93 protein-coding genes (2 of these 93 cut by a window edge) are annotated in these 115343 nt (G+C 43.9%); 52 read left to right on the top strand and 41 right to left on the bottom strand.

Going from position 1 to position 115343, the window contains the following annotated elements; genetic code table 11:
• Together ctlX and ACVW0P_RS13095 are read right to left on the bottom strand one after the other, a co-directional pair.
• On the bottom strand, positions 1-565 hold the 5' portion of the coding sequence (gene ctlX / locus ACVW0P_RS13090) for a citrulline utilization hydrolase CtlX (protein ID WP_457132504.1). Its footprint begins 359 nt before the window's first position; only the first 565 of its 924 coding nucleotides appear in the window; its start codon is at positions 563-565; its stop codon lies beyond the left edge, outside the window.
• Positions 566-649: 84 nt separating this feature from the next.
• A complete protein-coding gene (locus tag ACVW0P_RS13095) occupies positions 650-2092 on the bottom strand; it encodes an arginine deiminase family protein (RefSeq protein WP_457132505.1) in 1443 nt (480 codons plus the stop codon).
• A 363-nt stretch (positions 2093-2455) separates the two neighbouring features.
• On the opposite strand from ACVW0P_RS13095, the gene argS reads away from it, so the two are divergent.
• Positions 2456-4225 (top strand): arginine--tRNA ligase, encoded by a 1770-nt coding sequence (argS, locus tag ACVW0P_RS13100; protein WP_457132506.1) that lies wholly within the window; start codon positions 2456-2458, stop codon positions 4223-4225.
• A gap of 50 nt (positions 4226-4275) precedes the next feature.
• Here the strand turns inward: argS and ACVW0P_RS13105 are convergent, their stop codons facing one another.
• Positions 4276-4578 (bottom strand): hypothetical protein, encoded by a 303-nt coding sequence (locus ACVW0P_RS13105; protein WP_457132507.1) that lies wholly within the window; start codon positions 4576-4578, stop codon positions 4276-4278.
• Positions 4579-5258: 680 nt separating this feature from the next.
• On the opposite strand from ACVW0P_RS13105, the gene ACVW0P_RS13110 reads away from it, so the two are divergent.
• From ACVW0P_RS13110 to ACVW0P_RS13135, 6 genes are all read left to right on the top strand, one after another.
• A complete protein-coding gene (locus ACVW0P_RS13110) occupies positions 5259-7352 on the top strand; it encodes a HEPN domain-containing protein (protein WP_457132508.1) in 2094 nt (697 codons plus the stop codon).
• On the top strand, positions 7349-8137 hold the full coding sequence (gene cobA / locus ACVW0P_RS13115) for a uroporphyrinogen-III C-methyltransferase (protein WP_457132509.1): 789 nt from the start codon (positions 7349-7351) through the stop codon (positions 8135-8137). Before ACVW0P_RS13110 ends, cobA begins: the two co-directional genes overlap by 4 nt.
• Entirely contained in the window at positions 8115-9629 is a 1515-nt protein-coding gene (locus ACVW0P_RS13120; RefSeq protein ID WP_457132510.1) for a TSUP family transporter, read from the top strand. Before cobA ends, ACVW0P_RS13120 begins: the two co-directional genes overlap by 23 nt.
• Positions 9629-10348 (top strand): phosphoadenylyl-sulfate reductase, encoded by a 720-nt coding sequence (locus ACVW0P_RS13125; RefSeq protein WP_457132511.1) that lies wholly within the window; start codon positions 9629-9631, stop codon positions 10346-10348. The genes ACVW0P_RS13120 and ACVW0P_RS13125 overlap by 1 nt, the downstream gene beginning before the upstream one ends.
• The gene (cysD, locus tag ACVW0P_RS13130; RefSeq protein WP_457132512.1) at positions 10345-11250 is read left to right on the top strand and encodes a sulfate adenylyltransferase subunit CysD; all 906 of its coding nucleotides are present in this window, start codon (positions 10345-10347) and stop codon (positions 11248-11250) included. The genes ACVW0P_RS13125 and cysD overlap by 4 nt, the downstream gene beginning before the upstream one ends.
• 152 nt (positions 11251-11402) lie before the next feature.
• A complete protein-coding gene (locus ACVW0P_RS13135; protein WP_457132513.1) occupies positions 11403-12653 on the top strand; it encodes a sulfate adenylyltransferase subunit 1 in 1251 nt (416 codons plus the stop codon).
• A gap of 436 nt (positions 12654-13089) precedes the next feature.
• On the opposite strand, the gene ACVW0P_RS13140 is transcribed toward ACVW0P_RS13135, so the two are convergent.
• Complete coding sequence (locus ACVW0P_RS13140; RefSeq protein WP_457132514.1) at positions 13090-16038, bottom strand: TonB-dependent receptor; 2949 nt, start codon at positions 16036-16038, stop codon at positions 13090-13092.
• A 284-nt stretch (positions 16039-16322) separates the two neighbouring features.
• Between ACVW0P_RS13140 and proB the strand changes: the two genes are divergently transcribed.
• From proB to ACVW0P_RS13170, 6 genes are all read left to right on the top strand, one after another.
• A complete protein-coding gene (gene proB, locus ACVW0P_RS13145; RefSeq protein ID WP_457132515.1) occupies positions 16323-17402 on the top strand; it encodes a glutamate 5-kinase in 1080 nt (359 codons plus the stop codon).
• 1 nt (position 17403) lies between these two features.
• The gene (locus ACVW0P_RS13150) at positions 17404-18648 is read left to right on the top strand and encodes a glutamate-5-semialdehyde dehydrogenase (RefSeq protein WP_457132516.1); all 1245 of its coding nucleotides are present in this window, start codon (positions 17404-17406) and stop codon (positions 18646-18648) included.
• Between the two features lie 73 nt (positions 18649-18721).
• Entirely contained in the window at positions 18722-19393 is a 672-nt protein-coding gene (locus ACVW0P_RS13155) for a TIGR02117 family protein (RefSeq protein ID WP_457132517.1), read from the top strand.
• 184 nt (positions 19394-19577) lie between these two features.
• A complete protein-coding gene (gene mnmA / locus ACVW0P_RS13160) occupies positions 19578-20666 on the top strand; it encodes a tRNA 2-thiouridine(34) synthase MnmA (RefSeq protein WP_457132518.1) in 1089 nt (362 codons plus the stop codon).
• Positions 20667-20941: 275 nt separating this feature from the next.
• Positions 20942-23359 (top strand): type I DNA topoisomerase, encoded by a 2418-nt coding sequence (topA, locus tag ACVW0P_RS13165; RefSeq protein WP_457132519.1) that lies wholly within the window; start codon positions 20942-20944, stop codon positions 23357-23359.
• A 101-nt stretch (positions 23360-23460) separates the two neighbouring features.
• A complete protein-coding gene (locus tag ACVW0P_RS13170) occupies positions 23461-23865 on the top strand; it encodes a hypothetical protein (RefSeq protein ID WP_354430669.1) in 405 nt (134 codons plus the stop codon).
• Here the strand turns inward: ACVW0P_RS13170 and ACVW0P_RS13175 are convergent.
• Positions 23862-25361 (bottom strand): gluconokinase, encoded by a 1500-nt coding sequence (locus tag ACVW0P_RS13175; RefSeq protein WP_457132520.1) that lies wholly within the window; start codon positions 25359-25361, stop codon positions 23862-23864. The two genes, ACVW0P_RS13170 and ACVW0P_RS13175, sit on opposite strands and share 4 nt — an antisense overlap.
• Before the next feature lie 285 nt (positions 25362-25646).
• Between ACVW0P_RS13175 and ACVW0P_RS13180 the strand changes: the two genes are divergently transcribed.
• The 10 genes from ACVW0P_RS13180 (at position 25647) to ACVW0P_RS13225 (ending at position 37552) form a co-directional block, all read left to right on the top strand.
• On the top strand, positions 25647-26036 hold the full coding sequence (locus ACVW0P_RS13180; protein ID WP_354430671.1) for a response regulator: 390 nt from the start codon (positions 25647-25649) through the stop codon (positions 26034-26036).
• A complete protein-coding gene (locus tag ACVW0P_RS13185; protein ID WP_457132521.1) occupies positions 26014-27105 on the top strand; it encodes a sugar transferase in 1092 nt (363 codons plus the stop codon). Before ACVW0P_RS13180 ends, ACVW0P_RS13185 begins: the two co-directional genes overlap by 23 nt.
• A 17-nt stretch (positions 27106-27122) precedes the next feature.
• Positions 27123-27791, top strand: coding sequence for a TolC family protein (locus ACVW0P_RS13190; RefSeq protein WP_354430673.1), 669 nt, complete (start codon positions 27123-27125; stop codon positions 27789-27791).
• Positions 27792-27793: 2 nt separating this feature from the next.
• Positions 27794-29944 (top strand): exopolysaccharide transport family protein, encoded by a 2151-nt coding sequence (locus ACVW0P_RS13195; protein ID WP_457132522.1) that lies wholly within the window; start codon positions 27794-27796, stop codon positions 29942-29944.
• Positions 29945-29990: 46 nt separating this feature from the next.
• Positions 29991-30128 (top strand): hypothetical protein, encoded by a 138-nt coding sequence (locus ACVW0P_RS13200; protein ID WP_457132523.1) that lies wholly within the window; start codon positions 29991-29993, stop codon positions 30126-30128.
• Positions 30129-30141: 13 nt separating this feature from the next.
• On the top strand, positions 30142-31644 hold the full coding sequence (locus ACVW0P_RS13205) for an O-antigen ligase family protein (RefSeq protein WP_457132524.1): 1503 nt from the start codon (positions 30142-30144) through the stop codon (positions 31642-31644).
• Between the two features lie 11 nt (positions 31645-31655).
• Entirely contained in the window at positions 31656-32270 is a 615-nt protein-coding gene (locus tag ACVW0P_RS13210; protein WP_457132525.1) for an acyltransferase, read from the top strand.
• Between the two features lie 14 nt (positions 32271-32284).
• Positions 32285-33628, top strand: coding sequence for a lipopolysaccharide biosynthesis protein (locus ACVW0P_RS13215; protein WP_457132526.1), 1344 nt, complete (start codon positions 32285-32287; stop codon positions 33626-33628).
• 14 nt (positions 33629-33642) lie between these two features.
• A complete protein-coding gene (locus ACVW0P_RS13220) occupies positions 33643-34830 on the top strand; it encodes a glycosyltransferase (RefSeq protein WP_457132527.1) in 1188 nt (395 codons plus the stop codon).
• A gap of 91 nt (positions 34831-34921) precedes the next feature.
• On the top strand, positions 34922-37552 hold the full coding sequence (locus ACVW0P_RS13225; RefSeq protein ID WP_457132528.1) for a non-ribosomal peptide synthetase: 2631 nt from the start codon (positions 34922-34924) through the stop codon (positions 37550-37552).
• Positions 37553-37674: 122 nt separating this feature from the next.
• Here ACVW0P_RS13225 and ACVW0P_RS13230 read toward each other — a convergent pair whose 3' ends face one another.
• Positions 37675-38061 carry a VOC family protein gene (locus tag ACVW0P_RS13230; protein ID WP_457132529.1) on the bottom strand — a complete coding sequence of 129 codons (387 nt, stop codon included), beginning with the start codon at positions 38059-38061 and terminating at the stop codon, positions 37675-37677.
• 124 nt (positions 38062-38185) lie between these two features.
• Between ACVW0P_RS13230 and ACVW0P_RS13235 the strand changes: the two genes are divergently transcribed.
• Positions 38186-43807 (top strand): alpha-2-macroglobulin family protein, encoded by a 5622-nt coding sequence (locus tag ACVW0P_RS13235; RefSeq protein ID WP_457132530.1) that lies wholly within the window; start codon positions 38186-38188, stop codon positions 43805-43807.
• 111 nt (positions 43808-43918) lie between these two features.
• On the opposite strand, the gene gloA2 is transcribed toward ACVW0P_RS13235, so the two are convergent.
• The 5 genes from gloA2 to ACVW0P_RS13260 all read right to left on the bottom strand — a co-directional run bounded on the left by gloA2 (position 43919) and on the right by ACVW0P_RS13260 (position 49476).
• A complete protein-coding gene (gloA2, locus tag ACVW0P_RS13240) occupies positions 43919-44311 on the bottom strand; it encodes an SMU1112c/YaeR family gloxylase I-like metalloprotein (protein WP_457132531.1) in 393 nt (130 codons plus the stop codon).
• A gap of 1 nt (position 44312) precedes the next feature.
• The gene (purL, locus tag ACVW0P_RS13245; RefSeq protein ID WP_457132532.1) at positions 44313-46538 is read right to left on the bottom strand and encodes a phosphoribosylformylglycinamidine synthase subunit PurL; all 2226 of its coding nucleotides are present in this window, start codon (positions 46536-46538) and stop codon (positions 44313-44315) included.
• Positions 46539-46767: 229 nt separating this feature from the next.
• The gene (locus ACVW0P_RS13250; RefSeq protein WP_457132533.1) at positions 46768-47589 is read right to left on the bottom strand and encodes a TonB family protein; all 822 of its coding nucleotides are present in this window, start codon (positions 47587-47589) and stop codon (positions 46768-46770) included.
• A gap of 175 nt (positions 47590-47764) precedes the next feature.
• Entirely contained in the window at positions 47765-48346 is a 582-nt protein-coding gene (locus tag ACVW0P_RS13255) for a DUF4468 domain-containing protein (RefSeq protein ID WP_457132534.1), read from the bottom strand.
• Positions 48347-48417: 71 nt separating this feature from the next.
• The gene (locus tag ACVW0P_RS13260) at positions 48418-49476 is read right to left on the bottom strand and encodes a porin (RefSeq protein WP_457132535.1); all 1059 of its coding nucleotides are present in this window, start codon (positions 49474-49476) and stop codon (positions 48418-48420) included.
• Between the two features lie 541 nt (positions 49477-50017).
• Here ACVW0P_RS13260 and ACVW0P_RS13265 point away from each other — a divergent pair.
• Positions 50018-52192 carry a glutamine synthetase III family protein gene (locus ACVW0P_RS13265; RefSeq protein ID WP_354430688.1) on the top strand — a complete coding sequence of 725 codons (2175 nt, stop codon included), beginning with the start codon at positions 50018-50020 and terminating at the stop codon, positions 52190-52192.
• A gap of 119 nt (positions 52193-52311) precedes the next feature.
• Here the strand turns inward: ACVW0P_RS13265 and ACVW0P_RS13270 are convergent, their stop codons facing one another.
• On the bottom strand, positions 52312-53715 hold the full coding sequence (locus ACVW0P_RS13270) for a chloride channel protein (RefSeq protein WP_457132536.1): 1404 nt from the start codon (positions 53713-53715) through the stop codon (positions 52312-52314).
• A 116-nt stretch (positions 53716-53831) separates the two neighbouring features.
• Between ACVW0P_RS13270 and ACVW0P_RS13275 the strand changes: the two genes are divergently transcribed.
• Complete coding sequence (locus tag ACVW0P_RS13275) at positions 53832-55013, top strand: AIR synthase related protein (RefSeq protein ID WP_457132537.1); 1182 nt, start codon at positions 53832-53834, stop codon at positions 55011-55013.
• Positions 55014-55144: 131 nt separating this feature from the next.
• On the opposite strand, the gene ACVW0P_RS13280 is transcribed toward ACVW0P_RS13275, so the two are convergent.
• Positions 55145-58465 (bottom strand): outer membrane beta-barrel protein, encoded by a 3321-nt coding sequence (locus ACVW0P_RS13280; RefSeq protein ID WP_457132538.1) that lies wholly within the window; start codon positions 58463-58465, stop codon positions 55145-55147.
• Between the two features lie 317 nt (positions 58466-58782).
• On the opposite strand from ACVW0P_RS13280, the gene lpdA reads away from it, so the two are divergent.
• The gene (gene lpdA / locus ACVW0P_RS13285; RefSeq protein ID WP_457132539.1) at positions 58783-60171 is read left to right on the top strand and encodes a dihydrolipoyl dehydrogenase; all 1389 of its coding nucleotides are present in this window, start codon (positions 58783-58785) and stop codon (positions 60169-60171) included.
• 66 nt (positions 60172-60237) lie between these two features.
• Here lpdA and ACVW0P_RS13290 read toward each other — a convergent pair whose 3' ends face one another.
• Positions 60238-61863 (bottom strand): carboxylesterase/lipase family protein, encoded by a 1626-nt coding sequence (locus ACVW0P_RS13290; RefSeq protein WP_457132540.1) that lies wholly within the window; start codon positions 61861-61863, stop codon positions 60238-60240.
• A gap of 119 nt (positions 61864-61982) precedes the next feature.
• Here ACVW0P_RS13290 and ACVW0P_RS13295 point away from each other — a divergent pair, with 119 nt between their 5' ends.
• Together ACVW0P_RS13295 and ACVW0P_RS13300 are read left to right on the top strand one after the other, a co-directional pair.
• Entirely contained in the window at positions 61983-62267 is a 285-nt protein-coding gene (locus tag ACVW0P_RS13295) for a SelT/SelW/SelH family protein (protein WP_457132541.1), read from the top strand.
• A 65-nt stretch (positions 62268-62332) separates the two neighbouring features.
• A complete protein-coding gene (locus ACVW0P_RS13300; RefSeq protein ID WP_354430695.1) occupies positions 62333-62770 on the top strand; it encodes an RrF2 family transcriptional regulator in 438 nt (145 codons plus the stop codon).
• 100 nt (positions 62771-62870) lie between these two features.
• On the opposite strand, the gene ACVW0P_RS13305 is transcribed toward ACVW0P_RS13300, so the two are convergent.
• The gene (locus ACVW0P_RS13305; protein WP_457132542.1) at positions 62871-64343 is read right to left on the bottom strand and encodes a tetratricopeptide repeat protein; all 1473 of its coding nucleotides are present in this window, start codon (positions 64341-64343) and stop codon (positions 62871-62873) included.
• Between the two features lie 86 nt (positions 64344-64429).
• Entirely contained in the window at positions 64430-65149 is a 720-nt protein-coding gene (locus ACVW0P_RS13310; RefSeq protein WP_457132543.1) for an RluA family pseudouridine synthase, read from the bottom strand.
• A 128-nt stretch (positions 65150-65277) separates the two neighbouring features.
• Here ACVW0P_RS13310 and ACVW0P_RS13315 point away from each other — a divergent pair, with 128 nt between their 5' ends.
• Positions 65278-65847, top strand: a complete 570-nt coding sequence (locus ACVW0P_RS13315) for a hypothetical protein (RefSeq protein WP_457132544.1) — start codon at positions 65278-65280, stop codon at positions 65845-65847.
• 55 nt (positions 65848-65902) lie between these two features.
• Here ACVW0P_RS13315 and ACVW0P_RS13320 read toward each other — a convergent pair whose 3' ends face one another.
• The 3 genes from ACVW0P_RS13320 to gatB form a co-directional block, all read right to left on the bottom strand.
• Entirely contained in the window at positions 65903-66589 is a 687-nt protein-coding gene (locus ACVW0P_RS13320) for a response regulator transcription factor (protein WP_354430699.1), read from the bottom strand.
• A 103-nt stretch (positions 66590-66692) separates the two neighbouring features.
• Positions 66693-67808, bottom strand: a complete 1116-nt coding sequence (locus ACVW0P_RS13325; RefSeq protein ID WP_457132545.1) for a redoxin domain-containing protein — start codon at positions 67806-67808, stop codon at positions 66693-66695.
• 5 nt (positions 67809-67813) lie between these two features.
• Complete coding sequence (gene gatB / locus ACVW0P_RS13330; protein WP_457132546.1) at positions 67814-69283, bottom strand: Asp-tRNA(Asn)/Glu-tRNA(Gln) amidotransferase subunit GatB; 1470 nt, start codon at positions 69281-69283, stop codon at positions 67814-67816.
• A 179-nt stretch (positions 69284-69462) separates the two neighbouring features.
• Here gatB and ACVW0P_RS13335 point away from each other — a divergent pair, with 179 nt between their 5' ends.
• Both ACVW0P_RS13335 and ACVW0P_RS13340 read left to right on the top strand, forming a co-directional pair.
• Entirely contained in the window at positions 69463-70131 is a 669-nt protein-coding gene (locus ACVW0P_RS13335) for a hypothetical protein (RefSeq protein ID WP_457132547.1), read from the top strand.
• A gap of 172 nt (positions 70132-70303) precedes the next feature.
• Positions 70304-70783, top strand: a complete 480-nt coding sequence (locus ACVW0P_RS13340; protein ID WP_457132548.1) for a hypothetical protein — start codon at positions 70304-70306, stop codon at positions 70781-70783.
• 127 nt (positions 70784-70910) lie between these two features.
• Here the strand turns inward: ACVW0P_RS13340 and alaS are convergent, their stop codons facing one another.
• A complete protein-coding gene (gene alaS / locus ACVW0P_RS13345) occupies positions 70911-73661 on the bottom strand; it encodes an alanine--tRNA ligase (protein ID WP_457132549.1) in 2751 nt (916 codons plus the stop codon).
• 147 nt (positions 73662-73808) lie between these two features.
• Between alaS and ACVW0P_RS13350 the strand changes: the two genes are divergently transcribed.
• The 3 genes from ACVW0P_RS13350 (at position 73809) to ACVW0P_RS13360 (ending at position 77038) form a co-directional block, all read left to right on the top strand.
• Entirely contained in the window at positions 73809-74144 is a 336-nt protein-coding gene (locus tag ACVW0P_RS13350; RefSeq protein WP_457132550.1) for a MerR family transcriptional regulator, read from the top strand.
• A 79-nt stretch (positions 74145-74223) separates the two neighbouring features.
• Positions 74224-76323: a ComEC/Rec2 family competence protein gene (locus ACVW0P_RS13355; RefSeq protein WP_457132551.1), complete on the top strand. Its 2100-nt coding sequence runs from the start codon at positions 74224-74226 to the stop codon at positions 76321-76323.
• Positions 76324-76390: 67 nt separating this feature from the next.
• Positions 76391-77038, top strand: coding sequence for a DUF4412 domain-containing protein (locus tag ACVW0P_RS13360; RefSeq protein ID WP_457132552.1), 648 nt, complete (start codon positions 76391-76393; stop codon positions 77036-77038).
• A 73-nt stretch (positions 77039-77111) separates the two neighbouring features.
• Here ACVW0P_RS13360 and ACVW0P_RS13365 read toward each other — a convergent pair whose 3' ends face one another.
• Genes ACVW0P_RS13365 through ACVW0P_RS13380 form a run of 4 tightly spaced genes read right to left on the bottom strand, consistent with a single transcriptional unit; the run spans position 77112 to position 80396 of the window.
• Positions 77112-77717 (bottom strand): hypothetical protein, encoded by a 606-nt coding sequence (locus ACVW0P_RS13365; RefSeq protein ID WP_354430721.1) that lies wholly within the window; start codon positions 77715-77717, stop codon positions 77112-77114.
• Between the two features lie 3 nt (positions 77718-77720).
• A complete protein-coding gene (bioA, locus tag ACVW0P_RS13370) occupies positions 77721-78986 on the bottom strand; it encodes an adenosylmethionine--8-amino-7-oxononanoate transaminase (RefSeq protein ID WP_457132553.1) in 1266 nt (421 codons plus the stop codon).
• Complete coding sequence (locus ACVW0P_RS13375; protein WP_354430723.1) at positions 78983-79429, bottom strand: NUDIX domain-containing protein; 447 nt, start codon at positions 79427-79429, stop codon at positions 78983-78985. The genes bioA and ACVW0P_RS13375 overlap by 4 nt, the downstream gene beginning before the upstream one ends.
• A complete protein-coding gene (locus ACVW0P_RS13380) occupies positions 79422-80396 on the bottom strand; it encodes a cation diffusion facilitator family transporter (RefSeq protein ID WP_457132554.1) in 975 nt (324 codons plus the stop codon). Before ACVW0P_RS13380 ends, ACVW0P_RS13375 begins: the two co-directional genes overlap by 8 nt.
• Before the next feature lie 216 nt (positions 80397-80612).
• Here ACVW0P_RS13380 and ACVW0P_RS13385 point away from each other — a divergent pair, with 216 nt between their 5' ends.
• Positions 80613-81806 (top strand): pyridoxal phosphate-dependent aminotransferase, encoded by a 1194-nt coding sequence (locus ACVW0P_RS13385; protein WP_457132555.1) that lies wholly within the window; start codon positions 80613-80615, stop codon positions 81804-81806.
• 143 nt (positions 81807-81949) lie between these two features.
• Here ACVW0P_RS13385 and ACVW0P_RS13390 read toward each other — a convergent pair whose 3' ends face one another.
• The 4 genes from ACVW0P_RS13390 to ACVW0P_RS13405 all read right to left on the bottom strand — a co-directional run bounded on the left by ACVW0P_RS13390 (position 81950) and on the right by ACVW0P_RS13405 (position 88720).
• The gene (locus ACVW0P_RS13390; protein ID WP_457132556.1) at positions 81950-82531 is read right to left on the bottom strand and encodes a hypothetical protein; all 582 of its coding nucleotides are present in this window, start codon (positions 82529-82531) and stop codon (positions 81950-81952) included.
• A gap of 372 nt (positions 82532-82903) precedes the next feature.
• Positions 82904-86083, bottom strand: coding sequence for an efflux RND transporter permease subunit (locus tag ACVW0P_RS13395; RefSeq protein ID WP_457132557.1), 3180 nt, complete (start codon positions 86081-86083; stop codon positions 82904-82906).
• 60 nt (positions 86084-86143) lie between these two features.
• Entirely contained in the window at positions 86144-87274 is a 1131-nt protein-coding gene (locus tag ACVW0P_RS13400) for an efflux RND transporter periplasmic adaptor subunit (protein WP_457132558.1), read from the bottom strand.
• A gap of 60 nt (positions 87275-87334) precedes the next feature.
• Positions 87335-88720: a TolC family protein gene (locus tag ACVW0P_RS13405; protein WP_457132559.1), complete on the bottom strand. Its 1386-nt coding sequence runs from the start codon at positions 88718-88720 to the stop codon at positions 87335-87337.
• A 342-nt stretch (positions 88721-89062) separates the two neighbouring features.
• Here ACVW0P_RS13405 and spt point away from each other — a divergent pair, with 342 nt between their 5' ends.
• From spt to ACVW0P_RS13460, 11 genes are all read left to right on the top strand, one after another.
• Positions 89063-90274: a serine palmitoyltransferase gene (gene spt / locus ACVW0P_RS13410; RefSeq protein WP_457132560.1), complete on the top strand. Its 1212-nt coding sequence runs from the start codon at positions 89063-89065 to the stop codon at positions 90272-90274.
• A 65-nt stretch (positions 90275-90339) separates the two neighbouring features.
• Complete coding sequence (locus ACVW0P_RS13415) at positions 90340-91458, top strand: GNAT family N-acetyltransferase (RefSeq protein ID WP_354430731.1); 1119 nt, start codon at positions 90340-90342, stop codon at positions 91456-91458.
• Between the two features lie 233 nt (positions 91459-91691).
• A complete protein-coding gene (locus tag ACVW0P_RS13420; RefSeq protein WP_457132561.1) occupies positions 91692-93014 on the top strand; it encodes an inositol-3-phosphate synthase in 1323 nt (440 codons plus the stop codon).
• A 276-nt stretch (positions 93015-93290) separates the two neighbouring features.
• On the top strand, positions 93291-93668 hold the full coding sequence (locus tag ACVW0P_RS13425) for a GtrA family protein (protein WP_457132562.1): 378 nt from the start codon (positions 93291-93293) through the stop codon (positions 93666-93668).
• 14 nt (positions 93669-93682) lie between these two features.
• Entirely contained in the window at positions 93683-96232 is a 2550-nt protein-coding gene (locus ACVW0P_RS13430) for a DUF5686 family protein (RefSeq protein WP_457132563.1), read from the top strand.
• Between the two features lie 42 nt (positions 96233-96274).
• Entirely contained in the window at positions 96275-96991 is a 717-nt protein-coding gene (locus ACVW0P_RS13435) for a CDP-alcohol phosphatidyltransferase family protein (RefSeq protein ID WP_354430738.1), read from the top strand.
• A gap of 43 nt (positions 96992-97034) precedes the next feature.
• Positions 97035-97586, top strand: coding sequence for a DUF4833 domain-containing protein (locus ACVW0P_RS13440; protein WP_457132564.1), 552 nt, complete (start codon positions 97035-97037; stop codon positions 97584-97586).
• A 5-nt stretch (positions 97587-97591) separates the two neighbouring features.
• The gene (locus tag ACVW0P_RS13445; protein WP_457132565.1) at positions 97592-98218 is read left to right on the top strand and encodes a sterol desaturase family protein; all 627 of its coding nucleotides are present in this window, start codon (positions 97592-97594) and stop codon (positions 98216-98218) included.
• Positions 98211-99149, top strand: a complete 939-nt coding sequence (locus ACVW0P_RS13450; RefSeq protein ID WP_457132566.1) for a phosphatase PAP2 family protein — start codon at positions 98211-98213, stop codon at positions 99147-99149. Before ACVW0P_RS13445 ends, ACVW0P_RS13450 begins: the two co-directional genes overlap by 8 nt.
• A 227-nt stretch (positions 99150-99376) precedes the next feature.
• Positions 99377-100144, top strand: a complete 768-nt coding sequence (locus ACVW0P_RS13455) for a hypothetical protein (protein ID WP_457132567.1) — start codon at positions 99377-99379, stop codon at positions 100142-100144.
• Between the two features lie 84 nt (positions 100145-100228).
• Positions 100229-100801, top strand: coding sequence for a CAP domain-containing protein (locus tag ACVW0P_RS13460; protein WP_457132568.1), 573 nt, complete (start codon positions 100229-100231; stop codon positions 100799-100801).
• Here the strand turns inward: ACVW0P_RS13460 and ACVW0P_RS13465 are convergent, their stop codons facing one another.
• From ACVW0P_RS13465 to ACVW0P_RS13475, 3 genes are all read right to left on the bottom strand, one after another.
• Entirely contained in the window at positions 100802-101044 is a 243-nt protein-coding gene (locus ACVW0P_RS13465; RefSeq protein WP_457132569.1) for a DUF1456 family protein, read from the bottom strand.
• Between the two features lie 20 nt (positions 101045-101064).
• Entirely contained in the window at positions 101065-101751 is a 687-nt protein-coding gene (locus tag ACVW0P_RS13470; RefSeq protein WP_457132570.1) for a pseudouridine synthase, read from the bottom strand.
• A 223-nt stretch (positions 101752-101974) separates the two neighbouring features.
• A complete protein-coding gene (locus ACVW0P_RS13475; RefSeq protein WP_457132571.1) occupies positions 101975-102826 on the bottom strand; it encodes an MBL fold metallo-hydrolase in 852 nt (283 codons plus the stop codon).
• Positions 102827-102963: 137 nt separating this feature from the next.
• Here ACVW0P_RS13475 and ACVW0P_RS13480 point away from each other — a divergent pair, with 137 nt between their 5' ends.
• Entirely contained in the window at positions 102964-104106 is a 1143-nt protein-coding gene (locus tag ACVW0P_RS13480; RefSeq protein ID WP_457132572.1) for a putative sensor domain DACNV-containing protein, read from the top strand.
• On the opposite strand, the gene ACVW0P_RS13485 is transcribed toward ACVW0P_RS13480, so the two are convergent.
• The 7 genes from ACVW0P_RS13485 to fabF form a co-directional block, all read right to left on the bottom strand.
• Positions 104103-104456: a hypothetical protein gene (locus ACVW0P_RS13485; RefSeq protein ID WP_457132573.1), complete on the bottom strand. Its 354-nt coding sequence runs from the start codon at positions 104454-104456 to the stop codon at positions 104103-104105. The genes ACVW0P_RS13480 and ACVW0P_RS13485 overlap by 4 nt on opposite strands.
• On the bottom strand, positions 104443-104742 hold the full coding sequence (locus tag ACVW0P_RS13490) for a GNAT family N-acetyltransferase (protein WP_457132574.1): 300 nt from the start codon (positions 104740-104742) through the stop codon (positions 104443-104445). The genes ACVW0P_RS13485 and ACVW0P_RS13490 overlap by 14 nt, the downstream gene beginning before the upstream one ends.
• 61 nt (positions 104743-104803) lie before the next feature.
• Entirely contained in the window at positions 104804-105427 is a 624-nt protein-coding gene (locus ACVW0P_RS13495) for an alpha/beta hydrolase (RefSeq protein WP_457132575.1), read from the bottom strand.
• 3 nt (positions 105428-105430) lie between these two features.
• Entirely contained in the window at positions 105431-106366 is a 936-nt protein-coding gene (locus tag ACVW0P_RS13500; protein WP_457132576.1) for a ring-cleaving dioxygenase, read from the bottom strand.
• A 34-nt stretch (positions 106367-106400) separates the two neighbouring features.
• Positions 106401-107255: a pirin family protein gene (locus ACVW0P_RS13505; RefSeq protein WP_457132577.1), complete on the bottom strand. Its 855-nt coding sequence runs from the start codon at positions 107253-107255 to the stop codon at positions 106401-106403.
• Positions 107256-107475: 220 nt separating this feature from the next.
• A complete protein-coding gene (locus tag ACVW0P_RS13510) occupies positions 107476-108057 on the bottom strand; it encodes a Crp/Fnr family transcriptional regulator (RefSeq protein ID WP_457132578.1) in 582 nt (193 codons plus the stop codon).
• 24 nt (positions 108058-108081) lie between these two features.
• The gene (gene fabF, locus ACVW0P_RS13515) at positions 108082-109320 is read right to left on the bottom strand and encodes a beta-ketoacyl-ACP synthase II (RefSeq protein WP_457132579.1); all 1239 of its coding nucleotides are present in this window, start codon (positions 109318-109320) and stop codon (positions 108082-108084) included.
• A gap of 171 nt (positions 109321-109491) precedes the next feature.
• Between fabF and ACVW0P_RS13520 the strand changes: the two genes are divergently transcribed.
• On the top strand, positions 109492-109758 hold the full coding sequence (locus ACVW0P_RS13520; protein ID WP_354430755.1) for a hypothetical protein: 267 nt from the start codon (positions 109492-109494) through the stop codon (positions 109756-109758).
• A 36-nt stretch (positions 109759-109794) separates the two neighbouring features.
• Positions 109795-110598, top strand: a complete 804-nt coding sequence (locus ACVW0P_RS13525) for an NIPSNAP family protein (RefSeq protein WP_457132580.1) — start codon at positions 109795-109797, stop codon at positions 110596-110598.
• On the opposite strand, the gene ACVW0P_RS13530 is transcribed toward ACVW0P_RS13525, so the two are convergent.
• Complete coding sequence (locus tag ACVW0P_RS13530) at positions 110599-111273, bottom strand: GNAT family N-acetyltransferase (RefSeq protein WP_457132581.1); 675 nt, start codon at positions 111271-111273, stop codon at positions 110599-110601.
• Positions 111274-111490: 217 nt separating this feature from the next.
• Between ACVW0P_RS13530 and ACVW0P_RS13535 the strand changes: the two genes are divergently transcribed.
• Together ACVW0P_RS13535 and ACVW0P_RS13540 are read left to right on the top strand one after the other, a co-directional pair.
• A complete protein-coding gene (locus ACVW0P_RS13535) occupies positions 111491-112489 on the top strand; it encodes a hypothetical protein (protein WP_457132582.1) in 999 nt (332 codons plus the stop codon).
• Between the two features lie 173 nt (positions 112490-112662).
• Entirely contained in the window at positions 112663-113628 is a 966-nt protein-coding gene (locus tag ACVW0P_RS13540) for an ATP-binding protein (protein WP_457132583.1), read from the top strand.
• A 60-nt stretch (positions 113629-113688) separates the two neighbouring features.
• On the opposite strand, the gene ACVW0P_RS13545 is transcribed toward ACVW0P_RS13540, so the two are convergent.
• Both ACVW0P_RS13545 and ACVW0P_RS13550 read right to left on the bottom strand, forming a co-directional pair.
• Positions 113689-115071, bottom strand: coding sequence for an alpha-amylase family glycosyl hydrolase (locus ACVW0P_RS13545; protein ID WP_457132584.1), 1383 nt, complete (start codon positions 115069-115071; stop codon positions 113689-113691).
• A gap of 43 nt (positions 115072-115114) precedes the next feature.
• Positions 115115-115343: the 3' portion of a SusE domain-containing protein gene (locus ACVW0P_RS13550; protein WP_457132585.1), read on the bottom strand. Its footprint extends 845 nt past the window's final position; only the last 229 of its 1074 coding nucleotides appear in the window; the start codon falls outside the window, past its right edge — the gene reads right to left on this strand; the stop codon is at positions 115115-115117.

Below are 115343 nucleotides of genomic sequence, written 5' to 3' on the forward strand. Positions count from 1 at the left end.
TGTGATAAATGGCCTGCCCACCCTGGTCGAAGGCATCGAAAGTTACGGCTTTATAGCCGGAATGATCGCAAAAGGCTTTCAGCGCTTCTACATTGGTACGTGGCGAAAGGCAGGCATAGGCGATCTTGTTTTCCCTATCTAAAACCATGCTGCCGGTTCCTTCCAAAAACTGCTCTTTAGCTTCAAAACGGCTCAGATCCACAACATGGTTGGATTTAAAATGCGCCTCCAACTGGCGGATAATATCTTCCCGCCGCTCCAGCCTGCGGTTTTCGGCCTGCATGGGGTACAAAAATATATCGCCATTATCATGAAACGACACCCAGTTGTTCGGGAAGATCGAATCGGGTGTATGCGGTTCAAAGGTATCATTTATCACTGTAATGTTCACGCCGTTGCTTCTCAACACGGTTACAAAACCATCAAACTCCTGCAGGGCTTTTTGCTGCACGGCCTGTTGGTCGGCATCCTGTTTTTGGAAGGCATTACTTTCGGCAGTTTGCGCGTTAAAGCCAAACGCCACCGGGCGAATCATTAATAGGTTATTGGTGCTTTGTTGGCTCATGTCTGAACTCGAATTGAACGAATTGCTTAATTGAAAGATTTTAAATTAATGTATTGCCGGCCTCAAAATTCTAAAAAATCGGGTTCAGACTTTATCCCTTTTCAACGGCATGCTCATGCAGTGGAACCCACCGCGGGCACGGGATAGTTCGGCGCTTGGCATCAGTATCAGGGTATCTTTCATTTTTTCCGGGTCAATTTCGCCGCTTTCCATTTTGGGCAGCAGGTCGGTAACGTGGATCACCGCAAAACCACTTTGTTTAAAGGCTTCCACCGTTTTATCGTTCCGGTCGTACCCAACCACTACCCCATCTTTAAGGGCCAGCAGGTTGCAGCTATCCGTCCATTGTTCGCGGGCATCAAACGGGAATTCATCGTTACCCGAGTAAATGAATTTTGTAGGCTCGGTGCTTTGCAGATCCTTTTGGCTGATGTTATCCAGCAGATCTTCCAACGTATTAAACGTTTTTGGTTTCTTATCTTTCCTAAACTGAACTATCTCGGGCTTATCCTTGTTTTTCTTATCGGCAAACCAGGCAATAGGTTCGCTTTGCGATTGCTCGGTTTCGGTAATGGTTAACGAGCGTAGCAGCACCCATACATTGCGCTTTACCTGGGTGAAAACGGTATCGATGTGCATATAATCGCGCTTATGCGGTATCTTCACAATCGTGATCTTATTTACCACATTATTCTCGAACAGTAGTTTAATAGCCTCGTTGGCACCGCTGATAGACGTACGTTCGCTGCAGCCAATTATCAGGTGCTGCGGACTAACCATCATCACATCCCCGCCCTCTATGGTGGTTTTCTCCTCGTTCGCTTCGCCGGGGCGTAAAAAATGCTGCTTGTTTTCAGAGATTTCTATGATCTTATCGCGATAGCCGGCAAATAACTGATGATTAAAAAAGATGTAGCGCATCAGCAAGGTTTCGCGTGAGCGCGCCTTTTTAGCGGGTTTGTTAAGCAGGATATGGTCGTTGATGGCAATGCCCAGATCGCGGGAAAAGATCAGGTTAGGTATCGGCGCGAAGATCATCGTATCATCAGCCAGCGAGCCGGAAATAAAGATCTTAGCCAATTCAACCGGGTCGGTATCTATCAATTGCAATTGTAACTTGTAATTGCAATTTTCTATAGCGCAAACGGCAGCTACCAGTTTCTTACGGATGTCGGTTTGCTGTAGAATATCGCCCAGTAGGGTCTGGATCTCGATAACCTTTGTAGAACTATGGAATCCGGCGTTATCGGGTTTAAAAAAATCGCGGTTAGCAGCGTCGCTATCTATGTTGGCAAGCTTACCTTTTATCTTATCGGGATCAAGAAAGTACATCAGCAACTTAATGTAGTAATCGTACTCCTTGCGGCGCATGGTATCCAGGTGCACAATATCCTCAAAAAGCCAGTCCTGCGCTTTAGAGGGCACAACTTTACCTAATCCGCTATCGGGGCTATGCACTAAAAGTGTGCGCAGGTTACCAATCTCAGATGTCACATCTATTTTAAAATCGTTGTCATTAAGTGTCATAAATGGTTATAAAGAAGAAACAAATCTATTGTTTTTAGTTGGAAAATACAGCCTCTCCCCGGCTCCCTCCTTCGGAGATGGTTTGGGTGAAGCCGTACTGTCCCACTTTTTTATAACATAGTGTGGAACACTTTCACAAAACATTGATTTACAATTAAATAAGAAATTTGAAAATAATTAGTTAGTTAAAGTAATCATTTCAAATTCTATTTTAACTATTTATTAAACAAATACTTATACAAAATATTAACCTGTCTCATTTTAAAAAAAGTGGGACACCTATTTTAAGCGGCTTTACAGGTGTTTTTCCAAAAAGACCATCAACTATGAAACATCAACCATAACTATTATTAATTTTGCGCGATGGATTTTATTATTGAGGCAGTTGTTGAGGCCGTTAAAGATTTATACCAAACCGATATTGCCGCCAAAGATGTAAGCCTGCAGGAAACCCGCAAGGATTTTGACGGGCAGGTTACGCTGGTAACCTTTCCCTATACTAAAGTATCGCGCAAAGGACCTGAACAAACAGGCGCCGAAATTGGCGAATATCTGCAAAAAAAACTACCCGAAATCGCCTCTTTTAACGTTGTTAAAGGTTTTTTAAATATTGTTATTGCCGATAGTTACTGGCTAAACGCGTTGCGTACCGATATCCTTACGGATAACTTCGCGGTAGCAAAACCGAACGGCAAAAAGGTAATGGTAGAGTATTCCTCACCCAATACCAACAAGCCGCTCCACCTTGGGCACATCCGTAACAACCTGTTAGGTTTTTCGCTGTCGGAGATACTGGATGCGGCAGGTTACGATGTGGTAAAAGCCAATTTGGTTAACGACCGCGGCATCCATATTTGTAAAAGTATGGTGGCCTGGCGCGAATTTGGACAGGGCGAGACCCCCGAAAGCAGCGGCTTAAAGGGCGACCATCTTGCCGGTAAATACTATGTTTGGTTTGATAAAGCCTATAAGCAACAGATATTGGAATTGGTTGAAGAAGGCCAAACCGAAGATGAAGCCAAAAAGAACGCCCCCCTGATAAAAGAGGCGCAAGCCATGCTTTTACAATGGGAACAAGGCGACGAGATGGTTATCAACCTATGGAAAACCATGAATGGCTGGGTTTACGAGGGCTTTGATGTTACTTATAAAACCCTTGGTGTTAGCTTTGATAAGTACTACTACGAAAGCAACACCTATTTATTAGGTAAAGATATTGTGGAAGAAGGCCTTGCAAACGGCGTGTTCTTTAAAAAAGAGGATGGATCTGTTTGGATAGACCTTACCGCGGATGGCCTGGACCAAAAATTGGTTCTGCGTGGCGATGGAACTTCGGTTTACATTACGCAGGACTTGGGTACCGCACAGCTCAAGTACAACGATTACCAGATGGACGAATCTATCTATGTAGTTGGTAACGAGCAGGATTATCACTTTAAAGTGCTGTTCCTGATCCTTGAAAAATTGGGTAAAACCTGGGCACAGGGCTTATATCACCTATCGTATGGCATGGTAGATCTTCCATCGGGCAAGATGAAAAGCCGTGAAGGTACGGTAGTTGATGCCGACGACCTGATGGCCGATATGTTCGGCACCGCCAAAGAAACTACCGAGGCTATGGGCAAGGTAGACGGCTTTAGCGAGGACGAGAAGAACAAGCTTTACCGCACCATTGGCATGGGTGCTTTAAAATACTTCCTGCTAAAGGTTGACCCTAAAAAACGGCTTTTATTCGACCCTAAAGAATCGATAGATTTCCAGGGACATACCGGGCCTTTCATTCAATACACCCATGCCAGGATCAAATCGGTACTCAGCAGGGCCGGTTACGTTGCCGAAGCCGGCACCAACGATATTGCTGAACTGGATGGTGTAGAGCGCGACCTGATCGTGACCCTCACCAAATTCCCGCAATCCATTGCAGAAGCCGCCGCTAACCATAGCCCGGCGCTAATTGCTAACTACGTGTACGAACTGGCTAAAAACTATAACAAGTTTTACCACGAAAAGCCAATTATGCAAGCCGAAGAAGAAAATTTAAAGCAGTTCCGCTTACAACTATCGGCAGCATCAGCAAAGGTCATCAGCAAAGCAATGGGCCTGCTGGGGATAGATGTACCGGAGAGAATGTAGTTATAGAGAGTCAGGATAACAAGACATAAGAACCAAGAAAAGAAAAGTCCTTAGCATTTTGCCAGGGGCCTTTCTTTTCTCCAAACGTAACCCCTTGAGCCGCGTACCCAGTTACCTTGTACATACACACGGTTGGCATGTGGGCGCACATAATATCCATTGCGGTAAACGTAACGGCGACCGCTATACACCCATTCGCCGGGTACCCAATAGGCATTAGCATAAGGCGACGCAGGACGAACGTACACAGGTTCAACCGGTTGCTCGGCCACATAACCCTCAGTTGCACATGATGCCAGAAACAGCGATCCCGCCATTGCTGCCACTATTCCAAATTTTGATAATGTTTTCATCTGTAGATTGTTTTGGTAAATAAGTAAGACGGTCGCAAAAGCAAATGGTTTATTGGGGGAAGTGGGTAGAGGTAAAGGGCGAAAGGTTAAAGGTATTATAGTTCGAAAACCGTGTTAACCCGGCTAATCGCAGAAACCCCTCCCTGCCCTCCCAAGGTAGAAAATTAAAATTAGAGTTCTTTTTAGCCTGACCAACCGAACAGTAGTTCTCTTATTGCGGCCTTAGCGCGTTGCGGATAGCATAGGCTTTGCCTTACCACAATCTTTAACAGCGACGCGGTACAGCCGCGTGTTTTTTCTTTGGTTCCGTTTCTTTTTTGCGACAAAAAAGAAATGAACATCCACCGGCTTAATGCTCACTCACTACCACTCCTAACAAAGAACTGATTCACCAATTGCCTAAAGAGGCTGCTTCGCAATCTCAAGTACGCGCAGAAAACTATTCGTCATCCAAACATCACATCTGCATTTTTTTAAATAATTTCTACTAATTCCCTATACTTTGTATATATTTGAAACAGAAAAATGAAACAAATAGATTTTACATATCATAACAATCTGATTAACTGCTGTATGCGAGCAGAAACATCGTGGTTGTAAGTGTGTAAATAAATAATATCCGCCTCTTCAGCCACAGCAGAAGGGGTTTTTTTTTGAAATAACTAAATTACGTACCGAATATGCAGAGCTTCAGAACAGAACTGGAGAACCCGATAGTGGAACAAGACATCATCGACCTGGAAAGGAAGATCCGTGCGTTCCGCGAGGGCAAGATACACGACGAAAAATTCCGCAGCCTGCGCCTTGCGCGTGGCGTTTACGGCCAAAGGCAGCCGGGCGTACAAATGGTGCGTATCAAATTACCATTTGGTAAGGTTACCTTTAAGCAGCTTTTAAAAATTGCCGATATATCTGACGAATATGGCAGCGGTAACCTCCACTTAACCACCCGCCAGGACATCCAGATCCATTACGTAAGCCTTGACCGTACCCCGCAGTTATGGGCCGATCTGGAACAGGACGATATTACCCTGCGCGAAGCATGTGGCAACACAGTTAGGAATGTAACCTCGTCCCCTACTTCGGGCATCGATCCTTTGGAGCCGTTTGATGTTTCACCGTACGCACAGGCAACGTTCGAATATTTTCTGCGGAACCCAATCTGCCAGGAAATGGGAAGAAAGTTTAAAATCTCGTTCTCATCCAGCGATGCGGATACCGCTTTCTCTTACATCCATGATATTGGCGCGATACCTAAAATAAACGAGGCCGGCGAACGTGGTTTTAAAATTTTGTTAGGCGGCGGCCTGGGTGCCCAGCCCTTACTGGCAAGCCCTGTAGAGGACTTCTTGCCCGAGGATCAACTGATCCCTTACATAGAGGCCATAATCCGCGTGTTTGACCGTTACGGCGAACGTAATAACCGTAACAAGGCTCGTTTAAAATACCTTATCCAAAAGATCGGGTTAGAGGAAGTGCTTCGCCTTGCAAAAGAAGAACGTACCGCCCTTAAGGTAAAAACCTATAAAATAAACCGTGATACCGTTCCGCAACCTCAAATCCCGGAACCTGCCATCAAGCATTCAGCCTTCATTGAAAACCCGTTGCGTTACGAGCAATGGCTGGCTACAAACGTATTTGAGCAAAAGCAAACCGGTTTTTACGGCGTGTATATTAAAGTTCCCGTAGGAGATATCCCAACCGCTAACGCCCGCAAATTGGTGGCTGCCATAAAACCCTACGTGGGCGACGAGATCCGCATTACCCAAAACCAGGGCTTGCTGTTAAAATTTGTCCGCAAGGAAGCATTGCCTGCTTTATACGCCGGCCTGCACGAGTTAGACATGGCAGCACCCGGCTTTGATAGCATGGCCGATGTAACTACCTGCCCCGGTACCGATACCTGTAACCTGGGCATTAGCAACAGCATGACCATGGCTAAGGTGCTGGAGGATGTGATCTACAACGAGTACGAAGATTTTATTTATAACCGCGAGATCAAAATAAAGATCAGCGGCTGTATGAATAGCTGCGGCCAGCATGGGTTGGCGCACATTGGTTTCCACGGCAGTTCGCTAAAAGCGGGCACCAAAGTATTACCATCTGTACAAGTGATGTTAGGTGGTGGTACCGTAGGCAACGGCGTAGGCCGCGCTGCAGAACGTGTGATTAAAGTGCCATCAAAACGTGCTACACATGCGTTAAGGTTCGTGTTGGATGATTATAAAACGTTATCTACAGAAGGCGAAACTTTCCACGCTTATTACGACAGGCAGGGTAAAGATTATTTTTACCGCCTGTTAAAACCCCTTGCCGACCTTACCACCCTAACCGACGATGAGTTTGTAGATTGGGGCCACCAGGAAACCTATGTATCGGCGATTGGTGTTGGCGAGTGTGCAGGTGTCATCATCGACCTGGTAGCTACACTGCTGTTTGAAAGCGAAGAGAAACTGGGCTGGGCAAATGGCGCTTTCGAAAAAGGGTTATGGGCCGATGCCATCTACCATTCATACAATACCATGGTGAGCGCGGCTAAGGCATTATTGCTTGATAAGGGCGTAAATAGCAGCACCCAAACCGGCGTAATAAAAGAATTTGATAACAACTACGTAGCAACCGGCGATTTTGACCTTGAAGGTACTTTTAGCGACCTGGTGCTGCAAATAAATAAAAACGAACCATCCGAAGAATTTGCTACGGCCTACAAAAAACAGGCAACAGATTTTTTAGAAGCGGTAAAAACGAAGAGAGAGGCAGTGCTGCAATCATGATACGAAACAAACCTAATAATATAAAAGTACCGCGCGTAACCCTTGTTGGCGCAGGCCCTGGAGATGCCGAACTAATCACGTTAAAAGGCATTAAAGCCCTGCAAGCTGCAGATGTGGTTTTGTACGATGCATTAGTGAACGACGAAATTTTAGACTTTGCCCCTGCTAACGCGGTAAAAGTTTACGTAGGCAAACGCTCCGGCGATCATTCGTTCTCACAAGATAATATTAACCGTTTAATGGTTGATTACGCTTTGAATTACGGCCATGTGGTGCGCTTAAAGGGCGGCGACCCGTTTGTATTTGGTCGCGGGCATGAGGAGCTGGATTTTGCCGCGGAGTATAACATCCCTACGCAGGTAGTACCGGGCATTTCAAGCTCTATTGGCGTACCGGGCTTGCAAGGCATTCCTGTTACCCATCGTGGATTGAGCGAAAGCTTTTGGGTGATAACAGGTACCACAACAGATGGCAAAATATCCGCCGACCTGTACGATGCCGCCAAAACTAATGCCACTATTGTGGTGTTGATGGGCATCCACAAGCTGGCAAAGATCGCGGAGATCTTTCAAAACGAAGGCAAAGGCCGGTTACCTGTTGCCGTAATACAAAGCGGCACCACCGTTAACGAAAAAGTTGTTGTTGGCGTTGCCGATACCATTGTGGCTTTAGCTGCAGAACAAGGTATCACCTCTCCTGCCCTGATTGTACTGGGCGAAGTGGTTTCCCTGCACCCGACATTTAAATTGGTAAAAGAAGTTTATGACGTTGTTGCCAAAGGATAATAGTTTAACAGACGTTCGGCCAACCGAAACGCAGGGCAACCAGTTGTTCCCCGTGTTTTTAAAGTTGAACAACCTGCATACCGTACTGGTTGGCGGGGGTAATGTTGGCCTGGAAAAGCTAACCGCCCTGCTCAACAACAGCCCGGCTGCCGCTGTTACCGTTATTTCTAAAGATTTTTTACCGCAGGTACATGCACTTGTCGCTCAATATCCGCAAGTAAATATCGTGCAAAAATCTTTTGCAGATACCGACCTTGACCCTGCCGATATTGTTATTGCGGCTACCAACGACAGCGAACTAAATAAATACGTGCGCCAATCGGCACATGACCGTAAGCTACTAATAAACGTCGCGGATAAGCCGGAACTTTGCGATTTCTACCTCGGTTCCATCGTAAAAAAAGGCGACCTGAAGATCGCTATCTCTACCAACGGAAAATCGCCAACCATAGCCAAACGTTTAAAAGAAGTGCTGAGCCAGTCGTTACCCGGCGAACTTGATATTACCCTGCAGCAAATGGCCGAGGTGCGCAACACCCTGTCGGGCGATTTTACCCACAAGGTAAAAGAGCTTAACCGCGTTACCGAGATCTTGCTTGGTCCTAAAAAGGCACCGAGTAACAACCATATCAAACTATTGGTTTGGGGGACGTTTGTAGCATTCTTGGCTGTAACTATTGTTGCCTTATGGCTTAAAGACCCTGCATTTAAAAGCTATGTGGAGAATATTTCTCCTATGTTTTATTACTTCTTGGGGGCGGGTTTTGTGTTCGCGCTGATAGACGGGGCCATTGGCATGTCGTACGGGGTAACATCCACTACCTTTTCGCTTTCCATGGGCATCCCTCCTGCTTCGGCGAGTATGGGTGTGCACTTGTCCGAAATCATGAGCAATGGTATCGCCGGCTGGATGCATTACCGCATGGGTAATGTAAACTGGAAGTTATTTAAACTATTGCTACTTCCCGGTATTATCGGCGCGGTAACGGGGGCATATCTGCTATCGTCGTTAGAACATTACGCGCAATACACCAAACCGTTAGTATCGGTTTATACACTTATATTAGGCACCGTTATCTTTAAAAAAGGTTTAGACCTTAAAAAGAAACGCACTACGGATAAGATCAAACACATACCGCTGCTTGGTTTAGGCGGTGGTTTTATTGATGCTGTTGGCGGTGGTGGCTGGGGTTCTATCGTGTTATCAACGCTGATAGCAGGCGGGCGCCATCCAAGGTTTTCGTTAGGTACGGTGAAACTATCAAGGTTTTTTATTGCGCTGATGGGTTCGTTAACGTTCATCACCATGCTTAACAGCGGGCATTGGGACGCGGTGGCGGGACTGGTTATCGGCAGTGCATTGGCATCGCCGGTGGCAGCAAGAATTTCAAACAAGATCTCGGCAAAAGCCATCATGCTGTCGGTATCGGTTATCGTTATCCTCATCAGTATCCGCAGTATTTTTAAATTTTTAACTCATTTACCTTTCTAATGGCTGATACTACCTACATATCGCAGTTAGTAAACGGAAAAGACCCTGTGGACGCTTTACAAGCGCTTGCAGTACAGTTTGCCGGCGAGATCGTATTCTCTACCAGTTTTGGCTGGGAAGACCAAGTAATTTCGCACATGATATTTGCCAACAACATCCCCATAAAAGTTTTCACGTTAGAGACAGGTCGACTGTTCCCCGAAACTTATTACGTGTGGAACCGCACCATGGAAATTTACGGCAAACCCATCCATGCCTACTACCCGGATAACAACCGGTTAGAGCAAATGGTGAACGCCAAAGGCCCAAACAGCTTTTACGAATCGGTAGATAACCGTAAGGAATGTTGCGGCATCCGTAAGATAGAACCCTTGCACCGCGCTTTAGCAGGCAACCAATGCTGGATAACCGGCATCCGTGCCGAGCAATCGCCAAACCGCGAGGACATGAGCAACGTGGAATGGGACGAAGGCAACCAGCTCATCAAATTCCACCCTATTTTTAATTTTAGTTTAGACGATGTAAAGGCTTACATTAAACAATATAATATACCCTACAATACATTGCATGACAAGGGCTTCCCAAGTATTGGCTGCCTGCCCTGCACAAGGGCGGTACAACCCGGCGAAGACTTTAGGGCCGGCCGCTGGTGGTGGGAAGACCAAAGCAAAAAAGAATGCGGTTTACATGCTGTACAGTTAAATGATTTAAAAGAATGAGTAAATACCGGTTAGATTACCTGGACGAATTAGAAGCAGAGGCCATTTATATTCTGCGCGAAGTAGCGGGGCAATTTGAAAAACCTGCGTTGTTATTTAGCGGCGGTAAAGATTCTATCACCCTGGTGCATTTGGCGTTGAAGGCCTTTCGCCCGGGTAAGTTCCCTTTCCCGCTGGTACACATTGATACAGGGCACAATTTTGAAGAGACCATTACCTACCGTGATGATATGATAGCCCGCATTGGCGAAAAACTGATTATAGGTCACGTGCAGGATAGCATTAACGAAGGCAAGGTGATCGAACAAACAGGCAAAAACGCCAGTCGCAACCCTTTGCAAACCGTTACCTTGTTAGATACCATTGCCAAACACGGCTTTGATGCCTGCATTGGTGGCGCCCGCCGCGACGAGGAGAAAGCCCGCGCCAAAGAACGCATCTTTTCGGTACGTGACGAGTTTGGCCAGTGGGACCCGAAACGCCAGCGACCCGAGCTTTGGGATATTTACAACGGTAAAATTCACAAAGGCGAGAACGTACGCGTGTTCCCGATAAGTAACTGGACGGAGCTTGACGTGTGGAACTACATCCGCCGCGAAAATATACCTCTGCCTACCATATACTTTGCCCACCAGCGCGAGTGTATTACCCGCAATGGGCAGCTGATGGCAGCATCGCCTTTCCTGAATATGGATGAGGCCGACATCATTGAGCAAAAGAATGTACGTTTCCGTACCGTTGGCGACATGACCTGTACTGCGGCGGTAGAATCATACGCGTTTGAGATAGATGACATTATCGATGAGATAGCATCCTCAAAAATAAGCGAACGCGGCGCCCGTATAGATGACAAAGTGAGCGAAGCCGCCATGGAAGACAGGAAAAAAGGGGGATACTTTTAGCCTCTCCCCGGCCCTCTCCGAAGGAGAGGGAGCTAAAATCTTCACCCTTGTTGCGTAGCAGAGAGGGTCGACCAGCGAGCGTAGTCGGGTGAGTAAACCAACCGAAGGCAATAAAAATCTAAAATCGTAAATCTGATATCTAAAATCCAAAAATGGATATACTAAAGTTTATAACCGCAGGCAGCGTAGACGATGGCAAAAGCACATTGATCGGTCGCCTGTTGTACGATAGCGAGGCTATCCTTGCTGATCAGCTTGAGGCACTGCATGCATCAAACCGTAAAAACGACGACGGCTCCATCGACCTCGCCATATTAACAGACGGCCTTAAAGCCGAGCGCGAGCAGGGCATTACCATTGATGTGGCCTACAAATATTTTGAGACTGATAAGCGTAAATTTATTATTGCCGATGCGCCCGGCCATATCCAGTACACCCGTAACATGGTTACCGGTGCAAGCAACGCTGCTTTGGCTATTATTTTGATAGACGCCCGTAAAGGCGTTATCGAGCAAACCACCCGTCACTCCTTTTTAGTGTCGCTGTTGCAGATCCCTAAAGTGGTGGTTGCCGTTAACAAGATGGATATGGTTGATTACAGCGAAGAAGTGTTCAATAACATTGTAGCCGATTATAAAAAACTGGCCATCAAGGTTGGTTTGGATAACGTTACCTATATCCCGGTGAGCGCGCTTAAGGGCGATAATATCGTTTACCAATCATCAAACATCAGCTGGTACACCGGCGATAGCTTGCTGCAGCATTTAGAGAATGTGGAACTGACCATCGATGATGCCTCTGACCATGTACGTTTACCTGTACAATGGGTTATTCGCCCGCAAACCGATGCCTTGCACGATTACCGTGGTTACGCAGGCCGTGTCTCAAGCGGCTCGTTTAAGGTAAACGATAAGGTTACCGTTCTGCCATCAGGGTTTAGTTCAAGCATCTCAAAAATTGAACTGTACGACAAGCAGCCGGATGAAGCTTTGGCAGGGATGTCGGTAACGGTGCATTTGGCTGATAATATCGATATCAGTCGTGGCGATATAATCGTGAACAGCGTCGGCCAACCGCAGCTATCCAACGTGATCGAGGCCGACCTTTGCTGGATGGATACCCGCCCGTTAGATACCACCATGACCTACCTGGTGCAGCATAATACCAAAACCATCCGTTGCAAAATTCAGGAGATCATTTACAAGGTGAACATCAACACGCTGGAGAAAGATTTTGACGAAGATTTTAAACTGAATGACATTGGCCGCATCGTGATAAAAACAGCCGAGCCGCTGGCGTTTGACCCATACCAGGTGAACAAAGCAAACGGCGGGGCCATCATCATAGATAGCCGTACAAACGTAACTGTAGGCGCGCTCATGCTGCGCCAATCGGTAGCTTAAACAGAATAATTTCCAATTATTATATAAACCAGTTAAGTGAAGTAAGATCAACCCTGCGCGAGGTGCAACTCGTGCGGGGTTCTTGCATTTTAATCAAATTGCTGCATTAAAATACAAATGTCATTTCGAGGGAAGCGCAGCGACGAGAAATCTTGTTAGATAAAAAGGCGAACATGCAGGTCTTAAACAAAACATATCTAACAAGTTTTCTCGTCGCGTCCACGCGCAACCCCTCCCACCGCTCGCTCGAAATGACATGGTAGAGGTTGGATAGTTTAAAAAAAACAAAAACAAAAAAGCGGGCAGCTCGCCCGCCCGCTTTTAGAAAAACTAAATTATACCTAAAAAACAAATAGGATCTTTGTAATAGCTTATAGTTAATGGTTGATAGTTCATCGATAATGTTCACTATAAACTATCAACCATAAACAATCTGCTATTTGCTTAGCAAGCCATCCAGCGTAACCGATGCGTAGTAAATACCACCAATGGTTGGGCCGCCTGCATATTGTATGTACCTTTTATTGAAAATATCAGTCGCGCCTATTTTAAACGTGGCGTAATAAACCGGCACACGGAAGGTTACCTGCGCATCCACCGTATGGATAGCCGCTACGTTGCCGGTTACAAGCGGGCTCTCCCACAAGAATTTTTGCTGCCATTTGTAAACCACGTTAAAGCCCACATTTTTCACTACCTCGCGGTTACCGAACGAGAAGTTACCGCTCCACTCCGGGGTGTTAAAACCCGTTACGAAGATGTCCGAGGTTTGCTGTGCCTTCAGTTTGTTAAAGCTTACATTGCCCGATACCGTGTACCTGCGGTAGAAATTATAGCTTAACCCTGCCGATGAGCCGTAGTTGTTATACACGTTTTTAGCATTGGTGTACACCCGGTAACGGCTCTGGCCCGCGCTTGCCGCGTTGTTGGTGGTTGCGGTTGTAGGGTCGCGGTTAATATCCAGCATACTTAATACGGATGCATCTGAGCCAACAGTAGCACCGTTCGGCACAAACACTTGCACCTGTCCTAAAAAGCCGTTGTAGCGGTTGGCATAAGCATCTATATCAAGAAAAACCTTGTTATCAAAAAAGATCCCTTTGTAACCAACCTCAAACGAGGTGATCTGCTCCGGGCGTGCTTTTGGCAGGTCGGCTACTTTTAGCAAGTCGCGGTTTGCTAAAGCGGTTGCATCATCGCCGGTTGTAGATTGTGCCTTTACCGCGGCGTTAAATGCCGTTACCGATTGCTGGGTGTAGCTGTTGTTCAAATAACCCAGGCCATCGTTTATAAATTCTAAACTCCCCACACGTTTAACACGGCCATTGTTTACGTATGATAAAGCCTCGAACAGCGACGGGAAACGATACCCATTCTGGAATGTGAACCTAAAGTTATGATTTGGGTTTGGCGAGTAAACTGCTGCCAAACGCGGTGTAAATTTAGGGGCAAAATACGGGTTACGGTCCCAACGTACAGAGCCGAACAGTTTCAACTTTTCATCAAAAAAGGTTTTGGTAACCTGTGCGAACGCACCATACTTTTTGTAGGTAACATTATCGCCAAAGCTGCCATCGGCAAGCGGTGTGTTGCGGTCGGCAATGGAACGGGTAAAGTCTACAAAATTATTACCATCCGGCGTTATCTGGTAAACGCGGAAATCGGCACCAACCAGCAGATCGATAAATTTAACGTGTTTGGTAAGGTCCCACTGGGCTTCGGCATTGTACATTTTACTTTTTTGCACCAGGGCGGCCCCACCCGTAACAGGTGCATTGGGGATCAGGCTCGATTTAATATCCCAGTTATTGATGCCAATAATAGTTTGGCGCAGATCGTTAAAGGCTTGCGTACCGGGTTCTACCCTGCCAGCATCCGCAGCAGCACGTGCCGCATCATTAGCAGCTGCGAGGTTTGCAGACGTAAGGGCACCCCCATGCGTGTTGGCATAAGCCGTTAAAGCGTTTTTGTAGGATGTGCCCCATGCCGAGTTGCTGGCGTGGTTTAGGTCAAGGTTATCGGCCAGGGGTTTTACGTTGAACGATTTGCCTGTGTTTTCAATAGACTCGTAAGCGCGTACCAGGAAATCGCTGCCTTTTAATTCTATTTTATGGTTTTGTACAGATGCACCATTCAGTGATATTTTGTTACCGCGTTGAAAAACACCATCCATGTTGCCATAGCGGTAAGTATATGATAATTGAGTGTTTGGGGTTATTTTATAAGCCAGCGTACCATCCAGTTTTAGGTTGGTAACTTTAGGGTCTACCAGGTCAACTTCGTTGTAACCGGTACGTGCAACGGTCAAATTAGGCCTTGCCACACCATCAACAACAATACCTTTTATAGCTACCGTGTTGCTGCCGGCCAGCGCGTCATCGCCATACTTGTTCCAGCCATCGTAAGCAGCGTTGCTTGTGCCGGTAAGTTCTGGGTATGCCGGGTTGGCTGTCTTCAGGTTGCCGGGGTTTTGATCAAGTCGGGTGTTTGATTGCCAATCTTTACCTGTTAAATAACTGGCGTTCAATTTAAAAGCGAATTTATCATTCCATGCTTTCGCGAAGCGGATAGCGGTTTCGTTTATAGCGCTTGGGCTCACACCTATCCCATCCACGTGGTTAATGCCAGTGCGGTGGTAAAAGCTAAGTCCCTGCGATTTAAAGGGGTCTTTTGTGAACAGGTTAGATAAACCGTTAATGGCATTGGTACCATATAAAGCAGCCGCTGCGCCGGGGGTGATCTCTATACTGGCAATATCAAGTTCGGTGGGGCCAATGGCGTTACCAAGCGGCACACCAAGGGTTGCCGACTGCATATCCACGCCATCTGCCAGTTGCATAAACCTGAAATTATTGGGGCTGTTAAAACCACGGGTATTAGGTACTTTGAGGGTGATGCTGGTGGTGGTCATCTGCACACCTTTTACGTTTTCCAGCGCGTCGTAAAAACTTGGGCCGGGCGATTGTTTTAACGCCGTAATACTCAATTTTTCGATAGCTACCGGCGAACGCAGCAGCTTTTCTTCCCTGCGGGATGCGGTAACTACCACCTCGTTTATTAATAAGGCTTGTGTTGATAACTGGATATTTACCGCGCTGTTGGCATTGCGGATAGTAAACTCCTGTGTTTGGAAACCAACGGCGCTAAACACAAGCGTAAAAGGCAACTTGGCATTTGTTTGCAGGGTGAATTTCCCTGTAGTATCTGTAGCGGTACGGTTATCGGTACCTTTTATGGATACGGTTGTACCTATTAGTGGCTGGCCGTGGTCGTCGTTCACTTTACCGCTAAGGGCGTAATTCCCGTTAAGTTGGGCAGATGCCACAGCGGGGACAAGGGCTAAAAAGAGCGCAGTAAGTTGAAAGAAATTTCTAAAAGATTTCATGAAGTAAGGTTGAAAGAAAATTGTAAATGAGTTTATTATGTGTTATTATCCGGGTGGAATTAACAACAACAGCATGCAGTTAGGCGCTGCATTCGTAACACTGAACTTGAAAGAAAGGCAATTAAATAATACATTGTCTATAGAATAAGTAGTCAAAAGTATCAAATCTTTTATGCTCTCCAAAAAAAATTACAATATTTTGAAAATAATATTTACCTCAAAGCTTAAAAAGCCGCCATTTACACAGGAAAAGCGTATTATTGTCGACTAATTTATATACTTTAATGTCGTTCAATTACCGCCGCGTCATCGTTAAAATAGGATCGAATGTTATTACACGTACCGATGGACTGCCCGATGTGGAGCGCATTTCGCATTTGGTTGACCAGATAGCGGCCATTAAAAAACAAGGCATCGAGGTGATATTAGTATCCTCAGGCGCGGTGGCATCCGGCAGGAGTTTGATCTCGGTTTCCGAAAAGTCGGATGCCGTTGCTATTCGACAGCTGCTGGCATCTATCGGGCAGGTAAAGCTCATCAATACGTATTCGCAATTGTTCGAAAAATTTAAGATCCTGTGTTCGCAGGTATTGGTAACCAAAGAGGATTTCCGCGACCGGTTGCATTACCTTAATATGCGCAACTGCCTGGAGATACTGCTGCAACACCAAGTTATCCCCGTGATAAACGAGAATGATGTGGTATCGGTAACCGAACTCATGTTTACTGATAATGATGAACTGGCGGGGTTGATAGCCGCCATGCTGAACGCGCAGGCTTTAATTGTACTAAGCAACGTTGATGGCATTTATACCGGCGACCCAAAATTGGAAACTTCATCCGTTATAGAAGTGGTTGGTGACCAAGGCTTAGATTTTGCCTCGTTTGTAAGTTCGGGCTGTTCCCAGTTTGGCCGTGGAGGGATGATCACCAAATCTACCATCGCGCAAAAAACTGCTAAACTGGGCATCGCGGTGCACATTGCCAACGGCACCAAAGAAAACGTATTGACGGATGTGCTGGCAAACAAAACGGTACACACCCGCTTTACCCCTACCAAAAAAGCATCGGGCAAAAAGAAATGGATAGCCCATTCAGAAACCGCGGCTACAGGGGTAGTGCAGGTTAACGAGGGCGCTAAAACAGTGCTAATATCCAGCAAAGCATCCAGTTTGCTGCCGGTGGGCATCATCAATATCGTGTCCGATTTTAAAAAGGGCGAGATCATTAAGATCATCGACGAACAAAATAAAACCATAGGCCTTGGCCTGGCCGAATATGGTTCAGAAAAAGCGCGGGAACTAACAGGACAAAAGAACCAGAAAGCTCTGGTACATTACGATTACCTTTATTTACAGGGATAACATGAGCTATAAACACTTCTTCGAGAACGCACTGATAGCCGGGCGGAACGCGGCCCTATCTCCCATTACCATAAATAAGGTATTGCTTGATGTTGCACAGGCGGCCATTAATCAAACGGATTACCTGCTACAGGAAAACCAAAAAGACCTCGACCGCATGGACCCCGCCGACCCAAAATACGACCGCCTCACCCTCACGGCCGAAAGGATAAAAGCCATTGCAGGTGATATGGAGAATGTGGCGGGATTGGAAAGCCCGCTGGGCAAGGTATTATCTGATAACACCCTGCCTAATGGTTTACAGATCAAAAAAGTGCGTGTACCGCTTGGCGTAGTAGGTGTAATTTACGAGGCGCGGCCAAATGTTACATTTGACGTATTCGCGCTGTGTTTTAAAACAGGCAATATCAGTATATTAAAAGGTGGCAGCGATGCGGATAACTCTAACCGTGCCATTATGAAAGTGATCCACGGTGTTTTATCGGTACAGGGTATCGATGCAAATTTCGCTACCCTGTTGCCAGTAGAACGCGAAGCTACCGAAGCCTTGCTTAATGCGGTCGGCTATGTAGATGTGCTGATCCCCCGGGGCAGCCAGTCGCTTATCAATTATGTACGCGAAAGCAGCAAAGTGCCTGTGATAGAAACCGGAGCGGGCATCGTACATACCTACTTCGATGAAACCGGCGACCTCGCGAAAGCCATCGCCATTATCGATAACGCCAAAACCCGCCGGGTAAGTGTCTGCAACGCGCTGGATTGCCTCATCATCAACAGCAAACGCCTCGGCGACCTTGTGCATATCACCGAACCGCTTGCTGCCAAGCAGGTGCAGCTATTTGCCGATAAAAAATCATTTGAAGTACTGGACGGGCATTACCCCGCCGAATTTTTAGCAGAAGCCAAACCTGAGCATTTCGGTACCGAGTTTTTGTCGATGAAGATGTCGATAAAAACGGTTGATACCTTGGAGCAGGCACTACAGCACATCGCCGTTAACAGTTCCAAACACAGCGAGGCCATTATATCGGAAGATGAATTGAACATAGAAACCTTCCTAAACCGTGTGGATGCCGCCGCGGTTTATGTTAACGCCTCCACCGGCTTTACAGATGGTGCCCAGTTTGGACTCGGTGCCGAAATTGGCATCAGCACCCAAAAGCTCCACGCCCGCGGCCCAATGGGCTTAGAAGAATTGACAAGTTATAAATGGATAGTAAAAGGAAATGGGCAGGTAAGGCAATAGTTATATTTAAAATCTCATCACAATGGGTTACTTTTAGTCCTGCCATGTAATTAAGGTAACTAAACCAAAACCATTGAAAAAATTCTTTAAGATCGCACTGCGTGTAGTTTTAGGCTTCATAGCTTTTATTGCATTGTATCTGTTGGCTGCATTTGGCCTATCTAAAATACCTGTGCCCGCCGAGCCGGCTACCGCGCAAACCATTGATATTTATATCCTTACCAACGGCGTGCACACCGATGTGGTTGTCCCGGTAAAAAATGAGCAGATGGATTGGAGCAAAGAGGTGAAATTTGATAACACCCTTAAACCGGATAGTACTGCCACATTGATAGGTTTTGGTTGGGGCGACAAGGGCTTTTATCTCAACACCCCTACCTGGGCCGAGTTGAAATTTAGCACGGCGTTTAAAGCCGCTTTCGCGCTGAGTACCTCCGCTGTCCACGCAACTTTTCATAAGCAGCTTACCGAAAGCTCATCATGCAAAAAGATATCGATAAGTAGTGAACAGTACGGGCGGCTTGTGGACTATATAAGGTCCAGTTTTTCAACCGATGCCGATGGTCATGCCGTCGTTATCAAAACAAACGCTAATTACGGTGATACCGATGCCTTTTATGAAGCTAACCGCAGGTATAACCTTTTTTACACATGCAACACCTGGGCCAACAACGCCCTAAAAGCATGCGGGCAGCGCGCCTGTTTGTGGACGCCGATGGACAAACCAATATTTGCGAAGTACTAAAGTTGGGAAAGATAATATCGAACACTGAATTTCGAATAATGGATATCGAAGTGCCTGGTATTTCCATACTTCATTATTCGACATCCAACATTCATCATTCGATATCCTTCGCTCAACTCATTTTACCCTCCCCTGACCCAAGCCTTAACACAATAAAGGGTAAAACATTATCTTTGCAGCCAATATGAGTAAGCACGGTAGGATCTTGGTGGCAATGAGTGGCGGAGTTGATAGTTCTGTAGCAGCAGTAATGCTGCATGAACAGGGCTACGAGGTCATTGGCCTTACCATGAAAACCTGGGATTACGCCGCAAGTGGCGGCAGCTCTAAAGAAACCGGCTGCTGTAGCTTAGATAGTATCAATGATGCCCGCGCCTTGGCTGTTGGTTATGGTTTCCCGCATTATATATTGGATATCCGCAACGAGTTTGGCGATTTTGTGATCGATAACTTTGTTGACGAATACCTTGCCGGCCGCACACCTAACCCCTGCGTGCTTTGCAATACCCACATTAAATGGGAAGCCCTTTTAAAACGCGCCGATAAACTGGATTGCGAATTTATCGCGACCGGCCACTACGCCAATATCCGCGAGCAGGATAACGGCCGCTACGTAATATCAAAAGGTAAAGACGAAAATAAAGACCAATCATACGTGCTTTGGGGCGTATCGCAGCAAAACCTTGCGCGTACCAAATTCCCGCTGGGCAGTTTCTCTAAACCCGAGATCCGCCAGATGGCTGTTGATATGGGTCAACTGGAACTGGCAGGCAAAAGCGAAAGCTACGAGATCTGTTTTGTGCCTGATAACGACTACAGGGCGTTCCTGCGCCACAAAGTAGAAGACCTTGACGAACGTGTTGGCCCGGGTAATTTCGTGTTGACCAACGGTACCGTTGTAGGCAAGCATCTCGGCTATCCTTATTATACTATTGGCCAGCGCAAAGGCTTGGGCATTGCTTTAGGCATGCCGATGTTCGTGACCAAAATTCAGCCCGAAACCAACACCGTTGTATTGGGTACGATAGAAGAACTGGAAAAGAAAGAGGCTTGGGTACGCAACCTTAACCTGGTTAAATACGAAAGCATTAAAGAACCTTTAGATGCCGTTACCAAGATACGTTATAAGGATGCAGGCACCGAAAGCAAGATCGTGCAAATTGGCGACCACATGAAGGTATCGTTCGACCACATGGTATCGGGTATTGCTCCCGGCCAATCAGCCGTGTTCTATGAAGGCAACGACCTTTTGGGCGGCGGCTTTTTGATATAAATTTGTTGTAGAGAGTGCTTTTCTGCGCGCGTCATTGCGAGGCACGAAGCAATCTTGTTGAGCAAATCCATGTTGCAAGGTGTGTAATTCATCCTGAAGAGATTGCTTCGTACCTCGCAATGGCGGGTTAGTGTAGTACGGTAATCCCACCCGACAAAACTTTTTTATTACTACACGTTTTATTATAATAACAAGCTAATTTACCACCCAACAAAAAAACAAAATTGCGTTTCTAATGCATTTTATGTTTTCTTTGCAAAAAAACACCCGCTTAAATGGCTAAAAATTTACTCATAGTTGAATCACCGGCGAAAGCTAAAACCATTGAAGGATACCTGGGCAAGGACTTTACCGTAAAATCGAGTTACGGCCATATCCGCGATCTGGTGAAGTCTGAAGATGCCATCGATATCAACAATAACTTCAGTCAGCGATACGAAGTACCTGCCGATAAGAAGCAGATAGTGAGCGAATTAAAGAAATTAGCTAAAGAGGCAGACATTGTATGGCTCGCATCCGATGAGGACCGCGAGGGAGAAGCCATATCATGGCACTTGTTTGAAACTTTAGGATTAAAAGAGCCCGATACCCGCCGAATTGTTTTTCACGAGATTACAAAACCGGCGATAATGAAGGCGATTGAAAATCCCCGTAAAATAGATTATAACCTGGTAAATGCACAACAGGCCCGCCGAGTTTTAGACCGTTTGGTGGGTTTTGAGCTTTCGCCGGTGTTATGGAAAAAGGTTAAACCATCGCTTTCTGCAGGCCGCGTACAATCAGTAGCCGTTAGGTTAATTGTTGATCGCGAACGCGAGGTGAACAAATTTACTGCCGAAGCCGCTTTTAAAATAGTAGCGCTGTTTGGCACGGGCCGCAATGCCTTTAAAGCCGAACTGCCAGAGCGTTTTACCAAACAGGAAGATGCCGAGAAGTTTTTGCAGGATTGTATCCAGGCCATCTTCGAGATAAAATCATTAGAGACGAGGCCAACTAAACGTTCGCCCGCCGCGCCGTTTACTACATCTACCCTGCAACAGGAAGCCAGCCGCAAACTGGGTTACTCGGTAGCGCGTACCATGCAGGTTGCACAAAGGCTGTACGAATCCGGTTATATCACCTATATGCGTACCGACTCGGTGAACCTAAGTGATACCGCGTTGAACGCCGCCCAAGCAGAAATAACATCTGCTTATGGCGATAAATACCATCAGCACAGGAAATATAAAACTAAGAACGCCAGCGCGCAGGAAGCCCACGAAGCCATTCGCCCTACGTATTTTAATAACCATACTATTGATGGCGAAAGTAACGAGAAGCGCCTTTATGAACTGATCTGGAAACGTGCTATAGCATCGCAAATGAGCGAAGCACAGTTTGAGAAAACCGTTGCAAAGATCAGTATATCAACCCGTAATGAAGATTTGGTTGCCAATGGCGAGGTCATGAAGTTTGATGGTTTCCTGAAAGTTTACCTGGAAAGTAACGATGAGGACGAAGACAACCAAACCGCTGATGGCGAGAACGCTATACTGCCACCATTAACCAAAGGCCAAAAATTAGACTTACAGGAACTATCGGCTACCGAAAGATATTCGCGCTCGCCTGCCCGCTACACCGAGGCAAGTTTGGTGAAGAAATTAGAAGAACTGGGTATAGGACGCCCATCTACCTACGCCCCCACCATATCTACCATTCAAAACCGCGGTTACGTGGTTAAAGAGGAACGTGAAGGCCGCCAGAGAAATTTCCGTGTGTTAACGCTTAAGGGCGGTAACATCATTAAAGAAACTAAAACTGAGAACACCGGGGCTGAACGAAACAAACTTTTCCCTACGGATATTGGCGCAGTGGTGAATGACTTTTTGGTACAGCACTTTAAAGGCATTGTCGATTTTAACTTTACCGCAGGTGTAGAGAAACAATTTGACGAAATAGCACAGGGCTTGCAGGACTGGACAAAAATGATCCGCACGTTCTACGACCCGTTCCACAAAGATGTTCAAAACACGATTGAAACGGCAGATAAAGCAACCGGCGAACGCGAATTAGGCGTACACCCGGAGAGCGGCAAAAAAATGTCGGTACGGATAGGCCGTTACGGCCCGTTTGTGCAGGTTGGCGATAACCCAAGCGACGAAAGTGAAGAGAAACCTTTGTATGCAAGCTTGCGCACAGGTCAAAGTATAGAAACTATCAGCCTGGAAGAAGCACTGGAGCTTTTCAAACTACCAAAGATATTAGGTGAATATGAAGGCAAAGTGATGAAGGCAGCCATAGGCCGTTTTGGCCCGTACATTAGCCACAACAGTGCGTTTGTATCGGTACCTAAAGAGATAGATCCGCTTGATATCACGCAGGAACAAGCTATTGAACTGATAGAAGCCAAACGTAAAAAGGATGCGGAGAGGTTGATCAAAGCATTCCCCGAAGATGAAACCGTAAAAGTTTTAAACGGGCGCTGGGGACCATATATCGAATTTGGGAAGTTGAACGTTAAGATCCCTAAAGACATTACCGACCCAACAACACTTACTTACGAGCAATGCAAGGCTTTAGCCGATGCCATGCCCAAGGATGCTAAAAAGGGGCGTTTTGGTAAAGCTGCACCGGCGGCTAAGCCCGCAGTGAAAAAAGCGCCTGCCAAGAAAAAAGCGCCTGCCAAGAAAAAGGCGGCGGCTAAGAAAAAATAAGTTATTGGTTTAAACGTTTAATGTTGGAAAGTTGTAAGGTTAAGATAAAGCAAAGCAACATTTAACTTTGTAACGTTCTAACCTACAACAACCAACACAAAATGATTAAAGATCTTCCTCCTAACGTGGTAAAAGATATAGCGGTTGCAGTTGCCTTAGAGGGCGAAAATCCTGAAAGTAAGATCTGGTACGTTTACCTCATCAACCTTAAAAATATACCCTTAGAAAATGTCCTGGTAACCTCAAAAGGGTATGGCGAAAAAGACGGCGAACTGGTTAAAACTTCTGTACTTCGCCACTCCTTCCCGGTTGTAGATGCCAATTCTTTTAAACTGATCGAGCCTATTGATGAGCAGACCTTTGGGCTGAACAACGAATATTGGTTAAGCTTCTACATCGGCCGCGAGATCTTCGACAAAAAGTTCATATTCCTGCCGGAAAGTATTGTAGATGATAACTTTATAAAATTACCCGTGGTGAATAAACCCGGCGTTATGATCCGTTAATTAACCAAATCATGTAGTTGGTGCATGGATGACTTCAAGTCCGTGTAAAGCTTTTTATATATCGGGAAGATCTTGCTGTAAACGGCCTGCGCCTCTTGATTTGGAGTTACCACCACCCTATCTTTTGCTTCTTTATCCGCGATGCTTTTATAATCAATGCCCAATGCTTCCATCGCCAGATAAATTGCGCCGATGGCCGATGAATCGCCGGATTGCAGCATCACCAGTTTTTTGCCGATGATATCGGCGAGCAATTGAACCCACGTGGCCGATGATATAAAGCCACCACTTATTACAATTTCATTTATGGGCTGTTCTGTACTTTCCACTGCCTTAAGCACATCATTAAGCGCGAAGCAAATGCCTTCTAAAGCCGCCCTTAAAAAGTGTTGTTGCTGATGTTTAAAGTTGATATTAATAAAAGCGCCCGAAGCCTTCGCATCCCAAATTGGCGCGCGCTCTGCATATAAATAAGGTAAAAACACCAATCCATCGCTGCCTGGTTTAACGTTATCGATGGCTTTGAACAGGTATTTATAGTTCTCATCAGATACATGCTCCAGTTTCAGGAAATCTTTCAGCAGCCAATCTACCGCCGCGCCGCCGTTGTTAACCGCGCCGCCGCAAATAAATGTATCAGCGTTTAACAAGTAGTTAAAGGTCATGGCCCCATAATTATAAACCGGGGTTTTACTGCCTACCCGCACCGCGCCACTGGTACCAATGGTTAAAGCACCTATCCCGGGTGTAACGGCATTGCCTCCAAGGTTGGCACAACAGCCATCGCTGGCTCCAATCACAAAGGCGGTTTGGGTGTCGATACCCGTCAAAATATGTGCTGATGATATATACCTTATATTACCCGTATTTACGGGCGTTGATAATTTAGCATCGCTAATTCCGGCAAGATTCAGGGCTTTATCGTACCATTTCAATTTCAGCACATCAAACATCCCCATGGCTGATGCCATAGAATAATCCACCTCAAACACACCGAAAAGCTTAAACCAAACGTATTCTTTGATGGAAATGAATTTATAGGCTTTATTAAACCGCTCTGTCTCATTTTGGCGCAGCCACATAATTTTGCACAGGGGCGACATGGCATAGATGGCTGTGCCCGTGTGCTTATATAACTTTTCGCCATCCACGCTATCCCTTAACTGCTGCGCTATCTCTCCGCTCCGCGCATCAGACCAAAGCATAGCATCTGCCAGTGCATTGCCATGCTCATCTACCGGCATAATGCTGTGCATTGCGGCGCTAAAACTAATGGCAGCGGGTGGCGCGTTTAAATTCGTTGTTATTTTACTGATGCAGTTTACAAACGCCCGCCAGATAAGGTGGGGGTTTTGCTCGCTGTAGCCGGCTTTTGGGTTACTTGTAGGGTAAAAACTTTGAGCTGTTTCAAGGGTGCTGCCGGCTGAATCAATAGCTACAGCTTTGGTGCTGCCTGTGCCTAAATCGATACCAACAAAATATTTTTGTATAATCATGTAACCTATTTAATCCGGTTGCGTAAACTTAGTAGAAGATAATGGAAACTAATCCACAATGGCAGTATTTGTCAACAATAACATCCCGAAATGCGCAATTTAATTCACTCTCGTTTTTTTTACCTTACTTTTAAATATAAATCTAAATCAATAAAAACAGCGTAATTGGCTAATAAATAGATATTTTATATTTATAATCCCAAAAATAGGTCAACTGGCATAATATTGTCCCATGGACCAGATATAAAAATATCATATTTATAACCGAAACCACAATTAATCGGCATGAAAAAAACTTTACTGATTGTTGATGACGATTTGAGTATCTTAAAATTGCTTAACTTTATCCTATCTAAAGATTACGAAATTGTTGTCAAAAACAACGGCATCGAAGCTTTTAGTTGGTTAGAAGACGGCAACATGCCCAAACTCATAATTTCTGATTTACAAATGCCATATTTTGATGGACAATCCTTCCTGAAAAATGTTAAAATAAGTGGCTTTTATCGCCATATACCTGTTATTATGCTTTCGGCAGCTCATGACCTTGACGCGCAAGTTGCCAAGATGCCCTTTAAGGTGGATGCCTATATGCACAAGCCCTTTAACCCTAACAGCCTAAAAACCGCCATTATTCAGGCCTTAAAAGTTTATGATGAACAAGACAGCAACTGATTGGAACGAAAACTCTCATTCCCAGATCAGGATTGCATATGCAGGCTTGGAATTGAAGGACTTGATCGCAAAGGACCTGGCAAACTTTGAGATAGATTTTAACGATACCCTGCAAGATCTTGAGAATTATATGGGCGATCAATCCATCTTAACTATTCCTGATATTATTTTGGTGGAGGTTGATATGGACGAGCAATGCTTTGAACTGGTTAACCGCCTTCGCCAAAACTTTTTGATGAACGGGTTGATCATCGTATTACTATCTACCCGTAAGGATAAAAAACTGGTACAAAAAGCCATGCAGATGAAACTGCATGATTTTTACACCTACCCTTTCGCTACATCAGACCTTCGTGAGCGCCTAAACTTCCTGGTGAAATTTAAATTGATTAAACCCCGTTTGCAGGAGTTATCGATAAAAGTTGATACCACTTATAAAATGCCTTTCGGTAAGCGTTTTCTTGATCTTGCTATAGCGGGCGGCATGTTTGTTTGCCTAATGCCGGTTATGGCGGCAGTTGCCATAGCCGTTAAGTTAGATTCTAAAGGGCCGGTATTTTACACGAGCAAACGTGTAGGTACAGGTTACAAGATCTTCGATTTTTACAAATTTCGGAGTATGCGTACCGATGCCGACCAACTTTTAGCGCAAATGGCTGTTACAAATAACCAGTACGCCGCCGAAGAAGAAGGCGCGTCAAAATCGGCCTTTGTTAAAATTAAGGACGACCCACGTGTTACCAAGCTTGGCAACTTTTTACGTAAAAGCAGCCTGGACGAGTTACCGCAATTGTTTAATATCATCAGAGGTGATATGTCTGTAGTGGGTAACAGGCCTTTACCGGTTTACGAAGCTGAGATGCTAACCTCTAACGAATGGTCGATGCGGTTTTTAGGCCCCGCAGGTTTAACTGGGTTATGGCAGATAAGTAAACGCGGAAAAGAAGATATGAGCGAGCGCGAACGTAAAAAACTTGATAATTTTTACGCTCAAAAATACTCTTTATGGCTGGATTTGAAAATCATTGTTGGTACGGTACCTGCCTTGTTCCAAAAAGAGAAAGTTTAAAAAACATCAATACAACTTTGAAAAAACTAAACATATTAATCCTCTTTATACTAAGTACAGTAGCCCTGCACGCGCAGGAAAGCTTTGTTAACGAGGTGAACTACCCCTATCTCGATAAACTTATCGCTACAGCTAAAAAGAATTATCCCGAAGTAAAAATACGCCAGGCACAAATAGAAGCGGCAAAAGCTACACTTACCCAATCAAAGGTGTTGTGGCTGGATGCGATAACAGCCTCGTACATCTACAGCCCAAAAAACTCTCTTAACCTTGCCAACCCTACATTTTTTAACGGTTATCAGATAGGTTTATCGGTAAACGTCGGCCAATTGTTATCAAAGCCGTTTGCAACACGCGTGGCGAGAGAGAATGTAAACATAGCCCAGTTTCAGCAGCAAACCTATAACTTAACTCTTGAAGCAACAGTAAAAAGACTTTACTTTCAATATCTTGAAGCACAGGCCGATCTGCGGAACCGTGCAAGGGCTGTTACCGATGGCGAGATTGCTGTAAAACAATTAAAATACACGTTTCAGAAAGGGGAGACCACTTTTCATGATTATAACGAGTCTTTGGTAGGTTTATACAATCAAAATTCATTTAAAGTACAGGGCGAACTTGCCATGTTAACGGCAAAAGCAAATCTCGAAGAATTTTTGGGTGTTAAATTAGAAGAGGTTAAATAGCCATGGAGTTAGGAAATTTTTTAAAACTTTTATGGAAGCATAAGAACCTGCTGATCATTATTCCGCTGGTTACAATCATCGTTTCTTATTTCCTGGTAAAAAACCTGGCAGATAAATATGTATCAACGGCGCAAATAGCCACGGGCATAGTAGATCAATCGCGCCACTTACTTGACGCCGATCCATCAGGCGCCACCAAAGAACAATCAATAGCGCACGAGTTTAGTAACCTGATAGAGATAATGAAGCTTAAAACCCTCGTTAACCAGGTATCTTACAAACTTATCCTGCACGATCTTACTGATAGTGTTCCGTTTAAACCGCATAGCAAGCTTTTTAATACCATGAACCCGGCAGCTCGAGCGCACGCTGTCGAGCTTTTCACCAACAAGTTTAAAACCATGCAGCCCCTATCCTATTATAATAAGGATGAAGAGGGGTTGAATGAGCTTTTACGTAGCATGAAATATGACGAGCGATCTTTACACAAAGACCTGCTTATTGTTCGTTCCGAGGATAGCGACTTTATTTCGGTAAGTTATGAATCAAGTAACCCGCAATTATCTGCTTTTATTGTTAATATACTTTGTACCCAGTTTATTGATTATTACACACATACCGTTAGGCAAAACGAAACAGACGCGGTTAATTACTTAGCCAATTTATTAGAAGCTAAACGCGATACCCTTAATAAGAAAACCGCCGACCTGCAAGATTATAAGATCAAAAATGGCATCCTGAATTTGGAAGAACAGTCAAAATCCCTGTTTGACCAGATTATCGTTTATAACGACCGGAAACAACAAGCCGAAAAGGACGTAGCATCTTACAACGGTGCTATAAAAAAAATAAACAACAGGTTTGAGCCCGGCGAACGCCAGTACATCGAAGCCACAATAAGCAAGTACAACCAGGATGTGATCAACTCGCAAGATCAGCTTCATATCCTTACAGATAGATATGTGCGCAGTGGCTTTAATCCAAAACTTAAACCCGCTATAGATTCATTATCGAACAAGCTGTCATCGCAGATAAACCAAACATCAGATAAATACATTGTAAACCCCTTAACCGCCAAGGATGATTTGGTTAAACAAAAGCTTACGTTAGAGGTAACACGCGACCTTGCCAAGTACAGCATACAATCTATAAACAACGCGGTAAGCGATCTTAATGGCAAATTTAAACGCCTGGTACCGTTTGATGCTACTGTTAAAACCTACAACTTTGATATTGATATTGCCAGCAAGGAATATTTGGATGTGCTGAATAAGTATAACCAAACCAATCTGCAATCTACATTTTCTATCAGATTGCGTCTTGCAGAGTCGGCCACGCCTGATGCTGCCGAGCCATCTAAAAAGATGCTGCTTATTATACTGAGCGGTATAATCGCCTTCGCTTTTTGCGTAATTATCCTGTTCGGTATCTTCTTTATGGATGATACCATTAAAGAACCGGGCGACCTGGTTAAACGTACCAATTTACCGCTATTAGGTCACCTGAACACCGTAACGGGCTCGCTGGACCTCAAGAAACTTTGGGATGTGGAGCACCGCGATAAAATGCGACTGTTTAAGGAGCTTATTCGCTCTATCCGTTTTGAGGTTGACCAGGAATTGCGCGGCGAAAAGGTATTGGGTGTAACCAGCCTTGCCAATCACGAGGGTAAAACAGTTTTGGCTATCAGCCTGGCTTACTCTTACTCCATGATCAACAAAAAAGTGTTGTTGATAGACGGTAACTTTGATAACCCTACTATAAGCAACACGGTTAGCCCCCGGATCTACCTGGAGGACTATTTTAAAAACAACCCCGATAACTACGAAAGCTTTAGCAATACTACTAATGTAATGGGCAACCATGGCGGCGATGTTACCCTGCTTGAAATTAGCGACGAAAATTTTATTCGCAGCAAGTTTAACGAGCTTAAGATGAAATATGATATTATCATTATTGAAACACCGCCGGTATCGTCGCTCAATAAATCAAAAGAGTGGTTGTTATTCACCAACAAAGTTATTTCTGTTTACGAGGCTAATAAAGGTATTACTAATTGGCAAAAAGATGATGTAAATTACCTCCGTAATTTAAACGGTAAGTTTGCCGGCTGGGTACTTAACAAAACCGACCCTAAAAAGGACAGGTTTTAAATATAACCCGCATACGTGCCTCCTGTAAACCTTTAATTTTTTCATTATGAAGATAATACCTGCCGAAAAAAAGGGTGATGTTTTTGAAGACCTTACCCCTATGGAACAAAAAACCCGCAAGGCAGCCATTGCATTTGCTTTTATAGGTGTATTTGTTTGGGCTGCTAAAATTTTATTCTTCTAACCAAAAGCATCGAATGCTTCATGATCAGGCACAAAATAACTTTATTGTAAACTTTTCCCGTAAGCTAATGTCGGGGCGGGTATCTATGGTAAAACTTATTTTTATTTTGCTGCCTGTAGCTATTTTCATTGCGGTTGCCATCTCCATGTTTGGCATACTGGCAGCTGGTGCATTGTTGGCTTTATTTATTGGTATACCCGTTGTGTTGGGTATTGTGGCTTATCCTATTTTCGGCATAGCGGTATTGATGGTCGTCTCGTTTTTCCTAAATTACGTATCGGAATTTGTACCGCCGGATACCCCTACAGGGATCCTGCTCGATGCTATCACCTACCTGCTAATCTTCGGTTTCCTGCTTAAATTCAAGTACGATAAAGATTGGTCGTACTTTAAAAACCCTATCAGTTATCTGATACTGGCATGGCTTGCCTACAATTTTATTGAAGTTATAAACCCTGCGTCGCCATCCATACTGGCATGGGTTTATACCGTGCGTACCGTTGGCTTTATAATGCTGATGTATTTTATTTTTGTGTACCAGGTACGCACCATGTCGCAAATCAAATTTTTGGTCAAGCTTTGGTTGTTGCTGGCATTCTTGTCGGCCATCTCAGGTTTCCAGCAGGAAAACTTTGGCCTGTTCCCGTTCGAGAAAGCCTGGTATTATTCAGATCCCTTACGACTGAGTTTCCTGTACATCAACGGGCACCTGCGTAAGGTGGCCATTTTCCCGGATCCGGTTACGTTCTCCTATAACATGGTGGTAGCGGCGGTATTATGCATGTGCATCATGTTCACTAAAATTAAAATGTACAAAAAGGTGTTGCTTGGCTGTGCTATCCCATTCTTTTTCCTGGTGATGTTGTATTCGGGCACCAGGGGCGCGTATGTGTTGCCGCCGGCTGCTTTGGCTATGCTGGCCATTATTAACTTTAATAAAAAGATGTTGATGTTTGTTGTCAGCGCGGCAGTTGTGTTATTGGGGCTCATATTCATGCCGACATCCAACCAGTTTGTCAAACGCTTCCAAACGGCCTTTAAACCATCGGACGATGCCTCATTTAACGTGCGTGCCGAAAACCAAAAGCGTATTAAACCGTACATATTATCACACCCTATCGGGGGCGGTTTAGGGTCTGTTGGGATCTGGGGAAGGCGTTTTGCACCCAACTCTTTCCTGGCAAAATTCCCTCCGGATAGTGGTTACGTGCGTGTGGCAGTAGAGATGGGTTATGTAGGTTTGATACTGTTTTGTTTTTTGATGTTTACAATATTAAAAACGGGCATTAACAACTATTACCTCATCAAAAACCCCGAACTCAAGATCTATTGTTTAGCTATGATATTGATCATTTTTGTGTTTAACATTGGCAATTATCCGCAGCAGGCACTGGTTCAATATCCGTCGAATATTTTATTCTATTTTGCATGTGCGTTATTAAGCGTTACCTTACGTATAGACAGGCAGGAACGGAAAGAACAAGCTGATAAACAACACGCCCAATTAAGCGCCTGAAAAATATTATAATGTCGTTACTAACAGTAGTAAAATCTAACCCGCGTTTAAAAAGTTTGGTACATTGGATGATCGTACAATCCAGGCGTTCTGCGCCAAGGTTGTGGGTTAAATGGTTTGTTAACCCGTTTATCCACAAGCGAGGTAAACGGTCGATAGTTAGTTTTTATTCAAGGTTGGATATATTCCCTTTTAACAATTTCGAGCTTGGTGCGTACAGTGTTATAGAAGATTTTGCCGTGATAAATAACGGTGTTGGCGATATTATTATCGGCGAGCATACCGGTATCGGACTAAGTAATATTTTAATAGGCCCTGTAACATTGGGCAACTATGTTACCCTTGCGCAGCACATCGTATTATCGGGCCTTAACCATGGTTTTGAAGATATTACAGTATCTACCCGCCTGCAAAAAGTGGTTACCAAGCAGATCACTGTTTGCGATGATGTTTGGATAGGTGCCAACAGTGTAATAACAGCCGGTGTAACCATTGGCAAGCACACGGTAATAGGCGCGGGAAGCGTAGTTACCAAGGATATCCCCGAGTATTGTGTGGCTGTGGGCAACCCGGCAAAAGTTATAAAAAAATATAATTTTGAAACTGCTACCTGGGACAGGGTTTAGCCGTATAAAGGATTATGCCCAATTTAAATAAACTTGTAAATAAGCATACCATATCATTAGCCACAAGTGCGGCCATGCCGGTTATAGGTATGCTTGTGCTCTCGTTAATGGCGCATAATCTGCCCGCGGCCGATTTTGGCAACTACATATTCCTGCTCATCACTATTTTATTGGCCGATACCTTCAGGAACGGTTTTGTACAAACATCCCTTATTAAATTTTACGCGGGCACCAGTAAGAAAAAGGCTTTTGAGGTCGCCGGGTCGGCGTGGTATGTTGGTTTAATGCAGGCAGGTTTATTTGTTGCAATAGATGCCATAGTTTACCTTGTTTACCGCAGCAAAAGCGTTGATGCCGAAACTACCATTCAATGGTTCGGCATTATTTACATAACTACCCTGCCCTCTGCGGTAGCATCTTACATCTTACAGGCCGAAGAAAAATTTGGGCGGATGCTGATCCTGCAGGTAATTAACCAGGGGCTGTTTTTGGTTCTCATACTTACGCTAATATTCCTGCATAAGCTATCGTTCCAAACAGCAGTATACGCTTATTTTGCGGCTAGCGCGGTAACATCATTGTTTACCATTTTTAACGGTTGGTCAAAGATCCGGACACTAAAATACCGAAGCAAAGAAACAATGAGCAAGCTGGTACATTTTGGCAAGTTTAGTGTAGGTACGTCCATCAGTTCGTACCTGTTGCGCAGTTCAGATACCTTCATTATTAAAATAATGTTTAACCCGGCGTTACTGGCGGTTTATTACATCCCGCAACGTTTAATGGAGATCTTTGAGATCCCGATGCGTGCAGGAGTTGCCACTGCCATGCCCGAGTTATCGGCCGCCGTGCACAAAGGCAATGAGGCCGACGTGGCAAGCATTATGAAACGCTATGCCGGGATGCTTACCGTAGCCATTATCCCTATAGCTATAGTGGCATTTGCCATAGCAGGGCCCGTTATAACTATTCTTTTTGGCAAGCAATACGAGAATACCGAAGCGGTTAATATCTTCCGCCTGTTTATGTGTTATGTTATGCTAATGCCTATCGACAGGTTTTTTGGCATCACGCTGGATATTATCAACAAACCACATTTAAATATGCTAAAGGTTGTGCTAATGCTGGTAGTAAACGTAGTTGGCGATTTTGTAGGCATCTGGATTTTCCATAGCCTTTACGCGGTTGCCATAGCATCGCTCTTTACCTTTTTCTCAGGTGCGATATTTGGTTACTGGGCGCTAAAAAAACATCTACATTTTACCATCAGGGACATTTTCAGTTTGGGTTATACCGAGTTAAAAAGCATTGTAAACCATTTACTTGAAAAAAGCAAAACAGAAAAGGCAGAAGTTTAATTATTAAAAGCAACATGGGCATCATTGTATTTATTCTTTCGGTAATTTTCACCCTGGTATTTATTTACCTGGGCGTTTATAGCTTATACCTGTTTGTGTTTTCTGTTTTAGGAAAACTGATAAAACAGCGCACCCCCCCTGCCGCTACGTCGTTCAGCAAGTTTGTGATATATATTTGCGCTTATAAAGAGGATGCTATTATCTTGAGTTCGGCGGCGCAGGCCTTAACAATCGACTATCCAAAAGACAAATTCCACGTTTGTGTTATTGCTGATTCGATGCAGCCCGAAACTATTGAACAACTGAAAATTATGCCCTTACAAGTGGTTGAAGTTGTATTTGAGAGCAGCACCAAATCTAAAGCCCTGCACGCGGCCATAGCGGCCACGCATGAAGACTTTGACGCTGCCGTTGTATTCGATATTGATAACGTTGCCGCACCCGATTACCTGCACCAGATAAACAATTATCTGCACGATGGTAACCGAGTTATACAAGGCCATCGCATAGCAAAAAATACCGAAACCGAAATTGCTGTATTGGATGCAATCAGTGAAGAAGTGAACAACCACATTTTCCGCAAGGCACAGCAGGTGTTTAAACTTTCGGCCGCGATTATAGGATCCGGCATGGTGCTGGAGTATAGGTTATTTAAAGAAACCATGGCACAGATTGATGCCGTTGGTGGTTTTGATAAAGAGATGGGCCTGGTACTTACCCGCCAAAAGATCCACGTGGCGTACGCCGACAAAGCTTATGTGTACGACGAAAAGGTAAGCAACCCCGAAGTTTTTAAAAAACAACGCCGTCGCTGGCTCTCAGCCCAATTTAACCTGTTAAAAACATATGGTCTAACAGGTTTTACGGAACTATTCGCCCGTGGTAACTTTGATTACTTTAACGAGATCTACCAAACGGCTATCCTGCCCCGTATATTAATGTTAGGGCTAATGCCGTTCATGTTATTGGTGTCGTTGTTAGCGCCGGAGATTGGCCCAGGCTGGCAAATGTGGCTTACGGCAACGTCTTTGTGTTATATTGGTATATTAGTGGCAGTACCCGGCCAGTTCTTTAACAGTAAATTGCTTGGTGCCGTACTTAAATTACCAATGATATTTTTCGCGATGTTTGCCCTGCTGTTTAAATTAAAAGGCGCGAACAAGAAATTTATTCATACACCGCATAACCCGGGCGCAAATTAATTACGTATACAATTAGAAACGGGGAATTGCTACCCGCGACATTAAGTAGGGCAATCATTTATAAAACACCGCTCAGGGGTCTTAATAAAATATGGAAGTAGTATTAAATAATACCACAGTAGATTATCCAAAAGAGAAGCCGCTTCACAGCCTTATCCAGGAGAGTGCCGTAAAGCACCCCGATAATGTTGCGCTTAAATTTCACGACACCTCGCTTACCTATACCCAGCTTAATAATACTGCCAATCAACTCGCCCGTGAACTTATCAAAAAAGGCGTTAAAACCGGTGACATCATCGGTATTGCCCTCGATCGTTCAACTGAACTTGTTATAGCACTTTTAGCTATACTAAAAAGCGGTGCTGCCTACGTACCGCTTGACCCCGAATACCCCAAGGACCGAATCGAGTTTATGCTTGATGATTCGGCTGCTACTATACTTATTACGTCTAATAAATATAAAGGCCACTTTGCATCAAATACCACCGAGGTTTTAATAGAGGAGGCTCTGGCCGCTTCAAAAGACCACCCTACTGAAAATCCGGAGGTAAACGTAACCGGCCAGCAGCTGGCTTATGTGCTTTACACATCGGGCTCTACAGGCAAACCAAAGGGTGTGCAAATAGCGCATCACAGTTTGGTAAACCTGATGTACAGCTTCCAAAAAACACCGGGCATCACTTCAAAAGATATTACGCTTGCCGTTGCAACCATTTCTTTTGACATTGCCGGTATAGATATTTACCTGCCTTTGTGCAGAGGCGCAAAGATCATTATGGCCGATTCTATCACGGCGAAGGACGGCCGCGCATTATTGGATATTGTCCGCAACGAGGAAGTAACCATCCTACAGGCTACTCCCTACACCTGGCGCATGATGCTGGAAGTAGGCTGGACAGAACCGTTACCATTGAAAGTGTTTTGTGGAGGCGAAGCACTGGCAAAAGACCTCACCGAAAAACTTATCCCGCTTTGTAAAGAGCTGTGGAACCTTTACGGCCCTACCGAAACTACTATTTATTCTATCATAAAACACGTTACCGACCCCAACGATATTACCATTGGCTGGCCGGTTGATAATACGCAGATCTACATCCTTGACGAGGAGAAGAACAACCTTACCAACGGCGAGATTGGCGAAATTTTTATAGGTGGTGTTGGCGTGGCATGGGGCTATTTAAACCGCCCAGAATTGACGGCCGAGCGTTTCATCGACAATCCCTTTACCCCCGGCGAAAAGATTTACCGCACCGGCGACCTTGCCAAACTAAAACCTGATGGCGACATTGTGTACCTTGGCCGCATAGATCACCAGGTAAAGGTGCGTGGTTACCGTATCGAGCTTGGCGAAATAGAACATAACCTGGGGAAACAGGAAGGCATCAAGCAAGCTGTTGTTATTGCCCGCGAAGATACTCCCGGCATCCCGCGTTTGGTGGCCTACGTTGTTTTAGAATCCGGCCAAACCGGCATCCCAGAAAAAAGCATGCTTGATAAATGGGACGATGCCCTGCTTGGTGTATTGCCCGAATATATGATGCCCGATGATTATGTGCTGATGGATATAATCCCATCTACCCCCAACGGCAAAATAGATCGCAAAGCCTTACCGAAACCTGATTACAGCCATATAAATCGCTCCGACAAATACGTTGCCCCGCGTACCAGTAACGAAAAATTGGTTACCGAGATCTGGGAAGAACTTATGGGGCTAAACCAGATCAGCATCTTCGATAATTTTTTCCAGTTGGGTGGCCGCTCGTTAATTGCCGTAAAGATAATGGCACGTTTAGAGCAGGAAACCGGTAAACGTTTACCGCTGGCTACCCTGTTCGAATATTCGACGGTGGAGAAACTGGCTTCCCGTTTAGAGATTGATGCAGAATCCATCACCTGGGAATCGTTGGTGCCGATAAAACCCCAAGGCAATAAAATGCCGCTCTATATTGTCCACGGCGCAGGCTTAAATGTGCTTTTGTTTAATGCCCTTGCTATGAACATGGACGACCAGCAACCGGTTTATGGCCTGCAAGCCAAGGGTTTGAATGGAATTGACGAGCCATTAGATGTGATGGAAGAAATTGCCGCCAACTATGTGGAAGAGATCATCAACCATGACCCTGTTGGCCCTTATGCTGTTGCGGGTTATTCATTAGGCGGGTTGATTGCCTACGAAATGGCTAAACAAATGCTTGCTTTGGGTAAAGACCTGAAGATGCTGGCCATGTTTGATACCTATGCCGACCAAACCCAAAGGTACCATTCGCCATTAAGGCGCACTATTGATAACACCTGGACGTTGGTGAAACAGGTTGCCTATACTCCCATATTATTTTTAGAAGACCCTAAACGAACCATCGAATATAAAAGCCGCGAGGTTGGCCGCAGGATCCAAAAGATCTTTAAAAAGGTTTTTCCTGATAAGGTGAAGAAAAAGAAAGGTTTTTTAGCTTATACAGATGAGATCCATAACCGGAGCCTTACCGCGCAAAAGAATTACCGTTTAGAACCTGTAGACGTGACTATCGAACTTTTCCGCGCTAAAAAGAAAACGTTTTACATGGACGATTTTAAATTTTTGGGATGGAGACCCTTTGCTCTTAAAGGCGTAAACGTTCATGACATCCCAGGGGAACACAACACCATCTTCGCCCCGCCGAACGACAAGCAATTCGCCAAGGTATTGCAGGAATGTTTAAATAAATCAGCAAAAGGTAAATAGGCGATTTTCACTACCATGTCATTGAGAAGAGCGATAGCGACGGGGAAATCTCTTTAGGCCGTTCCGCTAAGTGGCGGGTACAATTGAATTAATGACATTGCTTTATACCTGGAAATGTTGACTTATCTATTCAACGGCTTACCAATCTCCCAATGGTGCCCATATGGATCTATGAAATGCCCTAATCGATACCCGTAAGGCTGATCGGCAACGGGATAAACGGTTTTTATGCCTGCAGAAATAGCCTGTTCAGCTAAAGCATCCGGATCATTTACCATAAGTCCTATCCTCACACTTATCCCACCCAAAAGTTCAGGCGAAAAATTACCATGATCTGGCGACGCGTCTGCCACTACTATGCGTGCGCCTTGTACGGATAGTTCGGCAACAGTGTGACCATCCGGGTCGGTATTACCGGCAATTACTTCTGCACCAAAGGCCTTTTTGTAAAATTCGATAGCGGAAGTGCCGTTACTCACACTTAATGTTGGGATGATAAAGCTTTGCATTACAGGTTGATTGATAAGGTAAACCTATCAAAATAAAACCGTAAAAATGTGAGCAAATATATTTTGGCAGGTACATAATTCTGCCGAAATTTTTATAAATTCATAGCCATTTACCATATCACATATGAATTACCTTGCCAACCTTTTCCGTTCACGAAAGGGACAGATTATTGTATCAATATCTTTGATACTTATCGCTTTAGTCATATTTTTTGCAAGGCAGCACCAGCGCAACAAGCAAATAAAAGTTGATGCCGAGTTCAGCAAATACATCGAATCGTACACCACGGGCGTTATTTCCAAGCAAAGCACCATCCGCATAAAACTGGCCGGCGAGGTTCAGGTTTCGCATGCGCAAAACGAGGAACTGAAAGGTGACATCTTCGATTTTTCCCCATCTGTAAAAGGTAAAGCCTATTGGATAGACGATCGTACCATCGAATTCCGACCGGCGACAGCAATGGATATCGACAAAAAATACACTGCCGATTTTAACCTTGCTAAGATCATTAAGGTAGAAGATGATTTCGAACATTTCAAGTTCGGTTTCCAAACCATTAAGCCCGATTTCAGCATAACGTTCGCAGGCTTGCAAAGCGAGAGCGCTACATCAGGCCAAAACATGAAACTTACAGGCAACTTACAAACTGCTGACGGTGAGGACCAGGCAGCAGTAGAAAAACTGCTCGATGTTAATTATTCAAGCCCTGTTAAAGTAAGCTGGCAGCACAACCCGGTTGCTAAATCACACCAATTTACCATCACCAAAATAACCCGTACAACAGCCGCCAACCCGCTTACCATAAACTGGGACGGCGACAAGCTGGATATCGACAAAAAAGGCAACCAGGAATTTCGTGTGCCTGCACTTGGAGAGTTCAAAGTGCTGGATATAAAAGCCGTGCAGGATAACGACCAATATGTATCCGTACAATTCTCCGACCCTATTATGGTTGGACAGGAACTGAGCGGATTGATCGGTATCAACAACTCATCCGACCTCGCCTATACCATCGACGGCAGCATTGTAAAAGTATATGCGCCCGAGCGCATGCAGGGAAACTTCAGCGTTTTTGTAAATGAGGGAGTGCAAGATATTTATCACCGTAAAATAAAAACCGCCTTTACAGCAAACGTGTTTTTTGAAAACCGCGAGCCTGCGGTAACCATACCGGGTAAAGGTGTGATCCTGCCCGATTCTGGTAAACTGATGATGCCATTCGAAGCAGTTAACTTAAACGCAGTGGATGTTACCATCATTAAGATCTATGAAAATAATGTACCACAGTATTTCCAGAATAACGGATTTGACGGTGGCTACGAACTGCGCCATGTGGGTAAGCCTATTGTGCAGAAAACCATTCGTTTAGACGCTGACAAAGGTCTTAACCTGACCAAAAAGAACCGCTTTATGCTGGATGTTGACCAGCTGATGCGTGCCGAGCCGGGCGCTATTTACCGTGTGGTTATAGGTTTCAGGAAAGATTACTCGCTGTACAATTGCAGCGCGGGCAAACTTGTTGCCAAAAGCGGTAATGATGACGAATATGGCGACGAGGGTGGTGAATACGCCGGCGATAACACCAGCAAGGCAAACGACGAAGACGACGACTTTTGGCAGCGATACGATAACTACTATCCCGAAGGTTACAACTGGCAGGAACGTAACGACCCATGTACCGAATCATACTTTAGCAAGCAGCGTTGGGCAACGCGCAATATCATCGCATCAAACATTGGCCTGATAGCCAAACGCGGCAATGATAACAACATGACCATTGCCGTAACCAACATCCTGAGCGCAGAGCCAATGAGCGGGGTTGAATTGGAATTGTTGGATTACCAGAAACAGGTGATTTTTAGAACAAAATCCGACGGTGACGGGATGGCCACCTTTAGTCTAAAACGGAAGCCATACCTGTTGGTTGCCAAGCAGGGCAAAGAGCGCGGCTATTTAAAACTGGATGATGGCAGTTCGCTCCCACTCTCCCGCTTTAATGTTGGCGGCGAGCAGGTGCAAAACGGTCTCAAAGGTTTCCTTTATGGCGAACGCGGTGTTTGGCGCCCCGGCGACTCTATCTTTACAACCTTTATTTTAGAAGACAAATTAAAAACCTTGCCTGCAGACCACCCGGTTGAGTTTGAACTGTACAACCCTAACGGACAATTATACCGACGGATGACCCGTACAAGCTCCGTAGACGGTTTCTACAGTTTCCACGTCGCTACAGAAACTTCCTCGCCTACCGGTAACTGGAACGCGCGGGTAAAAGTTGGTGGCGCAACTTTCGAGAAAAAGATAAAGGTGGAAACCATTATGCCAAACCGCCTCAAGTTAAAGCTTGATTTTGGAGGCGCGACAGAACTGACCAAAGGCAGCGGTGCAAATGGTACATTGAGTGCTCAGTGGCTCTTCGGCGGTATAGCGCAAAATTTGAACGCCAAGGTTGATGCCTTCCTGTCATCGCAAGCAACGAGCTTTAAGGGTTACGAGGATTATAACTTTGACGACCCCACCCTTGCCTTTAATACCCAAACGCAAACCGTTTTTGAAGGTAAACTTAATGAAAGTGGTGTGGCGTCGGTTAACACCAATATCAATGTAGAAAAGCAAGCGCCGGGCCAGTTGCGTGCCAACTTTGTGGTGAAAGTATTTGAACCGGGCGGCAACTTTAGTTTGCAGCAGGCCAGTATGCCATATAATGTTTACGATGGGTACGTGGGCGTAAAAACACCAAAAGGCAGCGACATGAGCGGCATGCTGGTGACAGATAAAACACACGCCATAGAAATTGCCGACGTTGATACCAAAGGCCACGGCTTTGCAGGTACACGCAACGTAGAAGTGGAATTGTACAAAATTCAATGGCGCTGGTGGTGGGACGAGACCGGTAACGAGCTAAGCAACTTTACGCAAGACCGTTACAATAAACTCATCAAAACCGAAACCGTACAGTTGCAAAACGGTAAGGGCAAGTGGAACCTTAAAATTAACCAGGCAGACTGGGGCCGTTACCTTATCCGAATAAAAGACCCGCAAACGGGCCACAGTACAGGTAAAATAATTTATGCTGATTGGCCAAACTGGTCGGAGCGTTTGCAGAACACCGACCCTACCGAGGCGGCTATGCTATCGTTTACATCCGATAAGCCAAATTATAAAGTTGGCGAGGAAGCAACTTTAACCATCCCTACAGGTGGCGATGGCCGTGCGTTGATAAGTTTTGAAAACGGCAGCAAGGTTTTAAAAACCATTTGGATAGATACAAAAAAAGGCGAAACGCGCTACAGCTTTAAGGTGGACGAAACCATGGCGCCAAACGTTTTCGTGAACGTTACGCTATTACAACGCCATGCCCAAACCGTTAACGATCTGCCTATCCGTATGTATGGTGCCATCCCGCTAAATGTTGATGACCCGGAAACCATTCTTAAACCGGTGATAAGCATGCCGGATAAGATCAGGCCGGAAACACAATCGGCCATTACAGTGTCTGAAGCATCGGGCAAGGAAATGACCTATACCATTGCTATTGTAGATGAAGGCTTGCTGGATATTACCAATTACAAGACACCAGACCCGCACGAGGCATTCTATGCCCGCGAAGCATTGGGTGTTAAAACGTGGGACCTGTTCGACTATGTGATCGGCGCCTTCGGCGGCGGCCTGGAGCGCATCTTGAGTATTGGCGGCGACGGCACAAACGGCACAAATAAAAATGTATCAGTAAACCGGTTTAAGCCCGTGGTGAAATTTATGGGGCCGTTCCATTTAGCTGCCGGCGACAAGCAAACCACCAAATTTACCCTGCCACAATATGTAGGCTCGGTTAAGGCGATGGTAATTGCAGGCCATAACGGCGCTTACGGAACAGCAGAAAAAGCAGTCGCCGTTAAAAAACCGTTGATGATATTAGCAACCTTGCCGCGCGTGCTCGGCCCGTCGGAGAGTGTACAACTACCCGTTACAGTTTTCGCGATGGAGAACAACATCAAATCGGTAAGTGTGCAGGTGCAGTCGAACGCGTTTAGCAACCTGGGAGGCAACAACCTCAAAGTTGTAAAATTTGATAAACCGGGCGACCAGTTGGTAACCTTCGATTTAAACGTGAAAGACTTTGTAGGTGTAGGCAAAGTTAGGATCATTGCCAAATCGGGTAACGAAACCTCGGCTTTTGATGTGGAACTGAACGTTCGTAACCCTAACCCGCCTGTTACCCGCATATTAGAGAAAGAGCTCAAACCAGGCGAATCTTATAACACAGCATATAGCGCTATCGGTATCAATGGCACTAATAAAACATCGTTAGAGATATCAAGTATCCCGCCGTTGAATATGGCTAAACGTTTGGGGTATCTTATCAGCTATCCGCATGGATGTGTGGAACAAACCACGTCGGCAGCGTTCCCGCAATTGTATTTGGGCCAGCTGCTTGACCTAACGCCAAGGCAAAAAGCCGAAAGCGAGCGTAACATCAAACTCGCTATAAACCGGTTGAACGGCTTCAGGGTGCAGGGTGGCGGCCTTAGCTACTGGCCGGATGGCGGCCAGGCCGATGAATGGGGCACCAACTATGCCGGGCATTTCCTGCTATCGGCACAGGCTAAAGGTTACAGCTTGCCATCCGGATTTATCGACGAATGGAAGAAATATCAAAAACAAAAAGCCGTAAACTGGTCGCCGGATCCACGCAGCAATATCCACGGCTACTACTATTATACCGACTTGGTGCAGGCATACCGTTTATATTTGTTGGCACTATCCGGTTCACCCGAGCTTGGTGCCATGAACCGCCTGCGCGAGTACCAATACATTAGCGTGGAAGCCCGCTGGAGATTGGCGGCCGCTTACAAACTGGCAGGCCAACCAGAGATAGGTTTACGCATGATAGCCGGTTTGCCAACCACCATCAAACCTTACAGCAGTATGTACGGTACTTACGGATCCGACTTGCGCGATGAGGCCATGATACTGGAAACCCTTACCCTGCTGGGCCAGCAGCAAAAGGCATCAGGCATGGTGCGATCGGTAGCGGCCAAACTATCGCAGGATAGCTGGTACAGCACGCAAACCACGGCCTATTCGCTCATCGCGATAGCACAATATTGTGGTGTAAACAAAAGCGGCGGCAAATTGTCGTTCAACTACAATGCGGGTGCTGCTAAAGGCGATGTAAATTCGGCATCATACTTATGGCAACAAGAACTTGCAGCTAACGGCGGCAAGGTGTCCATGAAAAACACCGGCAGCAATAAGCTTTATGTAAGGCTGATACTACAAGGGCAACCTTCATCGGGGCAGGATGTGAAAACTTACGTGAACCCCGATGTAATGCAAATGCGTATAGCCTACTTTACTTTGGGCGGTAAAACCATCGACCCAACATCACTTAAACAGGGCAGCGATTTTGTAGCGCAGGTAACTATTAAAAACCCGGGCAAACGCGGCAGGTATGATAATTTGGCGCTAACGCAAGTCTTCCCATCAGGCTGGGAAATATTGAATAGCCGCATGCTGAATAATGATGAGGCATTTAAATCATCGCCATCCGATTACCGTGATATCCGCGATGACAGGGTAAACACTTATTTCAGCTTAGCCGAAAGTAAAGAGGTTACTTACTACGTGATGTTGAACGCCGCCTATGCAGGTAAATATTACCTGCCTGCCGCGTATTGCGAAGCCATGTATAACCATGATATTAACGCACTGATAAAAGGGCAATGGGTTGAAGTGGTGAAGTAATACTTTCACACGTTATTGCGAGGCACGAAGCAATCTCTTTGCTTTACAGGGTCGCTCTGCCTATGTAGAGATTGCTTGGTACCTCGCAATGACGACTTTTAATAACGCTTCTTACCTCTCATACAACTCCAACGGCAAACCGTCGGGGTCAGTAAAGAACGTAAAGCGTTTGCCGGTGGTTTCGTCTATGCGGATTGGCTCAGTTACCACATCGTATTCGTTAAGATGGAATACAGCTTCTTCAATATTATCCACCTCGAAAGCCAAATGTCGCAGACCAAGGGCTTCGGGTTGGGATGGGCGGGCGGTTGGCGGGCCGGGAAACGAAAAAAGCTCGATCTGGTATAGTCCGTTGACTTCCAGATCGAGCTTGTATGATTTGCGGGCTTCGCGGTAAACTTCGCGGATTACCTTAAAACCTAATACTTTGGTGTAAAATAGTTTAGACCGCTCATAATCCGAACAGATGATAGCAATGTGATGTATCCTGTTCAGCTTCAGCATATTATTCGCCCAAAATTACGTGCAGTACGTTATTGTGTACCATTTTAATATCCGTGATGTTACCAAATAGCTCATCATCAATATTTGTGTTACCGGTACCATTTACAGTACCCAGCATGCTAAATTCAATTTCGCTGGTGGCCATCATTTCAATAAAACGTTCCTGATCATCGGGCGCAACAGACACTACTACCCTGCCCTGCGCTTCACCGAACAGGAAAGCATCTTTACGCACGCTGCTATCGCTTTCGATATCGAAGCCTAAACCATTTGGCATAGCCGACTCAACTAAAGCAATGTATAAACCGCCATCGGCAACATCATGCGCCGACTGTACAACTTTATGCTTGATCAATTCCTTTACTACCTGATGCATGGCGTATTCCTCATCTATATTAAAATAAGGTGCAGGTGCTGCAGATATTTTATGGTAAGACGCAAGGTACTGTGATGATGCAATATCATTTTGTGATGCACCAACCATATAAATCAGATCGCCAGGCTGTTTAAAGTCAAGGGTCATTAAATTCGATTGATCATCCATCACACCCAGCATACCAATAGTTGGCGTAGGGAATACGGAACCACCATCTGATGATTGGTTGTAGAAACTTACATTACCACCTGTTACCGGGGTTTCGAATTTCAAACAAGCTTCGCCCATACCTTTAATAGCACCCACAAATTGCCAGTAAACTTCCGGCTTATATGGGTTACCAAAGTTAAGGCAGTTGGTTATCGCCACAGGTTCGCCACCTGCGCAGGTAATATTACGTGCAGCTTCGGCAACGGCAATGGCCGTACCTTTTTGAGGGTCGGCATAAACATAGCGCGAGTTACAATCGCAAGTTAAAACAATAGCTTTATCGGTATCCTTAACCGCAACAACAGCCGCATCACTCGGGCGATTGGTGGTCATGGTGGCGGTACCAATCATAGAATCATACTGGTCGGTCACCCAACGTTTCGATGCCAGGTTAGCGTGACCTATCAGGTGCTCGGCCACGTCAACTAAGTTGGCAGGCTCGTCAACATCTTCAATTTTAAATTTCTGGTTCTCGGCAAAGTAAGCAGGCTCGCGGTATTCACGTTCGTAAACCGGGGCACCACCACCTAACACAAGGTCGTCGGCTGGCACATCAGCAACCTTAACGCCGTTCATAAAGTACTCCAGGCGCTGGGTATCGGTAACCTCGCCAATAATAGCGCAGTTAAGGTCCCATTTATCAAACACAGCCTCAACCAAAGCCTCTTTACCTTTTTCAACCACAATAAGCATGCGTTCCTGAGATTCGGACAGCAAGATCTCGTATGGTTTCATGTTCTCCTGACGCATCGGTACACGATCAAGGTGGATGATCATACCATGCTCGCCTTTGGCGCTCATTTCTGAGTTAGAGCAGATGATACCTGCCGCCCCCATATCCTGCATGCCAATGACGGCACCGGTTTTAATTACTTCAAGCGTAGCTTCTAATAACAATTTCTCTTGGAATGGATCGCCTACCTGTACGGCCGGCAAATCGTTTACAGAATCTTTCGTGATATCTTTCGAAGCGAATGCCGCGCCGTGGATACCATCTTTACCGGTGGCAGAACCAACAATGTAAACCGGGTTGCCAACACCGTATGACGTAGCAGAAACGGTTTCGCCAGCCTTAACAATACCTGCCGAGAAAGCGTTTACCAAAGGATTAACGTTGTAGCACTCATCAAAGAAAAGCTCGCCGCCAACGGTAGGGATGCCAAAGGCATTACCGTAATGGCTGATGCCTTTTACGACACCTTTTACCAACAATTTGGTTTTATCCAAACTAAGGTCGCCAAAGCGTAACGAGTTCATTTGCGCGATAGGCCTTGCACCCATCGTAAATATATCGCGGTTGATGCCCCCCACACCTGTTGCGGCGCCCTGGTATGGTTCAAGTGCTGATGGGTGGTTGTGTGATTCAATTTTAAAGGCACATCCTATGCCGTCGCCAAGGTCAACCAGCCCTGCGTTTTCCTCGCCTGCTTTGGCCAGCATGCGCGGGCTATCTTTAGGAAGCGTTTTTAGCCAGGTGATAGAATTTTTGTATGAACAGTGCTCGCTCCACATTACCGCGAATATCGAAAGCTCGGTAAAGTTGGGTACGCGGCCCATTATCTCTTGTATACGTGTATATTCTTCGGGTAAAAGTCCCAGATCGCGGGCGGTTTCAACGGTGGTTAATTCCTGGTTCTCCAATGTGTTGTTGTTTATGTTGAAAGGATGCGCAAAATTAGGAAAAAAGCGCAAAGCACGAAAGGAAAAAGGACTTAAAAGGCCGCAGGAATAAGGGTAAATGGCGAAAGCTTAAGGTAAAAGCCGGTAATGTTTAAATTATAATTATAAATCATAAAAAATGGCGATGGATATGATCCATCGCCATTAAAACACATTTACCACAAATCACTATCTTTCTCACAACACTACTTTATTCTTCATTCATCTGGAAGTTTAACGGAATGGTGTACCTAACCCTTACTGCCGATTTGTTCTGCATCCCGGGCTTCCACGGCTTGGCAAGCTTTAATACACGCAAGGCTTCTTCATCCATACCATACCCGGCCCCTTTAATAATAGTTATATCGGTTAGGTGGCCGTCTTTTTCTATTACAAAACTAACGATTACCCGTCCACCTTTACCGGCTTCTTGTGCCTGGGCGGGGAAGTGCAGATTTTTACTTAGGAATTTGCTCCATGCCGCGTTGCCGCCAATTGGCTCTGGCATAAACTCAAGGCCAAAGGTATCGTGAACGGTCTTATCCTCTACCGGGGCAATACCCGTACCACCGGTAACTGGTGCAGGGTCTTCAATTTGCGGCATTGTACCTTTACCTTCGGTAGTTTTAGGCCCTATTTCTCCGGTAAGTTCAGTTATTTTGGGTGGATCGGTGGTAACAGGGGCATTGGTTACAACCGGAGTCAAAAATTGCTTGGTTGGGGCGGCGGGTAATTGCTTTGCCGGTGGTGAAGCTTTAACCGGCGGTTCATTTTTTTTGGGCGGTTGCATAATGGTTGGTGGATCAGCTAAAGTCACTGTCGTGGTTTTGATAATTTCTCCCGGCGTTTTACCAACGATGTAAGTGTAGGATGCGGCGGCAGTAACAATTGTTGTAAACGCTATTAGCATAGCCTTTACCATTGTGCTCCCGTAATGTTGCCGCAGTTCGAAAGCGCCATAAGATTTGTTCCTGTTGGCGAATACAAGCTCGATCCAATCGGGATTGTATAAATTAAGTTTTGTGTTTAGCATAGCGTTTAAAATTTTATTTTAATAATTAACGCATTTGCCAAATAATATGTTGTATAAATTTGAATTTTTACGAAATAATGAATTGAATATCCTATTAAATACAATTTTTATATTGCAAATAACAGTTTATTACAAATTATATTTGGTTAAGATAGGGCAATGTGATGACGGGTGTTTACCAGTTTTGGGTTGAGATCTTTTTAACAGGCTTGGCTTTCACTTTTGCAGGCAGTTTATCTATAGCTGCTTTAAGTTTTGCACCCGTGCCAATGCTATAGGCGGCAATCTGGTCAAGGTAATTGTCGGTGTCTTTTTTGCCGTATTTGGCTTCCATTTTCTCCAACGGAACTTCTACCCCGGGAATGGGTACCATATTGCCAAATCGGTCGCGCTGGTAGGGTTTAAATATAAAATTACTGATGCGGTAACGGTAGCGGCTATCTTTAGTTTGGATGTTTAACGTGTAGCTTACTTCGCCGCCCTCCTTACGCATTAATGATACGCCGTTGTACACCAAAAGCTTGCCGGATATATTCAGCGTACCCTCGGCTTGCCCTTTGGAGGGCCTTGTAGCTTTATTAAAAGAAGTTGCAAAAGCCCATGCCCTGTTATATAAGGTATCAGCAGTTACGGCAGGTTTATCAATAACCCGGTAATAGATGTAATTGTTGCCTTCGTCAAAAGCTAACGAATCTTTTTGTGCCGATGCTACCTGCACGCAAAACAAACAAACCAGGCTAAAGAATATTTTTTTCATGTTATAAAGATAAGCCATCCGCAGGTTATACGGATGGCTCAAATAAAATCAGATCGTTTGAAATCTAATAATTAGAATGCGTATACCGCAGCAAGTACAAATTGTGATGCATTTTTAGTTGGAGCGCCGCTTTTATTTATAAAGCCATCATTGACGTCTTTATTGTTATCTAACCTAAATTCGGGGATAACAGTAAGCGGGCCGGCTTTAATGTTAGCAGTTACAGTTGTGGCAAACACTGAGTTGCCCGGTGATGGGCCCAAAGTTGTATAGCTACCTGTTTTAGTTTTAAAATATTCGCCTCTTAAGCCGAAGGTTACGTCTTTAGATACAGCCAATTGCGGGTATAACGCAACGCCTGTAAAGCCGCCTGTACCAACTGCCTCGGCGGGTTTAAATGTAGCCGCGTTCAGGCCTAACTTAAAGGCATCGGTAATTTGATAGCTGGTGGTTAAATCAAACTCGGTGCCTGATAGCTTACCGCTTAAAACGTTTAGATAGGCTGTCCAGCCTTTAACAGGGGCTACCATTAACTGTGCACCGAAAGTATTTACTTGGTTTACAGAAGTGTAATAGTTCCAGGTATCGTTAAAAATACCCGCCATTAAGCTAACCTTGCTTGTAAATGCATAAGTTGCTTTAAAGCCCGGATTTTGGAACGGGCCATTTGTAAACAGGTACGAGGTTGAGTAATTAAAGTTACCCACAGGGCTAATTACTTCGTAACCCATAAAGGTTGCCATATAACCACCTGTTAAATTGAATTTATCTGTTACATCATACGATACATATAAATTCTGGATGTGGAAACTGTTGTTAGTTTCGTCATAAGTACCCGCAGCTGTAGGTATAGATTGTGCCTGGCCACGCGGGCCGAAAGACAATTCGCCTACAAATGAAGCTTTACCTACTTTTTTCTTTAAAGCCAAATCTATCATACCAACCGATATAGAGTTATTGTCTGATGCGAAACTGGTAGGGATATTACTATGTTTAGAAAAATCGTACTTATAATAAGTATCAACCGAACCCGAGATAATAAGAGGCGGGTCGGCTTTGGTGGTGTCCTGGGCACTGGCTGCTAAAGCTGAAACAGCAAAGAAAGATAAGAGTAAAAGTCTTTTTTTCATGATAAGGATTTAGTTAGTGATTATTTATTGTTAATTGATTGTTTGCTTATTTAATAAGTATGGTATTATTATCAATAACCATAGCTAAGAACGTCTATATAAATACTATACTTTTTGCATTTATTTAAAAAGTATGTATATAAACTAACGAAATGTTGTAAATTTTGACAAATAAATACGTTTATATTAATTATTTACTAAATACATCAAAAAAAATTAAAAAAACAAACATTATTTTCAATAAAAAACTAAATCAACTGAGGTTTTATTAATATAATTAGGTTTTTAACCATATTTATGCAATAAAAAAGTTAATTCTTTATCTTTTGGAAATTAAAATGACTTTTAAGGCGGTCACAAGCGAGTATTTAAACATAATAAACAAATCATCATAATATTTAATTGATATGTTTTTAGCCACAAACTCCTACTCGTTATTTTCCTAGCTATCGGATTTTTTAAGTTCGAAACATAAATCTTTGTAAAAGGCCTACTATTTTAAATGATTTCATAATTTTGGGCTGAACCAATTATAATTGCCATGCCTAACATCCGTTTTCAGGCCATTGCGGCCGTATTAAATCGCGAAATACCTGAAACAAAGCTGCCATCAGCCAAAATATCCGACTACTTTGGGGTAAATGTTTTTGATAAGCTAAAAATGAAGGAGTTTCTTTCAAAAGATGCTTATACCGTAATTATCGATTCAATAGATAACGGCGTACCTATCCCCCGCGATATGGCAGAGCAGGTGGCCTCGTCTATGCGGTCATGGGCAATGGGGAAGGGTGCTACCCACTACACCCACTGGTTTCAACCGCTAACGGGCACTACTGCCGAAAAACACGACGCTTTTTTTGAGCCTACCGGCGATGGCGGTGCAATTGAACGCTTTAGCGGTGACGCCCTGGCACAACAAGAGCCGGATGCATCCAGCTTTCCGAGTGGCGGCATCCGTAATACTTTTGAGGCCCGTGGCTATACCGCCTGGGACCCATCATCCCCTGCTTTTATTATAGGCCGCACGCTTTGCATCCCAACGGTATTTGTATCGTACACGGGCGAAGCACTTGATTATAAAGTACCGTTGTTAAAGGCCCTGAGCGTTTTAGATAAAGCCGCTGTTGATGTTTGCCATTATTTCGATAAAAGCATTGAGAAAGTAAATGCTTCCTTAGGCATCGAGCAAGAATATTTTTTGGTAGATACGGCATTGTTTAACGCCCGTCCCGATCTTTCACTTACCGGCCGTACGCTCTTTGGCCACATGTCGGCTAAAAACCAACAATTAGAGGATCATTACTTTGGATCGATACCGGCACGGGTTTACGCCTTTATGCAGGAAATGGAGACAGAGGCCCTGCAATTAGGCATCCCGTTAAAAACCCGCCATAATGAAGTTGCGCCATCGCAATTTGAGTGCGCCCCGGTATACGAGGAGATCAACCTGGCTATAGATCATAACCAGCTACTGATGGATATTATGGACCGTGTAGCTAACCGCCACCATTTTAAAGTATTGCTACACGAAAAACCTTACGCCGGTATCAACGGATCCGGTAAACATAACAACTGGTCGCTGATAACCAATACAGGTAAAAACCTGTTATCGCCGGGTAAAACGCCAAAGAACAACCTAATGTTCCTGACGTTTTTTGTTAATACCATTAAAGCCGTGCATGACCATGCCGACCTGCTGCGTGCATCCATCGCATCGGTAAATAACGACCACCGCTTGGGCGCTAATGAGGCCCCTCCTGCTATTATATCTATCTTTTTAGGCAGCCAGTTAAGTGAGTTGTTAGATGAGATTGATACATCGCGCCTGAGTAAAAAAATTAAAGAAGAAAACTCGCTTTGGCAGGGTATCCCTAAGATCCCGCAGATCCTGAAAGACAATACCGATCGTAACCGTACCTCTCCATTTGCCTTTACGGGTAACAAGTTTGAGTTACGCGCGGTGGGCTCGTCGGCAAACTCGGCTAGTCCCATGACCATATTGAACCTGATCATGGCCGACCAGCTGAAGAAATTTAAGATAGACGTTGATAAGCTGATCAAAAAGGGTGAGAAAAAAGACGTAGCCTTGATGACCATCCTTAAACGCTATATTAAGGAATCGCGCAACATCCGCTTTGAAGGAAACGGTTACAGCGAAGAATGGGAAAAGGAAGCGGAAGCACGCGGCTTAGCTAACATTAAAACCACGCCCAAAGCGCTCGATGCTTTTATATCAGAGAAAGCAGAAATACTTTTTGCCGAAACAGGTGTATTCACCAAACGCGAGGCACATGCCCGCCACGAAATATTGTTGGATAGCTTTTACAAGAAATTACAGATAGAAGCCCGTGTAATTGGCGAGTTAGTGATGAACATTATTATCCCGGCAGCTATTGAGTATCAGTCGAGGCTGATAGCAAACGTAAAGGGGTTAAAAGATATAGGTATGGAGCCGTCAACATACGAGGCGCAGATGGATATCATTACCCAGATTGCGGGCCACATCAACTTCACCAAAACCAATGTGGAACAAATGATAAACGCACGTAAACTGGCCAACAAAATTGAAGACCTGCGCCAGCGTGCTATTGATTACGATGAAAAGGTAAAAAGCTATTTTCAACCCATCCGCTACCACGTGGATAAACTGGAGCAGTTGGTTGACGATTCGTTATGGCCGCTGCCTAAATTTAGGGAGCTGTTGTTTATTAAATAAAAGAAACGCCCGGGCAAGTTGCCCGGGCGTTTCTTTTATTCTATCTCGCGAAAATGTCCGCTTGATTATGCTCGTTAATAATCACCTCCCTGTATTTATTTATTATTTCCCTATTCGGTTTAAACTTCCCCGATAGCGTCATTGCTTTTTAATATTATGGGGTCTTTTTTGGATATCGCATCCATAGCTTCGATATCTCTAATATACTGAGTTTTTAGATGATCGTAAAGGGAATGTTTATCAATAATTATAGATACAAGACTGGCTATCATACCAGCCAATATCAAGTGGAAAATAACGCTGTGCCTGTCGGTCATTTCAAGCACTAATATAACCGACGTGAAAGGCGACCGGGTAACACCTGTTAAAAACCCAACCATGCCTGCCAGTATTAGCAGGTTTGAGTTTGTTTCTGACAAATGAAACCAACCCGAAACCAGTGCACCAACGCTTGCGCCAGCGCCAAGGGCCGGTGCAAAAATCCCGCCCGCTGCACCCGTTGTAAACGACAATAAAGGGCCGGCTATCCGCAGTATGGGCATATACCAAACCGAATATTTCTCTGGCGTAAAAAGGGCAGTTTGCATTAACTCTTTACCCGAGCCCAAAATCCCGGTACTAACAAAAAATGCCAACAAAGCCATTATAGCCGAGCATCCAAAAACATACAATACGTGATCCCTATTTAGCTTAAATTTAGCCTTCCATGCAAATAAAACCAATATAACTTTTGACATACCGCTACCTAATAATCCAGATAACACCGCAACTAATGCCACGCCTAAAAATATAAACGGAGATAAATTATCAATTTTTGGATAACCCAAGTAAAGATAAGGGCCCAATAATGCCTGTGCCGACAATCCGGCTATAATAACTGATGAGAATATTGCTGTCTTAAAAAAACTAAAGTGTGTTTTTGTAAGTTCTTCTATAGCAAATACTATCCCCCCGAGTGGAGTATTAAATGCGGCGGCAAGCCCAGCAGCAGCCCCGGTAACTATCATATTACGTTTGGCAATTTTTGGCCACCATTTTGGCAATATGCTATAAACAATTTTAAATACCGACGCAGAAATCTGTATCGTTGGGCCCTCTCTGCCAATCGCGCCGCCCCCTAATGCCATCACCAAGCTCGACATTACTTTTACAATAATAACCCTGATGCCTAAAAACCGGTTTACTTTATCGCCATTTTGTGGGCTCATAATTTGTATTGATGCCATAACCTGCGGTATCCCACTGCCTTTTGCATAAGGGGAAAACTTTTGCACCAACCACCACGCAGTTAAAAAACAAACCGGCATCAAAATAAATATTAGCCAGGTATGCATGCCTATAATATAGGCTGCTAAGTTTTCGGCTGCTAAAAACAACTTAGTGTATAAAACGGCTATCAACCCTGTTATTATTGACGCTATCCAAAAAGGGATAGCTGTTAGCAGGTTCTTTTTTAGGTTTTCATTACGAACCCTGTCAAATGTATTTTTTAGATGAAGACGAAGCCAGTAGATAAATGCCATATGCGTTTTGGTAAGCTGATGATACAAAAGGGGCCTTTTGATACATATCAGCCAAGATTTTGCCCAAAGATAGCAATCATATTACTAACAAAAGTGTTTAAGCAGTATATTTGCCCATGACTTCTCCGCAAAGATACGATCAACGGGGCGTTTCTGCATCAAAAGATGATGTACATAATGCCATTAAAAACATTGATAAAGGGATCTTCCCAAAGGCTTTCTGCAAAATCGTACCCGATATTTTAACCAACGACCCCGAGTATTGCAACATTATGCACGCCGACGGCGCGGGTACAAAATCGTCATTAGCGTACACCTACTGGAAAGAGACCGGCGATATCTCTGTATGGCGCGGCATTGCGCAGGATGCCATTATCATGAACCTGGACGATCTGCTTTGTGTGGGCGCTACCGATAATATCCTGCTATCATCAACCATCGGGCGTAATAAAAACCTGATACCGGGGGAAGTTATTGCAGCCCTTATTAACGGTACCGAAGAAATTTTAGCCGAGTTGCGTGATGCAGGCATCGGCATCTATTCTACCGGTGGCGAAACCGCCGATGTGGGCGACCTGGTGCGCACCATTATTGTAGACAGCACCGTTACTTGCCGCATGAAACGTGCGGATGTAATATCAAACGACCGCATTAAACCCGGCGATGTGATAGTTGGCCTGGCATCATACGGACAGGCCACTTACGAAAAAGAATACAACGGCGGCATGGGCTCAAACGGCCTAACATCTGCCCGCCACGATGTTTTCAATAAAACCATCGCCAATAAATACAGCGAGAGCTTTGACCCTGCCGTTCCGCAGGATCTGGTTTTTAGTGGCAGCAAAACCCTTACCGATAAAATAGACATCGGCAACGGCGAAACTATTAACGCTGGTAAACTGGTGTTATCGGCAACGCGTACCTATGCCCCTATCATCAAAACCATTTTAGATAAATACCGCGCGCAAGTGAACGGCATGGTACATTGCAGCGGCGGCGCTCAAACCAAGGTGCTGCACTTTATAGAGAACCTGCATATCATTAAAGATAACCTGTTCCCTATCCCGCCACTGTTTAAACTGATCCAGGAAGAATCAAACACCAGCTGGCAGGAAATGTACAAGGTATTTAACATGGGCCACCGCATGGAACTTTATGTATCGCAAGAGATTGCTGATGATATAATAGCCATATCAAAGAGCTTTAATGTAGACGCCCAAATAATTGGCCGTGTAGAAGCCGCCGATAAAAAGCAGGTAACGATAACATCACCTTACGGCGAGTTTATTTATAACTAAGGCTTCAAAATATTTCTATACAAAGAAAGCCTCCCGAATTGGGAGGCTTTCTTTGTATGTAGTACTATTTTAAATTAATAATAAAAAAACCTCCCAAATTGGGAGGTTTTTTTATTTAAGCCTAAGCCTTATTAGTTAAAAATGTAACGAACACCTATCTGCGCCTGGAAGCGAGAAGCGATGTTGATATCATTTTTGTAAGATGACTGCAAAGGCACAGCGTTAATAGCATCTAAGTAAGGGAACGCATAAGTAGTCCTGCCGTCGGCATTTGTACCTGCATACCTTAACACTGTTGATGCACCGTTGCTAAAGCCTGTGAATGAAGTTTGGTATGTACCCCAGTTCCTGTTAAGCATGTTAGCAAAGTTGATAACATCAAAAGTAAACTCTAACGTGTTTTTGCTTTTACCTACGTTGATATAAAAGTCCTGTGCAACGTGCAAATCTAGTCTTTTGTAAGTCGGTAATATAGCACCGTTTCTTTCAGCAAATTTACCCCTGTTAGCGTTAAGATATTTGTCCTGGCTAATAAAGTTATTTAATTGGGTCCATAACTGGCCAGGTGTACGGGTATCCTGGGCATTGTTAGGTACCAATATAATGTCTGCAGATGTTTTAGGAATGTACATCAAATCGTTGGTAGCACCGTCGTTATTAGGGTCGCCACTGGTGATGTATGATACCGCACCATTGTTAGATGCTTCAAACACTAAACCCACAGTAGTAGCAGCATTTTTCCAGTATTGTTTACGGTAAGATACTGTAGCTATGATACGGTTTGGCTGTACGTATGAACTGTTAGAAAGGTTGTCGCCGTTAGGGTTACCTGCAACATAACGTGAACTCCAGATAGTACCTGCGGTTGATCCACCGTCGTTAACATCTTTAGATTTTGTATATGTGTAGGCTGCACTTGCTGCAAAACCGTTTGTAAAGCTTTTTTGTAACTGACCTGTAATAAAGTATGAGAAACCTTTATTAGTGTTCTTAAGGTAGTATAAGCCGGTAATATTAGGGTTTGTAGCGGTTGTTGGGTTAGCTACAGTACCCACAGTGGTATTTTTTGAATCGTAACGGATCTGACCTTCAGGACCTTTAAGTGTAGTAAAATTATCAGACAGAACAAGATTCTGGTGATAGATAGCCTGAAGATCTTTAGTGTAAGCACCTTCAATTGTACCTATAACACCACCAGGTAATTTCTGATCAATTGCAAGGTTTGTTCTCCATATTTTTGGATAACGCAAGTTCGGGTCTGTAACGTCTAACTCATAAGATGAGTTGGCAGCACCTGCAGCAGGGCGATTAGCGTTAACGTCCGGTTTAAAGATCAACTGAGCATTTTGTGCCGGTGTGTTTGTGGCTACACCTTTAGCAATGGTGTATGAACCAAATAACAAACCGTTGTTTGATGCCTGATTAGAGATCCATACAAATGGAACCTGGCCGGTAAACAAACCTGTACCACCACGTATTTGCGTGGTTTGGTCGCCTTTAACATCCCAGTTAAAGCCGATACGTGGAGATATCTGGATACGGTTTTTAGGGAGTTTAGAAACATCAACATGTGTACCACCCTGGAAGGTTAACGCAGCTGCGTTAGCATTAGGGGCTAATGAATTAGGGAATGCTGCATAATCAGCCCTTATACCATATGTTAACCTAAAGTTATCAGTAACAGTGTATTTATCCTGTAAATAAACACTGTATAATGATGCCTTGATTTTTGCATAAGGGAAATCATTACCTACCGCAGAATAGCGTAAGGTATAAGCAGCAGCCGGTAAACCATTAATAAAATCTGATGCTGAATTATAAGTGTATAAGCCGTTGTAATCTGGTGCGAAACCGTTCACGTAGCTTTGGATCTGATTGCTGGTACCTAATGTAATTTCGTGCCTGCCTTTGTAAACAGTGAAATCATCAGCAAACTGCCAGATATTTGTACTTAGCAGGTTACCTGCGGTAAATAACTCCGAACCAAAACTTGTAGCGGTCGCGTTAGCACCGGTAATGACTGTACCATCAGCAGCAGAAGTACCGTTACCGATATCAACCATTGGTACCGATCCGTTACCTAAAAAGCTACGATAATCTCTCAATGCAGAGTAACCAACAGTTAACTTGTTAGACATGGTATTACTTATCCGGGTGTTTAACTCAACTATACCTATGTTAAAGTTGTTGTTGATAGTGTATCCCGAACCAATGAACGGCAATGAGTTCTGGCCCGGTGCACGGGTTGTGCCAAAACCAACACCAGCGTTAGTAATACCTGAGTTACTTGCCGGCTGATCCCTGAATGATTTAAGGTAAAAATATTTTGCGCTTAAAGTATTGTTTTTGTCGATGTTCCAGTCAAGCTTTACGGTTACCTTATCACTTGATGTTTGGTAGTTGTAACCTTCGTAAGCACCCGGATCGTAACCAAGGCTTGTTAATTTGGTTTTGATGGCATCGAGCGTAGCGGCTTGTACGTTAGATACGTTAGCGCCACTTAAGCCCGGACGGCCAGCTACCCATACAGCGCTTGGCGGTTGGGTGATTCTTTCCTGCTCGCCGGATACGAACAAGAACAATTTATTCTTGATAATTGGCCCACCTACTGCAATACCATCTGTGTGATAGTTAACAGGAGTTACACCAAGGTTGGTTGGGCCAACATGGTAACCCTGTAATTTCGAACCACGTGCAAAATAGTAAGCAGTACCTTTTACAGTGTTTGTACCAGACTTTACTACAGTGTTGACACCCGCACCTGTAAAGTTACCCTGGCGTACGTCATAAGGTGCAATGTCAACCTGGATCTGGTCAATAGCATCTAACGAAATTGGCTGTGAGTTGGTTTGGCCACCTAAAGTACCCGATAAACCAAATGAGTTGTTGAACAATGCACCATCAACAGTAATGTTGTTATAAGTGCTTGAACGACCACCAAAAGATAAACCATTTGCAGACGGGGTAAGTTTTGTAAAATCCTGCAGTGAGCGGCTAATTGTTGGCAAATTTTCAATTTGTGAACGGGTAATGGTTTCGCGGGCACCTGTGCGGGATGAGTTGATAACCTTACCCTGGCCGCCGGTAATGGTTACTTCTGCTAAACTTGTAGTGTTGTCTTCAAGCTTGGTAGAGATCCTTTGATCCTGGCCAATAGATAATGTGATGTTTTCCTGTACATAATCCTTAAAGCCAATAAAGCTTACTTTGAATAAGTACGGACCGCCAACCCTTAAGTTAGGGATGTTATAGCGGCCATCAGCCCTTGTAACTGTGGAGTACACAGTACCTGTAGGCTGATGCGTAATGGTAACTGTTGCACCTGGTATACCACCCTGTTTATCGGTGACAACACCGTTAACAGATGCTGTGGTAACACCTTGTGCATTCACATTCTTTTGTATAAAGAGCGTGGATACAGTAAGTAATAATAAGAGTAAAAACTTCCTCATACTTGTTTTTTTAAATTTAACTGTTAAGTGAATTAATGATGCAAAGATATATATTGCCTTCATTTAGTATATTAAGTTAATGTTAACAATAATTATATATTTTTCAACACTTTACATGTTATTTAAGCAATAATGAAATTTTGATGAATTACTGGTGTAATATTTACATTACATGTGTCATTTTTCCAATAAAGTTTTTGATTGACAGCTATTTATATTATATTATCTGCTCTGTTTTTAAATCACTTTCCAATTTTTCATTTCCACCGCTTTTTAATTAGCTTTGGCATTCCAAAATCATAAAAGATACATACTATATGGATTACGATTTAATTGTTATTGGTTCGGGCCCGGGCGGCTATGTTGCCGCTATCCGCGCATCGCAATTGGGTTTAAAAACCGCTATTGTCGAAAAAGAATCACTTGGGGGCATCTGCCTTAACTGGGGTTGTATCCCTACTAAAGCCTTATTAAAAAGCGCACAGGTTTTTGAATATTTAAACCACGCTGCCGATTACGGTATTAAAGTTGATGGTGGCGAAGTTAATTTTGAGGCCGTTATTAAACGTAGCCGAGGCGTAGCCGATGGCATGAGTAAGGGCGTTCAGTTTTTAATGAAAAAGAATAAGATTGACGTTATAATGGGTTACGGTTCGCTAAAATCAAAAGGGACTGTTACTGTTAAAATAAGCGACGGTTCTACAAAAGATTTTACCGCTACCAGCATCATAATTGCAACAGGCGGCCGCTCGCGCGAATTACCAAATCTTAAACAGGATGGTAAAAAAGTAATTGGTTATCGCCAGGCAATGATACTGCCTCAGCAGCCTAAATCGATGGTTGTGGTAGGTTCGGGTGCCATTGGTATCGAGTTTGCTTATTTTTACAACGCCATAGGTACAAAAGTTACCGTGGTTGAGTTCCTGGATAACATTGTGCCTTTAGAGGACGAAGAGATCTCAAAAGGTTTGCTGCGCATCCTTAAAAAACAGGGCATCAATATCATGACAGGCTCTACTGTAGAATCTGTTGACACCAATGGCGAAGGTTGCCGCGTTAATGTTAAAACGGCAAACGGCAACCAGGTACTCGAGGCCGATGTGGTATTGTCTGCAATTGGTATTTCTACCAATATAGAAGGTATCGGCCTTGAAGAAAACGGCGTTAAAACCGATAAAGGCAAGGTATTGGTTGATGATTTTTACAAAACCAACATTGAAGGCGTTTATGCTATTGGCGATATTGTTAAAGGGCAGGCCCTTGCACACGTGGCATCTGCCGAAGGGATCATCTGCGTTGAAAAGATAGCGGGTAAAAACCCCGAGCCTTTAGACTATAACAACATCCCGGGCTGTACTTACTGCTCGCCTGAAGTTGCTTCTGTAGGTTATACAGAAAAAGCCGCTAAAGAAGCGGGTTACGAGGTTAAAATTGGTAAATTCCCGTTCTCAGCATCGGGTAAGGCAAGTGCCGCCGGCGCTAAGGATGGGTTTGTAAAACTGATATTTGATGCCAAATACGGCGAGTTCCTTGGCGCGCACATGCTAGGCTTGAATGTTACTGAAATGATTGCCGAAGTGGTTACGGCGCGTAAGCTGGAGACTACTGGTCATGACATCATCAAATCTGTACACCCTCACCCTACCATGAGCGAAGCTGTAATGGAAGCTGCTGCTGATGCCTACGGCGAAGTAATACACTTGTAATATCCACCACATAAAAAAGCCGCTCTGAGATATTAGAGCGGCTTTTTTATGCTTTTAGGCGAATAGCTATTTCGAATACTCGCCATCCAAAAATACATATCTGCCTTTAAGTTGCGGGCTTTCTTTTTCCTGCATACTTTTTACATTTAAATTCATGAAGTTTACCGGGCCGCCTTTTAGGTTAGCATCCCATTTTGGCAAACCTGTTCCATTAGGGTTTCCTGTTTTTATAAAGTTGGCGAAATAGCTTTCCATCGTGGCCGATACTTTATAGTCTTCGGCAGTCCAGGCGTACATCTTATTGGTAGCAAGGTTGCCCATTGCATATTCTATCTCAAACGCATGTGGTGCACCATTATAAGGTTGCGGGCCTTTTGTTTTCGCGGCGTCGGTAGTCTTATTAACACCGCCTGCAAGCCCGGGGGTTAAATTGGCCATTGCAGCAGTGACTGGTGGTTTTGCTTTCGAAAACACATATCTGTAAACCGGCTTACCGCTGGTTTTTGCATGCGTATCGGTCCATTTCCAGGTAGCATATACAATAAACCTGTCGCTGGCCAGTTCTGTAGCCGACTTAATTACCTCTTCTTGGGTGCTACCGGGGTAAAGCTTTAAAACCTCATCGGCTTTTTCAGCATATAACAATTTCACTTGGCTTGCATAATTTTCGGGGTTTGGCGTTTTACCATACATTACCGCCTGGTAGGGTATCTCGGCCGAGTTCCATCCTGCCAGCAAAGGCACTTTAGCCTGCTCGCCGGCCATAAACGTTTCTGATGGCATTTTGTCGAAAAAATAGCCATCCATAACAAAGCTCGTTGGCGGGTTGCCGGGCTTTGAAGCCAGGTCCAACAACTGGTCGGCCGGGATAGCACGTAATGCTGCCAAAGTATTAGCCTCTGCTTTTTCGCCAAACTTAACGCCATTGCGCTCGGCAACGTTCAGTGCGACAGGTGCCAACGGTTTAAACATAGCACCACTTTCGCCAATCGCGCCGGATATCAGGTCTTTTGATAATGGCGACACCATTTGTGCCGATACCGACATAGAGCCTGCCGATTCGCCCGCTATGGTTATCTTTGCAGGATCACCGCCAAAGGCAGCAATATTTCTCTTTACCCAGCGCAGGGCGGCATTCTGATCCAACAGACCATAATTACCAGATGCATGATGTGCAGATTCTTTTGTCAATTCGGGATGTGCCATAAAGCCAAATACGCCAAGGCGATAATTTACTGTTAAGGTGATAATGCCGCGTTTAGCCATGCTCTCGCCATCATAACGCGCTTCAGAACCATCGCCGGCAACAAAACCACCACCATAAAAGTAGAGCAATACTGGAAGTTTGGCTTTTGATACTTTTGCAGGCACCCATACATTAAGGTACAGGCAATCCTCGCTCATGCCGGGCGTACGGAAACCCATATCACCGAATACCTTTTTCTGCATGGCATTGTAACCAAAGGCATCGCACTTACGCACGCCGGTCCAACTATTTACGGGCTTGGGTTCTTTCCAGCGTAATTCTCCAATTGGTGGCTGTGCAAACGGGATTCCCTTAAAACTGTTTACGCCCGATTTTTCGGTAACGCTCTCCACTGTGCCGTTCTCGATTTTAACTTGTATGCCTTTTTGAGCAAACAATGGCGCACAAGCAACTTGCAGTAGCAGAAAGAATGTTATTTTTTTCATGAAATATGTTCTATAATTGGTTGGTGTTTGATTGTTGAAATTAACAAAAAATATCCACCAACCAACTATTGTGTCTAATTGACGTATTGATATATATTTGTTACATTAACCCCACTCAAATGAAACCCACCATCACTATAGAATATTGCCCAAAATGCAACTGGCTTTTGCGAGCTGCCTACATGAGTCAGGAACTACTCACCACCTTTACCGATGACGTGTACGGCGTTACCCTGCAGCCCAGCGAAACACCAGGCAAATACAACATCAGGATAGCTGAGGCTGTAATTTTCGACCGTAAAGAACATGGCCGATTCCCCGAAATAAAGGAACTTAAACAACTGGTACGTGATGTAATTTGCCCGGATAAAAACCTGGGGCATTCTGACAGATCCACTACATAAATTACTATGCATACATATTATGTAGTATTAATTTGTTTATGTAATTTTGTGCGTTATATTTATAAATGCTATCCAAAAAAACTAAATACGCAATAAAGGCACTGGTTGTCATGGGCAAAAACATGGACAAGCCGCCAATGCAGATCTCTAAGATCGCTGAGATGGAAAAGATCCCAAAAAAATTCCTGGAGCAGATCTTGCTTGATCTTAGGAACGCGGGTTATCTGTACAGCAAAAAAGGCGCTGGCGGTGGCTACAGCCTTAATAAAGACCCTAAAGATATTTACCTGGTTAGCATTATGCGTATTACCGATGGCCCAATTGCCATGGTTCCGTGCGCCAGCCTAAACTTTTACCACCGTTGCGACGAGTGCCACCAGGAACATACCTGCGGCATCCGCGATGTATTTATTGAAGTGCGTGATGCTACACTTAAAATATTATCTGAAACCAGCGTTGCGGATATTATTGGCCGCGAAACCACCTTGATAAGTTTAGATTAAACAATCTCTCAATCTAACCGCTAAATACTAAATAAGTCAATTTTTAAACTTCGAAAAAAATTCCTGATTTTGAGTTTTCTTGTAAATAGGGCGCAGCCCCCTATTCGTCGTTCAGCTTTTCGGAGATATTTTTGATCGATTCATCAAGTAGAGATGCTGATTTTTGCAGGTATTCTTCCATCTGCTCGTATTCTTCCAGCTTATTATCAGTGTGTTTAAGGATGTCTATTATCCCTAAAATATTAGTAAGGTGTCTGCGTACCTCGTGCGAGTTGATAAAGGCCAGTTCTTCGCGTTTAGCGGCAAACAACAATTTTTCGTAATGGCGTTTTTGTGTTACGTTGCGATAAATGAGCGCGATAGCCGCAATAATTAACGCCGCCGCTACAACCGTAAATATGAGCCACAACCGCTCGCGTTTGTAAGCCTCTGAGCGTTGAATGTACGAATTCTCCGTTTCATCTATCTTCATTTGCGAAGAGATGTCACCCACCTGCGTTATCCGGGCATTATTCTCATAAGACTCTTTCAATGCAGTTTTATAATTATTTGCCGCCCCATTTGCATCGCCATTTTTTTCAGCTATCTGCGCAAGTAGTTCATATAAATGAAACCTTATTTCGGGGTGGTTATCACCTGTGCTATTAGCCAATAACTTATTGATAAGTGCTTTTGAAGAATCTAACTGGCCGTTCCTAAAGTAGGCGTCAGCCAGGTATTGGTTCTCCAACTCGTTGGCCACATATCTTGCATCGGTTTTTAATTCATTGATCTGGTTAATGGCAATGGAGTAATTGCCCATAAGTAAGTTTAAATAATAAGCTGTACGGAGTCTATAAGTGTATATTTTGTAAGATCTATTGCTTGTATCACTCAATTTATCGTGGTAAGCTTTCAACGAATCGTAATTACGCATCCTGAAATAGTTTTCAGATTTATTGTATCTGATAATGGTGGTAAGCGGTGCTCTGCGGCTTGGGGTTTCATTACTTAAGAGCTTTTCCGCTTCATTAAGGTAACTTATAGATTGATTATAGAAGCTCGCCTTATAATACAGATCTGATATGTTAACATCAAGCAAAGCCTGAAGGTAATCATCATTTAATATCAGCGCCTCCCTTTTCGTCATCCTGTAGCTATGCACAGCGCCGGTAAAATCCCCTTTGTCCGTTTGTATAAAGCTAAGGTGGCTTAAAAATTGATAAAGCAGGTAACTGTCATTTTGCCGGCGGGCTACCTCAACAGCCTTATGCATATACGCTTCGGCACCTGTAAGATCATGCGTTTTGTTGGCAGATAAGCCCTTTATAAAGTTTATAAAAGCGTCTTTTTCGTTTAAATTATACCGATTAAATAAACTTATAATAGTGTCCGTTCCGCATGTTGCAACATCCGGGGTTACACCCTGGATATAAGTTTTTATAAACCTTACGAGGCGTTTATGCTGTGCTTGCTTATCTTGCTGTTGAATAATGTTTACGAGCGTATCTTTATTAATACTTATCTTTTGCGCATGCAAAGCACAGGTAGTTAAGTAGATAAAAGCTATAATGAGGTAAAGCTTTTTGTGCATACGGTTTATTTCCTATAAATCTACTACAGAGAACCGTAAATACAAACAATTGCGTAATATAAATTTTACAAGTTTAAATGCCTTTTTTAGCTGTCAAACTTCTCTAATAATTTAAGCAGCGTTTCAAAATCTTTAGGGTACGGCGCGTGCACAGTGATGTCATTGCCAGATGGCAGTTTAAAACTAACCTCATAGGCGTGCAGGGCAAATCGTTTCATGATAGGTAATTCCTCTTGGTCTTTACTTAAAATGTATTTACGTTTTAGTTTAGAAAGGAAAACAGGCAGGCCTTTATACATCTCATCTCCTGCTATCGAAGCGCGTTGGGTAGCCAGGTGGATCCTGATCTGGTGCATGCGGCCGGTAACCGGGCGGCATTCAACCAGTGTATAATGTTTAAAATATTTTAAGGATTGGAACCAGGTTTCAGCTCGCTTACCCTCTTGGCGGCTAATAGTAACGTTACCCTTACCTACATTCAGTATAGGTAGATCTATAAGTAACTCCTCGAAAACATGGGTACCATCAATAACCGCGTGGTAAACCTTTTTCACCTTACGTTTTTCAAACTGCATAGATACTGTACGGTAAGCTTCAGGATTTTTGGCTATAATTAGCGCCCCGGAGGTTTCTTTATCAAGGCGGTGGCAGATCTGTGCATCTTCGGTATATTGTTTGGCCAGGCGCAGCATATTTATTTCGCCGCCCTCGCGCTCATCTAACGAACTGATAAACGGCGGTTTATTCACCACAATTACATCTTCATCTTCAAACAGTATCAGGTCGGTAAACTTTGGAAACTTCATAGCCGGTAAAAATACAGTTAATAATTTAATTGCGATGGCCTTACTAATGTTACCCAGGCGAGAGGCTCAAACAAATTTTATTCCCCAATGTTAAATATCTAACAATCATATACCTAAATAAAAACAACATGAGCACAAAAAAAACACAGCCCGAAGAAAAAGGCTTTTTCGAGAAGATAAAAGAAACAATTGAAGAATTTTGGGACGGCACAAAAGAAACTGCCGAAGACCTGAAAGACAAAGCAGAAGATAAGATAGAAGACATTAAAGAATCCGTAACCACTAAAAAGGCTACTGCTAATAAAAAAGTTGCTTCAGCTAAAGCTACCGTAGCCAAAAAAGTTGCTGATACAACCGACAGTGCTAAAAAAGAAGCGGCTGCTGTAAAGGAAACGGGAGCTAAAAAAGTTGCTGATACTACCGACAAAGCTAAAAAAGAGGCAACTGCTGTAAAAGCTACTGCCGCGACCAAGGCTAAAGCGGTTACCGATAAAGCTAAGGTTACTACTGCCAATGCTAAAAAAACTGCTACTGAAGTAAAAGCTAAGGCGGCTACAAAAGCAAAAGCCGTTACCACCGAAGCAAAAACCAAGGTTGCTGCGGTTAAAAAAGCAGCAGCACCTAAAGCAACAGTGGCGAAAGCTAATACTACCAAAACTGCAGCAACTCCTAAAAAGAAAGTTGCTGCGGCTAAATAAGCCCCTCAGCCATTTTAAACAAAAAAGCCTCCGTTTATCAACGGAGGCTTTTTAATTATGCTTCAAATTTGTAACCAACTCCTTTTACGGTAGATACACAATCGTCTCCAAGTTTTTCGCGCAGTTTACGTACGTGTACATCAATGGTGCGGTTGGTAACCACTACCGAGTCTTCCCAAATATTTTTCAGGATCACCTCGCGAGTATAAACCTTGCCTGGCTTTGAGGCCAGCAGGTATAGTAACTCAAATTCTTTTTTGGCTAATACAACTTTAGCACCTGCTTTATAAACAAGGTAAGCTTCGCGATCTATCACTAAATCGCCAATTTCAAGTTTATTGTCGGTAACTTCTTCCGGTGGTGCGTTTCGGCGAAGAATGGCGTTGATGCGGCTAACTAATGCACGTGGCTTAATTGGTTTGGCTATATAATCATCGGCACCTACGTTAAAACCGGCAATTTCCGAGTACTCTTCGCTGCGGGCGGTAAGGAAAACCATGAAAGTGTTTTTAAACTCGGGCATGGTGCGCATAATACGGCATGCTTCTATGCCATCCATTTTGGGCATCATTATATCTAAAACGATCAGATCGGGCTGAGTACGCTTGGCTTCGGCAACGGCCTCCTGGCCGTTACGTGCCGAATATACCTGGTAGCCTTCTTTCTTAAGGTTATACTCAATCAGTTCTAAAATATCGGGCTCGTCGTCAACAATTAATATCTTCTGTTTGCTGGTGCTCATGTATATTTAATTTTGCATAAATGTATAAGCTTAATAGAAGCTAACGGTTAAGCCAATATTAACAAATTGTTAAATAGTACCATAAGTTAACCTTTAATTCAGGTTATTTAAATGTTTTCTTTAAAAATTCTTCAAGATCAGCACCCGTAACATTTTTTGCAACGATATTTCCCTGTGGGTCTATAATGAAATTTGAGGGGATAGCTTCAATATGATAGAGCTTTTCTGTAGGTCCTTCAAAACGCTGTAAATCTGATACATGCGTCCAGCTTAAGCCATCGGCGTTGACAGCCTGCTTCCAGTCTTTTTTCTCGATATCCAACGAAATACCCAGGATATTAAAGCCTTTATCTTTGTAAATTTTGTATTGCTTTACCACATTAGGGTTTTCCTGGCGGCAAGGCCCACACCATGACGCCCAAAAATCAAGCATCACATATTTACCTTTATAATCGGATAGTTTCACTTCCTTATCATCAATGCTCTTGATGGTAAACTCCGGTGCTTTATGCCCTACCGAGATCGGTTTTACAACCGCCATTTGGCGCAAAAAGGTTTGCACGGCAGAGTTATCTTTAAATTCGTCCTTAATATCATCGGCGTAAGCAACCATTTGCTGCTCGTACTTGTACTGATCTAATGACGTTGCTGCATAGAAACCTGCAAGCGATTTTTTATTATCGCCAACAAATTTCAATATCTCTGTGCTGTAATCAGCAATATTTTTCTGGAATTGCGGGATATATATCTTCAACAATGAATCCGACTCTTTACCCAGCGCGGCCGATTTGTTAGTGTACTCGTCAGATAGTTTGCTGTTTTTAGCACCATACATGTTGCTTATTTTATTGAACTCCTTGATTTTTTCGGAAGTTTCGGAACCGCTTATCTCGTAATCGTGATTAACATTTGCGATATCTGTCTTAAAAGTAATGGCATCCCCGTTCTTGGCAACGAAATCATAAATATTACCGCCAATTCGCAGTTTATACAAATTAGCGTAAGGTGCCGACCGTTTAAAGGTGAAATCTTTACCAGCGCTAACATCCGTAGAATCTATTATACTTACCTGTGCGCTATCTGCAGCTAACAGGTACACTTTTTTAATACTGCCCACGTTATCTAACTTACCCGATATAGTAAAGGTAGTAGCTTCCTTGCACGACGAAATAGCGAACGCTGCCACAAATGCCAGGCAGGTAACAATACGGTTTTTCATGATCTTTATTTAGATTCTAATTCTTTTATCAAAAGCTGATTGGTTTTTTGCGGGTCTATCTTTCCTTTAGATAGCTTCATCACTTCGCCCATAAACAAGCCTAAAACGCCTTTTTTACCCTTTTGGTACTCTACAACCTTGTCGGGGTATTTTGCTATCGCTGCGCGGATAAATCCGTCAACCTCGCCGGTGTCTTCGCTGATCAGCAAATTCAATTCTTTAGCCAATTGGTCGGCAGTTTTATTATTTCCTTTCAACATTTCGGGAAATAATTTTTGGGCGGCAACAGAATTATTTACTTTGCCTTCATCAACCAGTTTTATCAAATCGGCTAAATTTTGTGGCGGTAACGCGAAATCGGCTATGATAATGCTATTATCGTTAATGTACGAGCGTATAGCCCCCATAACCCAGTTAGCTGCCGATTTGTAGTTGGATGTATGTTTTATAACCGTTTCAAAGTAAGCGGCAAAATCCTTATCAGCAATAATTACCCCGGCATCATAATCTGACAGGCCAAGTTTGGTGGTGTATTTTTCGAATAACTCATTTGGCAATGCCGGCATTTTACTGCGGATCTCGTCCAGTTGAGCTTCTGTGATTTGCACAGGCAATAGATCAGGCTCCGGGAAGTAGCGGTAATCGTTCGCCATTTCTTTTGAGCGCAGTACCGACGTTTCGCCGATATCGGCGTTAAAGTTTAAGGTATTTTGGTCGATATGGCCGCCTGCTTCTATCACTTCTATTTGGCGAACAAATTCATGCTCAATGGCACGCTGCACATTACGGATTGAGTTAAGGTTTTTTACCTCGCAACGGTTACCGTATTGAGCCGCGCCCCTTAAACGTACCGATATATTGGCATCGCAACGCATGCTGCCTTCTTCCATATTACCATCACAAATATCAAGGTAACGCAGTAAACGGCGAATTTCGATCAGGAACTGCCCGGCTTCTTCGGCACTGCGCAGGTCTGGCTCAGATACAATCTCGATAAGAGGTACCCCTGCCCTGTTCAGGTCAATAAGGGAATAATGATCATGCTGATCGTGCGAGCTTTTCCCGGCATCATCTTCAATATGAATGTGATGGATGGCAATGGTTTTTGAAGTGCCATCAGCTAACTTTACGGTAACGCCACCGCCAAGGCAGATAGGCTGCTGATCTTGCGTGGTTTGAAAACCCTTGGGCAGATCTGCATAAAAGTAATTTTTACGTGCGAAGGTGTTTTGAAGGTTGATAGAACAATTACAGGCCAAACCCATTTTTACAGCATACTCTACCATGCGTTTATTGATGCGCGGCAACGTACCCGGGTGACCCAACGAAACCGGACTAACATGATGGTTCGGTTCGGCGCCAAAAGCTGCCGAATCTGATGAAAAAGCCTTACTTAAAGTAGATAACTGCGCGTGAACCTCTAACCCAACAACCAACTCGTACTTATCACTCACGCCGCCTTGTAGAACTGCCATATAAATATTCAGCTGTTATTCAGCATTGATGAAACATGCCAAATATAGTTTATATATATGTTTTTCATAGCTATTTTTTAAAATGCATACCGCTTGCGCAAACAATTTGTTAAACCTTTTATTTAATGAGGTGTCTGTTATATCAGTATACAGAATTACATGCACTTACAACAAATATTATGAAAAGAACAATTTTAGGAATGCTTGCCTTGATGTTTATCCTGGCGGCATCAGTAACCCCGGCAAAAGCACAGGTAAGCGTAAACCTTAATGTGGGCACCTGGAGCCCGCCGACAGAATATGCCGATGCAAATTATTACTACCTGCCGGATGTTAACAGCTATTATTATGCCCCAACGCATCAATATGTTTATTTGAATGGAAACAATTGGGTGTGGCGAAACAGCCTCCCATCCCGTTATAACTACTACAATATTAACGATGGTTACAAAGTGGCTGTTTATAGGCCAAACCCTTACCGTTATTACAACTATGACAGAGCACGGTATGCCCGTTACCGCGGTGTTAAAAACGTAATTGTGCGCGATAGGTATTACAGCCAGCGTACTGTGGTTGTAAACCGCAACCACTACGTTAACCGCCCGGTAAGGGTGGTAAACCGTACCAGATATGTTAACAGGCCTGCACGAGTTGTAAACCATACAAGGTATGTTAACAGGCCAGCAAGAGTTGTAAACCATACAAGGTATGTTAACAGACCGGCACGCGTTGTGAACCGCCCCCGCTTTGTAAACAGGCCATCGCGCACAAATGTGAGGACTGTTACCCGCGTTAGCCGCCCGGCAGCGCATCATGAAGGTGGTGGCCATGGACGCGGCAAGCACTAACCAAAATTTCATATATAACAAAAAAGACCGCCATTAAAGCGGTCTTTTTTGTTATGCACCCTTTTGGCCAATTAGGCGTCTGTGTTATTATCGAGGTAATTAAACATTTGCAACATTTATATGTCTATAGCTTGTACCTATTAATGCACACTTAAATTTTATTTGAAGAACCATGAAAAAGTTAATCTTAGGGGTGTTTGCAAGCCTTTTTATACTTGCAGCATCCGTTAACACAGCTAAAGCACAAATAAGTGTCAATTTAAACATCGGCAGCTGGACACCTCCCGCAGAGTATTCAAATGTAAATTACTATTACCTGCCGGATGTAGAAAGCTATTACTATGCACCCAAGAAACAATTTGTTTACTTAGACGGTGGCCGCTGGGTTTGGAGAAGCTCCCTGCCCGCAAGATACAGCGACTACAGACTTGATAATGGTTATAAAGTTGCTGTGAACAGGCCAAGGGCTTATACTTATTTTGAAACCGACCGCGTGCGTTACGGCAAATATAAGGGCTCAAAGGAAAAGGTTGTGATACGCGGTAACTCTTACAACGCACACAATAAAGTAAAATACGTTAAGGTTAAAGGCAACAACGGAAATGAACATGGCAATGGACATGGGAACGGAAAAGGCCACGGGAAACATTAAATAAACTCCTCTATAAAACAGAAAGACCGCTCATAAAGCGGTCTTTCTGTTTGTAGGGTTTGCACTGCATAGAAGGCCCGAACCTAAATCCCACCGTCACAGCGATGGCGCGCGGAGATAGTATGGCTTATTGTACAAAGCTTTTGGCTTTTGCCAAAGCATTATCAATACCGCTAACATCGCTGCCGCCGGCAGTAGCGAAGAATGGCTGACCGCCACCCCTACCTTTAACTTCCTTAGCCAGCTCTTTTACGATGTTGCCCGCATGCAGGCCTTTATCTTTCACCAACGCCTCATCTATCATTACCGTGATGCTTGGTTTACCGTTGATATCGGCGGCCAGTACCAGGAACAGGTTAGGAACGATATCTTTAAGGTGATATGCCAGGGTTTTAACGGCATCGGCACTTGGTAACTCCACCCTTTGGGCGATGAAGTTGATGCCGTTGATATCTTCGGCGGTTTTAGCCAACTGGTCTTTTAAGCCTGATGCTTTCATCAGTACCGCTTTTTCCAGTTCCTTTTTCATGCGGTTATTATCCTCTATCAGGCTTTCGATGCTTTTAGAAAGATCGGCAGGGTTTTTAAGGAGCTCTTTAAGGCCTTTGATCTGCCTTGCCTGGTTCTGGATATAATCTTGCGAATGATAGCTGGTGATGGCCTCGATACGGCGAACACCCGCGGCAACAGCACTTTCGCCTGTTATTTTAAAGAAGCCAATTTCCGCAGTGTTTTGCACGTGTGTGCCACCGCAAAGTTCCTTGCTAAATTTATCATCAAAGGTTATTACGCGTACCCGGTCGCCATATTTTTCGCCGAACAGGGCGGTAACGCCGCTGGCAATGGCATCGTCATAACGCACACTGCGTTCTTCTTTTAATGGGATAGCTTCGCGTACTTTTAGGTTAACGATACGCTCCAATACCTCTATATCATCATCGGTAACTTTTTGGAAGTGCGAAAAATCGAAACGCAGCTGATCCGGGTTTACCAATGAGCCTTTTTGGTTTACGTGTTCGCCCAAAGTTTCCTTCAACGCGGCATGCAGCAAGTGCGTAGCCGAGTGGTTGGCATTGGTCATGATCCGGTTCCCCATATGGATGGCTGCCTGGAAACGGGTTGGCATAGGGTTTGGCAATTCCCATTCTTTATATTCATTTGCTTCTACCGAGTAATACGGCAGCAGGTTAGCATAATGGATGATCAGGCCGTTCTCTTTTTTTGTATCGGTTACTTCGAATCCCAGGTTACCCTTTGTTTCGTCGTACCATTCGCTCATTAAGTTACCGGTATCGCCTACCTGGCCGCCACCTTCTGCGTAAAAAGGCGTACGGTTAAGCACGATCTGGTATTGCTCTTTACCCTGCGCGGTTACCTTGCGGTATTTCAGGATCTCGCAATCGGTGTACATTTCATCGTAACCTACAAACTCGGTATTATCACCACCGCGAAGCACTATCCAGTCGCCGGCTCTAACAGCTGTAGCAGCACGGGAACGGAGTTTTTGGCCTTGAAGGGCTTGATTATAACCATTCATATCAACTGTAAATCCTTGCTCACGAGCCATCAGTTCTGTTAAGTCTATCGGGAATCCATAAGTGTCTGATAACTCAAATGCAACTTCACCCGAGATTACCGTGCTTCTTTTTAAGTCAGGGTAATCCTTTAACTGTTCATCAGAAGGCATAATACTATTAACAACAATTTCCGTCGTCAATTTTGTTATCCCGGCAGATAGTGTCCTCAAAAAAGCAACCTCTTCCTCCAAAATTACTTTCTGGACAAAATCTTTCTGTGCATATAATTCATCGAACACGCCCTTAAATTGCTCTGCCAGTAAAGGCACAAGCTCATTAAAAAACGGTTCTTTTAAATCAAGTGTTTGGTAGCTGTAACGTACCGCGCGGCGTAGTATCCTGCGGATGACGTAACCAGCCTTGTTGCTTGCAGGCAATTGCCCATCTGCAATAGCAAAGCTTATGGCACGGATATGATCTGCCAGTACGCGCATGGCTACGGCATCATTCCAATCGGCATCGCCGGGTTTAGCCGCACTATTGTATTTTTTGCCGCTTCTCTCTGCAATGAACTGGATCATCGGCTGGAAAACATCCGTATCGTAATTAGAGGTTTTGCCCTGTAGCACACGCACCAAACGCTCAAAGCCCATCCCGGTATCTACGTGCTTGTTTGGCAAGGGCTGTAACGAGCCATCCTTAAGCCTGTTAAACTGCATGAACACGTTATTCCAGATTTCTATCACCTGGTCGTGGTCGGCGTTTACCAAAGTAGCACCGCTAACTTCGGCACGCTCGTTATCCGGGCGGCTATCAAAGTGGATCTCCGAACACGGTCCGCAGGGGCCTGTTTCGCCCATTTCCCAAAAATTATCTTTTTTATTGCCCGGCAAAATGCGGTCTTCGGGTACAAACTGTTTCCACAGATCGTAAGTCTCGGTATCTTTTTCAAGGCCCTCTTTATCGTCGCCTTCAAAGTAAGTAACATATATGCGGCTCGTATCAAGCTTGTAAACTTGGGTAAGCAGTTCCCAGCTCCAGGCAATGGCTTCTTTTTTAAAGTAATCGCCAAAGCTCCAGTTGCCCAGCATCTCGAACATAGTGTGGTGATAGGTATCTATACCCACCTCTTCCAAGTCGTTATGCTTGCCGCTAACACGCAGGCAGCGTTGGGTATCGGCAACGCGCGGGGCTTTAGCAGGCGCTTCGCCCAAAAACACATCTTTAAACTGGTTCATCCCTGCGTTGGTAAACATCAGGGTGGGGTCGTTTTTTACAACAATAGGTGCACTTGGCACAATAATGTGGCCTTTAGAAGCGAAAAAATCAAGAAAAGCCTGGCGTATTTCTTTAGCGGTCATAGTGTGCAAAGGTAAAAAATTGTCTGAACCTGAATTAATAGAATTTTGGAATTAATTACCACCCGTCATTGCAATGACGTGATGAAGATGCAACGTCCAAACTTTGTAAAATTTCCTTTTGGACAGTAAAAAACTTTACATTTGCATATGCCTTACAAAGACCGCGAGATCAGCAAGATGTATTATACAATGGGCGAAGTTTCGGCCATGTTTGAGGTAAATCAATCATTGATACGTTTTTACGAGAAAGAATTTGATGTACTGACGCCTAAAAAGAACAAAAAAGGCAACCGCTATTTTACACCCGAGGACCTGGAGAATTTTAAGATCATCTTCCACCTTATAAACGACAAAGGCTACACCCTGCAGGGAGCAAAAGACCACCTGAAGAACAACATGGGCGATACCCGCGATAACCAGCGTGTGATAGATTCGCTCGAGAGTATGAAAAAATTCCTGCTGGAAGTACGCGACCAACTGTAATTATTCTATTTTTATTCCGGCCCCACCAAACCCTCCCAAAAGGAGAGGGCTTAACTAAAAGGGGCTGATTAATAAACCCATGATTGCTAAGCACAAGGGCGAGATCCCCGTTGTTGTATTACTCGTACCCTTTTTAGCAGGCATCACCGGCGCGCTTTTCTTTTTAAACACATCCAGTAATTACATTTTAGCAGGGCTGATAGCATTTACGCTATTATTTATCGGGCTGAATTTAGCCTATAAGCCACTGCGCATTTACAAAGCACGCTGGCTTGGCGGGTTGCTGCTTTATCCAATATTGTTTTTGCTGGGGTGGTTTGTTACAACAGATCATGATGAACTTGGCAAAGCAAGCCATTTCTCGAAAGCTAAAGCCCAAAAACTGGTGGCCATAATTACGTCTGAGCCGAAAGTAAAAGATAGCGTTGTGCGCTTTACGGCGGAGATCAGGCAGGTGATAGATAGCGGCAGATCTGTTAAATCCTCCGGCACTTTGCTCATCACTATTAAGGATGAACTGGCTAAAAACCTGTTTTATGGTGAAACTTTGCTGATACCGGCAAATTACACATTGGTCGACCCGCCGTTTAACCCCGGCGAATTTAATTACAAGCAATACCTTGCTAATAAAAACGTACACTACCAAGCATTTTTTTATCCGCGGCAATACAAGGTTATTACCGCCGGGCAGGCCAATCCGCTGATTGCGCATGCCTTGCGCGTACGGCAGAACCTGGTAGATAAATTTAAGCGTAACATGCACGACACCACGGCCATCGCGGTTGCATCAACCTTAATATTGGGCTACAAGGCCGACTTGAGTAATGATGTATTGCAGGCTTATTCTAAAACAGGCACTATCCATATCCTGTCGGTTTCGGGCGGGCATGTGGCTATTATTTATTTGCTGTTGGGCTGGGCACTAAGCTTTCTCGATACCACTCGTCGGGGTAAGATCTTTAAGGCAGTTTTGATTATCGTGTTGATCTGGGTGTATGCCTTGCTAACCGGCTTTTCGCCCGCGGTTTGCAGGGCCGCAGTGATGATCAGTTTGGTTATCACCGGCAAAACTTACAGCAGGTACATCAACACTTTAAACCTTTTAGCGGCATCGGCTTTCGGGCTATTATTGTACGACCCGTTTTTATTGACGGATGTCGGGTTCCAGCTCTCCTACCTTGCTGTTGGCGGCCTGGTGATTTTCCAACCGATCGTATATCAATGGTTCACTTTTAAAAATAAAATAGCGGATACGGTTTGGCTGGCGTGTTCGGTTTCGATCGCGGCGCAGGTATTTACGTTTCCGCTCAGTGCGTATTATTTCCACCAGTTCCCTGTTTATTTTTTAGTAAGTAACCTGCTAATCACCATTCCCATATTTATTATCATGTACAGCGGGCTGCTGCTTTTGATACTTCCACAGATACCTTATGTTTCCTTAGCGCTGGGTTATTTACTGGAGCAGAGCATCCTGCTGATGAACAAAGTGCTGGCTTTTATAGAACAATCTCCATATGCAAGCATTGGCAAGATCTGGCTTACAAAGCCTGAACACTTGTTACTGTACGCAATAGTTATCCTGCTATTTTATTACCTGCATGATAAACGGAAGTGGATGATAAAAGCCACGCTGGTTTGTACACTGGTGTTCAGTATAAGTATAAGCTTTAAAAAGCTCAGGGCCGATGAAACCAGTTCCGTTACATTTCTTAACCTGCGCAAACACACGGGCATCGTTTTTAAGAATGGAAGCCGGGGTGTGGTAATTACCGACTTGCACGAAAAGGACAAGAACTTTCAGTACGCCATAAAGTCGGGATTAGACAGTAGCCGGATAACCGTTTATAAAGTTTACAATATTGCCGACGTAGTTAAATTGCCTTGGCTGGTAAAACAGGGTGGCCTTGTAGCGTTTCAAAATAAAAAACTCCTGTTATTAAACGATGGCAGCAATATCCAGTCTATTCCGCAGCAAACAGGTATTAAATATTTATTGGTGAGTAATAATATATTTTTAGCTATGCCGATGTTAAGGGACAGAACTGTTATTATTAACGCCGATAACTCTAATAACTACATCGAAAAATTTAAAGAAAACATAAAGGGGACCAGCGTTAAGTATAAGATATTAAAACGTAACAAATCGGTGAGTATCGTATCTAATCAGCATGAATATTAAAAAAATATCCTAAAAAGCTTGCACACGAATTAATTACACACTAAATTGTATCAATTAAATTAAAACTATGAAGAATAAACTATTTACTGTTGCCTTTGGTATTGCACTTACCGCAACAGCTATGAGCGCAAGCGCACAAAAAGCTTATAAAGAAGGTGTTGCTACCATCAGCATGAACGCTATGGGACAGGCTATCGAGGCAAAAAATTACTTCAGCGTAGATTCATCTGCTGTTTCTTTTACCACCGGCCCGGCAAACATTAAGGTTTTAACCGATTCAAAAGGCACTTATATGGCCGTATTGGTTGATGTAGCCGTTGCCTCAATGAAAAAGGCAGCTATTTCTACACCTGCAGAAATTGAAGAAGCAATGTCTAAAATGCCAATGTTTGATTTCAAACCCGGCACCGAAACCAAGGTGATCAATGGCTTCAATTGCAAAAAAGTTATCGCAACCGATCCTAAAACCAGCAAATCATACGACATATGGGTTACCAACGATGTAACACTGCCGGTAAATTCAGCATCTAAATTTTATGCTAAAGCCGGTGGTTTCCCTATCCAGTATGTAACTTTTCAAAACGGACAAGCATCTGAAGTAACCATTAAAAGTATTGTTGAGCAAAAAGTACCTAAAGGCACTTTCAGCGTTCCTGCTGATTTCGACAAGATCACGATGGATGATCTAAAATCAATGAGCGGCGGCGGTAACTAAGCCAACCGTTTTATAATATTAAAGCCCGGTAGTTGTAGACTATCGGGCTTTGTTTTTTATGTGGATCGAGATCTTAATTCAATTCTGATGAAAGGCTGTTAACCCATTGCCCAAACAGGCGGGTTTCCATATCAACGGCTTTTTGCGCGTGGCCCTCCCAATCCGGCGAGAACTTTTGCAGCTGGTTTATCATTTCTTCCAGGTGGCCTTCTTCTTCTAAAATAATAGATTTTACGTTGACTTTACTGTTTACCGCATCCAGCGCGTCCTGGTAAATTGGGTAAAGTTCATCGGCACGTACTTCAATGGCATAGGTTACTAAAAGGTAGGCCGCAAAACGCAGTTCGGCGCCCGTTAGGTGCAGTTCCTTTTTCAGGTAACGGCACACATCGATATCCAATTGGTTCAAATAGTATTTACTGAACGCGGGGGCAATCAGGTATTGCGCAGCATAGGTTGGTAATTCTTTACCTGTTTTTTCTATCTGCTTTTTTAGGTAGAACGCATGGCGATGTTCTTCGGCAGCGTGTTTTAGTATGATGTATGTAACCGTAGCCGGGTCTTCGCTTGCAGAGATCTTACGGGCACCCGTGTTCTCCATTAGCGATAGTGTATTTAACCAACGCGCGTGCAGCTGGTTATCGGCAATTATCTGAGGTAATATTGTGTTTAGTTCCATAGTTTAGATCTCATCAAGGGCTTGCCCAATGGTGGTGTAAATGTAATCGAGTTCGGTATCAGTTATGCAATATGGGGGTAAAATGTAAATAATGTTACCCAAGGGCCGCATAATTATTCCTTTGTCTAAAAAGTAATGGTACAGCCTATCTCGCAAGCCGCTAAAGTAAGATGTATTGTTACCCGTTTCCCATTCCAGTGCCAGTATGGTACCTGTTTGGCGGGTGGTACGTATGGATTTATGGCCTTTAACCTTCTCTGCAAAAACCATGTGCATAGTAGCTATCCGGTCAATATTTTGTTGGGTTGTTGGATCCAGGAACAAGTCTAAACTTGCCAGGGCTGCCGCGCAGGCTATTGGGTTGGCGGTGTAAGAATGCCCGTGAAAAAGGGTCTTCATTTTATCATCAGACAAGAAAGCATCGTAAATTGCCTGCGTACAGGTTGTAAGCCCGAAAGCCATAGTACCACCAGTAAGCCCTTTGGAAAAGCACATGATATCCGGCTGTGTTTGCACATGGTTGCATGCAAAAGGTTTCCCGGTGCGGCCAAAGCCTGTGAACACCTCGTCATCAATTGTTAGCACACCTTCTTTTTTGCAATGGGCCAATAACTCGTCCAGATACTTTGACTCATACATGATCATCCCTGCAGAGCCTTGCACCAATGGCTCGAATATAAAAGATGAGATCTGAGATTTGAGATCCGAGATCTGAGCTTTCAGCGCCTCAATGTTATCGGCGGTTGGTAGGTCAATAAACTCAACTTCAAACAAAAGGCTGTCGAAAGCTGCGGTAAAGGCACTTCGGCCGCTTACCGACATGGCGCCAAACGTATCACCATGATAAGCATTTTTAAACGCCATTATCTTAGTACGCTGCTCGCCTTTGTTATGCCAGTATTGCAGGCACATCTTTATGGCGACTTCGATAGCGGTAGAGCCGTTATCCGAGTAAAAAGCCTTGGCCTGGTTGTTTGGTAATATAGCCAGCAAACGCTCGGCCAGTTCAACGGCACCGGGATGGGTAAAGCCTGCAAATATGGCGTGCTCCAATACAGTCAATTGTTGTGCAACCTTTTTGGCGATATACGGATGAGAGTGGCCGTGGATATTTACCCACCAGGATGATATGGCATCAATATATTTTTTACCATCCTCGCCGTACAGGCAGGTGCCCTCGCCCCTAACAATTGGGACTGGCGGCTGTGCAGTTTGCATTTGGGTATAGGGGTGCCAGATAACTTTCAGGTCGCGTTCGGCTAAATTCATATTGTTTTTAATAACAGGTCGGCAACGTATTGGTCGGTTGGGAAGGTAAAGGCATCAACGGTAAGATCGCTCAACTTTACCCAACGGAAAGATTGTAGAATATCACCCTCTCCCTCAAAATCAAACACCTCCGTTTTTGTATTAAAACGTAAATCGGAAACTGCTTTAACAAGATAGTATACGCTGATGATCTGCGAATCGTTAAAGGCCGATTTTACAAAAAAATCGGTCGTGTAAAAATGGCTGATCACTTCAACTTCGGTATCACATTCCTCAATAAACTCGCGCTTAAGGCCTTCTATCAATCCCTCACCATACTCCAATCCCCCACCGGGGAATTTTGTGAATTGCATACCGTATTCCTGCTCGTCGCTGATCAATACTTCGTTAGCATCGTTAATAAGCAAACCGTAAACCCGTACGTTGAAAAATTTCTTACTCATAATGCTTTTTGTTGCGCATCACTTTATCCATCGTCCACGGGATATCTTCTGTTTTGGCCTCACTCCTGATGGGGCAATTGGGCATACTGCAGTAGTGGCAGCAATAGGGCAGGCACGGGTCGGTGTGAATAAAAAATTCGGTTACGATTCCGGCATTTCTATTTACCAATTGCTCTACCAGTTTAACCTCCTCGTGCACCCGGTTCAAATCGAAATAATTGGGTAACGTAAGGTGGCAATCGATATGCAGCTCGTTACCATATTTTTGGGCGCGAAGGTTATGGATATCTATCCACTCTTCGCGGCGTTGTTCGCCCAATACCTGCACTACATCATTTACAATAGTAAAGTCAGTTTCGTCCATTAACCCCGCAACAGACCGGCGGATAAGTTTATAACCGGTAAATAATATATAAAAGCCTACCAGGATAGACAGCACACTATCCAGCCAAAGTATTTTAGTAAAATAAATAAGCAGCAAGCCCACAACAAGCCCGCAGCTGGTAACCGTATCGGTAAGCAAATGCCTGCCATCTGCCTCAATGGTGATAGAACGCAAGGTTTTCCCTTTGTTGATCATATAATAACCCAAACCGCCATTGATAGCACCTGTAACACCAATAATAATTGCACCCAGCAACAGATCATGAATAACTTCAGGATAAAAGATACTATAAGTTGATTTGAAAATGATAATGAGGCCCGCGATACCTATTAAAGCGCCTTCAATAAACACCGAAAAATACTCCACCTTACCGTGGCCGTAAGGATGGTTCTCATCTCGCGGTTGCGAGGCCAGGTATATGCTGAAGAACGCGAACGAGCTTGCTACGACGTTCACAATACTTTCGGCAGCATCAGTTAGTACAAAGTTAGAGTTTGTTAAAAAATAGGCGCCAAATTTCATCACCATGAGGATTGCCCCGGTAATTAGCGACATTAAAATTATTCTTTTATGTTCCTTCAAAACCCAACCTTTTTAGAGAGGCCAAACTTAAGGATTTTTAACTTTTACATCCGATTAAAATGTAACATGTTTGGGTTGGAATAGTCTGGCACCATTTATTTTATTGTAACACATTGGTAATTTATCCTTCAATACATAATAGATATAGTTTATAGGATATCGCAAAAGGTGTGCAAACAAATTTTCTATATTTGCCGCATCAACAAAAACAACAATATGAGCGCATTAAGTAACAGGATAAACAACCTGTCAGAATCCCAAACCATTAAAATGGCTAAAATGGGCCGCGAATTGGCTGCTAAAGGTGTAGATGTAATAAGCCTTAGCTTTGGAGAGCCGGATTTTCATACTCCTGAACACATCAAGGAGGCCGCAAAAACAGCTATGGATAAGAATTTTACTTACTATACCCCTGTTGCTGGCTATCCTGACCTGCGCAAGGCTGTTGTTGGTAAGCTAAAGAACGAAAACAACCTGGATTATACCGACACGCAAATTGTAGTTTCTACAGGTGCTAAACAAGCGCTTGCCAACACGGTTTTGTGTTTGGTTAACCCCGGCGATGAAGTTATTATCCCTACCCCTTACTGGGTTTCATACTCCGAGATCGTAAAACTTGCCGAAGGTGTTAGCGTTTTTATCGACACCACTGTTGAAAGCAACTTTAAAATAACTGCCGAGCAATTAGAGGCTGCCATCACACCGAAAACTAAATTGTTCATGTTCTCTTCGCCATGTAACCCTACGGGCAGTGTTTACAGCAAAGAAGATTTGGCGATCCTTGCTAAAGTATTTGAAAAGTACCCGGAGATTTACATCCTGAGCGATGAGATTTACGAACATATCAACTTCATTGGCGGGCACGAGTCAATCGCCCAGTTCGAGAGCATTAAAGACCGCGTGGTGATAGTTAACGGATGGTCTAAGGCGTTCGCCATGACCGGCTGGAGAATTGGTTATACCGCATCTAACAGCGAAATTGCTGCCGCTTGCGATAAGATCCAGGGCCAAATAACATCGGGTACTTGTTCAATTACCCAAAAAGCCGGCGTTGCAGCTTACACCGGTGGTTTAGAAACGGTACATCAAATGCGCGAACAGTTCCAAAAACGCCGCGACCTTGTTTACGGTTTATTAAAAGAGATACCGGGTGTTAGTGTTAACCTGCCCGATGGCGCTTTCTACTTCTTCCCTAACGTTACTTCATTCTTCGGTAAAAGTTTTAACGGTAAAACCATTAACGATGCTGATGAACTAAGTATTTTCTTATTGGAAGAGGCACATGTTGCAACGGTGGGCGGTGATTCATTCGGCGATAAAAAGTCGATCCGTATATCTTACGCGGCCGCCGAAGATAAATTGATAGAGGCTGTAAAAAGGATAAAAGAAGCCCTGGCTAAATTGGTCTGAACCCAAATCAATAATTGATTGATTCTGTCGAATTCAGCTGTTCAGTAATTGTTTAATTCTCTAAATTCCTATTCAGACAGAAGCATAAAAAAGCCCCTCGCCAAATTGACGAGGGGCTTTCTGTTAAGTAGAATACCGGAATATTATAAACCGAAACCGTAAGCTAAACGAAGACCAATAGCGCCAAAGTTATTGCTTTGACCAGAATAGTTTTCATAACGAACACCTACATCCCATGATTTGTTAGCCCAACCTACACCTGGTGATGCCAATAATTTTGTATTAGTACCACGATCAGGGCCACCTTCATACTCAGCATAACCTGATGTTTCAAATGCAGCACCTACTTCACCGCTAAAATATATGTTTTTGTTAACAAATGCTTTAATACCGGCCTTAACTGGTATCATGCCATATGATTTGCGATTAATACCTGAGTTTTCAACTTCTTTACCAAAAAAGTTTAAATAACCAGATGTTAGGGTAAGGCCAATATTATCTGCAACGCCATATTGTAAACGCGGTGTAATACCCACACCTACATTTGAAATATCGCGTAATCTACCAGTTGGTAATAAACCTTCTACACCTATACCGAAACGTAAACCGCTTCCGATAGTTTGTGCATTAACATTTGTCCCGATAAATAGAGCTGCTATTGTAAATGCTGCTGCTATTAATTTTGTCATTTTTTTCATTGTTGTGTTTTTTTGTAATACAATCATTAATTGTTATACATCGCCTTGTTCAAATACTTTGCCATTGTGCCAAAAAACACTCAAATCATTGTTTTTATACCGTCATAAAATTTGGTATGACAAAACAAGGGACGGCTTACGTGCTGATAGTCAACGAGATTTTTGCGTATTATTTGTCCTAAAAAAGCTGTATTAAATTTACGTTTTCGACATTTGTTAATAACATCATGACATATTAGCAGATTATAGAATGGTATTATTGGCAATAATTAATAGGACAATTGACAATATTACATCTATTTATCACCCTAAATTTCATCCGTTTTTCATGCCATTTTTATCTGTGCGATAAAATTTAATAAAAAAAGCCCCCGTTGGTTAAACGAGGGCTTTGTGAAATCATGATTGCGGGTCCGTCTCCGCGTCGGGTTTATAATCCTTCTCCATTTCGGCGAGTTTAGCGTCGCCATAAGAGAATTTAGTGATGATGTAATATAAAACCGGTACTATAAATATGGCAAGCGATGTTGCCATAAGCATACCGCCAAACACGGTCCAGCCAATGGTTTTGCGGGATTCGGCACCTGCGCCTGATGCGAACAGTAACGGTAGCACCCCCAATATAAACGCCAACGACGTCATAATGATCGGCCTTAAACGAAGCCTTACAGCTTCAAGGGTTGCTTTCTCGAGGTTCATGCCCCTATCCACACGTTCCTTCGCAAACTCTACGATCAGGATGGCGTTCTTAGCCGCCAAACCTATCAGCGTTATTAAACCAATTTGCGCGTAAACGTTATTGGTTAAACTTGGTTTAAACCATAAGAACAGGATAGCGCCAAATGCACCCAGTGGCACCGCCAGCAATACCGAAAATGGTACCGACCAGCTCTCGTAAAGTGCAGCAAGGAACAGGAACACAAAGCCTATAGAAAGGGCAAATATGTAAATGGTTTTTGACCCCGATAACAATTCTTCGCGGCTTAAGCCAGAAAACTCGTACCCATAACCCTGCGGCAATGTTTCGGCAGCAACTTCTTTTAAGGCTGTAATGGCGTCGCCACTACTAAAGCCCGGTTTGGTACTACCATTTATCTCAGCAGAACGGAACAGGTTATAGTGTGAAATTAGTGGCGCGTTCTCAATAACCTTATAACTGGTTAAAGTACTTAAAGGCACCATAGCACCTGCCTCGTTACGTACAAAGTACTGGCCTATATTGGCAATATTGGTACGGTAATTTGTATCGGCCTGTGCCACTACCCTAAAGTTACGGCCGTAAACGGTAAAGTCGTTCACGTAAGCACTACCCATGTAAGTTTGCAGGGTGGCGTTCACATCCGAGATCTTGACGCCCAATTTTTTGGCTTTCTCCCTGTCTATGGTTAACTGATAAGCCGGTGTATGCGCTCCAAAGAAAGTAAATGCTTTTGCAATTTCGGGGCGTTTATTAACAGCGGCTACAAAGGTGTTCAGTACCTTTTCAAAGTTCTTGATATCGCCACCTGCTTCTTTTTCCTGTAATATGAACGAGAACCCGCCTGTGTTACCTAAGCCCGGGATGGCCGGCGGAGATATAACAACCACGCTGGCCTCCTTAAATTTGGCCAGTTTTTTTTGTATCAAAGCAATAACACCATTTAGTTTGTCTTCATCTTTTGTACGTTCTTCCCACGGTTTAAGCTGCACAAATATGGTTGCACTGTTACTTTTGGTAGCAAAGTTAACCGCGTTCAATCCACCTAATGCCGCGTAATGGTTAATAGCCTTTACGGTTTTAAGCGTATCCATCATTTCGTGCAACACCGCTACAGTACGCTCGGTTGATGAACCCTCAGGTAAATCATAAGTAACATAGATACGGCCCTCATCCTCTAAAGGTAAAAAGCCCGATGGTTTGCTTCTGAATAACAGGACTGTCCCTATGACAATACAAACCAATATAATTACAACGAATTTAGAGTTTTTGATCCCCTTGTCTACCGTGTTACGGTAACGGCCGGTAACCCTGTCGAACCACTGGTTAAATTTGTAGAAGAACTTATTTAAGCCGGTTGATTTTTCATCAATTTTATGCGGACGTAATAGTATGGTACACAATGCTGGTGTAAGTGATAATGCCACAAAAGCCGAGATCAGTACCGATATGGCGATGGTTATCGCGAACTGCTGGTATAAACGGCCAACAATACCCGGCACAAAACCTACCGGTACAAACACCGCCGCAAGGATCAATGCGATAGCGATAACCGGTGCCGAAATATCTTTCATGGCATGGTGCGTTGCATCTTTGGGCGACATGCCCTCTTCGTCCATATAATGCTGTACGGCCTCAACAACCACAATTGCATCATCTACCACAATACCAATTGCCAGTACAAACCCGAATAAGGTAAGCGTGTTAATGGTGAACCCTAATGGAACGAAAAAGATGAAGGTACCCACAATAGATACCGGGATAGCCAGTACCGGGATAAGTGTTGTACGCCAGTTTTGCAGGAACAAGAATACCACCACAATTACCAGCAGCAATGCAATCCCCAAAGTTTCGATAACCTCACGCAATGATACCTTTACCACAGTAACCGACTCGAACGGAACTACGAAATCGATATCTGCCGGGAACGATTTTTTAAGCTCGTTCATAGTAGCGGTTATATTATCGGCAGTTTGGATAGCGTTACTGCCCGGTGCCTGGTATATTAACAGGTATGATGCCCTTTTACCATCAACAAACGAGTTACCCGCGTAATTAAACTTACCCAGCTCTACACGTGCAATATCTTTTAAATGTACTACAGCGCCAGTTTGTGGTATAGTTTTAACCACCACATTCTCAAATTCCGATTTATTAGTTAAACGGCCTTTTACCAATACCGAATACTCAAAGGTTTGCCCCTTCATTTGCGGTGTAGCACCTACCGTACCTGCAGCTACCTGGGCATTTTGCTCGGCCAAGGCAGCCGTAACATCTGCCGATGTCATATTAAGGGCAGCCAACTTATCCGGCTTAAGCCAGATACGCATACTAAAGTCATCGGCACGCGTAAACACGTCACCCACGCCTTTGGTACGCAATAGCGCATCCTTAATAAATACGTTGGTATAGTTGTCTGTAAACGTAACATCGTGCGATCCTTTTGGCGAGTACATGGCCACCAGCATCAAAATACTTGGGTTACGCTTACGTACTATCATACCCAAACGCTGTACTTCTTGCGGCAGGGTTGGCAGGGCTATACCTACACGGTTCTGCACATCAAGCGCGGCATTATTAATATCTGTACCAACTTCAAAGTTAACGGTCATGCTCATGGCGCCGTTACCTGTACTGTTACTTTGCAGGTAGGTCATACCGGGGGTACCGTTTACCTGTACCTCTACGGGGGTGGCAACGGTTTGCTCAACCGTTAAGGCATCGGCACCGGTATAGGTACCAGTTACCTGTACGGTAGGCGGTGTAATTTCGGGGTATTGCCCTATGGGGAGGCTCGACATGGCCAGCAACCCAACGATCAGTATAACCAGTGAAATTACTATAGCGGTTACCGGGCGTTTTATGAAAGTATCTGCGATCATTATATATGTCTTTTGCTTAAAATATTGGGGGCGGGCCCCATTTTAAAATTATCCCTTAAACTATTTTGCAGGGGCAGCACCCGGCGCTGCAGCCGGAGGGCCAAGCGTTATTTTACCACCATCGCGCAGGCGTTGAAAACCTTCGGTGATGATCTTCTCGCCCGGTTTAACACCTTCCATAATAACTACGTTGCTTTGTATGCGGGGGCCTAATTTTACCTTAACCTGCTTAGCAATGGTATCCTGAGATACAAACACGAAAAACTCGCCCATTTGCTCGGTAATGGCTTTGTAGGGCACCTGTACACGGTCGCCCGAGTCATCATTCAATACCTGTAATACGCAGCTCATGCCGTCTTTTAGCTGGTCATCAGCATTAGGGAACTGCACCCTTACTTTAATTGTACCTGTATGGTCGCTCACGCCACGGTCAATAGCGAATACCTTGCCCGGTTTGTTAAAGGTTTGGCCATCGGCAGTCTGTAGTAAAAAGGTGGTGTCTGTACTTGCTTTCTGTAGTTTGTAAAAGCGGTTAATATCTTGTTCGTTTATTACCACATCTACACCAATTGGGTTACCTGTTGATATGGTGTTTAACAAGGTAGTACCCGGCGATACCTGGGCGCCTAACTTAACCTGTGAAATACCTATACGGCCCGTGAACGGCGCCCGGATGGTCGCGTAAGATAGATCGGTAGCTGCCGATGCTACCCCGGCCTGTGCCACAGCAACCTGGCTGCGGCTGGTTTCAAAAGAAGCGGTAGCCTGGTCAACCGTTTGGCGGGCCACGGCGTCTGCCTTTAGCAGCATGTTGTAACGGTCGATATCTTTTTGTGCTTTGCTTAAGTTTGCTTTGGCGCTAAGCAAGTTTGCTTTGGCCTGATCATAGGCAGCTACATATTTACGGCGGTCAATTTCGTACAAAGGGGCGCCTTTAGTTACCACGTCACCTTCTTTAAAAAAGATGCCGGTGATAAAACCACCAACCTGGCTGCGCAGTTCAACAGAGTTAAGCGCGGTTACAGTGCCCTGGTATTTATCGTAATAAAGGGCGTCAGATTTTTTGGCCTCTACTACATTTACAGGTGTAGGCGGCAAAGCGGCGGCGGCATCCTTTGGTTTTTTGTCACCGCATGACGATATGGTTATTAATGCGATGGCGGCGATGCAATAGGTATATCTATTTTTCATTATGAGTGTGTGTCGAGTGATGTTCGTGGTTATCTTATTAATTCAATAGGATTTGATATATTATTGTACAGTTTCAGGTTGTAACGTACCCAGCGACCTCTGCAGATCTATCTTGCTGGATAACAACTGGAACAACGCGTTATAATAGTTAAGCTCCGCGGTACGCAGGTCGGATTGCGATACAATTACATCCAGGTAAGTTTTGATACCCTCCCGGTATTGCAGGTCAACAACCTTATATACATCCTTTGCCAAAGTGACGTTCTCGTTCAGGATTATCCAATTGTTGTAGTTGCTTTTATAATCTGCCAGCGCCTGTGCATATTCGGTATTAATAGTGTTACGGCTGTTGATCAGGTCAAGGTCGCTGCGCTCTACCTGTAAACGCGCTTTGGCAAGGTTTTGCAAACGTTTACCACCCGTAAAAATCGGGAAAGTTAACGACAGGCCCGCAAATGATGTTGGGTACCCGTTGTTATACAGCTTAGAAAAACTATCGTTAAAATAAGCCAGGCTGTAACCGCCAGTTGCGGACAACGATGGCAAGAAACCCCATTTATAATAAGAAATATTTAAGCTTAACAAGTTCTTTTGGGTTTGCAATAGGCGGTATTCTACACGGTTGGTGTAATTTAACATTTGGTTCGTATCAATAACCGCCTCCGATGTTAAATGCGCCGAATCGTAAGTAAGCGCTAATCCTTTTTCAGGGTTGAAACCCATTATTTGTTTAAGCAAAGCGGTTTTGCTTTTTATAGCTTCCGACGTTTGCTTTTGCGATGCAAGCGAATTGTTTAGCGCGATAGTGGCTTGTTTGTAGTCCGTTTTATCAACCACACCCGCCTGGTAGCGCGAGTACGCATCTTTTAAACTACGGCGGAGCCTTACAATATCTTCCTTTATAATATCCAGCTGGCGTTGCGATAACAATACATCGTAAAATGCTTTGCTTACGTCAGATACTACGTCTATTTTACTGCTTTCGGTATTTTGTTTGTAATACTGCCTCGAGTATTTAGATGCGCGTGATGCCTGCAACACATCATTATTATATATAACCTGGCTGGCATTAACACCTAAGGTGGATACATTATGTGCTATGGCTAAGTTTTGCTGGCTTGTCCCGGTACCCGTACCTGTACCAGTGCCTGTACTACCAGTTGCTGTACCCGCTGCAACCTGAGCCGGCCTTTGAAAATAATGCTGGTACTGGTTGCTGCTGTTTATTTGCGGTAACCATGCCGATAATGCTATTTTTATATCACGTTCGTTAATTTGTTCATCGATATTAGCCTGCTTTAATTGTGGCTGGTTGCGCAGGGCAAATTCAATACTTTGTTTTAAGTTTACTACAGCTGTAGTGGTATCGGCCGGGGCCTGGGCAAATAACACTACCGGCGAAAAAAGTAGTATATTGTAAATGAATAGGTATCGTAGCTTTTTCATAAATGAGTAGATGCAACAAAAACGAAAATAAAAGAGAAAGGTTTCTCGTTATTTTCTGTGTAACTAATAGGAATGCCGAATATCTTATTTATCTAACCTAAATAAAAATCGACAACAGGATTATTACGTAATTAGGATATTTGAATGATAATTGATGCTATTTTCAATAAATTTCAAACAATTACAAAATAATGATAGCAATTAAATAAAAATTTTAATTAATTTGCCTGTTGGAAGTATATTAACATACTATTAAGGTAGTGTGTAAAAAATTTACATTCTCCATGCAAGTTGTAAGCTTATTCATGGTATTTTTACGAAAAATTTAAGAAGCGTTTATAAATGGTTAAAAAGTTACACGAGAAAATTGCCCAGTTCCAAGATGCAAATTTGATCAGGGCACAGGGACTGTATCCTTTTTTCAGGCCTATAGAGTCTGCCCAGGATACTGAAGTAATTATCGATAATAAAAGAGTCTTAATGTTTGGCTCTAATTCTTATTTGGGGCTAACTAACCATCCCCTTATAAAAGAAGCTTCAAAACAGGCTATTGACAAATACGGAACAGGCTGCGCAGGTTCCCGGTTTTTAAATGGCACACTGGATATTCACATTGAGTTAGAGAAAAGGCTTGCCCAGTATGTTGGGAAAGAGGCTACCGTATTATTTAGTACAGGTTACCAGGTAAACCTTGGCGTACTGTCATGCATCACCGGCCGTAACGATTATTTGATATTAGACGAATATGACCATGCCTGCATCATAGATGGCAGCCGTTTGTCTTTTTCTAAAGTTATTAAATATGCCCATAATGATATGGATGACCTGGCCCGCAAGCTGAGTATCCTGCCCGAAGAAGCTGTGAAGGTGATTGCGGTAGATGGTATATTTAGCATGGAGGGTGATATTGTTAAATTACCACAGATAGTTAAGCTTGCCGAAAAATTTGGTGCTAACATTATGGTAGATGACGCCCATAGCCTGGGTGTAATTGGCCATAATGGTGCCGGTACAGCATCTCACTTTAACGTTACCGATGATGTGGACCTTATTATGGGCACATTCAGCAAGTCTTTAGCATCGTTAGGTGGTTTTATTGCTGCCGATGCCGACACTATCGATTACATTAAACATCGTGCACGTTCTTTAATGTTTAGCGCAAGTATGCCTCCGGGCTCTGTAGCGAGTGTTATTGCTGCTTTAAATATCATTGAATCTGAACCTGAAAGGATGCAGAAACTTTGGGATAATACAAATTATGCCATGAAGCTTTTACTGGACGAAGGTTTTGACCTTGGCCCTACCGAAAGCCCGATATTACCTATCTACGTACGTGATAACTTTAAAACTTTCGCGGTTACCAAGCACTTGCAAAATGCAGGCGTATTTGTAAACCCTGTGGTATCGCCGGCTGTACCGTCAGACTCATCTTTATTGAGGTTCTCATTAATGGCAACCCACACGTTTGAGCAAATTGACGAAGCTGTTGAAAAACTGGTGCAAGCATTTAAGGTTGTAGGCGTAAACAACGATGCTGTTAAAGAAAATATATAACTCTTTAAAATATATGTAACTGCACCGTGCATGCACGGTGCAGTTATTAATCCCAACCATCATAAATGAAAAGAATTGTACCGGTGCAGTCAAAAAAAGACCTCGCTTCTTTTATTGATTTCCCGCATGACCTGTATAAGAACGACCCGCTTTACGTACCGGAACTGTTTATTGCCCAAAAGGACCTGTTAACCACACACCCGTTTCACAAGCACTCGTCATTACAAACCTTTTTGGCTTACGATGGCGATAAAATAGTAGGCCGCATAGCAGCCATATATAATACAAACCATAATAGCTTTAACAAAGTGAACGATGGTTTTTTTGGTTTTTTTGATTGTGTAAACGACCAGGAAACCGCCAACCTTCTGTTTGATACCGCTACCAAATGGGTTAAAGAAAAAGGCGCTCAAAATATCATTGGGCCGGTTAATCCGTCTACCAACGAAACATGCGGTTTATTGGTAAAAGGGTTTGATAAATCGCCGGTGGTGATGATGACCTACAATCCGGAATATTATATAACCCTGTTAGAAACTGCCGGTTTTAAAAAACAAACGGACCTGCTGGCCTGGTACTGGGATGGCGAGAACTACAATGATAAATCTTTAAAAATGCTGGATATGCTGCAGGAGCGTTTAAAACGCAACAGCAATGTGGCTATCCGCAAAATAAACCTTAAAAACTTTAAGCAAGAGGCCGATGCCCTGCGCGATGTGTATAATAAGGCCTGGGATAAAAACCTTGGCTTTTTCCCGATGACCAACGAGGAATTTGATTATACCGCTAAAGACCTTAAAATGATACTTGACCCCGATTTTGCCTTCGTGGCAGAGCAGGATGGTAAAATTGTAGGTTTTGGTGTAGCCATACCGGATATTAACCAGATCCTGAAAACGATTAAAAAAGGCCGCTTGCTGCCTACAGGTATCTTCAAATTATTATTAAATAAAAAGAAGGTAACCGGAATCCGTATCATGCTTTTAGGCGTAATTGATGGGTACCGTAAACTGGGCATCGAGGCATCGTTATACGGCAGCATTATTAAAGAATACAGGCGCAAAGGCTTAAAATATGCCGAAGCATCTTGGACGCTTGAAAACAATGACATGGTAAACCGTGCCATTGAAGCCATTGGCGGCGAGCAGTACAAAACGTACAGGATATACGAAAAGGCCATATAGTTGGCCAATCTTCATTTGCCTGTAATCTTTATACATTTATAAATTTTCAACCAAAAATTTATATTCTTTTGCCACACAATTACGGCTCCCCTATTGGCTTTAATTGTAATACTACGATAGTAACCGTGAGCGATCACTACTATATAAAAGCAACAATAAACTAAATAACCTATCACAAGTCTTATAAACTGCTTGTGACGGGTGGCATTATCCTTTAAAAACAACAGTAAGTAATGAAAATTAACATTAAACCTGCAGAAGGTAAATTAGGTATTTTAATTCCTGGTTTAGGCGCAGTAGCTACTACACTAATTGCCGGTGTTGAAGCTGTAAAAAAAGGCATTTCACAGCCTATAGGCTCTTTAACCCAAATGGGTAGCATCCGCTTAGGCAAACGTACCGAAGAACGCCATCCAAAAATTAAAGATTTTGTACCATTGGCTAACCTTAACGACATCGTTTTTGGTGGCTGGGATCTGTACGAAGATAATGTTTACCAGTCAGCTGTGAACGCTAAAGTACTTGAGCGCGACTTGTTAGACTCAGTTAGAGAAGGTTTAGAATCAATTAAACCAATGAAGGCTGCTTTTGATAAAAATTACGCTAAAAACCTTGATGGTACTTACGTTAAAACCGGTACCCGTCACGAACTTGCACAGCAGGTTATGGAAGACATCAAAAACTTCCAGAAAGACAACGGATTAGACCGCGTTGTATTAGTTTGGTGTGGTTCTACCGAGGTTTACTTCGAAGGTTCTGAGATCCACCAAACACTTGCCGCATTTGAGCAGGCTTTGTTAGATGATGACAAACGTATCGCGCCAAGCATGATATACGCTTACGCGGCATTAAAACTTGGTGTACCATTTGCTAACGGTGCCCCTAACCTAACGGTTGATATCCCTGCCATGATAGAACTGGCTAAGATCACCAAAACACCAATTGCAGGTAAAGATTTTAAAACCGGCCAAACTTTAATGAAAACTGTATTGGCACCAGGCCTTGCAGCACGGTCGTTAGGTGTACACGGTTGGTTCTCTACCAACATTTTGGGTAACCGCGATGGTTTGGTATTAGATGACCCGGATAACTTTAAAACTAAGGAAGTATCTAAATTAGGTGTGTTAGAAGATATTCTTCGCCCCGAGGATAACCCGGAACTTTATGGCGAGATCTTCCACAAGATCCGTATCAACTACTACCCGCCTCATGGCGATAACAAAGAGAGCTGGGATAACATCGACATTTTTGGCTGGTTAGGCTACAAAATGCAGATCAAGATCAACTTCCTTTGCCGCGACTCTATCTTGGCGGCACCTATCGCTTTAGATTTAGCTTTATTTTGCGATATGGCTAAACGTGCTAACATGAGCGGCATCCAGGAGTGGTTATCATTCTACCTTAAATCGCCGCAAACTGCGCCGGGTTTACATGCCGAGAATGACATCTTCAAACAATTGATCAAACTGGAAAATACGTTACGTTACTTAATGGGCGAAGACCTGATCACACATCTGGGCCTTGACTATTACGACGATATGTTCGCCGGTCAGTAATTTATAACAAAACACCTTAAAACTGGTTATTGCCTTAACGGGCGGTAACCAGTTTTTTATTTTAAAGGTTTTTAGGTTTAATTTAACGATATTCGCAACAAAACACAAACCTCCCCCCGAGGGTATTTTTGTTTAAGTTAAACTAATTACAGTATTTTTTACGTAGATAGTAACAAAGTGATAACAACACCGTCTACTACGTTGATACCGGGAATTGGGTTAATTAATAACCTCACGGCAAGGTTAAAACGTTTAGCCGGATTATTTAAAACATGAATGGCAACATTTGTTAAGGCGCAGGCCTCTTCTTTTATAGCATCATTAATTGACTTTCTGACTACGATAGTATGTAAGGAGGTTTTTTTGATTTGGTACGTTACGGCCAGCTTTATAGGAACAATAGGCGGCGGCGTTGCCAATTTCGCATTGGGGCGTAGCTGGGTTTTTAAAAAAAAGAAGAAAGAAAAAGCCATACCGCTGCAGGCGTTTAAATACCTGTTGGTTTGGTGTGGTAATTTAGCATTAAATACATTGGGCGTATTTTTAGTTACGCACTATATAAAATTAGATTATAAGATCTCAAAGATCGTTGTATCATTTACTGTAGGGATAACATACAATTATTTCCTCCAAAAGAAGTTTGTATTTGCATAATAGAATAACTTTTAATGAATTTCAAATACCCCTTTAAATACACATTTCTTGTATTTTTTTTACTATCAGGTTTCGCAGCGATAGCCCAAACTACTATTGTGACCGGTAAAGTTACCGATGGCGGCAACCGCGATGGTCTCCCATTTGTATCTGTAGGTTTTGTTGGCAGTAATATTGGTACCGTTACCGATAATACAGGCCATTACAGGCTGAGGGCAACAGGCACTTATAACCGCATTAAGGTAAGCTACATTGGCTTTAAAGATGCTACCTACAACGTTGCCCCGGGTATAGAGCAGGTGGTAAATATCCGGATGATACCTACCTCTACCTCCCTTAACGAGGTTAACATCCAATCGAAAAAGAAACCCAAATACGATAACGTAAACCCTGCAGTAGCGCTGATACGTAAGGTTATTGAAAACAAAGAAAAGAATCGGCCTGAGGCCTATAATTATGTAGAGTACAAAGAGTACGACAAGATGCTGTTCTCGCTTAGTAACTTATCTGATAAGGTTAAAGAGAAAAGACTTTTCCGCAAGTACAAGTTCGTGTTCGAAAATAAGGATAGCACAAGTTACCCGGGTAAAACCATATTGCCTATTTATCTGAAAGAGCGTTTATCGCAGGTGTATTACCGCAAGGCGCCCGAGGCTACCCGTAACGTGATACTGGGCGAAAAATCAGTTGATTTCGGGCCGGGATTTGACACGGAAGGTATAGGCCAATATTTTAAACACCTTTACGAAAAGGTGGATATTTACGATAACAGTAGTTTACTATTGGGCCGTGAGTTTTTAAGCCCGATTGCCAACACCGCGCCTAACTTTTACAAATACTTTATTACCGATACAATAACGCTGGAAAGCGGTAAAAAGCTGGTGCAATTAAGCTTTACCCCGCGCAACACCAACGATATTTTATTTGAAGGCGAGATCTATATCACCCTTGATGGTAATTACGCCGTACAAAGGGCCGGCTTAACCATCAACAAAAACATCAACGTAAACTTTGTGCGCACCATGCACGTTGACCAGGATTTTGAGTTGAGCGCAGATGGCCGTTACCACTTAAGCAAAAGCAACACATTTGCCGATTTTGGTATTACAGCCAAGCGCAAGAGTGGGTTATTTGGTACGCGAACGCTCACTATCAAAAATTTCGAGATCAATAAATCGCACCAGGACACTTTGTACAAGGCAAGGGCTGAACTGGAGGATGAAGACCTACGCAACCGCCCCGAAAGTTTCTGGACGGAGAACCGCCTGGATACCCTTACCACTGCCGAATCTAAAGTTTACAAGAACATCGACAGCCTGGTGCATATGCCATCGTTTAGGCGTACGGCAGATATTGTCAATTTACTGTTTGCCGGCTTTAAAAACTTTGGCAAGTTTGAAATTGGCCCTGCAAGTACCTTCTATAGCTTTAACCCGGTGGAGGGTTTCAGGCTGCGCGTTGGTGGCCGTACAACTGCCGATTTTAGCAAACGCGTATTTTTTGAAAGTTACGGCGCCTACGGTTTTAAGGATAAGAAATGGAAGTACTTATTTGCCGGTGCCTACTCGTTAAACGGAAAAAGCATTTACAGGTTCCCGCAGCATTATATCCGCGGTAGTTTTCAGCGCGATACAAAGATACCGGGCCAGGAGCTTCAATTTATACAGGAAGATAACTTTCTGCTCTCCTTTAAGCGTGGCCGAAACGATAAATACTACTACAACGACATTTACAAAATTGATTATCAAAGTGAGTACGAAAATCACTTCTCGTACCACGTCGGCTTAAAAAAACTGATGGAAACCCCGGCGGGCAGCTTATCCCCGTTCATTAATACACAAGGCACAAATACCTTTAACACCTTAACCACCTCAGAGGTTACCATTGGGGTACGGTACGCGCCGCACGAGCAGTTTTACCAGGGTAAATTATTCCGCGCGCCAATCATCAACCAGTACCCAAAGCTATCGCTTGATTACACCAAGGGCTTAAAGAACGTGCTTGGTGGCGAGTATGGCTACGATAAAATTGCCTTTAGGGGCGATAAACGCTTTTATTTGGCGCCGTTCGGATTTTCGGATGTGGTGGTTGAAGGTTCAAAAACCTTCGGACAGATCCCTTACCCGTTACTAAACATCCACCGGGCCAACCAAACATTTTCCTACGTGATAGATTCATATAACTTGATGAACTTTTTAGAGTTTGTGAGCGATAAATCGGCAAGTATAATTATCGATCATCACTTTGGCGGCTACTTCTTCAACAAAATACCCTTGTTTAAAAAGCTAAAATGGCGCGAAACAATATCAGGTAAAGCATTGTGGGGCGGTTTAAGTGCCGAAAACACACCATCTTTGCACCCCAACTTATACCAGTTCCCGGTTGATGAAAATGGCAACCCTATTACTTATGGTTTAGGCAAAACGCCTTATATTGAAGGAAGCGTGGGCATCGAAAATATTTTTAAATTTATACGTGTAGACTACGTTAAGAGATTTACTTACCTGGACCACCCCGATATTGCGAAGTGGGGTATCCGTGTAAAAATCAAATTTGACTTTTAATCAATATTTAGTAATTTTCATTTACATACATTTGCCACCGAAATGGAATCACAGACATCAGTACGCACAAGCCTTCAACTGGGGATATACAAAGTTATCGACCCATTTGTTAAGCTCCTGATCAAGATAGGTTTAACGCCTAATGCGGTTACTTCTATCGGGTTTGTTTTAAATGTTGGCGTGGCTGCAATATTTATTATTGGTGCCGAGGATGGCAACCGCGGCGATCTAAGTTACGTAGGTTGGGCCGGTGCCCTTATCCTGTTTGCCGGCCTATTTGATATGCTTGACGGGCAGGTAGCCCGTTTGGGTAACATGAAATCGGTTTTTGGCGCTTTGTACGATTCTGTTTTAGACCGCTACAGCGAACTGATCATGTTTTTGGGTATCTGTTACTATCTTGTTGCACACCACTACTTCTTAAGCTCTATTTTCGCGTTTATAGCCCTTATCGGCTCCATGATGGTTAGCTATGTGCGTGCCCGTGCCGAAGGCTTGGGTGTTGACGCTAAAGGCGGCCTGATGCAGCGCCCCGAGCGTGTGGTTACAATAGGTTTATTCGCTATTTTTTGCGGCGTTGCCTCATCATACCTGCCCGCCGATTACAAATTATATATCCCCGGTATAAAATGGCACGTTTTTGAAACCATGACAATCTTCACCTTCCCTATCGCTGTGCTTGCGGTTTTAACAAATTTAACAGCCTTTAAAAGGTTGGTTAATGCAAAAAAAGCATTGGACGAGAAAGAGAATGAATAAAAGCCTGTTAAAATTTTGTACTATACTTTTTGTGGTTTTTGCAATGGCTTTATTTAATGCCGCTGCTAAGCACGGTACAATACAGCAAACAGATACTGCAAAGACGCGCACCGATGATAAAGGCCTTGCGTATCCTACCCCACCGGCAAACCCTAACCGTTTATTTTATCTGCAACGGTCGCCAAATATTAACGCGCTTTCTTACGATATCAATATTGATAAGGCAACCGGCAAACCCGATGAAGATTCGCCCCTGCACATCTATTGGTTAAGGTATGCCGAAGGGCACGGAGAAACATCCGAGTTAACTTATATACAGCGTAAATTTGCTTACGGCGTAACCTCGACCAACCTGGGGAACGATAAATATGATATCAGATTAATGTCATACAAAAAATTTCCGCTTACTTTAATGAAGGCAGCCGACGGAAAATATCATATCTTCGCATTTGTGTCCAAAAAGCAGATTCAGCTTCAAAATATATTTATTAAAATAGAAGGTGGTTCTATGTGGTCGCCAAATGTTATTTTTGTAGAAATGAATGGTAAGGATCCGGTTAACGGCAAACAAATTACCGAACGTTTTAAACCCTGATTACTATGGCAAAGAATTTCGTATCAAACTCGCAGGAGAGTGTGAGGATGTTTAAAAGCAGTTTTTTAGAAAGCTTATCAAAAGTGCACTACTTTGTGCCTCTTATAATTTTTGTACCCGTTATTTTTGTAAGCACTTATTTTGCTTATGATAAAGGCATTGGCGTTGGTAACTACATTTGGCTGTTTATAGCCGGCCTTTTCATCTGGACGCTTACCGAATACATTATGCACCGCTTTGTGTTTCATTTTGTGCCAAAACAACAATGGGCGCTGCGTTTGCACTTTATTTTCCACGGTGTACATCACGATTATCCGAGCGATGCGAAACGTTTGGTGATGCCACCATCGGCAAGTATCCCGTTGGCTACAGCATTTTACTTTTTGTTTAATGCGTTATTACCGGCCAACTATATTTTCGGTTTTTTCCCGGGCTTTATTTTAGGCTACCTGGTTTATGATATATCGCATTATGCTATACATCACTTTAACTTTAAAGGGAGCTTTTGGAAAGCCATTAAACAACACCACATGCTGCACCATTACCAGGACCCTACCAAAGGTTACGGTGTAAGTTCACCACTGTGGGACAAGATTTTCAATTCAGATTTCATTAAAAAGCAGAATGGCTAACGCTGTTGGCAATGATATACAGGTAAATGCAAAAACTATAAGTATTGTTACCGGTGTATCAATTGCGTACCTCATCCTATCGTACCTTTTAGTCGGTTTTAAAACCGATCAGCTTATTCTGCTTGGCCTATTTAACTCATTGTTTTATGCATCGGTAGTTACGCGCAAGTTTATTTTGGGCTTCACCATTTTTATTGTGTACTGGGTTATCTTCGATTATATGAAGGCGTTCCCCAACTATAATTATAATGATGTAGCTGTAGGCGGCTTGTATCGTGCCGAAAAAGACTTGTTTGGTATAGCCTACCACGGCACCGTTCTTACCCCTAACGAGTATTTACGCCTGCAAGGCACCAATGTTTTAGATACCATGGCAGGCCTGTTTTATCTGTGCTGGATCCCGGTACCGCTTGCCTTTGCAGCTTACCTGTTTTTTAAGAATAAACGCCAGTTTTTATATTTTTCGTTAACTTTTGTGTTGGTGAATATGCTGGGTTTTGTAGTTTACTACATATATCCTGCTGCACCACCCTGGTATATCCAATTTCACGGCTTTAACTTCCATCCGTTAACACAGGGCAATACGGCCGGTTTGGCAAGGTTTGATAAGCTTTACAATGTAAACCTCTTTAAATCTATTTACGCCAAAGGGTCAAATGTGTTTGCTGCTATGCCATCTTTGCATTCTTCATATCCGGTTATTGTGCTTTATTACGGTATTAAGAACCGCCTGGGGCTTATCAATTGGTTTTTTGGCGTAGTTATGATCGGTATTTGGTTTACAGCCGTATATGCCAGTCACCACTATGTGCTTGATGTTTTAGCGGGCATAACCTGCGCCTCGTTAGGTATCTTGATCTTTAACCTGGTGCGGTCCAGATCGGCCCGGCTTAACGCCTTCCTGGATAGGTATGAACGTGTGATACAATAATTGTATCAATATGCCAATACTGTACACTTTTATATACTGCCATATTTAACTGTTAATAAATTTATTAATGTGGACATCTATTTATCGGGCATATAAGTGGCTATAAATCAATCTTATTGTAATATTATAGTAGTTTATTGTACCTTGCACGCCCCGCAGCAAAGCAGCGGTAATAAAGGGCATACATTTTGAACAGCGTATCATGTCTCCCAATTGAGATGAAGCAGATGAAAAAACTTTTTATACTTTTCACATTTATTTTAGCCGCTACAACATTTGCCGCGCGTGCCGATGACGTTGATAAAGACAGCATCGACAGCCTGAAACAAAAACTACAGCTTACCACCAACGATACGCTTAAAGGTGTTATCTATACCCAAATAGCTTCAGAATACTTAAAGTTTGACAGGCAGCCAAACCGCAACCTAAAAGCTTATTACCAAACAGAGGCTATTCACTACACTTTACTTGCCCTGCATAACTACAGCTACTACGAAGATACCACCGGCATCCGCGGAAGCTTTGATGACCTTGCGCATGTGTATGTTGCCCAACGCAAATTCAGCGAGGCCAAATGGTTCACGTTGCAATCGAATAAGATCTCGCGTCAAATTAAAGACATCCCAAATATCATCAACTCCCTGGTAAAATTATCAGCCATTAAAATGGAGCTGAAAGAATATAAAATGGCTTTGCGAGATTTGAATGAGGCTTTAAAATGGTCGTCAGGTAACAATATGCCTAAATTAGAGGCCGTGGTACAACAGAATTACGCCTACCTCTACAACCGCCTAAAGGATTACGAAAAAGGCGACGCCGCCGAAAAACGCGCTACCGAATTAGGGGCGCAAGCACAACTTGACGATGAAAAACCAGTTAGTATCAGTTTTGATAATACTATTGCAAAACCTGTTGTAGTTAAAAAGAAAAAGGTATTAGTTTCCACAAAAAAAAACGCAAAGTCAGTTGCTGTAGGTAAGTTGGCATCGTTGTAGTCTCCCCCCAACCTTCATAAATAATTATTGCATTGGTTATATAAATTTAAACCATAACCCGTCAATCGTGTCATAACTATCGATATGATGAAATACATTTTTGGCGCGATAATCTCCGTTTCTATACTCACATTTAGCTCATTCACGTTTATAGGCGATAGCGGCAATAACACTTCTTTTAAACAGGAGTTTTTAGACCTGATAAACAAAACGCGAGGTAAGGGCTGCAAGTGTGGCAGCACATATTATCCCCCTGCCCCACCCTTGGTATGGAATGATGACCTGGAAGAAGCAGCTAATGGGCATGCGAAGGACATGGCCAAACAAAATTATTTTAGCCACGAAAGCAAGGATGGCCGAACCATGAATACCCGCATTGTTACCGCCGGTTATTCATTTAAAGGATGGAAAAGTTTTGCAATTGGCGAGAATATTGCCTTTGGACAAACCAGCATCCCCGAAGTAATGGCAGGATGGTTTAAAAGCGAAGGCCACTGTAAAAACCTGATGAACCCGGGCTTTAAAGAAGTTGGCGTAGCCGAATATAATAAATATTGGGTACAGGATTTTGGCGGCCGCGAAGCGTTTAGCGAGGAACAGCAAAAATTGATTAAAAGCGGCAAGTACCGTTTGATACAAAAGGGGCCCGGATATTAATTATTCGGGCTTTTCTGCTTTTTCTACTTTTGGGCCGCGCAAGTGTAGCACCAATCCATTCAAGAAATTACGCAGTAACTGATCTTTACATGGTTGAAAGTTTGGATGGTCTTCGCTCCGGAAGATGGCGCTCAACTCCGTTTTAGTGGTGCGAAAATTAGCCAGTTTTAGTATCTCGACGATCTGGTCATCGCGAAGCTGAAGTGCCACGCGAAGCTTTTTCATGATATCGTTATTGCTCATGCTGCAAATATAAGTTATTGTTAGTTATCCATCCAACCCATCAACTGCATAACCCGCGTAAACTCGTCTTGCAATTTCGCCTTTATAATTACCTCTTGCCCCGTAACCGGATGCATAAAGCTTAACTGCGAGGCATGCAGCAGCATGGTTTCCATCTCCCAGGTTTCTTTAAAAAATTTGTTCTGCTTATTGCAGCCGTGTGTGCGGTCGCCAATAATTGGGTGGAATATGTGGGCGAAATGCTTGCGGAGTTGATGCATCCTTCCCGTCTCCGGCGATGCTTCTATCAGCGAATATCTTGCGGTAGGATGGCTGCCAAAAGGCACATCCAGTTCTGCCCTTTGCAGGGTAACGTATTTTGTTAACGCTTCCTGCAAGGTTCCATTCTCTTTGCGTAGTGGGTAATCTATCTCTTCGGCATCGGGCGTGTAGCCACGTAGCACGGCCAGGTATTTCTTTTTTACCCGGTTCTCCATAAAGGCCTGCTGCATGGCTATCTCGGTAGGCTTATCAAAAGCGAATAGCAATACCCCTCCTGTTTTCCTGTCTATGCGGTGCGCCGGGTTAACCTTTTTGCCTATCTGATCGCGCAGCATCTGCAACGCAAATTCTTCGGCATCGGCAGCGATGGATGAACGGTGCACCAGCAAACCATGCGGCTTATTAATGGCAATTAAGTTATCGTCCTGATATAGTATTTCAAGCATAAATCAGAGTTAAAAATGGAGGTGTCTCAGGGTGTCCCATTGTGTCTCACAGTGGGACACCCGCTTAAAAAATATAAGTAATTTATATACATATAGTTATGAATATAAATTAAAGTTTAAAATGAAGCACTTTTTATTTTATTTAAAACGCAAATATTTGATTACCAGCATTTTACAATTTACAAATACATCTTGTCATAAAAAGTGGGACAGTACAATGCATCTATCCAATCGCAAACTGAAATTGCCCGGTAATTTGGTTAAGCACATTGCTCTCGCCCGGTGTCCTCGGTAGCGGGTCTATCACAAAAACGGGGCTTTCCTCGTTTCGCGAAGCAACACATACATGCGTATTGCCGGCATATTCGGTAAACATTTTAAGTGCAAGATCGGGGCAATTGTTATCCTTTGATAAATGCGCCAGCAAAACGTGGCTCATGTAATCAGGTTTATGTTCGATGAACATATCCAGTGCCTGCTTATTGGATAGGTGCCCCTTCCCGCCGCGGATACGGCGTTTCAAAAAGAACGGATACCTGCCCTGCTCCATCATTTCCTCGTCGTAGTTAGCTTCCAGGAAAATAGCGTGGCATTGCGCTAAATGGCGGATCAGGTGTTCGCAGGGAGCGCCGATATCGGTAAATACCCCTATGCGGGTATCGCCGTTGCTGATCATGAAACTGTGCGGTTCCACAGCATCATGGTGTTTGGGGAAAGGCATTACCTCAAGGCTGCCTATCCTCACCGACTCATACGACCGTAAACTAATGCAAAGCTCGCGCGGTACATCGCCACAATGGTTAACGGTGCCATCGGTAACATAAACCGGCAGGCGGTATTTCTTAGCCAGTACGGCAAGGCCCTTTATATGGTCAGAATGCTCGTGTGAAATAAAGATGGCTTTCACCTTTTGCATAGATAGCCCAAGGCGCAGCATCCGCTTTTCGGTTTCGCGGCAGGATATGCCGGCATCAACCAACACCGCTTCGCGCTCGTTACCAACGTAATAGCAATTACCGTTACTCCCCGAATTCAATGACGCTATAAACACCGGCATAATTACAAAGTAAACCATTTTAGCCAAATACTAAAAGCTTTAGCGCAGTTAATTTTCAACAGAATAATGTTTCGTTAAACAAATTTAACTTACATAACATTAACACTAATGCCCGCGGATATTAACTATTATTGTATTGAAAAACGTTTGTACTGATGCTATCTGAACCCACCTACCTCCCGGCCCGTATAGTTGCACCCGAAATTGAGGCGCATTTTAAAAAGCACCAGTTGGCAGCACAAAGTATCCCCGGTAGTAATGTAGCCACTGCACCTGATGAACATATTGTTGAAGTGGTGATAGATACCGCGTTTTGGGCAAGCATGAGGCGCGAGGAAGGGCGTTCTCCTAATATTTCGCTGGCATTGTTGCAACCTTCACAATCCGACAAACCCTTGATCTTTGGAGAAAAGCTAAGATTAACCACACAAAATCTGATCAAGCTGGCACCCGCGGTTGAGCAGCCCGGCATTCACCTGGGTGTTTGGCCGGATGGCGACGACCTGTTTATCTGGGGAACCACCCACAGCGTGCCTGCTATCTGCTTTGTGTTAGAAGTGATAGAACCGGGTCTGTTGGTGATAAAACACCGACGGGTTGATGGCTTTGGCAAGTTTGTTAACGTGGCCGTTTTGCAAGGCGACCAAATAAAAGTATTAGACGAAGCCACCATGGGTGTAGCCGATTGCCCGCAGTTGCTTAAATCGCTTGCTAACATGCCGTTGCCGTCCTATATGGGCGAGTCATTTAATGTATTGGTACAATTGGCGGCGTCTATGCGCCAGCATAAACGCGGTGGCTTGGTGCTGATGGTTCCCGCAGGCACAAGCAAATGGAAGGAATCTATCGTACAACCTGTAAAATACCCCGTGATACCCGCCTATGGTTCAATAGAAGAACTGATGGCGCTAACCGAACAAGAACGCAAAAAACTGGAATGGCAGGAATCATTACTGGAAGCTATTGACCTGATAGGCGGGTTTACCGCTGTGGATGGCGCAACCATTATTACCGATAACTACGACCTGCTGGCGTTTGGCGCTAAAGCCGCGCGCTCTGAAAGCAGCATACCGGTGGGACAAATTATCATGACGGAACCCGTTGCAGATGGTAAGGCAGTTAGGATGCACCCTGCCCAAAGTGGTGGCAGCCGCCATTTAGCAGCCGCCCAATTTGTAAGCGACCAGCACGACGCGGTGGCTTTGGTAGCCTCGCAGGATGGGCAGTTTACAGTATTTGCATGGTCGGTAGAATTGAACATGGTGCATGCCCACCGGATAGACGTATTGTTACTTTAGAAGATAATAAAAAGCGAACTCCGCTCTTTTTGTTCCAGGTTGCTGCTGCGGTGGCCTTTGCCGGTGGTATCTTCCATCAACAGTACCTCGCCCTGTTGAAAGTCACGCTTTTCGCCGGTTGATGTTTCTATCTGGACACCGCCATCCAACAAAACCACGTATTGCTTTTGGGGCGCGTTGTGCAGATCATTATATCCCGCAGGCACTTTCCTAAACTGCACCTGCTTCACCGCTATATTGTCTGACAAATGCCCTATCGGCCCTTTATCTGTTAACGGATATTCGATCTCATCAAAACTGCTTTCGCCATTCGCGTCGGAATATACGCGTGTTACTTTAAACGTTTCCATGCAGGGCTAAAATTCTTTCCCATTCGGGATGGCGTTTTAAAAAGTACTGCACGTAGGCACACATTGGCACAAGCTTTAAACCTTTCTCTTCAATATATTTAAAAACCTTTTCTACCATGGCACCTGCAATACCGCGGCCTTCCAATTCGGCAGGCACTTCGGTATGCACCAGGTAGATCTTGCCATCCTTTAACCTGTAATCGATAAACGAACGTTGGCTGTCTACCACAAATTCAAAGTTGTGTATGGCTTCATTATTAACAAGTTCTATCCCGTCGTAATTCATTTTCTTACTTTTTTAAACTGGCGCGATGTCCATAGCGCCAGTAAATAATCGATCAATTTCTTCATTTGAAAATAAGCTGATTTGCCAATGCAATTTCGTCAAAACTTATGGTATGCTGGCGCCCTTTGTATATTTTTAAAGTCACGTTTGCATTCATGCCTTTTACCAATGCTACGCTCTCCTGTACTCTGCTTACCGGCACATGCGGGTCGGGGTCTCCGGTGGTAATCAGTATAGGTGTACCTGCAAAATCGCCTTTGTAATTGGCAATGTTCAGCTCCTCGCCTATCAGCCCACCTGTAAAAGCTGCCGCGCCGCCGTATTGTTTGGCGTTACGGGTAATATATTCCAACGTTAAACACGCCCCTTGCGAAAACCCTGCGAAGTAAATTTTATCCGCGGTAAAGCCATCGGCCATCGCCTGTGCTACCACTTCATCAATCACCGCTAAAGCGGAACTTAATGCCGGTTCATTATCTTCAACAGGTGCTAAAAAGCTGTAAGGGTACCAACTGTTATTCGTGGCCTGCGGTGCGTAAATAGCTATATCCTGCGCGCTAAACTCGGCGGCAAGCCGCATAATATCTGGTGCAGAAGCGCCCCTGCCATGTAACATGATGAGGGCAGCTTTCGCATTGGCGACTGCTGCGCCGCCAATGCTTATTTGTTTGCTGTGTGCGTACATTACTTAGTCTAATTTTGGTAACGTTTTTTCTAAATGGCTGCGTAAACGTTCGTGTTGCTCAGGCAATTTCAGGTTTTGGCCTAACTCTTCAATCGCTTCGTCGGCGCTAAAGCCGGGGTTATCCGTAGCAATCTCAAACAATACGCCGCCCGGTTCGCGGAAGTATAAGGAGTAGAAGTAGTTTCGGTCTATCTTATCGGTAATGTTTAACCCTAACGCGGCAATTTTATCGCGGTATTGCATCAACACTTCCTCGTTTTTAACCCTAAAGGCCACGTGGTGAACAGAGCCACCTGCGACATGCCCGGCAATTTCGCCCTGCACTTCTACCAGGTCTACTATATTAGCACCATCCACCGCATCGGTTACAAAACGGTAGCGGTTTACGTGCTGCTCCAGTAATTTATAGCCAAACACATTGGTCAGAATATCGGCGGTTGGCTGCATTTTGTTGGTAGTGACAGTCACATTGTGGAAACCTTTAGTAGCGTTATCCGCCTTTATGTCGTCTGTTTCCCATGGCAAACGGGTGTCTAATGACTTTGAGGCTATCAACTCCAGTTTTAAACCATCAGGGTCTAAAAAGGTAAGGTATTGCTCTCCAAATTTTTCAGCTACCTTGTTGTAGGTTACATTGTGTTTTTCGAAACGTTTCAACCAAAAGTCAAAGCTTCCTTGCGGCACAGAGTAACCAATTTCAGTTGCCTGCCTTGCACCTCTCCTGCCTGTTTGTACACCTTCCCATGGGAAGAAAGTTAGGATTGTGCCGGGCGTACCCTGCTTGTCGCCGTAGTATAAGTGGTAAGTTTCGGGATCGTCAAAGTTCACGGTTTTTTTAACCATGCGCTGGCCCAATACTTTTGTGTAAAAATCGTGATTGCGTTTGGCATTGCTTGCAATTGCTGTAATGTGGTGGATGCCGTTTATTGTATTTTCCATGATTGTGTGTGTTTTTTATATTTGATGTTTCTGTTTAAAATTCAAGCGTGCCGAATAAACCATTTTTATAGTCCTCAATGGCTTGGTTGGTTTCTTCGATGGTGTTCATTACAAAATTATCTTTAGCGGCAACCGGCTCGTCAATTGGCTCGGCGCTCAGAAACAAGACTTGTGTATCTTCTTCGGCGGTAAGGATGATCTCTTCGTTATCCTTTTCAAAAACCACCAAATTATGCTGGCCAACTGTTTCCTGGTTTACGGTTACGCGGCCTTTGGCTATATAAAGCAATGTCCAGTATCCTGGTGTTGCTATCATTTGTACCTGTTTGCCCTGCGCTATTTCGCCCACTATTGATACAACCGGGGTTATGCTTTTTATCGGGCCGACTTGGCCGTCATAATCACCGCTTGCCAGCCTTAAGTTCACGCCATCTTGCAGCAAAACGTTTGGCTGCTGCATTTTAGTGGCCGATTGATAGCTTGGCTCATCCCATTTATTTGCTTTGGGTACGTTTATCCAAAGCTGGATCAGTTCTTGCGTGCCACCGTTCTTCAATAGCTCGGCTGTTGGGCCTTCGCTGTGTAAAACGCCTTTGCCGGCAAACATCCATTGCACATCGCCTGCTTTGATGGTGCCGCTGTGGCCTGCGCTATCCTTATGGTAACCTTCGCCCTGTAGCTGAAACGTAACCGGTGCAAAGCCGCGGTGCGGATGCGGGTGAATCCTTAACTCCTGCCCCGGCGTAATTTGCTTTGGCCCCATATGGTGCAGCACAACAAACGGATTAGCAAACCTGAAATCCATGTGGGGCAATGGCTGCCTTACGGTTTCATCTTTAGTTATTTGCTTTTCCCTGCCTGCAAGTATGTGTTGGATTTTCTTTTTCATATCTCTTTGGATTTGATATAACAAAGATAGCCTGCACACGCACGCAGCCCAATAATGTAGGTTAAGGCCAACACTTATGGCAGATTAAGAAGAAAACTTAATGTAGGTTAAGAGAGAAGAGCAGACTTTTGTTTGGAGTGAGGAACGTTAAAAGTATAATTTTATATAGGTTCTTCGATGGTATCTCGCCCTCCGCTCCTGCCCCTCGCAACCGCCAACCTTATTTAACAATCTGCGTGTTCAACATCTTGCTCAAAAACTCGGGGGTAACACCAATGTATGATGCCACCTGTTTTTGCGGAAGGGTTTTGATGAGCGACGGGTAAAGCTGGCAAAAGTTAGCGTAACGCTCCATTGCCGCAAAGATGGCATTGTCTATTTGCCTGTGCTGATACGTGGCAATGGCGTTTTGCCCTATAATACGGTTAAAGCGTTCAAACTTGGGGACTTTAATATTCAGTTCTTCAAAGTCGTTTTTATTGATGAAGATGTATTCGCTATCGTCAATCGCGTCTATATTGAGGCGGGCGGGTTCGGCGGTAATGTAGCTGCGCATATCGGTTATCCACCAACCCGCGGGGGCAAACTGCAGCACGTGCTCAGTGCCGTTCTTGTCAACCGCGTAACTGCGCAGGCATCCGCCGGTAACAAAAATTATTTTGGCGCTGATGTCGCCTTCCTCAAGTACAAACTGCTTGCGTCTGGCTTTTTTATAGTGGAGTATAGATAATAGCATCTGCTCTTCCTGCTCATCAAGCGTTACGTATTTGGCAATACTATTAAGCAAAAGGCTATTATCCATCGGCATAAATATATTAAAATTAGCTTACACCTTTTTAAATAAGGCAATACCATTATGGCCGCCAAAACCAAACGTGTTACTTAAGGCCACGTCGACTTTTTTATTGATAGCTTCTTTAATTACGATATGCAAATTAGAAGGCACCTCAGGGTCTATCGTGTGTGTATTGATGGTTGGCGGGATAATGCCATCTGTAATAGCTTTTATAGCGATGATAGATTCTATCGCGCCGGCAGCACCCAACAAGTGGCCGGTCATAGATTTTGTCGCGCTTACGGCAAGGTTCTCGTTAACGCCAAACACCGCGCTTATCGCTTTAGATTCGCTTAGGTCGCCCACTGGGGTCGAGGTAGCGTGTGCGTTTACGTAATTTACCTGATCCGCATTCAAACCTGCATCATGCAGGGCATATTTCATTCCCTGGATAGCGCCTTTACCTTCAGGATGGGTAGCGGTAATGTGATAAGCGTCAGATGTCATAGCTGCCCCGGCAACCTCGGCATAGATCTTAGCGCCGCGGGCAACAGCATGCTGGTATTCTTCAAATACTAATACACCAGCGCCCTCGCCCATCAAAAAGCCATCGCGGTCCACATCAAACGGACGGGAAGCTGTTTCGGGCGAATCGTTACGGTTTGACAGCGCTTTTAAAGCATTATAACCACCAATAGAAGCTTCACTGATAGGTGCATCGGCACCACCTGTGATAATAATTTTGGCTTTACCCCAACGGATATAGTTAAGGGCGTCCATTATAGCGGTATTGGCAGATGCACAAGCCGATACGGCAGAAAAGTTGATCCCCATATAACCGTATTTGATAGAGATAAGGCCCGAAGCCATATTCACCAAAGTTTTAGGGATAAAGAACGGATTGAAATGTGGCTGAAAGCCATTAGCAGCATAATCACGCACCTGCTGTTCAAAAGTTTCGAACCCACCTTGTGCCGAGCCCATGATAACGCCTATGTCAAACGGCGACATTTTATCCAGATCAAAGCCCGAATCCTCGATAGCCTCTTTGGCAGCAACCAGGGCATATTGGGTGTACAGGTCGTTACGTTTTATCTCGTTACGGTCCAGGTGCTCCAACATTGTAAAATCTTTTATCTCTGCGGCAAAGTGGGTTTTGAAACCGCTCGCGTCGAAACGGGTAATGGGCGCTGCATTGCTGCGGCCGTTTACAATGTTTGTCCAAAAACTTTTAATATCGTTCCCGGCAGGAGATAAAACGCCAAGGCCCGTAATAACAACTCTTTTCATGCTTAATATACCGCTAAAAACCGGCCAAAGTTTTAATACCCCGTGCCGCTGCAATTATGGGCGCAAATGTAAATGAATATGCGCTTAAATAAGCAATCGATCGGTAAACTTTTCGGTACGTTTTAGGGCATTATTTGTAAAAATGGTAAATTGCGCCTTTATTATTATACTATGCAAGAGTTACAAGACCCATTTGACGTGTTAGTAAACGGAGTTGTTTACGCCGTTTTCCCCGAAGAAGATAACATTTATACCATATTTAAAGCCGGCACCGAGTTTGGCAAAATAGAAAAGGATACCGATAATGTTTGGCTAATGCTAAACCCCGAAACCGATACTCCCATGTTTGATAACAACGCCGAGGTTGATGCGATAGGCCAGGCCATAACCAACTATGTGCCCGAAGAGGAAGACGAAGATGATGAGGATTTTGAATAAGAAACATTATATTAGGCCCACCAATCAATAACTCAAATGCAAAGACGCTCATTCGTTAAAGGATCATTAATAAGCGGCGTAATTGCTGCTGTAGCTCCTGCTGTTGCCACGGCACAATCTAAACCACATTCAAACAAAACACATTCGGCAGAATATTATGAACTAAGGGTTTACACTTTTAAAGATCAGAAGCAACAACAACTTACCGAAGATTTTTACAAGGATGTTTTTGTCCCTCTTGTAGCAAAACAGTCTCACCAGCCCGTTGGCGTTTTTACCGAAATGAACCCAACCGGCCAAACAAAGCTTTATATTTTTATCCCGTACAGTAGCCATACTCAATTAGAGGTTTTTAACAATGAGTTGGAAAACAATAAAGATTACTGGAAACTTGGCTCGGCTTATTTAAATGCCCCTGCCAGCGACCCTGCCTTTGAACGCCTGGATACATCGGTTTTAAAAGCATTTAAACATATGCCCAAAAAACAACTGCCACCACGCGAACAACGTATCTTTGAACTTCGCCAATATAAGAGCGCCAGCGAAGCCGCCGGTAAAAAGAAGATAGAGATGTTTAACGACCAGGGTGAAGTGGATATTTTTAAACGCCTTGGATTTAAACCCGTATTTTTTGGCGAAACCATTATTGGCGATAACCGCCCAAACCTAACCTACATGGTTACATTTAAAGATATGGATGATAAAGGCGCCCGTTGGAAGAGTTTTGGCGGTGATGCCGAGTGGAAAAAAATAAGCGCCGTGCCTGAGTATGCCGATGCGTTGTTGGTATCTAAAATAACCTCAACCATGCTGGTGCCGACCGCTTATTCGGCTATATAATTAAAGACTGCAAACGTAGCCAAAAATTATCTCTCGGGTTTTAAAGCCCACACGTTCGTAAACCCTAACTGCAGTGTTATTGACAAGCACATGCAAGAAAGGGATCTTACCTGCTTCTATAATGCGTTTGATCTGTTCGTTCAGTAAAATGCCAGCGTAACCTTTGCCGAGATAATCTGGATGGGTACAAACCGCGCTGATCTCTACATAAGGCAAGGGCTGCATGCGCTGGCCTGCCATGGCAATTAATTTACCGTTTACGTATATCCCTGTGTATTCGCCAAACTCTATGGTGCGCTGCAGGAACGGGCCGGGCGCCGTTAGCGTAGTTAAAGCGATCATTTCGGGGATATGGGTATTATCCAGTCCGGTTATCGCTACCCCGTTTTGGTTAGGCGGCACCGGGCCTTCATAAACCATCTGTTTCATTTCAAAAGCCTTAACAACTTTCCATGGCTCGGGAAATTTTATTTCCGTCTGTCTAAAGAAAACGTACGGGCCTTTATCTGGTACCATGTCCTTTAAAGCATCAAAATCACCGTCGGTATAATCTTTTAAACCTGCAAAAGGCGCTACATCCCTTTGAAAATAACCCATGTTACCATTCACAGCAGCAAGGCTTTTGCTGCCAGTTGCAAGGGCATTATAAAGGGGATTATCGAGTAAGTGCTGCATATAAATAATTGATGCGCAAACTTAATCGATAGCTGCATATTAACCAACATTCCCGTGTAAAGTAGTTTCATTGCCATAATTTGCAGGCAGTTAACAATTATTATTAGTATGCTAATTAACGTTACCTTTATGTTGGTTACTTTTATCTGTAATACCAAGTTTTCTGCAATTATAATTGTAGTTATATTTCATACTAATAGAATTCTAAGCCGATCCGATGACTAAAATAATGCCGCCACCGGCAAATACCTATTCTGCTATTTTTAAAATAGCAGATGAAGTTATAATTGCCAAATACGCACCGGCCTGCGTTGTTGTAAACGATGTATTCGATGTGATCCAATCCCGTGGCAAAACCGATAACTGGCTTGCCCCTGTTGTGGAAGGCACACAGGTAAACCTGCTTAAAACAGCACGCGAAGGTTTGGTCTTTGAACTACGCTACTTGCTTCACCAGGCAAAAAAAACTAACATCCCATCTTTTAAACACAATATTTTATTCCTGCGACCGGATGGCCAACAGTATGTTGACATAGAGGTCACCCCTATTATTAATGCTGATGGCATACACTTTTTGGTAGTATTTAAAGAGGGTACGATGTATGCAGACAAGGCACAATCGGCAAAAACACAAAGCCGTTTGAGGATAGAACAGTTGGAAGATGAGCTAAAGCAAACGCATGCCGATATGGCATCGATATCTGACGAACAGGAAGCCATTTACCAGGAACTGCAAAGCGCAAACCTTGAACTATTAGCCAGCGGCGACGAGAAGCAAATTATAAATGAGGAACTGGAAACCTCTAAAGAGGAGTTACAAAGCACCAATGAAGAAATCATGGCTATCAATGATGCCCTGAGCGACCGTAACGACGAACTCACCTACGCCCGTACCTTTACCGATGGCATTATCAATACTATTGGCGACCCGCTTATTATATTAGACGAACACCTGCGGGTTAAACAGGCTACCAACGGCTTCTACAGCAAATTTAAAGTGGATGAAGCCGAAACAGAAGGCCGCTATATTTATGACCTGGGCAACCAGCAATGGGATATACCGGCGCTGCGTACCATGCTGGAGAATATTTTGCCACAACAAAAGGTGGTGCTTAATTACGAGGTTACGCATATTTTCCCTTCTATCGGCCGTAAAATAATGAATTTGAACGCCCGGCAATTGGAGAAAATGAACGGCGAATTGCTGATACTTTAGCCATTGTTGATATTACCGACAAGCGCAGGATTGAAGAAGGCCTGGCCGAAGTTGAAAAACTTTTTGCAGAAAGCAAAGAACGCTTAAAACTTGCTGTTGACGCCGCCGGCCTGGGCACCTGGGATTACAATTCAATAACAGGCGAACTGATCTGGGACCACCGGTGTAAAGAAATGTTTAACCTGCCTGTAGCAGATGAGATAACGTATGACCGTTTTATTGCGCTGATATTAGCTGAAGATAGAAAGAAAGTAGATAAAGCACTTAAACGCGCCTTGAACGGGCTTGATGGTGGTGAGTATGATGAGGAGTTTCGTACCACAGGCACAGATGGCAACAAGCTAAAATGGCTAAAATTTAAAGGCAAGGCGTATTTTGATGAAGCAGGTATAGCATACCGTTTTGTTGGCACTTCACTGGATATTACTGTGCAAAAGATGCTGGATGAAGCAACTATCGAATTGCTTAAGCAAAAGGACGATTTTATGAGCATTGCAAGTCATGAGTTAAAAACGCCAATTACCAGTTTAAAGGCATCGCTGCAATTGCTGGATAAAATTAAAGATGCCCCGGCATCGCCTATTCTAAGCAAACTGATCTCCGTTGCCAACAAAAGCATGGAAAAAGTGAATAACCTGGTGACCGACCTGCTGAACGTAAGCAAATTAAACCAGGGGCAATTGCATATCCTTAAAAGTGAATTTAGCATAGGCAGCGTTATTGATGCCTGCTGCCATGATGTACGCGCGGAAGGTTTATATAGTATCATTACTACCGGGAATGGATCGTTAAAGGTTTTTGCGGATGCCGGGCGAATAGAGCAGATTTTGGTAAACTTTGTAAACAACGCTATCAAATATGCCCCGCTATCTAAAGAGATCATTATTACTGTAGTGAAGATGGATAGCACGGTAAAAGTATCTGTAAACGATAAAGGGCCGGGCATCGCTGCAGATATGGTCCCTCACTTGTTCGACCGGTATTACCGGGTTGATAAAAGCGGCACCCAATATTCGGGTTTGGGCTTAGGTCTGTACATCTGTGCTGAGATCATCAAAAAACTTGACGGCGACATTGGCGTAGACAGCGAAGTTGGCAAAGGCAGCAGCTTTTGGTTCACTATCCCGCTGGCACAATAAAAAAAGCCCGCAACATCTCAATTGCGGGCTTAAACCAAATATAAAATTAACCAATAATCTTTATTGTACTAATACCATATGCTGGTAAGGTTGCAGGTATAAACTGTTCCCTAAAGTTACAGCCGCATTTGTAAAAGCGTTTTTCCAGCCTGCGCCTGCCAATGCAGGGGGCACTGTATAAGTGGCGTTATTGCCACGTATGTTAGCTATCACCAAAACCTTTTGTTTATCGTTAGATTTTGTGAACGCCGCCACATTATCGCTGCTGTAAACGCTCAAGTCGCCGGTTTTAACCGCATCGCTGCCCGCGCGGAAGTTTAGGATACTCTTGTACTCGGCAGTCATGTCCGGGTTGGTGCTCCAGTCGATAGGTGTATTGTAGAAGAAATCGATCTTTTGGGTAGTACCCACTTCCTGGCCATTGTAGATCATCGGCACACCTTTCATGTAAGCCGTTACCAGGAATGCTGCCATTGAGCCAGTTTTACCGCCGTAAATATTAACGGGACTACCATCGCTCAGGTAAACATCATGGTTGGTTGTGTACCTAACTACTTGCGAACCCGGTAATGCCGACGCATACTCCGTAGTGTTTGTGTTTTGCAGCACGCTTAACGAGTTGGATGCATCAAATACTTTGTTCTTAAGGTCGTAGTAGTAACCCATCCCATATACCATCTGGAAACCGGCCTTAAAATGATCGGCGCGGGTACCTTCGGCAAGCATCATTAGCTTGTGGGTGGTTATGCTTTTCATAGCGTCATTAGCTTCCTTCCAAAAATCAAGCGGTACAAAATCGGCGGCATCGCAACGGTAACCATCTATATTGGCATTGTAAACCCAATACTTCATGGCATCTATCATCGCGGCACGCATTTCTTTGTTAGTGTAATCGAGCGCTATTACGTCGGTCCAGTTGGTACCTGCGGGAGGGATAAAGTTGCCCTTATCGTCCTGTTTATACCAGCTTTTATTGGCCGTCCAGGCGTTATCCCATGACGTATGGTTGGCAACCCAATCAAGCATTACGGCCATACCTTTTGTGTGCGCGGCATCAACCAAAGCACGCAGGTCATCAAGCGTACCAAATTCGGTATTAACGGCTTTGTAATCTTTAACTGAGTACGGCGAGCCCAAGCCACCTGCAGATTTTACAACCCCTACCGGGTAAATCGGCATCAGGTAAACTACGTTTATGCCAAGGGCCTTTATGTTATCAAGTTTTGCGATCACGCTTTTAAAATCGTGGTTCTCGCTGAATGCACGTAGGTTTACCTGGTAAATCGCGGCATCTGTTGTGGTAGGCACGCCGGCAAAGGGTGTACCGTACTGCGCGTAGGCAGGATCAGTTTTAACATTATTGTTGCCATCCTTTTTACAAAAACTGAAAATGGTAACGAGCGATAAAAGCAGCAGTTTCATTAGTGTTGGTTTGAATTTCATGATTTCAAATTAAATAGGTCGATGGCTGGCACCGCCCCATAAATTAATTTTTCTTTAATTTAAAGTTGTAGTTTGACGGGTCGTGCAGATCAAGCGTGATGGTGTAGTTACCATCGGCGGGCACCGTAATGTTGTTTACCTTATCGTTATAGCCATATACCGGGCTATCTGCATAAGCAAGGTCACCATCGGCATTCACACCAAAATCTATCGCCCAGGCGTTGTTAGCCCTAAACTTGAACGAACCATCTTTCTTCATATCGCAGGTTACG

The sequence above is a fragment of the Mucilaginibacter sp. UYNi724 genome (assembly GCF_054057495.1).

Excerpts from the sequence above, each read along its gene's own strand:
- ACVW0P_RS13215 (WP_457132526.1), top strand. The coding sequence starts at position 32,285 with ATGCCCAATTTAAATAAACTTGTAAATAAGCATACCATATCATTAGCC.
- ACVW0P_RS13225 (WP_457132528.1), top strand. The coding sequence starts at position 34,922 with ATGGAAGTAGTATTAAATAATACCACAGTAGATTATCCAAAAGAGAAG.
- ACVW0P_RS13495 (WP_457132575.1), bottom strand. The coding sequence starts at position 105,427 with ATGTACGCACACAGCAAACAAATAAGCATTGGCGGCGCAGCAGTCGCC.
- cysD (WP_457132512.1), top strand. The coding sequence starts at position 10,345 with ATGAGTAAATACCGGTTAGATTACCTGGACGAATTAGAAGCAGAGGCC.
- alaS (WP_457132549.1), bottom strand. The coding sequence starts at position 73,661 with ATGACCGCTAAAGAAATACGCCAGGCTTTTCTTGATTTTTTCGCTTCT.
- ACVW0P_RS13505 (WP_457132577.1), bottom strand. The coding sequence starts at position 107,255 with ATGAAAAAGAAAATCCAACACATACTTGCAGGCAGGGAAAAGCAAATA.
- ACVW0P_RS13455 (WP_457132567.1), top strand. The coding sequence starts at position 99,377 with ATGAAAAAACTTTTTATACTTTTCACATTTATTTTAGCCGCTACAACA.
- ACVW0P_RS13310 (WP_457132543.1), bottom strand. The coding sequence starts at position 65,149 with ATGAAGTTTCCAAAGTTTACCGACCTGATACTGTTTGAAGATGAAGAT.
- ACVW0P_RS13205 (WP_457132524.1), top strand. The coding sequence starts at position 30,142 with ATGCTTCATGATCAGGCACAAAATAACTTTATTGTAAACTTTTCCCGT.
- ACVW0P_RS13485 (WP_457132573.1), bottom strand. The coding sequence starts at position 104,456 with ATGGAAACGTTTAAAGTAACACGCGTATATTCCGACGCGAATGGCGAA.
- ACVW0P_RS13235 (WP_457132530.1), top strand. The coding sequence starts at position 38,186 with ATGAATTACCTTGCCAACCTTTTCCGTTCACGAAAGGGACAGATTATT.
- ACVW0P_RS13255 (WP_457132534.1), bottom strand. The coding sequence starts at position 48,346 with ATGAAAAAAATATTCTTTAGCCTGGTTTGTTTGTTTTGCGTGCAGGTA.
- ACVW0P_RS13125 (WP_457132511.1), top strand. The coding sequence starts at position 9,629 with ATGGCTGATACTACCTACATATCGCAGTTAGTAAACGGAAAAGACCCT.
- topA (WP_457132519.1), top strand. The coding sequence starts at position 20,942 with ATGGCTAAAAATTTACTCATAGTTGAATCACCGGCGAAAGCTAAAACC.
- ACVW0P_RS13440 (WP_457132564.1), top strand. The coding sequence starts at position 97,035 with ATGGCTTTATTTAATGCCGCTGCTAAGCACGGTACAATACAGCAAACA.
- ACVW0P_RS13400 (WP_457132558.1), bottom strand. The coding sequence starts at position 87,274 with ATGAAAAATAGATATACCTATTGCATCGCCGCCATCGCATTAATAACC.
- ACVW0P_RS13375 (WP_354430723.1), bottom strand. The coding sequence starts at position 79,429 with ATGAGTAAGAAATTTTTCAACGTACGGGTTTACGGTTTGCTTATTAAC.
- ACVW0P_RS13265 (WP_354430688.1), top strand. The coding sequence starts at position 50,018 with ATGCCTAACATCCGTTTTCAGGCCATTGCGGCCGTATTAAATCGCGAA.
- proB (WP_457132515.1), top strand. The coding sequence starts at position 16,323 with ATGTCGTTCAATTACCGCCGCGTCATCGTTAAAATAGGATCGAATGTT.
- ACVW0P_RS13150 (WP_457132516.1), top strand. The coding sequence starts at position 17,404 with ATGAGCTATAAACACTTCTTCGAGAACGCACTGATAGCCGGGCGGAAC.
- spt (WP_457132560.1), top strand. The coding sequence starts at position 89,063 with ATGGTTAAAAAGTTACACGAGAAAATTGCCCAGTTCCAAGATGCAAAT.
- ACVW0P_RS13280 (WP_457132538.1), bottom strand. The coding sequence starts at position 58,465 with ATGAGGAAGTTTTTACTCTTATTATTACTTACTGTATCCACGCTCTTT.
- ACVW0P_RS13420 (WP_457132561.1), top strand. The coding sequence starts at position 91,692 with ATGAAAATTAACATTAAACCTGCAGAAGGTAAATTAGGTATTTTAATT.
- ACVW0P_RS13335 (WP_457132547.1), top strand. The coding sequence starts at position 69,463 with ATGAAAAGAACAATTTTAGGAATGCTTGCCTTGATGTTTATCCTGGCG.
- ACVW0P_RS13365 (WP_354430721.1), bottom strand. The coding sequence starts at position 77,717 with ATGGAACTAAACACAATATTACCTCAGATAATTGCCGATAACCAGCTG.
- ACVW0P_RS13175 (WP_457132520.1), bottom strand. The coding sequence starts at position 25,361 with ATGATTATACAAAAATATTTTGTTGGTATCGATTTAGGCACAGGCAGC.
- ACVW0P_RS13525 (WP_457132580.1), top strand. The coding sequence starts at position 109,795 with ATGCAAAGACGCTCATTCGTTAAAGGATCATTAATAAGCGGCGTAATT.
- ACVW0P_RS13435 (WP_354430738.1), top strand. The coding sequence starts at position 96,275 with ATGGAATCACAGACATCAGTACGCACAAGCCTTCAACTGGGGATATAC.
- ACVW0P_RS13195 (WP_457132522.1), top strand. The coding sequence starts at position 27,794 with ATGGAGTTAGGAAATTTTTTAAAACTTTTATGGAAGCATAAGAACCTG.
- ACVW0P_RS13540 (WP_457132583.1), top strand. The coding sequence starts at position 112,663 with ATGTTTAACCTGCCTGTAGCAGATGAGATAACGTATGACCGTTTTATT.
- ACVW0P_RS13340 (WP_457132548.1), top strand. The coding sequence starts at position 70,304 with ATGAAAAAGTTAATCTTAGGGGTGTTTGCAAGCCTTTTTATACTTGCA.
- ACVW0P_RS13180 (WP_354430671.1), top strand. The coding sequence starts at position 25,647 with ATGAAAAAAACTTTACTGATTGTTGATGACGATTTGAGTATCTTAAAA.
- ACVW0P_RS13355 (WP_457132551.1), top strand. The coding sequence starts at position 74,224 with ATGATTGCTAAGCACAAGGGCGAGATCCCCGTTGTTGTATTACTCGTA.
- ACVW0P_RS13300 (WP_354430695.1), top strand. The coding sequence starts at position 62,333 with ATGCTATCCAAAAAAACTAAATACGCAATAAAGGCACTGGTTGTCATG.
- fabF (WP_457132579.1), bottom strand. The coding sequence starts at position 109,320 with ATGAAAAGAGTTGTTATTACGGGCCTTGGCGTTTTATCTCCTGCCGGG.
- ACVW0P_RS13465 (WP_457132569.1), bottom strand. The coding sequence starts at position 101,044 with ATGAGCAATAACGATATCATGAAAAAGCTTCGCGTGGCACTTCAGCTT.
- ACVW0P_RS13480 (WP_457132572.1), top strand. The coding sequence starts at position 102,964 with ATGCTATCTGAACCCACCTACCTCCCGGCCCGTATAGTTGCACCCGAA.
- ACVW0P_RS13545 (WP_457132584.1), bottom strand. The coding sequence starts at position 115,071 with ATGAAATTCAAACCAACACTAATGAAACTGCTGCTTTTATCGCTCGTT.
- argS (WP_457132506.1), top strand. The coding sequence starts at position 2,456 with ATGGATTTTATTATTGAGGCAGTTGTTGAGGCCGTTAAAGATTTATAC.
- ACVW0P_RS13315 (WP_457132544.1), top strand. The coding sequence starts at position 65,278 with ATGAGCACAAAAAAAACACAGCCCGAAGAAAAAGGCTTTTTCGAGAAG.
- ACVW0P_RS13105 (WP_457132507.1), bottom strand. The coding sequence starts at position 4,578 with ATGAAAACATTATCAAAATTTGGAATAGTGGCAGCAATGGCGGGATCG.
- ACVW0P_RS13450 (WP_457132566.1), top strand. The coding sequence starts at position 98,211 with ATGGCTAACGCTGTTGGCAATGATATACAGGTAAATGCAAAAACTATA.
- ACVW0P_RS13350 (WP_457132550.1), top strand. The coding sequence starts at position 73,809 with ATGCCTTACAAAGACCGCGAGATCAGCAAGATGTATTATACAATGGGC.
- ACVW0P_RS13385 (WP_457132555.1), top strand. The coding sequence starts at position 80,613 with ATGAGCGCATTAAGTAACAGGATAAACAACCTGTCAGAATCCCAAACC.
- ACVW0P_RS13530 (WP_457132581.1), bottom strand. The coding sequence starts at position 111,273 with ATGCAGCACTTACTCGATAATCCCCTTTATAATGCCCTTGCAACTGGC.
- ACVW0P_RS13120 (WP_457132510.1), top strand. The coding sequence starts at position 8,115 with ATGACGTTGTTGCCAAAGGATAATAGTTTAACAGACGTTCGGCCAACC.
- ACVW0P_RS13470 (WP_457132570.1), bottom strand. The coding sequence starts at position 101,751 with ATGCTTGAAATACTATATCAGGACGATAACTTAATTGCCATTAATAAG.
- ACVW0P_RS13295 (WP_457132541.1), top strand. The coding sequence starts at position 61,983 with ATGAAACCCACCATCACTATAGAATATTGCCCAAAATGCAACTGGCTT.
- mnmA (WP_457132518.1), top strand. The coding sequence starts at position 19,578 with ATGAGTAAGCACGGTAGGATCTTGGTGGCAATGAGTGGCGGAGTTGAT.
- bioA (WP_457132553.1), bottom strand. The coding sequence starts at position 78,986 with ATGAATTTAGCCGAACGCGACCTGAAAGTTATCTGGCACCCCTATACC.
- ACVW0P_RS13095 (WP_457132505.1), bottom strand. The coding sequence starts at position 2,092 with ATGACACTTAATGACAACGATTTTAAAATAGATGTGACATCTGAGATT.
- ACVW0P_RS13140 (WP_457132514.1), bottom strand. The coding sequence starts at position 16,038 with ATGAAATCTTTTAGAAATTTCTTTCAACTTACTGCGCTCTTTTTAGCC.
- cobA (WP_457132509.1), top strand. The coding sequence starts at position 7,349 with ATGATACGAAACAAACCTAATAATATAAAAGTACCGCGCGTAACCCTT.
- ACVW0P_RS13210 (WP_457132525.1), top strand. The coding sequence starts at position 31,656 with ATGTCGTTACTAACAGTAGTAAAATCTAACCCGCGTTTAAAAAGTTTG.
- ACVW0P_RS13425 (WP_457132562.1), top strand. The coding sequence starts at position 93,291 with ATGGCAACATTTGTTAAGGCGCAGGCCTCTTCTTTTATAGCATCATTA.
- ACVW0P_RS13445 (WP_457132565.1), top strand. The coding sequence starts at position 97,592 with ATGGCAAAGAATTTCGTATCAAACTCGCAGGAGAGTGTGAGGATGTTT.
- ACVW0P_RS13460 (WP_457132568.1), top strand. The coding sequence starts at position 100,229 with ATGATGAAATACATTTTTGGCGCGATAATCTCCGTTTCTATACTCACA.
- ACVW0P_RS13200 (WP_457132523.1), top strand. The coding sequence starts at position 29,991 with ATGAAGATAATACCTGCCGAAAAAAAGGGTGATGTTTTTGAAGACCTT.
- ACVW0P_RS13305 (WP_457132542.1), bottom strand. The coding sequence starts at position 64,343 with ATGCACAAAAAGCTTTACCTCATTATAGCTTTTATCTACTTAACTACC.
- ACVW0P_RS13520 (WP_354430755.1), top strand. The coding sequence starts at position 109,492 with ATGCAAGAGTTACAAGACCCATTTGACGTGTTAGTAAACGGAGTTGTT.
- lpdA (WP_457132539.1), top strand. The coding sequence starts at position 58,783 with ATGGATTACGATTTAATTGTTATTGGTTCGGGCCCGGGCGGCTATGTT.
- ACVW0P_RS13535 (WP_457132582.1), top strand. The coding sequence starts at position 111,491 with ATGACTAAAATAATGCCGCCACCGGCAAATACCTATTCTGCTATTTTT.
- ACVW0P_RS13170 (WP_354430669.1), top strand. The coding sequence starts at position 23,461 with ATGATTAAAGATCTTCCTCCTAACGTGGTAAAAGATATAGCGGTTGCA.
- ACVW0P_RS13275 (WP_457132537.1), top strand. The coding sequence starts at position 53,832 with ATGACTTCTCCGCAAAGATACGATCAACGGGGCGTTTCTGCATCAAAA.
- ACVW0P_RS13220 (WP_457132527.1), top strand. The coding sequence starts at position 33,643 with ATGGGCATCATTGTATTTATTCTTTCGGTAATTTTCACCCTGGTATTT.
- ACVW0P_RS13360 (WP_457132552.1), top strand. The coding sequence starts at position 76,391 with ATGAAGAATAAACTATTTACTGTTGCCTTTGGTATTGCACTTACCGCA.
- ACVW0P_RS13490 (WP_457132574.1), bottom strand. The coding sequence starts at position 104,742 with ATGAATTACGACGGGATAGAACTTGTTAATAATGAAGCCATACACAAC.
- ACVW0P_RS13325 (WP_457132545.1), bottom strand. The coding sequence starts at position 67,808 with ATGAAAAACCGTATTGTTACCTGCCTGGCATTTGTGGCAGCGTTCGCT.
- ACVW0P_RS13415 (WP_354430731.1), top strand. The coding sequence starts at position 90,340 with ATGAAAAGAATTGTACCGGTGCAGTCAAAAAAAGACCTCGCTTCTTTT.
- ACVW0P_RS13290 (WP_457132540.1), bottom strand. The coding sequence starts at position 61,863 with ATGAAAAAAATAACATTCTTTCTGCTACTGCAAGTTGCTTGTGCGCCA.
- gatB (WP_457132546.1), bottom strand. The coding sequence starts at position 69,283 with ATGGCAGTTCTACAAGGCGGCGTGAGTGATAAGTACGAGTTGGTTGTT.
- ACVW0P_RS13390 (WP_457132556.1), bottom strand. The coding sequence starts at position 82,531 with ATGATTGTATTACAAAAAAACACAACAATGAAAAAAATGACAAAATTA.
- ACVW0P_RS13260 (WP_457132535.1), bottom strand. The coding sequence starts at position 49,476 with ATGAAAAAAAGACTTTTACTCTTATCTTTCTTTGCTGTTTCAGCTTTA.
- ACVW0P_RS13430 (WP_457132563.1), top strand. The coding sequence starts at position 93,683 with ATGAATTTCAAATACCCCTTTAAATACACATTTCTTGTATTTTTTTTA.
- ACVW0P_RS13320 (WP_354430699.1), bottom strand. The coding sequence starts at position 66,589 with ATGAGCACCAGCAAACAGAAGATATTAATTGTTGACGACGAGCCCGAT.
- ACVW0P_RS13395 (WP_457132557.1), bottom strand. The coding sequence starts at position 86,083 with ATGATCGCAGATACTTTCATAAAACGCCCGGTAACCGCTATAGTAATT.
- ACVW0P_RS13185 (WP_457132521.1), top strand. The coding sequence starts at position 26,014 with ATGATGAACAAGACAGCAACTGATTGGAACGAAAACTCTCATTCCCAG.
- ACVW0P_RS13110 (WP_457132508.1), top strand. The coding sequence starts at position 5,259 with ATGCAGAGCTTCAGAACAGAACTGGAGAACCCGATAGTGGAACAAGAC.
- gloA2 (WP_457132531.1), bottom strand. The coding sequence starts at position 44,311 with ATGCTGAAGCTGAACAGGATACATCACATTGCTATCATCTGTTCGGAT.
- ACVW0P_RS13135 (WP_457132513.1), top strand. The coding sequence starts at position 11,403 with ATGGATATACTAAAGTTTATAACCGCAGGCAGCGTAGACGATGGCAAA.
- ACVW0P_RS13250 (WP_457132533.1), bottom strand. The coding sequence starts at position 47,589 with ATGCTAAACACAAAACTTAATTTATACAATCCCGATTGGATCGAGCTT.
- ACVW0P_RS13230 (WP_457132529.1), bottom strand. The coding sequence starts at position 38,061 with ATGCAAAGCTTTATCATCCCAACATTAAGTGTGAGTAACGGCACTTCC.
- ACVW0P_RS13500 (WP_457132576.1), bottom strand. The coding sequence starts at position 106,366 with ATGGAAAATACAATAAACGGCATCCACCACATTACAGCAATTGCAAGC.
- ACVW0P_RS13475 (WP_457132571.1), bottom strand. The coding sequence starts at position 102,826 with ATGGTTTACTTTGTAATTATGCCGGTGTTTATAGCGTCATTGAATTCG.
- ACVW0P_RS13510 (WP_457132578.1), bottom strand. The coding sequence starts at position 108,057 with ATGGATAATAGCCTTTTGCTTAATAGTATTGCCAAATACGTAACGCTT.
- ACVW0P_RS13405 (WP_457132559.1), bottom strand. The coding sequence starts at position 88,720 with ATGAAAAAGCTACGATACCTATTCATTTACAATATACTACTTTTTTCG.
- ACVW0P_RS13270 (WP_457132536.1), bottom strand. The coding sequence starts at position 53,715 with ATGGCATTTATCTACTGGCTTCGTCTTCATCTAAAAAATACATTTGAC.